This window comes from Kitasatospora sp. NPDC048722 (assembly GCF_040650235.1).
Lineage (GTDB): Bacteria > Actinomycetota > Actinomycetes > Streptomycetales > Streptomycetaceae > Kitasatospora.
Genome location: NZ_JBEZGX010000005.1, coordinates 57,672 through 169,403 on the forward strand (window position 1 = coordinate 57,672; position 111,732 = coordinate 169,403).

Below are 111,732 nucleotides of genomic sequence, written 5' to 3' on the forward strand. Positions count from 1 at the left end.
CGCGGGGCAGCGGCTGGACCTGATCGGGCTGCTCCCGGCGGCGGCCGGTGCGGCGCTGCTGTTGCCCGCGGTGCTCGGGCTGCTGCCCGGGGGGACGCTGCGGGCCGGGCGCGGCCTGCCGACGGTGATCCTGCTGCGCGGCGTGGCCGCCGGGGCGTTCTTCGCCGCGGAGGCGTTCATCCCGCTGATGATGGTGACCCAGCGCGGCCTGTCGCCGACGCTGGCCGGGCTCACGCTGACCAGCGGCGGGCTGTCCTGGGCGCTGGGCTCGTGGCTGCAGGGCCGTCCGGGCGCCGAGCGCTACCGCGAGGCGATGATCCGGGGCGGGTTCGTGCTGACCGCGGTGGCGATCGCGGGGGCGGCGCTGGTGCTGGTCCCGGCCGTGCCGGTCTGGGCGGCCGCGGTGGCCTGGGGCGTCGGCGGAATCGGGATGGGGCTGACGGTCGCGAGCGTCAGCGTGCTGATGATGAAGCTGTCCGCGCCGGAGGACGCCGGGGCCAACTCGGCCTCCCTGCAGATGAGCGACGCGCTCGGCAACGTGCTGCTGGTGGGCCTGGCCGGGGTGCTCTTCTCGGCGCTGGGCGGCGGCTCGGTGGCGGTCGCCCACGGGAACGCCGAAGGCGCCGGGTCGCCCGGCGCCTTCGCGGTGATCTTCCTGACGATGACCGGGGTGGCCCTGCTGGGGGCGCTGGTATCCGGCCGGGTCCGCAGGGCCTGACGGTCAGCCGACGGCGACCGGGGCGGTGGCGGTGGGGGGCGCCGCCGCCGGGGTGGCGAGGAAGCTCTCCCAGCCGCCCGCCGGGGCCTGGCCCGGGGCGAGGGTCTGCAGCTTGCGCAGGACCGCCGGGTCCTGGGCGTCCAGCCAGTCGACCAGTTGGCGGAAGGACACCAGCCGGACCTCGGGCTTGCTCGCGATGGACCTGAAGGCGTCCTCGACGGCGTTCATGTAGATGCCGCCGTTCCACTCCTCGAAGTGGTTGCCGATGATGTACGGCGCCCGGTTGCCGTTGTAAGTGCGGTCGAAGCCCATCAGGTAGGCGTCGCGCGCCTGGGCCTGGAAGCCCGGGTAGAGCGCGGGGTCGGCCTTGGTGTTGGGGCCGCACTGGTTGAACATGATGTTGTAGTCCATCGACAGCACCTGGAAGGTGTGCCCGGGGAACGGGATGGACTGCAGCGGGAGGTCCCACAGGGCGCCGCCCTGGATCTTCTGCGGCCAGACCTGGCTGCCGTTGCCGCTGCTGTCGTAACGCCAGCCGCGTTTGACGGCGGTGGGCAGCAGGTTGCGCTGTCCCTCCAGACACGGGGTCCGGCTGCCGATCAGCTCCTTGCCGTAGTCGAACGGCAGCGCCGGCAGGTCGGTGAAGCCGGTGTTCGTCCGCCAGTTCGTCACGAAGTCCATGGCCTGCTGGATCTCGCTGTCCCACTCCTCCGGGGACCACTTGCCGACGCCGGTGGAGCCGCAGAAGTGGCCGTTGAAGTGGGTGCCGATCTCGTGGCCCTCCAGCCAGGCGGCGTGGACGTTCTCCAGCGTGTCGTGGATGTGCTGGTCGCTGAGGTAACCGATCTCGGAGGCGCCGACCTTGTGCTGGGGCGGGCGGTAGAGGTCCTTCTTGGACTCCGGCAGCAGGTAGAGGCCGCTGAGGAAGAAGGTCATCGACGCGTTGTGCTCATGCGCCAGTCGGCGGAAGCGGGCGAACAGGCCGTTGTCGAGCTCGCCGGCGCCGTCCCAGGAGAAGACGACGAACTGCGGCGGGCGCTCGCCCGGCTTGAGCCGCTCGGGGACGGGCTGGCGGGGCTGGGCGCCGGTGTCGGAGGTGGAGCCGTCGCCGATCAGCACGACCTGCGGCTTGGCCGGTACCGGTGCCGGGGTGGCGGGCGGTTCCGTGCTCCCCGCGGGGGTCGGGGTTCCCGTCGCGTGCTCTCCGCCGCCGGCGGCGGTGGTCCCGCAGCCCGCCACCAGGGCGGCGGCGCCGGCCGCGCCGGCGGCCAGCAGGGTGCGACGGGATAGGGAGTCCATGGTCACTCCGTTCATGAGGCGTTCGGCAGGCGTGCAGGCGTGCGAAAGTCCGGTCGGACAAGTGGGGTGATAGAACCCGTGACCGGGTCAGCATGGCATGCGAACGCATTCGGTCTGGGAGTCGCCACGGACGGTCCGAAGTGATCGCCCGATTGATGCAACCGGACGGACTCGCTCCGTCGTCGATGGTGTGCGAGGTCGGACCCGCCGTGCCCGGGCGAGGTGGCGCCTCGTCGCGCTCCGTGACGGAGCCCCCACTCGGCGCACGGGTGACGGCCCTGACCCTGCCATTCGGGGGGGGATTGGTACGACCATCGTATGGACGTGCCTTAGGGTCCCGTCCGGTTCAATTGGTTCCCAGGAAACTCCCAGGAATCGGGAAGTCGTCGGCAGAGGGGAGCGCCCGTGGGCGCCCAACAGCGCAGGGGCCCGTGGCCGGGCACCCTCGCGGCCGGTGCCGCGATGGTCCTCGGCGCGTGGCTGCTGCACGACGGCGGCCCCGGCGAGCTCCCTCCCGCGCCGGGCGCCGGGCAGTCCCTGAGCGGGTTCGCCCCGGTCTCGGTCGTCCCGCCGCTCGGCCCGTCCGTGCCCACCCGGATCCGCATCCCCGCCGTCAAGCTCGACGCCCCGGTCACCGGTCTCGGCCTGGAGGCCGACGGCCGGCTCCAGGCGCCGCCGGCGGCGGACCGCAACCTCGCCGGCTGGTACCGGGGCGGGGCGACCCCGGGCCAGCGGGGGACCGCCATCATCGCGGGCCACGTGGACAACAGGAGCGGCCCGGCGGTCTTCTACCACCTGGGTGCGCTCCACCGCGGAGACCGGATCGAATTCGTCCGCGCGGACGGCGCCACCGCCGTCTACCAGCTGTACGCCATCGAAGTGCACGACCGAAAGGACTTCCCGGACGACCGGGTGTACGGACAGGCCGCCGACGCACAGCTGCGGGTCATCACCTGCGGCGGTGCGTACAGCGAGGAACACGGCTACGAAGGCAACGTCGTGGCCTACGGTTTCCTGGCCGACACCACCCGGCCGGGGAAAGCGGCATGACCCCGATCACCCTCGCCAACCGCTGGAACCCACTCGACTGGCCGCTGACGCACGGCCCGATCCCGTACGCCGTGCTGGCCGCGGGCTGGGGCGCGCTGCTCGTGCTCGCCGTCGCCCGCGACCGCTCGTGGTGGAGCTTCCGGCTGCCGGCCGCGCTGTTCACCGCGGCGGGGATCAGCCTGCTGCTGGGCGTGGTCGTGGACGACTGGTGGCACCCGTTCCCCGAGGGCACCCCGAAGTACGTCACGTGGTGGATCGCCGTCGCCCTGCTGGGCTTCTGCCTGGTCGGCTACCGCTTCCGCGGGATCTCCCGGCGGCGCCGCGGGCTCGCGCTCGGCCTCGGCTCGCTGGTGCTGCTGATGGCCGCGTCGCAGATCAACATCGGCTTCGGCCAGTACCCGAACGGCAAGATCATGCTCGCACCGTTCCTCACCGACACCGGGGCGAAGATCGCCCCGAAGGTCGCCGAGACCGCGAGCGCGCCGCCGGACAAGGTGCTCTCGGAGGTGTGGACGCGCCCGGCCGGCCTGCCTGCCAAGGGCACCGTCTCGCAGGTGTACATACCGGGGGCCAAGTCCGGCTTCGTCGGCCGCAGCGCCTACGTCTACCTGCCGCCCGCCTACCAGGCCAGCCCGCGGCCGCTGCTGCCGGTGCTCGTGCTGATCACCGGTCAGCCCGGAACGCCCGGGGACTGGGTGCTCAACGCCCAGGTGAACGAGTCGCTGGACGCGTTCGCGGCGGAGCACGGCGGCCTCGCACCGATCGTCGTGATGCCCGACCAGCTGGGCTCTACCTGGGGGAACACGCTCTGCATGGACTCGAAGATCGCGAAGGCGCAGACCTACCTCGCCGCCGACGTCCCCGACTGGATCGACAAGCACCTGCAGACCGCCAAGGGCCGGGGGTCCTGGGCCGTGGGCGGCGCCTCGATGGGCGGCACCTGCGCCCTCCAGCTCGGCATCAACGCGCCCGACGTCTACGGCACCGTCCTCGACATGTCCGGCCAGGAGGAGCCCACCCTGGGCACCCGGGACGAGACCGTCAAGAAGGCCTTCGGCGGTGACCAGGCCAAGTTCGAGTCGGTCGACCCGCTCTCGGTGATGGCCCACCGCAAGTTCCCCGACACCTCCGTCGCGATCGTGGTCGGCCGCGGCGACTACGACTTCCGGCCGGGGATGGAGAAGGTCTACCAGGCCGTCCAGGCAGCCGGTATGAAGGCCAAGTTCGACCTGCTGCCGGGCGGGCACGGCTGGGGGGCCTGGCGGATCGGCATCGCCGAGCAGCTGCCGTGGATCGCGCGCCAGACCGGACTGCTCAGGTGAGCCGCACCCAGGCGGCCGCGCCCGTCGTCGCCAGGCCGGAGGTGGTCGTGGACCAGGAGCCGGTCACCCGTACGCCCGTCACGCGCACCCCGGAGCCGCGGCCGCAGCGCGTGCGCCGGACGGCCCGGCTGGTCGGTGCGAGGCTGCGTTCGGCCCCGCTGACGATGGGGGCGCTCGTCGTCCTGTGGGGCGTCGGCGCGGCCACCGGGAGCCTGTCCGTCGGGCCGTCGGGCCGCGTGCTCCGGCAGGCCGGGACCGGCGTGCAGACGCTCTCCGAGGGTCGCTGGTGGACGCCGTTCACCTCGCTGTTCTGGTGTGCCGGGATCGGCGCGTACGTGTTCACCAGCCTGCTGCTGCTCCTCGTCGGCCCGGCCGCCGAGCGGCGCCTCGGCCGGTGGCGCACCCTCGGGGTGCTGGTCGTGGGGCAGGCCGCCGGCACCCTGCTCGGCACCGCGCTGGTCGCGGTCGGCTCCCGGGCCGGCGAGCAGTGGACCGACTCGGTGGTCGACCAGGTCGCGATCGGCCCCGGCCCCGGCCTGTTCGCCCTGGCGGCGGTGCTCGGCTACCGGCTCACCGTGCTGTGGCGCCGCCGGATGCACCTGCTGGTGCTGCTCGTGCCGCTGGTCATGACGCTGTACGTCGGGCACCTGCAGAGCGTCCAGCGGTGCGCCGCCGCGCTGCTCGGGCTCGGCGTGGGCGCGCTGCTCACCCGCGGCCGACTGCTGCTGCGCACCCACCGTTCCTCGCACACCGAGACCCGGGTGCTGGTGGCGCTGTGCCTGGTCGCCGCCGCCTTCGGCCCGCTGATCGCCTCGCTGTACGACAACGCGGCCGGGCCGTTCAACACCTTCTCCGAGCTGTACTTCTCACACCGGCTCAGCCCCGAGGAGGTCGCCGACTTCTGCGCGATGTCGGTGCACGACTGCGCCCGCGCGCACGCCGTCGAGCGGATCTTCGACACCCCGGGCCGGCTGATGGCGGCGCTGTTCCCGGCGCTGCTGCTGGTGCTCGCCGAGGGGCTGCGCCGCGGGCTGCGGTTCGCCTGGCGGATCACCGTCGTCACCGAACTGCTGTGGGTGGCGCTGCTGGTGTGGCTGTACAACGACGCCGGGCCGGACGCCGGGGACGTGATCCAGTACTTCGTCGAGGCGCTGCTGCTGCCGCTGCTGACCACGGCCCTGCTGCTCGCCACCCGCCAGCGGTTCCGGCTGCGGCTGGCGGGCCGGGCGGTCCGCCGGCTGGCGGCCGTCCTGGGCGGCGCCGCGCTGGCGGCCGCCGCGGCGTACACGGTCCTCGGGGTGCTGGTCGCCGGCCAGTTCGAGCCGGGGGCCACGTTCCGCGGGCTGGTGCACGGGCTGCCCGCGCAGTTCCTGCCGCCCGCCTACAACGACCTGCTGCCGGACTACCCGATCGCGGTCGGCCCGGTGGCGCGGTTCCTGGAGACGTACTGCGGGCTGGCGTTCTGGGCGGTCGCGCTGACCGCGCTGCTGCTGGCCTTCCGCCGGCCGGCGGTCCACACGGACGCCGCGGCCGCGGAGCGGGCCCGCGCGCTGCTGACCGCGCACGGCGGCGGGACGCTGTCCTTCATCACCACGTGGGACGGCAACCACTACTGGTTCGACGAGGAGGGCCGGGCGGCCGTCGCCTACCGGGTGCTCAACACGGTGGCGCTGACCACCGGCGACCCGTTCGGCGAGCCCGCGGCCCGCGCCAGGGCGGTGGCCGGCTTCGCACGCTACTGCGACACGCGCGGCTGGACCCCGTGCTTCTACAGCGTCTCCCGGGACACCAGGGCCGCCGCCGAGCAGCTCGGCTGGCGCTCGGTGCAGGTCGCCGAGGACACCGTGGTCGCGCTGCCCGAGCTGGCCTTCACCGGCCGCAAGTGGCAGGACATCCGGACGGCCCTCAACAAGGCGGGCAAGCAGGGCATCACCGCCGAGTGGTGGGCCTACCACGAGGCGCCGCTCGCACTGAAGGACCAGATCCGCTCGATCTCGGAGGAGTGGGTCTCCGAGAAGGGCCTGCCCGAGATGGGCTTCACACTCGGCGGTCTGGAGGAGCTGGACGACCCGGACGTCCGGGTGCTGGTGGCGGTGGACGAGCAGGGCGTCGTGCACGGGCTGACCAGCTGGATGCCGGTGTACGAGGACGGCGTGCCGGTCGGCTGGACGCTGGACTTCATGCGCAGGCGCTCGGACGGCTTCCGCGGCGTGAACGAGTTCCTGATCGCTTCGGCCGCGCTCGGCTTCAAGGAGGAGGGCGCGCGCTTCCTGTCGCTGTCCGGCGCGCCGCTGGCCCGTTCGGGGCAGGACGAGCCCACCGGGCTGCAGCGGATGCTGGACTGGATGGGCCGGGTGCTGGAGCCGGTGTACGGGTTCCGCTCGCTGCTCGCGTTCAAGTCCAAGTTCCAGCCGGAGTACCGGCCGATGTTCATGGCCTACCCCGACCCGGCCGGGCTGCCCAGCATCACCCGGGCGATCGGCAAGGCCTACCTGCCGCACCTGACGGCGGCGCAGGGGGTCCGGCTGATGCGCCGGCTGTCGGGCTGACCGGGAGCGGTGCGGGCGGTCGCCGGCCGCGGGGGCGCTCGCGGACGCCGGTGCGCCGGTCAACCGAGCAGCTCGGCGAGCGCGCGGTCGGCGTCCAGGTGCAGGTGCTCCTCGCCCTCCGGGACGAGCAGCCGGCTGCGCCACAGGAAGCGGCGCAGGTCGGCGGTGTCGAAACGGAGCAGCGCGGTGCCCTCCGGGGCCCGCAGCTCGACCATGGTGCGGCGTCCGGTGGCCGGGCGGACGTGGACGTCGCCGAGCCCGGCGGGCAGCTCCAGGCCCGCCGACAGCAGGTGGCGGGCGAACACCCAGACGATGTCGTCGGCGGCCTCCCCGCCGTCGCGGGGGCCGTCGGCGGGCTCGTCGAGGGAGAACTCCGCGGGGAAGCCCATCCGGACGGCGAGCGGGTCCTCCGGGCGGTAGGCGAGGGTGACCCGCAGGCGGACCGAGCGGTGGAGGGTGAGGAGCAGGCTGGCCTGGACGGTCTCTTCGACGGCGCTGGGGTGCACGGCAGGTCCTTTCGGGGGTCGGGCGGGCCTCGGTGGGGCGGCCTCACACCGGTGAGAGCGGGGGGACGGCTTCCGCTTACGCGGTTCAGGGGGACTTTCGATGTGACCCTCGTCACGTCGATTTCCGGCCGTCCGTCAGTCGCGGGGGCCCCGGACGGAGCCGGGTCGAAGCGCTGGAACGACGCCGGGGCCGGTAGGCTGGGCGGGTTGTCCGATCGCCGCCCGACTGCGGGGTGAGGCCGCAAATCCGCCTCTGACCTGCGATGATCCCCTTCGGAGCCCGTGAGTACCGCCGCCGCCTCCTCGATGCCGCTCTTCTCCGACGTGTCGGAGCCGGACGCTCCCGTCCGGGCCGCCGGCCATGCCGCACCCGTCTCCTCGCACCACCTCTCGCCGGCCTTCCCCGGCCGTGCCCCCTGGGGTACGGCGGGCAAGCTGCGTGCCTGGCAGCAGGGGGCGCTGGACAAGTACATCGAGACGCAGCCGCGCGATTTCCTCGCGGTCGCCACCCCGGGCGCAGGGAAGACCACCTTCGCGCTCACCCTCGCCTCGTACCTGCTGCACAACCACCTCGTGCAGCAGGTCACCGTCGTCGCGCCGACCGAGCACCTGAAGAAGCAGTGGGCCGAGGCGGCGGCGCGCATAGGCATCAGGCTGGACCCGGCGTACTCGTCCGGGCCGCTCTCCCGCGACTACCACGGCATCGTGGTCACCTACGCGGGCGTCGGGGTGAACCCGATGCTGCACCGCAACCGGACCGAGGCCCGCAAGACCCTCGTGATCATGGACGAGATCCACCATGCCGGTGACTCGAAGTCCTGGGGCGAGGCCTGTTTCGAGGCCTTCGAACCGGCCTCCCGGCGGCTCGCGCTGACCGGTACGCCGTTCCGCTCGGACACCAACCCGATCCCGTTCGTCCAGTACGAGGCGGGCGGCGACGGCATCCGCAAGTCCGTCGCCGACTACACCTACGGCTACGGGCACGCGCTCGCCGACCACGTCGTGCGCCCGGTGATCTTCCTCAGCTACAGCGGCAACATGCGCTGGCGCACCAAGTCCGGCGACGAGCTGGAGGCCCGGCTCGGCGAGCCGATGACCAAGGACCTGATCGCCCAGGCCTGGCGCACCGCGCTGGCCCCGCAGGGCGAGTGGATCCCGGCCGTCCTCCAGGCCGCCGACCGGCGGCTGACCGAGGTCCGCAAGGCCATCCCGGACGCCGGCGGGCTCGTCATCGCCACCGACCAGACGGTGGCCCGCGCCTACGCCAAGATCCTGCGCGAGATCAGCGGCGAGAAGGTCACCCTGGTGCTCTCGGACGAGGCCGAGGCGTCCAAGCGCATCTCCGACTTCTCGGCGGGCACCTCCCGCTGGATGGTCGCGGTCCGCATGGTGTCCGAGGGCGTCGACGTGCCCCGGCTGGCCGTCGGGGTGTACGCGACCTCGATCTCCACCCCGCTGTTCTTCGCCCAGGCCGTGGGCCGCTTCGTGCGCGCCCGCAAGCGCGGCGAGACGGCCTCGGTGTTCCTGCCGACCATCCCGATGCTGCTGGGCTTCGCCAACGAGATGGAGCTCCAGCGGGACCACGTGCTGGACCGCCCCAAGAAGGAGGGCGAGGGCCTGTTCGACGAGGAGGACCGGCTGCTCGCCGAGGCCGAGCGGGCCAACGACGGCCCGGACGGCGCCGGCGGCGACGAGTTCTCCTACGAGGCGATCGGCTCCGACGCGGTCTTCGACCGGGTGCTGTACAACGCCATGGAGTTCGGCATGCAGGCCCACCCGGGGAGCGAGGAGGAGGAGGACTACCTCGGCATCCCGGGCCTGCTGGAGCCGGACCAGGTGCAGATGCTGCTCCAGAAGCGTCAGCACCGCCAGATCCAGCGCAGCAAGACCAAGCCCGCCGAGGAGGCCGACCTGCTGGAGCTGCCGGCCGAGCAGCGGCCGGTCGTCACCCACCAGGAACTGCGCGAGCTTCGCAAGGAGTTGAACGCCCTGGTGGCGGCCTGGCACCACCGCACCAGCCAGCCGCACGGCACGATCCACAACGAGCTGCGCCGCGAGTGCGGCGGGCCGCTGACCGCGCAGGCGACGGCGAATCAGCTGAAGGCGCGGATCGCCCGAATCCGGGAATGGGCGAAGTAACGGTACGTCAGTGGATTCCTCCCGTTCGGCAAGGGGAGATTCCGTGGCGCGGTAACGCGTTATGACATTCCGGTATAGCTGGTGGAATTGTCGGGGCGGCCGGTGTGATCATCCGATAGTGTTCCGCGTGCCGCGCTGCCACCGGACCCGTCCGTGCTGCGCGCCGACCCGACCGGGCCGGCCGTCAGCGACGGTGGAACGGCGGGCACCTCACCACCCGGCAGGCGGCCGATCTCGCGGCCGGGCCAGTCACACCAAGGAGCACAGCGAACGTGTCGTACCCCCCTCAGCCCGGCCAGCAGCCGTACCCGGGCCAGCCGTACCCCGGCCAGCCGTACCCGGGCATGCCGGAGTACTCGGACAAGTCGAAGATCGTCGCGGGCATCCTGCAGCTCTTCCTCGGCGGGTTCGGCATCGGCCGCTTCTACACCGGTCACATCGGCATGGGCATCGCCCAGCTCCTGACCTGCGGTGGTTTCGGCTTCTGGGCCCTGATCGACGGCATCATGTTCCTGGTCAGCAACGACCGCACGGACGCCCAGGGCCGTCTGCTGCGCGGCTGACCTTGAGCACGCCACGCACGGCACGCCGCCCCGGCTCCGGCCGGGGCGGCTTCGTCGTGCCCGCGCGCCTGCGCACCGCGGGCCCGCCGCTGGCCGTGCTCCTCGGCGGCCTGGCCGGCTCGGCCTACCTGTGGTCGCGCGATCCCCACCTGCCCGGGCAGGCGCTGCCGTTCTGCCCCTGGCGCCGGATCACCGGCCTGCAGTGCCCCGGTTGCGGCGGCACCCGAATGGCCTACGACCTCCTGCACGGCGACCTCGCGGCCGCGTTCCACGACAACGCGGCGCTGCTGGTGTCCCTCCCGCTGGTCGCCCTGATGTACGTGACCTGGCTGCGCGAGGGACTGGCCGGCCGCAGCTGGCGGCCGCCGCTCGGGCGGCGCGGCACGGTGGCGGTGCTCGGCACCGCGGTGGCCTGGACGGTGTTCCGCAACCTCTGGTGAGTGCCCCGCGCCCGCGGCGGAATCGGCTCCAGCGGCCCTCCTCCCCGAGGCCCCCGGCACCCCGGAGTGTCCGGACTTCGGACTGTGCTCGAACTAGCGGTCGGGTGGGGCGATCGATATGCGGCCTTCTGCCCCGATTCGTTCCGGGTGCCGCAATCGATCACGACCGAATTTTGGACAACCACTTCCGTCGCGACATTTCCTTCACTACCTTTCCCACACGCTCTTCCGCCGGGCCACCCCCGAGAGACGGGCGCCGCAGGGCTCGCACGGGCGTCATGGTTTCGCACCGCGATTCGCACTGCGCGACCCGAGCGCGGCCACCCCCCCATCTGCGCGCGAAACCCCGCCCCGGGCCGGTCCCACCGGTCCGTGAGCCGCCGCGGAAAGGAATGCCCGTCGTGACAGCCGAGACCTCCCAGACCCTGGACCGTGGTGTCCGGGTGCTCAAGCTCCTCGCCGACTCCGAGCGCGGCCTCACCGTCACCGAACTGGCCGCCCGGCTGGCCGTCAACCGGACCGTCGTCTACCGGCTGCTGGCCACCCTCGAACAGCACGGACTCGTCCGCCGCGACATCGGCGGCCGGGCCCGGGTCGGTCTCGGCGTGCTGCGCCTGGCCCACCGGGTGCACCCGCTGCTGCGCGAGGCCGCCCTGCCGGCGCTGCGCAGCCTGGCCGAGGACCTCGGCGCCACCGCCCACCTCACCCTGGTGGACGGCAACGAGGCGCTCGCGGTCGCCGTCGTCGAACCGAGCTGGACGGACTTCCACGTCGCCTACCGCACCGGCCTGCGCCACCCGCTCACCGAGAGCGCCGCGGGCCGGGCCATCCTGGAGGCGCGCACCTTCCCCCACCAGCGACGGCCCGAACAGGGCTTCGTCATCACCCGTGCGGAGGAGCAGTCCGGGGCGTGCGGCGCGGCCGCCGCGCTGCTCGGGCTGAGCGGCGTCGAGGGCAGCGTCGGCGTGGTGATGCTGAACGGGCTGGTGCCCGAGCGGGTCGGGCCCCGGGTCGTCGAGGCCGCCACCGAGGTGGCCGACGCCCTGCGGTAGTGCCCGGGCTGGACGTCCGGTGTGTTTGGATTCCTCCTGTGTCCGACTCCAAGCTGTCCAAGGCCCTGACCGCCCCGCGGACCCGTGCGCTCACGCTCTGCGGGGTGCTGGTGGCCGCGCTGTTCGGGGTGGCCGGGTTCGTCCCGCTGCCGTACACGCTGACCTGGCCCGGTGTGACCGCGGACACCCTCGGCAGCTACCACGACAAGCCCGTGCTCACCATCACCGGGGCGCCGCTGCGCACCACCGGGGGCGAGCTGCGGATGGTCACCATCTCGGCCACCAACCCGGGGGACCGGACCACCTTCTGGCGCTCCCTGGAGGCCTGGTTCGACCCGACCGAGGCGGTGCGCCCGACCGAGTCGGTGTACCCGCAGAGCAACCCGGCCAAGGCCGAGCAGGAGACGGCGCAGCAGATGACCGAGTCGCAGGACAGCGCGACGACGGCCGCGCTCGCCTACCTGCACCTGTCGCCGGACCAGGTCAAGGTGAAGGTCGACCTCGGCGACGTGGGCGGCCCGAGCGCCGGCCAGATGCTGGCGCTCGGGATCATCGACAAGCTGGCCGGCGACGGCAAGGGCGGCGACCTCACCGGCGGGCTGAAGATCGCGGGCACCGGCACCATCGACGACCAGGGCAACGTCGGCGCGGTAGGCGGCGTGCCGCTGAAGACGCAGGCGGCCGCGCGGGACGGCGCGACGGTGTTCCTGCTGCCCAAGGAGGAGTGCACGGACGCCGGGGTCAACAAGCCCGCGCAGCTGCGGCTGGTGCCGGTCGGCACGCTCGCCGAGGCGGTCTCGGCGCTGGACGCGCTCAAGAGCGGCGGCAGCGTTCCGTCCTGCTGACCGCCGACCGGGTTCCGGCTATTCGGCGGCGGCCTGGTCCACCAGCGGCAGGATGCGGTACGGGACCGGGTTCTCCAGGGCGATCGCCGTCGAGGAGCGGACGATCCCGTCGAAGCCCACCACCCGGTCGATCACCCGCTGGAGGTCGGCGTTGGAGCGGGCCACGATCCGCACCATCATGTCCCCGGCCCCCGTGATCGTGTGCAGTTCCAGCACCTCGGGCACGCTCGCCAGGTGGGCCCGGACGTCCGCGCCCTGGCCCTGGGAGATCTCCAGGGTCGCGAAGGCCGTCACCGGGTAGCCCAACGCGGCCGGGTCCACCTCGGGGCCGAAGCCGCCGATCACGCCCTTGGCCTGGAGCCGGTCCAGCCGGGCCTGCACGGTGCCGCGGGCCACCTGGAGGCGGCGCGAGCACTCCAGCACGCCGATCCGGGGCTCCTCGGCGAGCAGCCGGATCAGCCGGCCGTCCAGCGCGTCGATCGCGTCGTTCGTGCCGCCGGCCGTGCCGCCGGCCGTGCCGCCGGCGGGTGCGGTGGCGGAAGGGCCCTGCGGGGTGGGGGAGTTGGGCGAGCCGGGCGAGCTCGGGGAGTGGTCGGGGGGCATCGCGGCTCCGTCCTCCGGTGGGCATTGTGTACAGCGGTGCGGCCGATTCTCCCGCCCCGGCGCACAGCTTGACCAGGATGAAACGGAACAGTTGCGCGCAGGTCGGCCCGGCGCCACCCTCCAGCCACGACCCCGTGCCACCGGGCCCCACACCCGCGGGCGGGGCATCCGTCGTGGTCCCGTACGCCCACCGGGAGGACGTCATGACCGACACCGCAACCGGACCCCTCCGGCGACCGAGACCCCCCGGGACACCGGTCGGGCTCGCGGCCCGGGGCGAGGAGCCCGACCTCGTCCCGATGGGCCGTGCCGACGCGGTGGTCTTCGCGGTCGGCGACGCCGAGCGGGCGGCCCGGCGCTACACGGAGGCGCTCGGCCTGCGCTGCACCGCCTACGCGGGGCCGGAGACCGGCGAGCCGGAGACCGTCTCGTACGTGCTGGACGCGCCCGGCACCCGGTTCGTGATCACCTCGCTGGTCCAGGTGATCGGCCCGCGCGGGCGGGAGCTGGCCGGGCACCTGGCCCGCCACGGGGACGGCGTGCTGGACCTCGCGGTGGCCGTGCCGGACGTGTACTACGCGTACGACTACGCGGTGGACCGGGGTGCGGCCTCGCTCGCCGAGCCGTACGTCACGCGGGACCGGCACGGCACGGTGGTGCTCGCCGCGATCGGGGTGCCCGGCGGGACCCGGCACACGCTGGTGGACCGCTCGCGCTACGCCGGGCCGTACCTGCCCGGGTACGTGCCGTTCCGGGGCTGGTGATGACCCCGGGCGCCCGGCCGGCGGGGCGTCAGCGGACCGCGGTCTCGACGATCGGCGGATGGCCGTTCCAGTAGACGAACACCGAGTTGGCCTGGTTGTCCTTGGTGAAGTCCACCCGCATCCACTGGTCGCCGTTCCACACCTGCATCTGCCAGCCCGGGTCCGGGGTGGCCGAGACGAGCGAGGCCCGGTCCGGGCGGATGTCCAGCGCGACCCGGCCACCGGGCACCGGGTAGCTCTTCACCGAGGACGTCGCCGTGGTGGCCGCGGGCACCGGGCGGCGCGAGGCCGGCGGGGCGGGGGCCGTGGAGGCCGGCGCGCGGGAGGCGGTGGCGGGCGGGGAGACGGGCTGGGCGGACACGTCGGGCCGTGGCGCGGACCGCTCCTCGCCCGGGCTCGCGGTCGGCGTGCGCGGGTCGCCGCCGGTGGCCGGGGAGGGCAGCGGCAGGGCCTTGGGCTGTTCGAACGCGGCGCCGGTCAGCACGGCGTGCACGCCGAACCAGGACAGCGCCACCGCCGCCCCGGTGGCCGCCGCCCAGGCGCCGAGTTGTACCAGTCCGTTCCGCATCGTGCGGACATCCTGCCGTACTCCGCACCCGGGCGGACCGGCACCCCCGTTAATAGGAAGGGGAGTTGCACAATGCCCGGGCCGTGCCCCCGCCGCCCCCGACCGACCCCCGAGGTACAGACCAGTGCCCGCCCATGGCGTACCGTGCAGGGCCATGGCAACAGTGCTCGTGGTCGAGGACGACCCCTTCGTACGTTCCGCGCTCATCCGGCACCTGACCGACACCGGTCACGCCGTCCGCAGCGTGGGCACGGCCCTGGAAGCGCTGCGGGAGGTCGCCCAGGTCGGCTGCGACCTGGTGATCCTGGACCTGGGGCTGCCCGACCTGGACGGCAGCGAGGCGCTGAAGATGATCAGAGGGCTGACCAACGTGCCGGTGATCATCTCCACCGCCCGGGACGACGAGGCCGAGATCGTCCGGCTGCTCAACGACGGCGCCGACGACTACTTGGTGAAACCTTTCTCCGGAGAGCACCTGAGCGCCCGGATGGCCGCCGTGCTGCGCCGCATCGGCGCCGGCGCCGCCCCCGTCGCCCAGGTGCTGCGGGTCGGCGGGCTGGCCATCGACCTCCAGCGCCGCGAGGCCGTCCTGGACGGGCGGCTGCTCGATCTGACCCGCCGCGAGTTCGACCTGCTGGCCTTCCTCGCGGCCCGCCCCGGCGTGGTGGTGCCGCGCAAGGAGATCCTCGCCGAGGTCTGGCAGCAGACCTACGGCGGCGACCAGACCATCGACGTCCACCTCTCCTGGCTGCGCCGCAAGCTCGGCGAGACCGCCTCCAGCCCCCGCTACCTGCACACCGTCCGCGGCGTCGGGGTGCGGCTGGAGGCCGCCGGGGACCAGGGGGAGCACCGGACATGAGGCGGCCGGACGCCGGGCGGTTCGGGCCCTCGCTGCGCTGGGCGCTGATCAAGGCAGCCGTCGCCGGGACCACCATGGTCGCGCTGGCCTTCCTCATCCCGCTCGGCCTGATGGTCCAGCAGACCGCCCGGGACCGCGCCTTCACCGCGGCCGAGCGGCAGGCCGCGGCGCTCGGCCCGGCCCTCGCCATCACCACCGACCAGGACGCCATCGACCGCGCCCTGGCCAGCACCGACGCCGGCGCCCAGAACCGGATGGCCGTCCACCTGCCCGCCAGGGTCCCGCCCGCCATCGCGCCCGGCGACGACGGCCCCGGCGGACCGACCATCGGCCAGGCCCGGGCCGCCGCGGCCGATGTCTCCACCGCGAGCGGGCAGGGCCGCTCCTTCACGGTCGGGGTGCCCGGCGGCTACGCGCTCCTCCAGCCGGTCGCGGTCGACACCGGCCGGACGGCCGTCGTCGAGGTGTTCGTGGCCGACGGCGACCTCACCCGCGGCGTCACCACCGCCTGGCTGGTGCTCTCCGCGGTGGCACTCGGCCTGGTCGCGATCTCGGTGCTGGTCGCCGACCGGATGGGCACCCGGATCGTCGCCTCGGCCCGCCGGCTCGCCTCCGCCGCCCGCTCGCTCGGCGCCGGCGACCTCGCCGTCCGGGTGCCGGTCGACGGCCGGGTGGCGGCCGGCAGCCCCGAAGAGCTGCGGGAGGCCGGCCACGCGTTCAACACGATGGCCGACCGGGTGGTCCAACTCCTCGCCGCCGAACGGGAACTGGCTGCCGACCTGTCGCACCGGCTGCGCACCCCGCTCACCGTCCTGCGGCTCAACGCCGCCTCGCTCGGCGAGGGCGACGCCGCCGACGCCACCCGGCACGCCGTCGCCCAGCTGGAGCGCGAGGTCGACCAGATCATCCGCTCCGCCCGCCGCGCGCCCGGGGACGCGCCCGCCGTCGCCGTCGGCTGCGACGTCACCGAGGTGCTCCGCGAGCGGGTCGGCTTCTGGTCCGCGCTCGCCGAGGACGAGGGCCGCCACTGGCGGCTCGCCGGGGCCGACCGGGCCCTGCCGGTGCCGGTGCAGCGCGGCGACCTGGCCGCGGTGGTGGACGCGCTGCTCGGCAACGTGTTCCGGCACACGGCGGTCGGCACCGCGTTCTCGGTGGACGTCCTCGCGACGGACGGCTCGGTCATCGTGCTGGTCGGCGACGCGGGCCCGGGCTTCAGCGACCCGGCCGCCGCGCTCAAGCGCGGCGAGGGCCACGGCGGCGAGGGCTCGACCGGTCTCGGGCTGGACATCGTCCGCAAGCTCGCCGAGTCCACCGGCGGCGACCTCGCCCTCGGCCGCTCCGCCGTGCTCGGCGGCGCCGAGCTCCGGCTGCGGCTGCGGACCCGCCCCCAGATCGCCTCCCCGCGCACCGGGCGGCGCCGCAGCCGCGGCGCGCTCTTCCAGAAGTAGTCCTTCGTACAAGGGAGTTCACGGGATGGGCTGGTACGTCGAGGCGTTCGAACGGGACTGCGACGCGCTGCTCGCCGAGTACCCGCTGCCCGGATTCACCGAGGCCGACGCCGTCCGGGTGGTCGGTGACCACCCGGACATGACGGCGTGCTTCCCGCTGGACGCCGGGCAGCTCGCCGCACTGGCCGGCCGGATCGGCACCGCACCGGATCCGGACGCCGCCGCGTACTTCCTGAGCGTGTTCGCCGACTGACGCTCCGGACGTCTTCCTTAACGGCCCCCTAAGGGAGTTCTACCCCTCGCTCAGCAGGCCCGTTCCGGCCCTCCGGCGCCGCTAGCGTCGGTCGCGCCGGTCACCCGACCGAGCCGGGACGGCCGTCCGGACACCTCTACGCACTCGTGTCCGGCCGGCGCTCTCCCGTAGGCACCCGCGGAGGTAGCGCGCCCATGACGATCCAGCCCGACCGCCGTTCCGGCCACCGCAGGCGCAGCCGCAGGGGCGCCGTCATCGGGGCCTCGGCGGTGGCCGCCGCCCTGGTCGCGGGCGGCGCCGTCGTCCTCGCGTCCTCGGCGAGCGCCGCCTCGCTCGGCGCGGTCTACAGCCGGACCAGCACCTGGGACTCCGGTTACACCGGTCAGTACCTGGTGACCAATCCGGACGCCACGGCGATCGACGACTGGACGCTCACCTTCGACCTCCCGGCCGGGGCGAGGATCGACTCGCTGTGGAACGCGACCTTCACCGCCGACGGCCAGCACGTCACCGTCCGGCCGGAGTCGTGGGACAGGCGGCTGGAGCCGGGCAAGAGCGTCGTGGTCGGCTTCGTCGCCCAGGGCGCCGGCGCGGCGCAGGGCGAGCCGGCCAACTGTCTGATCAACCACACGTCCTGCAAGGGCGGCGACGGCAGCGTGCCGACCCCCTCGGGCCGTCCGACCGCGACGGCCACGGCGACTCCCACCGCGACGGCCACCCCCACGGCGACGGTGCCCCCCACTCCCACCGCCAAGCCCAGCCCGACCGCGACCACGAAGCCGACCACCCCGGCTCCCACCCCGACCGCCACCCCCACGGCGACCGGTGTGCCCGTGCCGCCGCCCGTCACCGGGGCCGGCTTCGCCCCGTACGTCGACACCTCGCTCTATCCGCCCTACGACCTGGTCGCCACCGCCAAGGCCACCGGCGTGAAGAACTTCAACCTCGCGTTCGTCGTGTCCGGCGGCGGCTGCACCCCGAAGTGGGGCGGCGTGAGCGACCTCTCCACCGACGCCGTGGCCGCCCAGATCGGCGCGCTGCGGGCGGCGGGCGGTGACGTCCGGGCGTCCTTCGGCGGCGCCAACGGCACCGAGCTCGCCGCCGCGTGCTCCTCCGCCGCCGACCTGGCCGCCGCCTACCAGAAGGTCGTCGACGCGTACGGCCTCACCAGGCTCGACTTCGACGTCGAGGGCGGCGCGATCGCCGACGCCGCGGCCAACGGCCGGCGGGCCCAGGCCATCGCCCAGCTCCAGCGGACCGCCGCCGCCAAGGGACGGCCCCTGGACGTCTCCTTCACCCTGCCCGCGCTGCCCTCCGGCCTGACCCAGGACGGCGTCAACCTGGTCGCCGGGGCCAAGGCCGACGGCGTCGCCATCGGCGCCGTCAACATCATGGCGATGGACTTCGGCGACGGCGTCGCCCCGAACCCGCAGGGCCGGATGGGAACGTACGCGATCGCCGCGGCCACCGCGACCCAGGCCCAGGTGAAGAGCGTGCTCGGACTGGACGACGCGGCCGCCTGGCGCAAGGTCGCGGTCACCCCGATGATCGGCGTCAACGACGTCGCCACCGAGGTGTTCACCGTCGCCGACGCCAAGCAGCTCGCCGACTTCGCCGCCGGCAAGCACCTGGCCTGGCTGGCGATGTGGTCCGGCACCCGGGACAAGTCCTGCGACGGCGGCGCGAAGGCCTACGCGGACGCGAGCTGCAGCAGCATCGTCCAGCAGCCGCTGGACTTCACCCGGGCCTTCGGCGCCTACACCGGCTGACCTCCGGCCGGACCTCCCGTCCCTCCCCGCGCCTGCTCCCCGAGCCCCGGCCGGGCGTGCTCCGAACCGCGACGGAGCACGCCCGGCCGGGGCCCTTCGTCACCCTGTGTGATTGCCCGTGGCCGGGCCGGTCCGGCGGGCATCCGGTATCGTCGCTGGTTGGCCGAGCGGTGGACGGAGTGGACAGTGACAGCGGTGCAAGACGAGCGCAGCCCGGTGCGGGCCGCACCCGCCCCTTCGCCCGGCTCTCTGTCGGAACGGCTGAAGCACGCGTTCGGCGTACCCGTCCGCTCCGTGCGCGAGGCCCCCCGCCGGCCGCTGCTGGTCGTGTCGGCCGTGGCGTTGCTCTCCCTGGTCGTGTACGCCGTGGTCCGCCACTTCGTGCACACCTCGATGGTCGACATGATCGTCTACCGGGCCGAGGGCGCCGCCGTCGCCAACGGCACCGACCTGTACGCGCTGCGCGTCACCGAGTGGAAACTCCCCGCGACCTACCCCCCGTTCGCGGCCATGCTGTTCGTCCCCACGACCTGGTTCCCGGTGCCGTTCCTGCGAGTGGCGATCACTCTCGGCAACCTCGGGCTGCTCGCGCTGCTCACCCACCTGTCGTTCAAGCTGGTCGGCTGGCCGCGCAGGGAACTGCGGCCGCTCGGCGTGATCCTGGTGACCGGCTGCGGCGTCTGGCTCGAACCGGTGTTCACCACGCTCCGCTACGGCCAGATCAACCTCGCGCTCGCCTGCCTGATCCTCTGGGACCTCACCCGCCCGGACGCCCGCCGCAGCAAGGGCGTGGCGATCGGCATCGCCGCCGGCCTCAAGCTCACCCCCGGCCTGTTCGCCGTCTACCTGCTGCTCACCGGCCGGATCCGGGCCGCCTTCGTGGCCGGCCTCACCTTCCTCGGCACCTTCCTGATCGGCGCGGTCGCCCTGCCCGACGCCACCTGGGGCTTCTGGACCAAGTACCTCTACGACTCCTCCCGGGTCGGCAAGACCGAGATCGTCGACAACCAGTCGCTGCGCGGCGCCTTCGCCCGCCTCCTGCACACCGCCGACCCCGGCACCCTCGCCACCCTCGGGGCCGGCGCGGCCGCCGTCGCCGGGCTCTTCGTCGCCGCCTGGGCCGCCCGCAGCTCGCACTGGCTGCCGCGCGCCGAGGCCTGGGGCGTCTGCTGCGCCGCCGTCACCGCCGTGCTGATCTCCCCCATCAGCTGGACCCACCACTGGGTGTGGTGCGTGCCGGTGCTCGTCCTGCTCGCCGCCGAGGCCTCCGTCGAGCACGCCCGCCCGGCGGCCGTCCGCAGGGTCCGCTGGCGGGCCGCGTTCTGGGCCACGCTCCTGGCGTTCTTCTCCTTCGCGATGTGGGCCGCCAAGCCGCAGGGGCCGGCCGTCCTGCACATGGGGCCGCTGCGCCAGCTGCCCACCTCCGTCTACCCGTGGGTCGGGCTCTGCTTCCTGCTCGCCGCCGTCATCCGGATAAGGGCCCGGCGGCGGGCCGGCGGCGCACCGGTCGTCCGGCTGCCCGGACAGCGCGACGGCGGACCCGGTGCCGCGCGCAGGCGTCAGCAGGCCCCCGCGGCCCGCTGAGCCGCGCCGTGCCCGGCGTCGGGTCGGGTGGGGGCGGGTGCTGCCGCAGCCGGTCCCCGTCCGGCCGGGGTACCCCCGTCGGGGCGGATCCTCACGCGAGCAGCTCGGCGAGCGAGCCGTCCATGTCCAGCGCGGCCAGCTCGCTGCCCGGCGGGACGAGCCGGTGCGCCCGCTCCAGCCAGGCCGCGACGACCGGCAGCGGCGCCTCCAGCAGCGCGTCCCCGGCGGGCGAGCTCAGCGCCAGGCACAGCACGCTGCGCCGGCCCGATCGGGTCGGCCAGATCCGCACGTCGCCCTGGCCGCACGGGCGGAACGTGCCCTCGACCAGCAGCTCGCGGGCGAACACCCAGGTCACCGGCGAGCCGGTGTCCAGGTGGAAGGTGATGTGGACCGCGTACGGGTCGTGGCTGCCGTACGACAGGCGGGCCGGGACGGGGACGCTGTGTTCGGGGGAGAGCACCAGGTTGAGCTCCAGTTCGTGCTCGACCACGCCGACGGGGCGCTCCATGATCGTCTTCCTCTCTGCCTTCGGTTCGTGCCCGTTTTCGGGCCCTGTGACCTTTGAGAGAGCGGTCCGCACCGGCTCTTACTCGTGTTTCCGGAATTTCTTCGGGAAGTACGGCCCGGGGTTGTGAACGGAGGGGGCGGGGCGCGCGACCGCATTCGCGCGCCAGGGGGCGGCGCGACCGGATCCCATACCCCGGGCGGGCCCCCGGTGTCCGGGGATTCGCCAACTTCCCGTCACCGGTCCGCCGAGGTACTACCCTTTGTGACTGCCCGGCGACTGTCCGCCCTTCCGGTGATGCCCCCGCACGCACCGACCGCCTAGCCGCCCGCCGCGCCCCGGGCCGCCCGCGGGCCCGCCGGCCGGGCGTGCCGCGGTGGCGCCGCCGGGACCTGCCAGGAAGGAAGACCCTGCATGACGGACCAGTCCTTCGCCGGCGGCGCGGACACGGCGGTCGGGCCCGAGCCGGGCTACTACCCCGACCCCTCGATCCCGGGCTTCGTCCGGTACTGGGGCGGCTCCGCCTGGGTGCCGGGCACCAGCCGCCCCGCCCCGGCGGAGGGCGAGGTGCTGGAGCCGCCGCGCTTCGCGGCCCGGCGGCCGGGGGCCGGTGCCCCGGCAGGGGTGCGGCCGGTGCCGCCGCCCGCGCCCGCCCGGGAACCGGAGCCCGCTCCGCCGGACGGCGGGGGCGGCGCCGGGGAGCGCGCTTCCGGGGACACCGGGCCGGTGTACCTGGACCAGGCGGAGGGCGGGGCGTCGTTCGTCGTGGGGCCGCGGATGGAGCCGGTCGGCGGGCCGGTGTTCCGGGCGGCCGGGGAGGAGACGGGCGGCCCTGGCGCTTCCGGTGAGCCGTCGGTGGCGGCGGACGCGTCCGGGTGGCAGGTCGATCCGCGGGCGCAGCGGGGGCTGATGGAGACGGGCGGGGCGCCGCGCTGGGTGTCGTGGGGGGTGCTTCCGGAGGCGCCCGGGGACGACGAGGGGCGCGCGGACGAGGGGCGCACTCCGGCTGATGAGGCGGCGGCGGTTGACGCCGATCCGGTGGCGGTCGGCGCGGCCACCGGCCCTGCGGCGGTGCTCGCCGCGGGTGTTCCGGCTGCGCCGACTGCCATGACGTCCGCGGCCGCTCCGGCTGCTCCGGCTTCGTCGGCTGCTCCGGCTTCGTCGGCTCCTCCGGTTTCTCCGGCGGCAGTGCGCGCGCCGGATTGGACGACGGTCGCAGAGCCGGTTCCCGCCGTACCCGCACCTGCCCCCGCTTCGAAGGAGCCGGACAAGGCGGCGAAAGCGACCCCGGCTCCGGCCCCCGCCCGTCCCCAGCGGCAGGCCACCACGCGGCGCCGCCCCGCGCCCGCCCCGCCCGCCGGGCTCGGACGGCGCCTCGCCGCGCGCGCCGTCGACACCGCCGTCCTCGCGGTCGTCGCCGCGGCGGCCGGGATCCCGCTCGGCAACTCCGTGTCCGACCACATCCAGCAGAAGCTCGACCAGGCCCGGATGGCCAGCGCCCTCAGCCGCCACGAGGTCCAGGTGTGGCTGGTGGACGACGTCGTGGTCGGCAAGATCGCCGTTCTGCTCGGCATCCTGCTCTTCGTCAGCCTGCTCTACGAGGTGCTGCCGACCGCCCGGTCCGGCCAGACCTTCGGCAAGCGGCTCGCCGGGATCCGGGTGGCCGACGCGGCCGCCTCCCCGAGCGCCGCGGTCCGCACCAGGCTGAGCCTCGGCCGGTCACTGCTGCGGTGGATCGTCAGACAGCTGTCCCTCCTCGTCCCCGTCGCCCTGCTCTGGCCGCTGTTCGACCGCTCGGCCCGGCGCGGCTGGCACGACCGGGCGGCGCGCACCCGGGTCGTCCGCGACTGAGCGGCGGAGCCCGGTCGCTCCCTGTTCTCACCGCCCCTCACGGTGCAAAACGGACGAAATATCCCAAGAGCTGAGAATGTGTGATGTTCTACTCGGGGCATGAGCACCCACGACCCCTCAGGCCCCCAGCCGGAGGGGGGCGGCAAGCCCTCCTTCGACAAGCAGTCCCCGCAGCCGGGCGGCGGCACGCCGGAAGGCAGGCCGTCGGACCCGTACGGAAACCCGCCGCCCGCTGACGCCCCCGGGGACCGCCCCGGCGCCTACGGCGGCACGTACGGCGGCCCGCCCCAGGACGCACCCGGCCACGGCCAGGCCCCGTACGGGCAGCAGCCCTACGGCCAGACCCCGCCCGGCCACGACCCGAACGCCTACGGCACCCCCGGCGGCGGACCCGTGCCCGGGATGCCGCCCATCGGCAGCTGGCCCAACCGGATCCTCGCCCGGATCATCGACTACCTGCTCGTCCAGGCGGTCGCCCTGCTCGTCGTCCTGCCCTTCGCGAGCCTCGGCAACCGCTCCGGCGAGACCGGCGCGTTCTGGCTCGCCTGCGCGTTGTGGCTCGTCTACGACGGCCTCATGCTCAGCCGGGACGGCCAGACCCTCGGCAAGAAGGCGATGAAGGTGCGCGTCGCCATGCTCGTCGACGGCAACTCGCCCACCCAGTCCGCCGCCTGGACCCGCTCCGCCGTCTTCATCCTCCCCGCCGTGCTCTGCTGCGCCGTCCTGTGGTGGATCATCGACGGGATCTTCGGCGTCTTCGACAAGCCCTACCGCCAGTGCATCCACGACAAGGCCGCGAAGACCGTGGTGGTCTCCACGGCCTGACCGGTGGAGCGGCGACGCCCGAACGGGACGCCCGGCGGCGGATCAGCGCTGCCGGGCGTACTCGTGCCCGGCCGGCGCCGGCACCCGGGCCGTCCGCCCGGACCTCGACGACGGCAGGGGCAGCAGCGCCACCAGCGTGCCGAGCGCCAGGGCGAACCCCACCGGCACCGCGACCTCCAGGACGCCCGCGGCGCCCGAGACGGCCAGCAGTGCCACGGTGGTGGCGACGACGGTGAACGTACCGAGGAACAACTGGGCAGCGGACGGACGCGGCATGGCGGGGTCCTTCGCACGTCGGGGGAAACGGCGGTCGGGGGATCTGGCCGGCGCGGTGCAGGCTGCCAGGAGTCCTACCCGGAACAGGAGTTCGGTAAGTCCAGGCTAAGCCCGCGCCCCCGGGGCACGGGGGGCGCACGGGCTCACCCCGGGGTCGTCCGGGCCGCTCGGTACGGTGATCGGGACCGACCCTTCACTCTTCAGGGGGAACCGCCCGTGCCCATCCCCGCCGACTGGCCCACCACCGAGGCCGAGGCCCGCGCCGCACAGGAGCGCCTCCGGCCACTCGTCCAGGCCCACGACGACCCCGGCCACGCCGCGGTACGGCTCGTCGCCGGTGTCGACGTCGCCTACGACGACGACCGGGACCTCGTCGTCGCGGCCGCCGTCCTCCTCGACGCCGACACCCTCGACGTCGTCGAGCAGGCCACCGCCGGGGGGCGGATCCCCTTCCCGTACGTCCCCGGACTCCTCGCCTTCCGCGAGGTCCCCGCCGTCCTCGACGCCCTCGCCGGCCTCACCCGCACCCCCGACCTCGTCGTCTGTGACGGCTACGGCCTCGCCCACCCCCGCCGCCTCGGCCTCGCCAGCCACCTCGGCGTCCTCACCGGCCTGCGCACCCTCGGCGTCGCCAAGACCCCGTTCACCTTCGACCACGAGGCCCCCGACACCCCGCGCGGCTCCACCAGCCCCCTCACCGACCCCGCCACCGGCGAGGAGGTCGGCCGGGCCGTCCGCACCCGGCCCGGCGTCAAGCCCGTCTTCGTCTCCGTAGGCCACCGCATCGGCCTCGACACCGCCGTCGCCACGACCCTCCACCTCGCCCGCCGCTACCGCCTCCCCGAAACCACCCGCCACGCCGACCACCTCTGCCGCGGAGCGTTGACGGCGGCGCAGGCGGCGTCAACGAACTGACGTCGCAACGGGTTTGGCGCGGCGTACATGTGTTAGACATGGCCTAGTCAAACGGACGTACCGGGGAGGCGCCGCCGATGGCCGCGGGCACTGGCACGGGAACGGGCAGTGGGCCACGGGGCGCCGCAGGACGCGGCTACCGGGTCGAGGTCGAACAGCTCCGCGCCTTCGCCGCCCAAGTGCGGCTCCTCCTCGCCGAATTCCAGCACCGCGCCGACGGCACCACCACCCACGGCCAGAGCGCCGTCGGCCGTACCGCCCTCGGGACCTTCGCCGAGGCCGCCGAACTCCACGGCCGCTACGACACCATGCGCGACGCGCTGCGCGACATCCTCAACCAGCTCCAACAGGCCGTCGACGAAGCCCAGAAGAAGGCCGAACTCACCGCCACCAACTACGAGGAACACGAACGGCACACCGCCGGCGAACTCCGGCTCGCCTCCGACGGCTGGTCCGTGGCCGCACCGTCCGCCATCAGCCAGGCCGCCTACCAGCGGACCACCGCCCCGCCCGCCCACCACGGCGGCAAGTCCGAACGCTGACGAACGGAGGCGAACCGCCGTGGCCTACACCGACTTCGGCAAGTACAGCCACGCCCAGCTGCGCGCCATGGTCCAGGCCCTCAACCCCGGCGAGGTCATGGCCGCCGGCGACCCCTGGCGCCGCGCCGCCGACACCCTCAAGGCCATCCGCGCCACCCTCACCCGCGCCAGCACCGAAGCCGCCACCACCTGGGAAGGCGCCACCAGCGACGCCTTCCACACCCGCATGCTCCACCTCGCCGACAGCATCAACCACGCCGCCGCCTACGCCAACGACGCGGCCAACACCCTCCACAACGTCGCCGAGGCCATCGCCAAGGCCAAACGGGACATGCCCGAAGAACCCGGCAACTGGGCCCAGTTCAAAGACGCCGTCACCACCTTCACCGACGACGACCCCACCCCACTGGCCGACCGCAGGAAGGCCGAAGCCGCCACCGTCATGCAGACCCTGGCCATGCACTACCGCACGGCAACCCCGATGCTGAAGGCGCCCACCCCGCTGGGTGAGCCGCCGAAGCCGGGTGGACGCGACGACTTCACCGATGAGACGGCCGCTGATCAGGGTGGAATCGCGGCTGTGGCCGGCATGGTCGGTGGGACGAACGGCGGCCAATTCTGTGGAGCTGCCGTGCGTCCCGCACCCGGGCCGGCCTCACGGGGGCGTGGAAACGGCGGTGGAGGCGGCCAAGCGAGACCACGGACGGCGGGAGAAGGCGGGGCGGTGACCCCGGAGGCCATGGGCGGGGAGGTCCTCGACCGGCCGAGGTGGGTCGAGGGTGGCGCGGCTACTGAGATCGACGGTGTCAGGACGCCGACGGTCGGCGGCTCGAACGGGCCCCGGACGGTCCCGGGTGTTGATCCCGGTCCTCGGAAGGGTGGCGAGAGCGACGGGCTCGGGTCGATCGGTCGGGGTGTACCGGCGCCCGGTGCGCCAGGGTTCTTCGGGAAACTGCAGTCCCTTCCCGAGCGCGGCGGCAGCGCGGAGGCAGCCGAGGGCATCCACGGTGGCGCTCCGGTCGATGAAGGCCGCCGGCGTACGGCCGCCGGTCGCACCGCGGGCATCGTGGTGGGCACCGGGGAATGTCCCGGAGGTGGCCCACTCGGGCAAGCGGCGCCCCGGGGCCGGGGTGCTTTCACCGAAGGGGGATCCGTATGGGGATGCGCAATCGGTTCCGCCCGGAGCCGACCGGTGGCCCGGAACCTTCCCGTTCGCCGTTCGTCCCGTACGGCGGTGTCCACGGGTCGGGGAAGGAGAAGGAACGAGCTGGGCGGCGCCCGGAATACCTGGTCGAGGACGACGCGACCTGGGCGTCGGATCCGGTGGTCAACCCGAACGTGGTGAAATGACCGGGGACTTCAGGTGATCAGGTGAGTCGGTCGGTGCCCTTGGCGTTCTGCGAGTCCCGGGGCAGCCGTGGCGCTGAGTGGGGTGACCGGGCTTGAGGAACGCGCGGCTTGTGCGCGGAGCGGCTGAGACGACGGTGGCTGCGGTGCTCATTGGGCTCGGTGCAGGCCCCGTCTATGCGGATGCTGCCCGCGACGGCCAGTGGGTCCTCACCGACTACAAGGCCGAATCGGCGCTCTGGCCGGTCTCGGAGGGGAGCGGCGTCACGATCGCCGTCATCGACAGCGGCGTCATGAAGGGCCATCAGGATCTCTCCGGGCAGGTCCTCTCCGGAGCGGACTTCTCCGGCGAGAGCGGCGACGGCACGATTGACCGGGACGGCCACGGCACCGGGATGGCGAGCCTCATCGTCGGGCACGGCCACGGCGACGGGGCCGGGATCATGGGTCTTGCGCCGAAGGCGCGGATCCTGCCGGTCCGGGTGAGCTGGACGGCCGGAAGCACCGCGGGCCAGGCGGGGGTGGCGAAGGCAATCCGGTTCGCCGTTGATCGCGGGGCCGGGGTGGTCAATCTGTCGATCGGTGGATTCCCGGGAGTCGACGACGAGACACGGGCGGCGGTGAAGTACGCCGTCGACAAGGACGTTGTCCTCGTGGCATCGACCGGGAACAGCGGGGACCAGGCCGGCCGGGTCGAGTATCCGGCGGCGTTTCCCGGAGTGGTCGCCGTCGGCGCGGTGGACCGGCAAGGGCGACTGTGGGAGAAGTCGAGCTACGGGCCCGAGACCACCCTGACCGCTCCCGGGGCCGAGATCTACCGTGCGAGCGCGAAGTCCTCCGTCGGCTACGGCGTGGCCAGCGGGACATCGGATGCCGCCGCCTACGTCTCCGCCACCGCCGCGCTCATCCGGGCCGCCTACCCCGGTTTGTCGGCGGGGCAGGTGATCAACCGGATGATCACGACGGCGTCGGCGCCGGCCGATGCGTCCGCTGTGCCCAACGGCAGGTACGGGTACGGGATCCTTGCGCCGGCCAAGGCCTTGGAGGCGAATCCCGCCGTCGACGGCGGGCCGCGCGAGAATCCGTTGGTGCACCGGGCGGAGTCGCAGTATCCCGATGCCCGGTCCGCTGACGACACCCCCGCGCCCGTCGTCCCCCAGGCCGCTGCCTCGGGCGGGTGGTACCGGGCTGTGTGGGGGCTCATCGGGGGCGGGGCTCTGTTCGTTGGTGGGCTCGCCGGGTGGGTGTGGTGGCGCGTGCGGCGAGGGTAGGTGACGTGGCGGCAATTCGGTGGGTGTTGGCGGCAATGGTGCTGGTCAGGGCTGTGTGCGGGCTTCCATGCTGGGGGCATGAGTGATTCGGAGAACACCGCCGCCATCGTGCCGGACGTGAAGGACTGGACCTGGGTGCTGGAGCGCGCCTGTCCGGAGTGCGGGCTGGAAACGCCGGCCGTCGTCCGGGAGGACGTCGCGGGCATGATCCGGGCGAACGCGGCGAGTTGGGCGGCTCTGCTGGGGGCGGACGGCGCCGCCCTGCGCCGGCGGCCTGCGCCCGGGGTGTGGTCGGCGCTGGAGTACGCGTGCCACGTGCGGGACGTGTTCCGGTTGTTCCACGTGCGGCTGGGGCTGATGCTGACGCAGGACGGGCCGCTGTTCGCCAACTGGGACCAGGACGAGACGGCCGTCGCCAAGCGGTACGGGGAGCAGAGCCCCGCCGTGGTGGCGGAGGAGCTGGTCGCGGCCGCCGAGGTGCTGGCGGCGGCGTTCGACGGGGTGGCGGGGGAGGAGCAGTGGCGGCGGACCGGGAGCCGGAGTGACGGGGCGCGGTTCACGGTGGAGTCGTTCTCCCGCTACCTGGTCCACGACCCGGTGCACCACCTGTTCGACGTGACCGGCGTGCGGCACGCGTAGTGCCTCACCAGCCGGAGGCCTCGCGCAGCATGGTGCGGCGGAGCCGGCCGGCCACGCTGGCGGTGTCGGTGCCGATGACGTCGGCGATCTCGGGCGCGGCGAGGCCGACGACGTAGTGGAGGATCGCCAGGTCGTCGTCGGCGGGGTGGCGCTGCGGGGTGGCGGGCACGGGCCGGCGCGTGCGTTCGGCGACGGTGCCGCGCAGGATCTGCCAGGCGTGTGCGGTGGGGTTCGCGGTGCCGAGCAACTCGCGCCAGTGGACGGCGATTTCGGCGAAGGCATGTTGGACGGCGGTGGCCGCCTCGGCGCGGTCGGGGAGCCAGACCCGGGCGTAGCTGAGGTACCGCGGTCGGTGGAGTTCGCAGAAGGCGGCGAAGTCCACGGGCACGTCCGCGGGCAGGACGAGCGGAAGGTCGACGGCCAGGTCCGCGGGAAGGTCCGCGGACGCGCCCGAGGGCGTGCCCGCGGACGCACCCGAAGGCACGCCCGTGGACGCGTCGGCCGGTGCGCGGCCCGGTGGGCCGGACGGTTCGCCGGGCCTCGGGGGCGGCTCGGCGGAGCGCGTGTGACGGTTGGTCATCTCAGCTTCTCGGCAAGGGAGATGGATGTCTGACTGTCGATCATCTGTGCTCACTCTACGGTAGGCCCTCGGTGCGCTGGGTGACCAATCGGATGGAATGCCCGGATCCCGCCGCCGCTCGGCCGGTTCCCGTGCGGGCCGGTGCGGCGCGGTGCGGGCGTGGCCGGTGCGGCGTCGGCCGGGGGGATCGGCGGGAGGGTGGTGCGCAGTGCCGCTGGGGCGTGGGGGTGAGCGTGTCGAGGCTGGTCAGAGGTGTGCGGGGGCGTGCTGTCGGTGAGGTCGGCGTGGGTCGCGCGGCGGTTGATGTGCCACCGTAGGCCTTGCGGCGGCCGACGTCCACGCCTACGGCGCGAAGGCGTGCGCGCGCAACCGCCCGCACGACCGGGGCGCCCGATTCCCGGCGTCCGGGGGTGGGGCGGCCACGCCCCGGGGGCACGCTGCCCGGGGCGTGGAGTGGTTGACGGCCCGTCAGTGGTGCGGGCGGGCCTCGGCGGGGGAGATGCGGTCGTCCGCGGCGGTGCTGCGTTCGGTCTGGGCGGGGAAGGTTTCGATGGCCCGTCGGCGCGCGAGCTGTGCGGCTGCCGCCGCGGCGGCTCCGGCGGCGCTCGCGGCGGCGGCCGTCGTGCCCGCGTTCTCCTCGCAGGGGCGGGTGGAGCGCGCGCCGGTGACGCGTCGGCGGCGGCCGAGGGCGGTGCGTGCGGCGTGCTCCTCGGCCGCCTGTCTCGCCGCCAGGTAGGCCTGGACGGCAGCCATGCCGTAGACGGGCTGGATGAGCTGGTGGCCCTTGAAGAAGGGTCTGGCGGGGGCGAAGCCGGCGGCGACGACGAGGTCGCGGATCTCCGCTATCTCGGCTTCGCTGCGGGCGGTGAAGCGGACCTCCCACCCCTTCTTGTACGTATGGCCCTGTTCGCCGCTGCGGCGGGCCGGGTCCGGGCGGCGGACGTATCCGGGCAGGCGGCCGAGGCGGAGTTGGGCCGCGCGGAGGCCTGCGGTCTCGTCACGTGACATGACGTAAGCCTAGGCAATCCCGCGGGCGGGAGTGACGCCTGCAGGGTGTCTCGCCGTATGCCTTTGGTCACCCTCGGTCAGACGACCTGGTCGGTGATCGTTTTCGATCAGATAGGACAAGCATATTGGCATCCATTACTCCGAAAGAGTGAGGGTATGGGGACTTTAGTGCGGGCTGGTCCCGGTTTCGCGACGGTTGGGTAACAGTGCGTCAGGCAGCGGCTCGCAGGTCCGGGCGGTTGGGGATGGTGTCGGCATGACCTACCGCATTCCCTCGCCGCCGCCGTCCCTGGAGGAGCTGGCGAAGCGTCAGCAGAACGTCGTCACCGCTAGCCAGCTGCGCGCCCGGGGCGTGCCGGCCCGTCTCATCACCGAGCACTGCCGCCGGGGCGGTCCCTGGCAGCGCGTCCTGCCCCGGGTGTACCTGCTGCAGGTCGGGGAGCCCACGCCGGAGCAGCGGATGTGGGCCGCGCTGCTGTACGCGGCGCAGAACGGCCGCGAGGAGGGCCGCCGCGAGGGCGCGGTGATCACCGGCACGGCGGCGCTCGCGCTGTACGGCTTCGCCGCCGTGCCGCGGCTGCCGGCCGTCACCGGGGTGGACGTCCTGGTGCCGCGCCAGCGCCGCCTGAAGGACGTCGGCGAGGTGCGGATCCTGCGCACCGAAAGGGAGTTGGTGGCCCGCTCGGTGCACGGCCTGGCCTGTGCGCCGGTGGCCAGGGCGGTGGCCGACGCGCTGTGCGAGTGGACGGCGGACGGGATGGCCCCGGCGCCGGTCCGGGCGGTGCTGCGGGAGGCCGTGTCGCGGCCCGAGGGCCGGTGCACGGTGAGGGAGTTGGCGGCCGAACTGGCCGAGTCCGGGCTGACCGCCGAGCCGCGGGTGCGGGCGGCGCTGGACGAACTGCTGGCCGCCGAGCGGGAGTCGGTGCTGGACCGGCTCGGCGGGCTGGTGGACGAGTGGCTGCTGCCCGTCCCGCTGGCCGGCCCGGAGCTGCGGATGCGCGGCGGCACGTACATCGCCGTCCCGGACCTGTACTGGCCGGAGCGCGGCGTCGCGGTGGAGGTGGACTCGGACCTGCGCTGCGTCAGCGAGGGGGAGGCCGCGTGGGTGCGCGGGGGCCAGCACCGGATGGAGTACCTGGGGATCCGGGTGGTCTACGTCAGCGGGGCGCGCCTGGCCGCCGACCCGGAGGCCGTCGGGGGCGAGCTGCGCGAGGCCTTCCGGGAGGGCGGGACGGACGTCGTGGAACTGCTCCTCGCCTAGGACGGGTCAGCGCACCACCGGATTGCCCACCAGCTCGACCCCGGCCGCCCGGAGCTCCTCCAGCGCGGCGGCGGTGGTCCCCGCCGCGACCCCCGCGGTGAGCTCCAGCAGGACGCGGGTGGTGAACCCGGCCCTGGCCGCGTCCAGCGCGGTGGCCCGGACGCAGTGGTCGGTGGCGATGCCGACCACGTCGACCTCGTCGACCTGGCGCTCGCGCAGCCACTCGACCGGCCCGCGCCCGTTCTCGTCCAGCCCCTCGAAGCCGCTGTACGCGGCCGAGTGGGCGCCCTTGTCGAACACCGCCTCGACCGCGCCGGAGATGACGGCGGGCGCGAAGTTGGGGTGGAAGCCCACGCCCTCGGTGCCGGCGACGCAGTGCACGGGCCAGCTGGTGACGTAGTCCGGCTCGGCTGAGAAGTGGTCGCCCGGGTCGATGTGGTGGTCACGGGTGGCGAGGATGTGCTGGTAGCCGGCGGAGGACTCGGCGATCAGGTCGGTGATGGCGGCGGCCACCTCGGCGCCGCCGGCGACGGCCAGGCTGCCGCCCTCGCAGAAGTCGTTCTGCACGTCGACGACGATCAGTGCCCGGTGCATGGCTCGCATCCTCGAAATGTGGGGGGCGTCCGGTGGAAGCGGTGCCCCGGTGGTGGGGGTCCCCGGGAGCGCCCGGCCCGCGGGCGGGTGAGCGCGCGCGGATCGTTCGCGGGGCGTACGGTCCGCCGCCCGGCTCGACCGGTCGTCACGTCGTACGCGGGGAGTTCCCGGGGACTCCATGGGAACTCTACGGCTGACTCTAGGGAGTGGCGCGCGGAGGCGGAAGGCCCGAGGGGCCGTCCGCCGCCCGTGCCCGGCGCTCAGAGGTGCAGTTCGGTGGGCAGGACCGGGTCGCCCTTGGAGAGCTGAGTGGCCGACAGCGGCAGCGCGGCCCGGGCGCGGACGTGCCGGTCGCGCGCCGCGCTGAGCGGCTCGCGGCCTACCGTCTCGCCGGCCAGGACGAGCGGCACCTGCGTCAGGTGCGGCTCCAGCTCGGCCGGGACGGGCCCGGTGCCGACCACCTCGGCCTCGGCGACGCCGTCCGCGTCGGGCCGGCGGGCGGCCCACTTGCGGCCGCCGACGCTGGTCTTGCCACCGGCCGCGCGCTTGGCGACGGGGACCAGCGGGCCGTCCGGGGTCTCGGCGCGGGCGACCAGCTTGTAGACCATGGCGCAGGTCGGGTGGCCGCTGCCGGTGACCAGGCTGGTGCCGACGCCGTACCCGTCGACGGGGGCGGCGGCGAGCGCGGCGATCGCGTACTCGTCGAGGTCGGAGGTGACGATGATCCGGGTGTTCTCGGCGCCGAGCTCGTCGAGCTGGCGGCGGACGCGGTGGGCGAGCAGGGTGAGGTCGCCGGAGTCGATCCGGACGGCGCCGAGTTCGGGCCCGGCCACCTCGACGGCGGTGCGGACGGCCTCGCGCAGGTCGTAGGTGTCGACCAGCAGGGTGGTGCCCTTGCCCATGGAGGCGATCTGGGCCTGGAAGGCGTCCCGCTCGCTGTCGTGGACGAGGGTGAAGGCGTGCGCGGCGGTGCCGGTGGTGGGGATGCCGTGGGTGAAGCCGGCCTCCAGGTCGGAGGTGGCGGCGAAGCCGGCCACGTAGGCGGCCCGGGCGGCGGAGACGGCGGCCCGCTCGTGGGCCCGGCGGGCGCCCATCTCGATGACGGGGCGGCCGCCGGCGGCGGCGGTCATCCGGGAGGCTGCGGCGGCGATCGCCGAGTCGTGGTTGAGGATCGACAGGATGACGGTCTCCAGGATCACCGCCTCGGCGAAGGTGCCGGTGACGGTGAGCAGCGGCGAGCCGGGGAAGTAGACCTCGCCCTCGGGGTAGCCGTGGACGTCGCCGGTGAAGCGGTAGTCGGCGAGGTACCGCAGGGTGTCGTCGTCGACGACGCCCTGACCGGCGAGCCAGTCCAGCTGGGCGGGCGTGAAGCGGAAGTCCTCGATCGCGTCGAGCACCCGGCCGGTGCCGGCCATCACCCCGTAGCGCCGCCCGCTCGGCAGCCGCCGGGTGAACACCTCGAAGACGGAGCGGCGGTGCGCGGCCCCGCTGCGCAGGGCGGCCTGCAGCATGGTGAGCTCGTAGCGGTCGGTGAACAGCGCGGTCGAGCCGGCCGCGCGCACTGAAGTGGCGTCCATGAGGATGATGCTACTACCACTTAGCGTCAGATTGACGATTTCTCGTGGCGGGGCCGGGGCGAAATCGCCTGGGGGTCCCCCGGATGGCAGCATGGGCACTGGAAGCGCATGGACGTCGAGCGCGGGAAACGCGCAGCGAGGAGGACCCGGCGGTGAGTGTCGCGCCCGCGGAGATCGAGCGCCCGGAGGTCGAAGGACTGCCGGTGACGGAGCCCGACACCCCCTGGGTGACCATCGTGCACAACGACCCGGTCAACCTGATGAGCTACGTCCAGTACGTTTTCCAGGCCTACTTCGGGTACCCGAAGGACAAGGCGCGGAAGCTGATGATGGACGTCCACACCAAGGGCCGGGCGGTCGTCTCCAGCGGGTCCCGCGAGGAGATGGAGCGCGACGTCCAGGCGATGCACGGCTACGGCCTCTGGGCCACGCTGCAGCACGACTGACCTCAAGGGCTCCGGCGGTTCCCTGCTGTGCGGCCGGCGTGCGGCCGATGTGCGAACGACGAGTGACGACGAAGACGGGCTGACCGATACAGATGGCTGGGTTGTTCGAGAGCACCGGTGGCGGGAGCGCGGCGATCGCGCTGGACGAGGTCGAGGCCTCCATCCTGCGCTCGCTGGAAGTGCAGATGCTGGAGCTGATCGGCCCCGGCCCCGGCGGGGAGGGCGCCGACCCGCTGGCGGCGCTGTTCGCCGAGGGGCCGACCGAGGCTCCCACCGACCCGGCGCTGGCCCGGCTCTTCCCGGACGCCTACGGGGATCCGGCGAAGCCGGCGGACGCGGAGGCCGAGGCGGCCGCCGCGGAGTTCCGCCGCTACACGGAGCTCGACCTGCGGGCCCGCAAGCGTGACGACGCGCTGCTCGTCGTCCGGTCGCTGGACGGCCTCGGCGGCGGTGGCGTGCTCAAGCTGCCCGCCCCGGACTGCCTGCGCTGGCTGGGTGCGCTCAACGACCTGCGGCTGACGCTGGGCGCCCGGCTGGAGGTGACCGAGGAGGACGAGCAGGGCCTCTACGAGCTGCCGGACGGCGACGAGCGCAAGCCGCTGGTGATGGCCTACCTGTGGCTGGGCGCGCTCCAGGAGTCGCTGCTGGAGGCGATCGCGGACTGAGGTCCTTGTGTCGCCCCGGTCGTCCGCCTGCGGTCGATCGTGCCTGATCGCGTGGGTGCCCCGGTTGATTTGTCCAGGATGTGGACGATCGGCCGGGGCATTGCCGTGCAAATCGGGCAAAACATGCCAGGTCATGCTCAAATATCGCTCAGATGAACACCGCTCTCCGAACCCTGCGTGGTACGACTTCTCCACCCCACGAGACCCACCCAGGACGGTGCACCATGGCCGAGCAGCAGTACGACCAAGTGGTCGACGCCACACCGGACGAGGAGGGCTACGAGCGGGGACTCGGCAGCCGCCAGATCCAGATGATCGCGATCGGCGGCGCCATCGGCACCGGCCTGTTCCTCGGCGCCGGGACGGCGATCTCCAAGTCCGGCCCGAGCCTGATCCTCTCCTACGCCGTCGCCGGCGTGGTGATCTTCGCGATCATGCGGGCCCTCGGCGAACTGCTCACCTACCGCCCGGTCTCCGGCAGCTTCGCCGAGTACGCGCGCGAGTTCCTCGGCCCCTTCGCCGGCTACGTGACCGGTTGGACGTACTGGCTGTTCTGGGTGGTCACCGGCATGGCGGAGACCACCGCCGCCGCGGTGTACGTGAAGTTCTGGGCGCCCGCCTTCCCGCAATGGGTCAGCGCGCTGTCCTTCCTCGTCATCCTCTACGCGGCCAACCTGATCTCGGTGAAGCTGTTCGGCGAGATCGAGTTCTGGTTCTCGATGGTCAAGGTCACCGCCATCATCGGCATGATCCTCATCGGCATCGGCGTGCTCACCCTCGGCTTCAGCAAGGCCGGTGACACCGCGTCGATCACCCACCTGTGGCAGGACGGCGGCTTCTTCCCCAAGGGCATCGGGGCCACGGTGATGACCCTGCAGATCGTCATGTTCGCCTACCTGGGCGTCGAACTCGTCGGCGTCACCGCGGGCGAGAGCGAGAACCCCGAGAAGACCCTGCCGCGCGCCATCAACACCCTGCCCTGGCGCATCGCGCTGTTCTACATCGGCGCCCTGGTGGTCATCCTCTCCCTCGTGCCGTGGACCGAGTTCCAGCCCGGCGTCAGCCCGTTCGTCGCCGCCTTCGGCAAGATCGGCATCCCCGCCGCGGCCGGCATCATCAACTTCGTCGTGCTCACCGCCGCGCTGTCCTCCTGCAACTCCGGCATGTACTCCACCGGCCGCATGCTGCGCGACCTCGCGTTGCGCGGACAGGCCCCCGGGCAGCTCACCAAGCTCAACTCCCGCCGCACGCCGGCCTTCGCGATCACCCTGTCCTGCATCCTGATGGGCGCCGGCGTGGTGCTCAACTACCTCGTCCCGGCACGGGCGTTCGAGTACATCACCTCCGTCGCCACGGTCTGCGGCCTGTGGACGTGGGCGATGATCCTGATCGCCCAGATCCGCTACCGCAAGGCCTGGCGGGCCGGCCACCTGCCGGCGCCCACCTTCAAGGCGCCCGGCGGCGCGTGGGTCAGCTGGGCCGCCCTCGCCTTCCTCGTCCTGGTCGTCATCCTGATCGGCTTCGACGAGGACAACCGGATCTCGCTGTACGTCTTCCCGGTCTGGGCCGTCGTGCTCGTGGTCGGCTATCAGGTGCTCAAGAGCCGCCGCCCCGAGGCCGTCCACGCCGTCGCGCACGACCACCTGCACGCCGCTGCCGGCGCCGACGAGACCCGCTGACCGCTCCCCGGACGCCCCGGCGACCGGTCACCTGCTGGGGGCCGCCGGGGCGTGGCTATCCTGACCGCATGCTGACCATCACCCGAGAACTGCGCGACCGGATCGTCGCCCACGCCCGCGCCGACCACCCGGACGAGGCCTGCGGCGTGGTCGCCGGACCGGCCGGCAGCGGCCGTCCCGAGCGGTTCGTCCCGATGCTCAACGCCGCCCGTTCTCCCACCTTCTACGAGTTCGACTCGGGCGACCTGCTCAAGCTCTACCGCGAGATGGACGACCGCGACGAGGAGCCCGTGATCGTCTACCACTCGCACACCGCGACCGAGGCCTACCCGTCGCGCACCGACGTGAGCTACGCCTCCGAGCCGTTCGCCCACTACGTCCTGGTCTCCACCGCCGAGGGCAACGGTCCCGAGGACGCCTACCAGTTCCGCTCGTTCCGCATCGTGGACGGCGAGATCACGGAGGAAGACGTCCAGGTCGTCGAGGCCTACCCGGTCTGACCCGCACCCGCCCGGGCACGGCCCGCCGACCGTCACCGGACGGGCGGCGGGCCGCCGTCATCGGCGGTGGGTCTCATCAGGGGGAACGAAAACATCCGGATCCCGAGACGGACGTGTCGGAGCGGGGCCGGGAATCTATACGATGAGCCCATGCGTTCCGTCGATGTGAGCACCCAGGCCCCGGGCACCCGCCTCGTGGCGCGCCTGCACGTCGACCTGTGCCGGCTCGCCAGTGCGATCTGTCCCGGCACGCCCGCGCGCTCGCGCTGAGCCGCCCACGCCCCACCGGGCCCGCCGCCGCAGGCCGTGCCGCGCCCCGGAACCCTCCGCCCCGCCGCGCCCGCTGCGGCCCACCCACCTCACGACTCGCACAGGAGCGCACCCATGGCCATCGAGGTCCGCATCCCGACCATCCTCCGCACCTACACCGACGGCGCCAAGGCCGTCGAGGGCACCGGCAGCAACCTCGGTGAGCTCTTCACCGACCTCGACGCCCGCCACCCGGGCATCGCCGCCCGCCTGCTGGAGGGCGGCGAGCTGCGCCGCTTCGTCAACGTCTACCTGAACGACGAGGACGTCCGCTTCCTGGAAGGCATCTCCACCGCCGTCGCCGACGGCGACAGCGTCACCATCCTGCCCGCCGTGGCCGGCGGCGCCCGCTGATCCCCGGCCCTCCCGGCCCGTCGCGCAGGCGGCCGGGAGGGCGCCCTTCCCGACCCTCACCGCCGTGGCCGGAGGCCTCCCTTGCGTTACGACAGTCCGCTCGAAGCCGTCGGCAACACCCCGCTGGTCCGCCTGCCGCGGCTGTCCGCCGCCGTTCCCGGCAACGCGGAGGGCCTCGTGACCCTCTGGGCCAAGCTGGAGGACCGCAACCCCACCGGCTCCATCAAGGACCGCCCGGCGCTGCACATGATCGAGCGGGCCGAGGCCGACGGCCGGCTCACCCCCGGCTGCACCATCCTCGAACCCACCAGCGGCAACACCGGCATCTCGCTCGCCATGGCCGCCAAGCTCAAGGGCTACCGGATGGTCTGCGTCATGCCGGAGAACACCAGCGAGGAACGGCGCGAACTGCTCCGCATGTGGGGCGCCGAGATCATCTCCTCCCCGGCCGCGGGCGGCTCCAACACCGCCGTCCGGATGGCCAAGGAGATCGCCGCCGAGCACCCCGACTGGGTGATGCTCTACCAGTACGGCAACCCCGACAACGCGGGCGCCCACTACGCCGGCACCGGCCCCGAGATCCTCGCCGACCTGCCGACCGTCACCCACTTCGTGGCCGGCCTCGGCACCACCGGCACCCTCATGGGCGTCGGCCGCTACCTGCGCGAGAAGGTCCCCGGCGTGCGGATCGTCGCCGCCGAACCGCGCTACGACGACCTCGTGTACGGGCTGCGCAACCTCGACGAGGGCTTCGTCCCCGAGCTGTACGACGCCGAGGTGCTCACCACCCGCTTCTCGGTCGGCTCCGCCGACGCCGTCCGGCGCACCCGCGAACTCCTCCAGCAGGAGGGCATCTTCGCGGGCGTCTCCACCGGCGCCATCCTGCACGCCGCGATCGGCGTCGGCCGCAAGGCCGCGGCGGCGGGGGAGCGGGCCGACGTGGTCTTCGTCGTCGCGGACGGCGGCTGGAAGTACCTGTCCACCGGGATCTACACGGCCGAGTCCACCGAGGCGGCCGTCGAGGCGCTGCAGGGCCAGCTCTGGGCGTAGGGCGCCTCCAGCGCTCCTAGTTGCTCTGCAGGGCCCGCTGGGCGCGGGCCCAGACCTGAGTGTCCACCGTGCCGGCCCGGCGGCGGAAGGCCGACAGCGGCACCCGGCGCAGTTCGTCGGTCTCCAGCCAGCTGGTCCGGCCCTGGCTGTCGCCCACCGAACCGGGCGGCAGCGGCAGCACCCCCGGGCGCTCGGCGTGGTGCTTGGTGGTGATCTTCACGACGGTCGCCGTCCGGCCGTCCACCCGCAGCACCAGGCACGGGCGGTCCTTCGAGCCGGGGCCGTCCTCGAACGGCACCTCGGCCCACCAGATCTCCTGCGGTGCCGGCCCGGAGCGGCGCGAGCCGGCCGGGCGCGGCCGGGGCCCGGCCGGGCCGGCGGGACGCGGGGCCGGGCGCGTCGCGGGCCGGGACGCCGGCCGGGACCGCCGCACCAGCGCCGACGCGACGGCCGCGAGGACGGCGACGCCCGCGACGGCCAGGACCACCCAGATACCAGTAGTGCCGTTCATGCGGCGAACCGTACCGGGCCGTGGTGAACCCCACCACTGTGAACGCTGTGACAGTTGAGTATTTGTCCGCGCGTTGCTCCCGGTTCGTCACGGATCGACCACCGCGCCCGATCTGTACCGGGCCGTCGGGCGAGGATCGGAAAGGCTGCGCTCACGAACGTCCGCCCCCGCCCCATCCGGAGGTGCCATCGTGAGTAAACAGCTGTGGTCGTACGCCGAGGTCGCGCACCACATCAACGTCCAGCCCGAGACCGTCCGCAACTACCGCCGCCACGGGCTGCTGCCCGAGCCGGACGTCATCGACGGCAGCGGCCACCCCCGCTGGTACCCCGAGACCATCCGCGCCTGGGCCCGCAAGCGCCCCGGCCACCGCTGATCCGACCGCCGCTGCGGCCCGGTTCCGCAGCCGAACCGCCGCCCCGCCCCGAGCCCCGGCGTTCTGGTGATTCCAGCCACAGCCCGGCACGGGGACGGGGGCAAAGTGCCGCTCCGCCCTTACTCTCGACAACGCGAACGCAGTGCTACCGGCCGGTTCTCCGGTCTGTCCTGCCTTTTTCCAGCAGCAGCCAGGACGTGTCGGGGCGGAGGGGCTCGGATGAAACTGACCGTGGTGGGGTGTTCGGGGAGCTTCCCGTCCGCCGAGTCCGCGTGCTCCAGCTACCTCGTCGAGGCCGACGGCTTCAAGGTCGTGCTCGACCTCGGCAACGGTGCGCTGGGCGCCCTGCAGAAGTACACCAGCCTGTACGACGTCGACGCCGTCCTGCTGAGCCACCTGCACGCGGACCACTGCGTCGACCTGTGCGCCTACTGGGTCGCCCGCAACTACCGCGCCGAGGGCTGCCCCGACCCGATGCCCGTCTACGGTCCGGCCGGCACCGCCGAGCGGCTCGCCCGCGCCTACGACATGCCGGAGAACCCGGGGATGAAGGAGGTCTTCGACTTCCGCACCCTCACCCCGGGCGTCTTCGATCTCGGCCCGTTCCGGATCGGGGTCGCCCAGGTCGCCCACCCGGTGGACGCGTTCGCCTTCCGGCTCGAACACGGCGGCCGGTCCCTGGTCTACTCCGGCGACACCGGCGAGAGCGCCGACCTCGTCGAACTCGCCCGGGACGCCGACCTCTTCCTCTGCGAGGCCGCCTACGTCGACGGCCGCGACACCTACCTCGGCGTCCACCTCAACGGCCGCGAGGCCGGCGAGCACGCGACCACCGCCCGCGCCCGCCGCCTCGTCCTCACCCACATCCCCCCGTGGACCGACGCCGAGCACAACCGCCGCGACGCCGCCGCCGCCTACCCCGGCCCCGTCGACCTCGCCCGCCCGGGCGCCGTCTACGAGATCTGACCGGGCCGGCGGGCGTCCGTCGGCCGCGCCGGCCGGGCAGCCGGCCTCCACAGGGCCCGGACGGTGATCACACCGTGCTGATCGCGGGTGGCGCCGCGCTGCTGGTCGGCGCCGGCGCCGGCACCCTCGTCCCGGTCCGTCGCCGCAGGACGCACTGACCGGGCTCGATCCGGGTGCGGGAACGACCCCGCCCCGCCGCTCACGTTGGTGGCGGCGGGGCGGGGTCGTTGCTGCGGGACGGTTGCGGGCCTCAGGCCTTGGTGACGTCCTCGATCTCGTCGTCGTCCTCGCGACCGGGGGTCTTGAGGTCGAACTTGGTGATCGCGAAGCGGAACAGGAAGTAGTACAGCGCCGCGAAAGCGAGGCCGATCGGGATGATCAGCCACGGCTCGGTGGCCTTGTTCCAGGCGAGCACGTAGTCGATCAGGCCGCCGGAGAAGGTGAAGCCGTCGTGCACGCCGAGCGCCCAGGTGACGGCCATCGACACGGCGGTGAGGAGCGCGTGGATGACGTACAGGGCCGGGGCGATGAAGACGAAGGCGAACTCGATCGGCTCGGTGACGCCGGTGACGAAGGAGGTCAGGGCCAGCGACATCATCATGCCGGTGACGGCCTTGCGGCGGTGCGGCTTGGCGGCGTGGGCGATGGCCAGCGCGGCGGCGGGCAGCGCGAACATCATGATCGGGTAGAAGCCCGACATGAACTGTCCGGCGGTCGGGTCGCCGGCGAAGAAGCGGGTCAGGTCGCCGTGGACGACGGTGCCGTCCGGCTTGGTGAAGTCGCCGGTCTGGAACCAGGCGAAGGAGTTCACGAACTGGTGCATGCCGACCGGCAGCAGACCGCGGTTGACCAGGCCGAAGGCGCCCGCACCGAGCGCCCCGGCGCCGATCAGGGTGTCGTTCATGCTCTTGATGGCGTCGCCGATCGGGCCCCAGGTCAGGGCGAAGAGCACGCCGACGGCGGTGCCGACGAAGGCCATGAGGATCGGCACCAGGCGGCGGCCGTTGAAGAAGCCCAGCCAGTCGACCAGCTTGGTGCGGTGGTACTTCTGCCACAGCACGGCGGCCAGCAGGCCGATCACGATGCCGCCGAGGACGCCCGGGTTCTGGTAGGTCGGGGCGACCCACTTGCCGTCGGCGATGTGGCCCTCGGCGATCGGGAACGCCGTCAGCACGTTCTTGTACACCAGGAAGCCGACCAGGGCGGCGAGCGCGGTCGAGCCGTCCGCCTTCTTCGCGAAGCCGATCGCGATGCCCACCGCGAACAGCAGCGGCAGGTTGTCGAAGACGCCGCTGCCGGCGGTGTTGAACACCGCGGCGACCTTGTCCCAGCCGAGGCCGTCCTTGCCGAACACGTCGTCCTGGCCGAGGCGCAGCAGCAGGCCGGCCGCGGGGAGAACGGCGATGGGCAGCTGGAGGCTGCGGCCGATCTTCTGCAGACCCTGGAGGAGGTTCTGGCCGAACTTCTTGGCGGGGCTTGGCGTGGCCGGAGCCGTGGCGGGCGCCGGTGCCTGCGCAGACTGACTCATGGGGGTGGCTTCCTAACGGCATGGCGGGTCGGTCGGGGGGACGGTGCACAGGGGGGCCGAACCGCGAACTGGTCTACACCACGTGTGGTGTAGACCAGTTTTGTAGCACGGGTGGGGAAGTGGTGGAACCCCGGAAAGCGGTGCTGCCGGGAAGCGCTATGAAATCGAAACCTACTTTCGGAAGGTCGATCATGATTACCCGCCGGGAGCGGGATTTTGGCTAATTGCGCAACAAAAAGCTCCGGCCCGGTCGGGGCGGGCCCCGGCGGCCGGTCCGGTGACGGTCCGGTGCCGGATCCGTGCCGACCCGGAGCCGGAGAGTGAACGAACGGCCACGGGGGCTCCGCGCGGGTGTGCTGCGACGTCCGTCACGACGGTCCGGCGCGGCGCGGCCGGACGGTCCCGCCGACGCGCCCGCGAACGCGTATCGGAATTGTTTTGCCGTCCGGGTATTCGGTCCTTTCCCGATAAGCCGAAGGCCCCCGGACCGACGGGTCCGGAGGCCATTGCGGGTGACCGCGCGTGACGTGCGGTTCAGGCTTTCGTGACGTCCTCGACATCGGCCTCGTCCTCCCGCCCCGGCGTTTTCAGGTCGAACTTGACGATGATGAAGCGGAAGAGCGCGTAGTAGACCGCGGCGAAACAGAGACCGATGACGATGATCAGCCACGGCTTCCTGGCCAGCCCCCAGTTGATGACGTAGTCGATCAGGCCGGCCGAGAAGCTGAAGCCGTCGTGCACCCCGAGCCCCCAGGTGACGGCCATCGAGGCGCCGGTCAGCAGCGCGTGCACGCCGAACAGGGCAGGGGCGATGTAGGCGAAGGAGTACTCGACCGGCTCGGTGACGCCGGTGACGAAGGAGGTCAGGCCCACCGAGAGCATCAGGCCGTAGATTTCCTTGCGGCGGTGCGGCTTGGCCGAGTGCGCGATCGCGAGCGCGGCGGCGGGCAGCGCGAACATCATGATCGGGAAGAAGCCGGACTGGAATTGCCCGGCCGTCGGGTCGCCGGCCAGGAAGCGCGGAATGTCGCCGTGCACGATCGTGCCGTCCGGCTTGGTGAACTCGCCGAACTGGAACCAGACGAAGGTGTTCAGCAGCTGGTGCATGCCGATCAGCAGCAGCACGCGGTTGAAGACGCCGAAGATGCCGGCTCCGCCCGCGCCGAGGTCGACCATGTTCTGGCTGAAGTCGTTGAGCCCGCGGCCGATCGGCGGCCACACCCACAGTGCGACGACCGCGGTCAGCATGCCGACCAGCGCCGTGATCATCGGCACCAGGCGGCGGCCGTTGAAGAAGCCCAGCCAGTCGACCAGCTTGGTGCGGTGGTAGCGCACCCACAGCCACGCCGACATCAGGCCGATCAGGATGCCGCCCAGCACCCCGGGGTTCTGGTACGTCGCGGCCGCCGCCCGCGCCGAGCCGTAGTCCACGCACTGGTCGCTGACCAGCACGGTCGGCGGCTTGCAGTGCTCGGGGAAGGCGTGCAGGACCCGGTAGTAGACGAGGAAGCCCACCACGGCCGCGAGCGCCGTCGAACCGTCCGCCTTCTTCGCCATGCCGATCGCGACGCCGATGCAGAAGAGCATCGGCAGACCGAGCGAGGAGTCCAGCAGGGCGCCGCCGGCCGCGGCGAAGACCCTGGCGACCTTGTCCCAGCCGAGCCCGTCCGCACCGAAGACGTCGGGCTGCCCGAGGCGGTTCAGGATGCCCGCCGCCGGGAGCACCGCCACCGGGAGCTGGAGCGAACGGCCCATCTTCTGGAGGCCGCCGTAGAAGGTGTGCCACCGGGTGGTCCGCGGGGTCGTGGCGCCTGCCGAACTCATGCTTCGTCCTCCGGGAGCGGTTGCCGACCGTCGACCCCCTGCGGGAGGCTCGGGCGGGACCCAGGAACACCCGGGGTCCTTCCTGCGTTCATCGGAGTACACATATATTGGTGTAGACCACTGAAGGACGCCGGCCGCACGCCGGGATGGGAACCCCGCTGATCGTCATCCTCGGGCGAAGATCCGCGACGGTGCGCGCCGGACTGGGCCAAAAGTGGACTAACGTGGCGGACCGGACCGACCCGGGTGATGCTTGTCGCGCTGCCCAGCAGCACGACCACAGCTGAACCCGCGTCAGCCCCCGGCAGCGACCTCGCCGGCCCCCGGCCGGGTGGTACCAGCACAGCGCAGGACGGCGCCCGGCAGAGCAGCCGGCGGGCCGAGACAAAGGGAGAAATCAGATGGCCAGCAAGGCTGAGAAGATCGTCGCCGGTCTGGGCGGCATCGACAACATCGAAGAGGTCGAGGGCTGCATCACCCGCCTGCGCACCGAGGTCAAGGACGCCACCCTGGTCGACGAGGTCGCCCTGAAGGCCGCCGGCGCCCACGGCGTCGTCAAGATGGGCACCGCGATCCAGGTCGTCATCGGCACCGACGCCGACCCGATCGCCGCGGACATCGAGGACATGATGTGAGCTGAGCCACCCAGGCTCACCAGCGCCCGGCCCGCCCCCTCCCGGGATTCCCGGAAGGCCGGCGGGCCGAGGCGCATCCGGGACACCCCGCCCGAGGCGCATCCGGAACACCCCGCCCGAGCGGCTACGCTCGGTGCCTATGTCACGCATCGACGGCCGCACCCCCGACCAGCTCCGCCCCATCACCATCGAACGGGGCTGGAGCAAGCACGCCGAAGGCTCCGTCCTCATCTCCTACGGCGACACCAAGGTGCTGTGCACCGCCAGCGTCACCGAAGGCGTCCCGCGCTGGCGCAAGGGCAGCGGCGAGGGCTGGGTCACCGCCGAGTACTCCATGCTCCCGCGCGCCACCAACACCCGCGGCGACCGCGAGGCCGTCAAGGGCCGCATCGGCGGCCGCACCCACGAGATCAGCCGCCTGATCGGCCGCTCCCTGCGCGCCGTCGTCGACCACCGCGCCCTCGCCGAGAACACCATCGTCCTCGACTGCGACGTCCTCCAGGCCGACGGCGGCACCCGCACCGCCGCCATCACCGGCGCCTACGTCGCCCTCGTCGACGCCGTCGCCTGGGCCCGCGACCGCAAGCTCCTGCGTGCCAAGGGCCAGCCCATCACCGGCGGCGTCAGCGCCGTCAGCGTCGGCATCATCGACGGCGTCCCCATGCTCGACCTCCAGTACGAGGAGGACGTCCGCGCCGAGACCGACATGAACATCGTCTGCACCTCCGACGGCCGCTTCGTCGAGGTCCAGGGCACCGCCGAAGGCGCCCCCTTCGACCGCGCACTCCTCGACCGCCTCCTCGACCTCGGCACCCTCGGCTGCGCCGAGCTCGACGAGATCCAGCGCAAGGCCCTCGAAGGCTGAGCCCCGTTCGGGTACGTCAGCCTGTACACGCCGGGCCCGCAGCCCGTACGGTTCCCGCAGCACCCCGTTGCGGGAACCGTGCCCCGGCCGGGACGCGTCCTCCCGTACGGAACCCGCGCCCCCGCGCCCCCAGGAGGACCGGATGCCGTCCAGCATCGCCCGTCCCGCCGCCCTCGCCGTGGCAGGCCTGATCATCATCCTCCCGCTCAGCGCGGTCAGTTGCTCCGCCGCCCAGAAGGCCCTCGACTGCGGCTCCACCGCCGCCCGCGTCACCGCCGACATCGCCGACGTGACCAGCGCCTACGGCAGCACCAGCAACGACTCCGGTGCCGCCCAGGGCAAGGCCCTGCAGAAGCTGCGCACCGACCTCGACCAACTCGGCAGGAACTCCAAGAACACCGACGTCGTCAAGGCCGTCAACGACCTGCGCACCCAGGCCGACAAGGTCCAGCAGGCCGCCGACCGCAAGGAGGCGCCCGACCTCAAGCCGCTCGCCGATGCGGCCGGCAACCTCAGCTCCGTCTGCACCGGCTGACGGCCCGCCGACGACGGATAGGGTGGGCGATATGTCCACCCGATTGATCCTCGCCACCCGTAACCAGCACAAGGTCGCCGAACTCCGCGCCATCCTCGGCGAGGCCGGCCTGGACGTCGAACTCGTCGGCGCCGACGCCTACCCCGAGATCCCGGACGTCCCCGAGACCGGCGTCACCTTCGCCGAGAACGCCCTCCTCAAGGCCCACGCCCTCGCCCGCGCCACCGGCCTGCCCGCCGTCGCCGACGACTCCGGCCTGTGCGTCGACGTCCTCAACGGCGCCCCCGGCATCCTCTCCGCCCGCTGGGCCGGCAAGCACGGCGACGACCGCGCCAACCTCGAGCTGCTCCTCGCCCAGCTCTCCGACATCGCCGAACCCCACCGCGGCGCCCACTTCTTCTGCGCCGCCGCCCTCGCCCTCCCCGACGGCACCGAACGCGTCGTCGAGGGCCGCCTCCTCGGCACCCTGCGCACCGCCCCCTCCGGCGACGGCGGCTTCGGCTACGACCCGATCCTCCAGCCCCTCGGCGAGACCCGCACCTGCGCGGAGCTCACCGCGGACGAGAAGAACGCCATCAGCCACCGCGGCCACGCCTTCCGGGCCCTGGCCCCGGTGGTGAAGGAGCTGCTGGGCTGACGCAGAGTCACGGAACGGCGAAGGCCCGCCCCGAGATCACTTCGAGGCGGGCCTTCGAATCTAAGGCTGGTGCGGCCTGAGGGATTCGAACCCTCACGGGATTTCTCCCACGGGTACCTAAAACCCGCGCGGCTGCCGTTACGCCAAGGCCGCATAGCCTTCAGTCTAGGGCTTCGCGCCGGGGCGGAACACCGCGATTTCGCCGGGTGGTCTCCACCGCTTTCCTTCGCCGGCAATAGGTCGGAGTGATGGCGTGGCAGTTCGGGCAGAGCAGCCGGAGGTTCTCCGGCCTGTTGTCCGACCAGTCGCCATTGACGTGGTCGACCTCCAGGGTCATCGGGCGTCCGCGCCACTCGGGGCCGGTGCCGCAGTCTTCGCACAGCTCCGGTCGGCCGAGCTCGGCCAGCGCGCTGCGGATCCGCGAACCGGGAAGCCGCTTGGCTTCCGGAGGGCGTTGGACGAGGAGCTCGTCGGCGGGGATCCTGGTGGGCGCGTGCTTGCCGCGGCCGTGGGCTTGTCCGGTGAAGTGGGAGGTGTCGATTCCGAGCTCCTTGATTCGCCGTCCGATGTGGGCCTGGGTGCCCCCGGCCTGACGCCGGTGGAGGTGCCGCACGACCCCGGCCACGCTGTGCGATGCCGAGACGGCCTCCTGGAGAAGCTCCCGGGTGTAGACGGTTCCAGCTGGGCGGAAGTGCGAGGTGTCGACCCCGTACTCGGTGAGCTTGCGACGGAGGTACTTGCGGCGGTCGCGGTTCGGTTCTCGGCCGAGCGCGGCCAGCGCCTCGTCGAGCGTGGTCGAGGTAGCTGCGGCCTCGGCCAGCACTTTCCTCGAGTACTGCCGCTGCCTGTGGGCGCGGCAGCCCTGGTCGAAGTGCGTCGTGTCGATCTCGTGGTTCCTGAGTCGCTTGACCAGGTGGTTGCGCGTGCCGCGTGTCATCGGCGCGCCGAGCCTGTGCATCACCTCCTCGATGCTGCTCGACTCGGCGGCGAGTGAGGCGAGCAGTTCGCGGGTGTACTTGATCGGCATGGTTGTTCCCCCTTCGGGCTGGTGTGCGCCCGTCCCCCGGTATGCGAACGACCGAGTGGGGAGTTGGTTACGGCCTTTCGGGATGTTTGGGAGTTGTTTGCCAATTGGTACAGACCTATTGACCTGTCTGGTTCAGACCACATAGCTTCGGCGCCAATTGGAATCCCCCACGTGCGTGCTCCCCCACAGGCACGCGCCGACACTCTCTCCTGGAGGACCGAGTGTTGATCCGAAGCACGGCGGAGCGGCGTCCCACCGCAGGCGTCCGCCGTATGAGCGCCCGGGCCGGGTTCGCCGCGGTGGCCGCGGCCGGGCTGGCCGGGCTGTTGACGGCGACGCTGGGTGCGGCACCCTCGCAGGCGTCGGCGACCGTCGACAATTCGGCCTGTCGTCCCGACGGCATGTACCAGACGCCCGGGGTGGACGTCCCGTACTGCTCGGTGTACGACACCAGCGGTCGCGAGAAGATGGGCGCGGACCACCAGCGCCGCATCATCGGGTACTTCACGGGCTGGCGCACCGGCAAGAACGGCGACCAGCCGTACCTGGTGAGCGACGTCCCGTGGGACAAGGTGACCCACCTCAACTACGCGTTCGGGCACGTCGGCGGCGACAACAAGCTGTCCGTCGGCACGGACGGCCCGACCAACCCGGCCACCGGGACGGACTTCCCGGGCGTGCCGGCCGCGCAGCTGGACCCGACGCTGCCCTACAAGGGGCACTTCAACCTGCTGACGAAGTTCAAGAAGCAGTACCCGAACGTCAAGACCCTGATCTCGGTGGGCGGTTGGACCGAGACCGGCGGCTACTTCGACGACAGCGGTTCCCGGGTCAACACCGGCGGCTTCTACTCGCTGACCGTCAACCCGGACGGCAGTGTCAACCAGGCCGGCATCGACACGTTCGCCGCGTCGTCCGTGGACTTCATCCGCAAGTACGGCTTCAACGGCGTCGACATCGACTACGAGTACCCGACCTCGATGAAGGACGCCGGGAACCCGCTGGACTGGCAGCTCGCGAACGCCAAGCGCGGTTCGCTGGCCAAGGGTTACGCGGCGCTGATGAAGACGCTGCGCGAGAACCTGGACCGGGCCGGCGCCGCCGACGGCAGGCACTACCTGCTCTCGGTCGCGGCCCCGTCGTCCGGCTACCTGTTGCGCGGCATGGAGACGTTCCAGGTGGCGCAGTACCTGGACTACGTCAACATCATGTCGTACGACCTGCACGGCGCCTGGAACAAGTACGTCGGACCGAACGCCTCGCTCTACGACGACGGCAAGGACGCCGAGCTCGCGGTCGCCAACGTCTACGGCACCTCGCAGTACGGCGGCATCGGCTACCTCAACGCGGACTGGGCGTACCACTACTTCCGCGGCGCGATGCCGGGCGGCCGGATCAACGTCGGCCTGCCGTACTACACCCGCGGGTTCAAGAACGTCTCCGGCGGCACGAACGGCCTCTGGGGCACCGCCTCCGCGACGACCTGCCCGGCCGGTTCGGGGCTGACCTCGTGCGGTGACGGCGCGGTCGGCATCGACAACATCTGGAACGACAAGGACGACGCGGGCAAGGAGTCCCCGGCCGGGTCGAACCCGATGTGGCACGCGAAGAACCTGGAGAAGGGCATCCTGCCCGACTACCTCGCCAAGTACGGCGTGACGGACACCGCGCTGCAGGGCACCTACGCCCGCAACTACAGCGACAGCCTGGTCGCGCCCTGGCTGTGGAACGACACCAAGAAGGTGTTCCTCTCCACCGAGGACGAGCAGTCGGTGGGTGCGAAGGCGGACTACATCGTCAACCAGGGCGCCGGCGGCGCGATGATCTGGGAGCTCGCGGGCGACTACAAGTGGGACCCGGCGGCCAACGGCGGCAAGGGCGAGTACGTGCCCGGTTCGACGCTGACCTCGCTGATGTACGACAAGTTCAAGGCGGCGTCGCCGTACGGCGCGACCCGTTCGACGGTCGCGCTGCCGCAGCAGACCCTGCCGATCGACGTGTCGTTCACCGATTTCGCGCTGGGCGACTCCAACTACCCGATCAATCCGAAGATCCACATCGTCAACAACTCGACGGTGACCCTGCCGGGCGGCACGGAGTTCCAGTTCGACTACTCCAACTCGGCGCCGGGCAACGCCAAGGACCAGTCCGGCTTCGGCCTCCAGGTGATCCGGCAGGACAACCCGGGTCCGGGCAACGCCGGCGGTCTGAAGGGCACCTACAACCGGGTGTCGGTCAAGCTGCCCGGCTGGCAGTCGCTGGCTCCGGGCGCGTCGGTGGACATGGACTTCGTCTACTACCTGCCGGTGTCGACGCCGTCGAACTGGACGGTCAACGTGGGCGGGACGCTGTACGGGATCAAGGGCGACCTGACCCGGGGCGCGGTGGACGGGGGCGGCCAGACGCCGACTCCGACGCCGACTTCCACGCCCACGTCCACTCCGACCGCTACGGCGTCCCCGACGGCCACGCCGACCGCGACGCCCACCGCCACGCCGACGCCCACCGCCACGCCGACGGCGACCGCGACGCCCACCGCCACGCCGACGGCGACCGCGACGCCCACCGCCACGCCGACCGCGGGCGCCTGCACGGGCGCGCCGGGCTGGGACGCGGGCACCACCTACGCCTCGACCACCAAGGTGTCGTGGAAGGGCCACTACTACCAGAACAAGTGGTGGACCAAGGGCGACGACCCCACGGCCAGCGGCGCGTGGGGCGTCTGGAGCGACCTCGGCGCCTGCTGACGACAGCGGCCCGCCGGGGTGACGGACGGCGGTGGCGGTGCACCCGGTCGGGGGGTGTGCCGCCACCGCCTCCTCGTCCTCAGGCCTCGACCTCGAGGTCGCGCAGCAGCTTGGCGACGTGCCCGGTCGCCTTGACGTTGTAGAGGGCGTGCTCGACCTTGCCCTGCTCGTCCACGATCACGGTGGAGCGGATGACGCCGGTGACGGTCTTGCCGTACAGCTTCTTCTCGCCGAACGCGCCGTAGGCCGTCAGCACCTCCTTGTCCGGGTCGGACAGCAGGGTGACCTTGAGGTCCTCGGTCTCGCGGAACTTGCCGAGCTTCTCCGGCTTGTCCGGCGAGATGCCGATGACGTCGTAGCCGGCGCCCGCGAAGGCCTCCAGGTTGTCGGTGAAGTCGCAGGCCTGCTTGGTGCAGCCGGGGGTGAGCGCGGCCGGGTAGAAGTAGACGATCACCTTGCGGCCGAGGTGGTCGGCCAGCGAGACCTGCTTGCCGTCGGCGTCGGGCAGGGTGAAGGCGGGCGCGTTGTCGCCGGGCTGGAGACGCTCACTCACGGTCTGACTCTCCTGTTGCGTGGACGGGGTCGTACCACGGCAAACTTACCTCCGATGGTGGGTGGGGCCGCGCGGCGCTGCCCGGCAGCTGACAGACTGGGTCAGTCGCACAGGACAGCATCAGTGAAGTGAATGGGGTGGCCCGAGTGGGCGAGGCGAGCACGCAGGACAAGTCGGCGCGGACGACCGCCCAGATCGAGGCGGACATCGCCCGGACCCGCACCAAGCTGGCGGAGACCCTCGACGAGCTCGCCATGCGCGTCCACCCGACGACGATCAGCGCCCAGGTGAAGGCCAAGGCCGTCGCCGCGGTCGAGGAGAAGACGGCCCGGGCCTACGTGGCGGCCAACGGCGCGGCGGAGAAGCTGCGGGCGCAGTTCGTGGACGAGAAGGGGCAGCCGCGCAAGGAGCGGATCGTTCCGGTGGCGCTGGTCGGCGTGGGCGTGGTGCTGCTGCTGGCCTCGGCGCGGAAGCGCCGCAAGGGCTGACCGGAGTTCGTCGACGGGCCGGGCGCGGCTGAGCGCCCGGCCTTTCGCATGCCGGGTCAGCGTCACGCCGTCCGCCCTGGGGCGGTACCTTCGGGATCGTGAGTACGAACGACGAACCGACCACCAAGACGGCCCTCGACGCGCCCCGGCACGACCGCCTGGGCGAGAAGCTCCCGATCAGGATGCTGCACGACCGCGTCCTGGTGAAGCTCGACAGCGGTGAGGGCGAACGCCACTCCACCGGCGGGATCATCATCCCGGCCACCGCGGAGCTGTCGAAGCGGTGCGCCTGGGCGGAGGCCGTCGCGGTGGGTCAGAGCGTGCGCGCGGTGGAGCCGGGTGACCGCGTCCTGTACGACCCGGAGGACAAGCTGGAGGTGGAGGTCCGCGGCGCCACGTACGTGCTGCTGCGCGAGCGGGACCTGCACGCCGTCGCGGCGATGCGCTTCGGCGACACCGAGGGATCTACGGGCCTCTACCTGTGAGGCTTCCGAGACTCTGGAGGCGTCCGGGGAGGCGTCCGGCCGTGGTGCGCCTTCGCTACTTCTTCGAGGCGGGCGTCGACGTGCCGTTGTGGCCCGACGACGTCGACAGCCCGTACGGGCACCCGATCGAGCTCGACCGGCTGCCGATCGGCGCGGCGCTCGCGGCGGAGCTGGGCGGGTTGTCCGACTGGTTCCAGTCCTCGATCGACTGGGACTACCCGCCGGACCCTTCGCCGTGGCCGGAGGAGGAGAAGGCGCGTTTCAACGCCCGCGCCCGGGCGGCCCTGGACGCGCTGCGCCGGGAGCTCGGTGCGGGCTGGGAGGTCGAGGACCGGTTCCGGCCGGTGGACTGACGCGTCCCGGCCGCGGATTGTCGGTGCCGGGCGGTACGGTCCGGGCATGACGACGCGTGTGCCGGTGATCGGGGACGACGAGCGGCGGGCCCGGGTGGGGTGGCGGCACCTGCTGGCGCCGTCCGCCCGCGTGGCGTGGGTGGAGGAGGCGGCGGACGCGGTCGTCGGGCTGCACGCGACGGACGCCGCGACGGTGTACCTGTCGGCGTGCGCCCGGTTGCTGGAGCCGTCGGCGGCCGAGGTGGAGCGGGCGCTCTACGAGGACGTCTCGCTGGTGAAGCTGCTGTCGATGCGGCGGACGATGTTCGCCGTGACGGAGGAGTTCGCGCCGTACGTGAGCTCGTCGACGGCGCGGGCGATCGCCGCGAAGGAGCGGGCGACGCTGCTGAAGCACCTGCGGGACCACGCGGAGGGCTGGGACGAGGCCCGCCTGGCGGCGGCTGAGCGCGCGGTGCTGGCCGCGCTGGCCCGTCGCGGCGAGGCGACGACGCAGCAACTCGGCGAGGACGTGCCGGAGTTGCGCGAGCAGATGCTGAGGTCGGCGGGCAAGCCGTACGAGGCCAGGCAGAGCGTCGGCAGCCGGTTGCTGCGGCTGCTGGCGGCGGACGGGCACGTGCGGCGCGGCCGTCCGCGCGGGTCGTGGCTGAGCAGCAGCTACCCGTGGGCGCCGGTGCCGCAGTGGCCGGACGTGCCGGTGCGGGAGGCGAAGGCGGAGGTGGCGCGCCGCTGGTTGGCCTCGTACGGGCCGGCCACGGTCGAGGACGTGAAGTGGTGGACGGGCTGGACGCTGGGGGACACCCGCAGGGCGCTGGCGGACGTCGGTGCCGAGGAGGTGGAGCTGTCCGGCGGGGTGCCCGCACTGGTCCTGCCGGGGGACGCGGAGCCGGTGGGCGGGCCGGAGCCGTGGGCGGCGCTGTTGCCGGGGCTGGATCCGACGGTGATGGGCTGGCGCGGGCGGGACTGGTACCTGCGGCCGGAGGACGTCCCGGCGTTGTTCGACCGGGCGGGCAACGCGGGTCCGACGGTGTGGTGGTGCGGCCGGGTGGTCGGCGGCTGGGCGCAGCGTGCCGACGGCGAGCTGGTGTGGCGGTTGTTCGGGGACGTCGGGGCGGAGGCGGAGGCGGCGATCGCGGGGGAGGCGGCGCGGTTGGCCGGCTGGCTGGGGGAGGTGCGGGTGACGCCGCGGTTCCGGACGCCGTTGGAGCGGGAGTTGGTGGCGGGGTAGTCGGCCCCGCCTTAAGGGGCGCGCGCTGATCGGCACGCGCCCCTATCAGGCCCTACGGCGCCGCCGGCTGTGTGGCCGCGCCCGTGGGCGGCGCGGTGGCGGAGGCCGGGGGCGTGGGCTTGGGCTGGTGCGTCTGGCTGGGGCGGGGGGTGGCGCTCGGCTGGTCCTGGGTGGGGGTCGGGGCGGGCGCCTGCGGGCTGGGGGCGGCGGGGCCGGGTGTCGGCTCGCCGGCGGTGGCCGTGGGCCGGGCCGGGGCGGCGGTGGCGGTCGGTGTGGGCGCGGCGCCGGGGGGCGTGGCGCCGGGGGTGGGGGTGGTGCCGGCACTGGGCGTGGCGCTCGCGGGGGCGCTGCTGGTGGGCCAGTTGTACTGGCTGCCGCCGTTGCCGCGTCCGGTCTGGAGGTCGAAGTGCTTGACCTCGGTGCCGTCGAGGGCGTCGGTCATGTAGGCGGTCCAGATCTTGGTGGGGAAGGTGCCGCCGTTGATCCGGGTGAGGCCGGCGGTGCCGGCCAGCGGCTCCTTGGCGTGGGTCTTCGGGTTCTCCCGGAACAGGCCGACGGTGGTGGTGAGTTGGGGGGTGAACCCGGCGAACCAGGCGGAGAGGTTGGAGTCGGTGGTGCCGGTCTTGCCGGCGGCGGGCCGGCCGAGGTCGAGGGCGGCGGCGCCGGTGCCGCGGGTGACGACGTCGCGCAGGACGTCGGTGACGGTGTCGGCGGTCTGCCGGTCGAGGGCGTCGGTGGCGGCGTGGTCCGGCATCTTGGGTACGTCGATGGAGCCGGAGCCGGAGTTGAGGCGTTCGAGTTTGAGTACGGACCACGGGGTGTGCGCCTGGCCGTGGTTGGCGAGGGCGGCGTAGACGCCGGCGAGGTCGAGGGCGCTGGGGGTGGCGGTGCCGAGGGTCATCGAGGTGTTGGACGGGTCCATGCCGGGGACGTTGTCGGGGATGCCGAGCTTGACGGCGGTGTCGCGGACGCGGGCGAGTCCGGCGTCGACGCCCTCCTGCGCGTACACGGAGTTGACGGACTTCACCATGGCGTAGCGCAGCGTGATGTTGCCGTAGTCGATGTCGTCCTCGTTGGGCGGCGCGTACGGGGTGGGGCCGCCGGTGACGTGGCGTTCGCTGGTGCCGTCGTAGCGGGTGTCGGGGGTGATCGGGTGGCCGTCGGGGGCGTGCTGGGCGACGAGGCCGGCGGCGAGGTCGATGGGCTTGAAGGTGGAGCCGATCTGGTTGTCCTGGCGCAGCGCGTCGTTGTAGGGCTGTTTGGCGTAGTCGGGTCCGCCGTAGACGGCGACGACGCGGCCGGTGGCGGGTTCGACGGAGGCGCCGGCGACGCGGACGTCGGTGTCGGTGGTGGGCCGGGCCTTGGGGTCGAGTTCGTCGGTGAGTTCCTGCTGGACGGCCTTGGTGAAGGCGTCCTGCTTGGGCTTGTCGAAGGTGGTGGTGATGCGCCAGCCGCCGGCCTTGAGGGTGGCGGCGTCGATGATGCCGGCGGAGGTGAGGTAGTCGTCGGCGACGCCGACGAGGTAGCCGGCCTGTCCGGAGAGTCCGGTGGTGGGCTGGGGGTCGATGGGTTCGGGGAAGGTCTCGGCGGCGCGGTCGGCGGCGCTGAGGAAGCCGAGCTGGACCATGCCGTCGAGGGTGTAGTTCCAGCGGGCGATGGCCTTGTCGCGGTTGGCGGGCTTGGCGGTCTTGACGTCGTAGGAGCTGGGGGCCTGGAGGAGTGCGGCGAGGTAGGCGCCCTGGGCGAGGGTGAGTTCGGAGACGTCGGTGCCGTAGTAGGCGTGGGCGGCGCTCTGGATGCCGTAGGCGCCGCGGCCGAAGTAGCTGCTGTTGAGGTAGCCGGCCAGGATCTCGTTCTTGTCGCGCTGCTGGTCGACCTTGAGGGCGATGAACAGTTCGCGGCCCTTGCGGGCGATGGTCTGGTCCTGGGTCAGGTAGTAGTTCTTGACGTACTGCTGGGTGATGGTGGAGCCGCCTTGCGTGCCCTTGCCGGTCAGGGTGTTCCAGCCGGCGCGGAGCATGCCCTTCAGGTCGATGCCGCGGTTCTGGTAGAAGGTGCGGTCCTCGGCGGAGACGACGGCGTGCTGGGTTTCGAGGGGGATCTTGTCGATGGCGACGTCGGTGCGGTTGACGGCGCCGGTGCGGGCGATCTCGGTGGTGCCGTCGGAGTAGAGGTAGATGTTGTTCTGGGCGACGGCGTGGGCGTTGGGGTCGGGCACCGGGACGATGACGTAGAGCACGGCGAAGGCGGCGGCGGCGATCATCAGCAGGGTGACGACGGCGCCGAGGACGACTCGCCAGGTGGGCAGGAGTCGGCGCCAGAGCGGGAGGGCGCGGCGGGCCTGGCGTCGCAGGGCCCGTTTGGCCTGGCGGCGGGTGCTCACGGTCATGCCGAGATTATGTGCTATTTGACTGGCACTCAGGTGTCGTCGCCCTCTGGCGGGCGTGTGCTCGCGGCGAGTTCACCGGGTGCGGGGTGGCGGGAGCGGCGCGGGCGGGCGGGTGGACCCGGTGTGCGGGGGCCGGTGAAAACCGGGTGCGGGGCCCGGGGCCCGGCGGTACGGTGAAAGGTGCAAACCACATAGCGCACCCGGTTCTGGCAGCTCCGCCCGATCGGCCCGGTACCCCCGGGTCCGGCAGGTCGGAGCCACTGGGGCGTGCGCGGACGCCTGCGGGCCGTCCTGTGCCCGTAATTGTCGACAAGGAGACAATATGCCGAATGCGCCCGGGCTCTACGCCGCCGTCGCACGCGGATCCTTCCGCCGCTACTCCACCTACCGGGCCGCCACCCTGGCCGGCACCTTCACCAACACCGTCTTCGGCATCATCCTGGCCTCCTCCTTCCTCGCCCTCTGGCAGGCCCGGCCCAACCTCGGGGGCTACGACCAGAGCCAGGCCGTCACCTACATCTGGGTGAGCCAGTCCCTGCTGGTCACCGTCGCCGTGTGGGGCGGCGGCTTCCAGGACGACGTCCAGGACCGCTTCCGCAGCGGGGACATCGCCGTCGACCTCTACCGCCCGGTCGACTTCCAGGGCTGGTGGCTGGCCACCGACCTCGGCCGGGCCGCCTTCCAGCTGCTCGTCCGCGGCACCGTGCCCCTGCTGCTCGGCGCGCTGGTCTTCCGGATCCGGCTGCCCGAACACCCCCTGACCTGGGCGGTCTTCCTCCTCACGGTGCTGCTCGCGACCGTGGTCAGCTTCGGGCTGCGCTTCCTCGTCTCGATCACCGGCTTCTGGCTGCACGACTCGGAGGGGGTGCGCTCGGTGATGCTCGTCGTCTCGATGTTCTTCTCCGGGATGCTGCTGCCGATCGCGCTCTTCCCCGGTCCGCTCGGCACGCTCGCGCACGCCCTGCCGTGGGCGGCGCTGATCCAGGCGCCGACGGACGTCTTCCTGGAGCGCCGCACCGGCGCCGGCCTGCTCGGCCCGCTCGGCTTCCAGCTCGCCTGGGCCGTCGCGCTGCTCGCCGCCGGCCGCGCGGCCCAGCTGCTGGCGACCCGCCGGGTGGTGGTCCAGGGTGGCTGAGACCCTCGCCCCCGCCGGACCCCGGGTCGGCCGCACCGGCCTGACCGCCCGCACCGCGTGGGCCGTCCGCTCCTGGTGGATGTGCGCCTCGATGTGGATGCGCTCGACGATGGCCTACCGGGCGTCGTTCGCGCTGACCCTCGGCGCGAGCCTGGTCACGCACTCGCTCGACTTCGTCGTCCTGGTGCTGATGTTCCGGCACACCGATCAGCTCGGCGGCTGGACCCTGCCCGAGCTGGCCTTCCTCTACGCCACCGCGACCTTCTCGCTCGGCGTCGCGAACCTGCTGGTCGGCTCGGTCGACGGCCTCGGCCAGCGGATCGTCAACGGCACGCTGGACACCATGCTGATCCGGCCCGCCCCGGCCCTCGCCCAGCTGTGCGCCGAGCGCTTCTCGCTGCGCCGCCTCGGGCGCCCGGTCCAGGCCCTCGCCGTGCTGGTCTGGTCGCTGGCGGAGCTGCACGTGACGTGGACCTGGGACCGCGTCCTGCTGGTGCCCGTCCTGCTGGTGTGCGGCTGCGTCATCTTCGGCGCGATCTGGATCGGCACGGCGACCGTCCAGTTCTGGTGGGGCGAGGCCAAGGAGATCCAGAACTCCGTCACCTACGGCGGCGCCACGCTGCTCCACTACCCGCCGACGATCTTCGCGAAGGAACTGGTCGCCGGCGTCGTCTTCGGCGTCCCGCTGGCCTTCGTCAACTGGCTGCCCACGCTGCGCATCCTCGGCCGTCCCGACCCGCTGGGCCTGCCCACCGCGTTCCAGTTCGCCTCCCCGGTGGCCGCCGCGCTCTGCGTCGCCGCCGCCGGCCTCGCCTGGCGCGCCGGGCTGCGGGCGTACCGCGGCACCGGCAGCTGAACCCGACCGCTCCAGGAGGAACCGCCCATGGCACTGATCGAACTCGAAGACGTCCGCCGCACCTTCACCGTCCGGGCCCGCACCGGCCGGTTCAGCCGGGTGAAGCGCGAGGTGCGCGCGGTGGACGGGCTCACCTTCGCCGTCGAGGCCGGCGAGTGCGTCGGCTACATCGGCCCGAACGGCGCCGGCAAGTCGACCACCATCAAGATGCTCACCGGCATCCTCGTCCCCAGCGGCGGACGGCTGCGCGTCGCCGGGGTGGACCCGGCCCGCGAGCGCGTCGCGCTGGCCCGCCGGATCGGCGTGGTCTTCGGCCAGCGCACCACGCTCTGGTGGGACCTCCCGCTGCGCGACTCCTTCGAACTCGCCCGCCGGATCTACCGGATCCCCGATCCGAGGTACCGCGCGAACCTCGCCCGCTGCGTCGAACTCCTCGACCTGGCGGCACTGCTGGACACCCCCGTGCGCCAGCTCTCGCTCGGCCAGCGGATGCGCGGCGACCTCGCCGCCGCGCTCCTGCACGACCCGCAGGTGCTGTACCTGGACGAGCCGACCATCGGCCTGGACGTGGTCAGCAAGAGCAGGGTGCGCGAGTTCCTCCGCGAGGTGAACCGCGACCGCGGCACGACCGTCCTGCTCACCACCCACGACCTGACCGACATCGAGCAGCTCTGCGACCGGGTGATGGTCATCGACCACGGCCGGGTCGTCTACGACGGCGGGCTGGCCGGCCTGCACGAGGCGGGGGAGAGCGAGCGGACGCTGGTCGTCGACCTCGCCGAGGCCCGCCCGCCGATCGAGGTGCCCGGCACGCGGGTGGTCAGGGTCGAGGGCCCGCGGCAGTGGCTGGCCTTCCCCGCGAAGGAGAGCGCGGCGCCGCTCGTCGCGGCGGTGGCGGCGCGGTACCCGCTGGTGGACCTGTCGGTGCGCGAGCCGGCGATCGAGGACGTGATCGCGCGGATGTACGCGGAGGTCGCGATCGGCTGAGCCGGGGTGCTCGGGCGGTCCGGACCTCGGGGGGTGACAGTCGGAGCAACCGGTTGACCGCCGTCGCCCGTCCGGGGAGTCCCGTGACTCCCCGGCGGGTGCGCGGGTTGAGCCTGCGTCGACGTGCGCACCGCGCACCGCCTCGCGCACGGCGGACCGCACCGCACGGCCCACCCACAGCCCACCGCACCGAGAACCCGAGGGGCAGCACGACCCGATGACCGGACCCGACGTGACCGTGGTGGTCGCGGTCTACAACACCATGCCCTACCTCACCGCCTGCCTGGACTCGCTGGTCGCCCAGAGCCTCGCCCCGGGCCGGTTCGAGGTCGTGGTCGTCGACGACGGTTCCACGGACGGCGGCGAGGCCGTCCTGGACGACTACGCGGCCCGCCACCCCGGCCTGTTCCGGGTGGTGCACCAGCGCAACTCCGGCGGCCCGGCCGCCCCCACCAACCGGGCCCTGGCGCTGGCCCGCGGCCGCTACGTGCTGTTCCTCGGCGCGGACGACTGGCTCGGCGACGAGGCACTGGAGCGGCTGGTGACGGCGGCCGACGCGTGGGAGTCGGACGTCGTCGTGCCCAAGCACGTCGGGGTGAACGGCCGGCTGGTGCCGCAGGGGATCTTCCACGCCAGCGCCGAGTCCGTCGGCTTCGCCGACTCGGCGCTCGCGTGGGCCCTGTCCGACACCAAGCTGTTCCGCCTCGACCTCATCCGGCGACACGGGCTCTGCCGCGACGAGGGGCTGAAGGTCTTCTCCGACCAGCCGTTCACCCTGGAGGCCTGCCTGCGGGCCGGGCGCGTCTCCGTCCTCGCCGACTACGACTGCTACTTCCTCGTGCTGCGCGAGGACCGCGGCAACGTCACCGAGCGCGCCTCCGTCCTGGACCGGCTGCGCGGCATCGCCGCCCTCCAGCAGGTCGCCGCCGACCTCGCCGAACCGGGGGAGGAGCTCGACGCGATCCGCGCCCGCAGCTTCGCGTGGGACGTGCCGCGCCTGCTCCGGGACGGCTTCCTGCTCCTCGACGACGACGTGCAGCACCGCGTCTGCGCCGAGGTCGGCCGCCTGGTCGACTGCTTCGGCGCCCGCGAGGTCTTCCCCCGGCTGCCCGTCCCCGACCGGCTGCGCCTGGAACTGGCCGCCGCCGGACGGCCGGAGGCGCTGCGCGACCTGATCCGCTACGAGGCGGCGCACGGCGAGCCACCGGCCGTGGTCGAGGGCGGCCGCCACTACGCCGGCTACCCGGCCTTCCGGGACGGCGACCTCGGGCTGCCCGACGACCTGTTCCTCCTGCGGGAGACGGCCCCGGCGGCGGACCCCCCGCCACCGCCGCTCAACCTCGCCCAGCAGCTGTGGCGCGGCATCGTCCCGGAGCACCTGCGCCGCGGCCTGCGGCGCTACCCGGTGTGGCGCCGGCTGGCCAACTCGGTGAACGGGGGCCGGGGATGAGCGGGACCGGGCAGCGCCCGCTGGACGTCTGCGTGGTCGGCCTGGGCAAGCTCGGCCTGCCGCTGGCCGTCCAGTTCGCGCTCAAGGGCCACCGGGTGACGGGCGCCGACATCGCGCCCCGGGTGGTCCGGTCCGTCAACCGGGGAGTGCCGCCGTTCCCCCGCGAGGAGGGTTTGGACGAGGCCCTGAAACGGGTCGTCGCCGAGGGGTTGTTGACCGCGACGACCGACACCACCACCGCCGTCGCCGGGGCGGAGGCCGTCGTCCTGGTGGTCCCCCTCGTCACCGCGGCCGACGGCACGCCGGACTTCGCCCTGCTCGACGCCGCCACCGACGCCGTCGCCGCCGGGCTGCGCCGGGGCGCGCTCGTCAGCTACGAGACCACCCTGCCGGTCGGGGTCACCCGCGGCCGCTGGGCGCCCCGGCTGGCGGCCGGCTCCGGGCTGGCCGCCGCGGCGGACTTCGCGCTGGTCTTCAGCCCGGAGCGGGTGCGCACCGGCCGGGTCTTCGCCGACCTGCGGCGCTACCCCAAGCTGGTCGGCGGCGTCGACGCGGCGTCCACCCGGCGCGGTGCCGAGTTCTACCGCGCCGTGCTGGACTTCGACCCGCGCCCGGACCTGCCCCGGCCCAACGGCGTCTGGGAGCTGGCCTCGGCGGAGGCGGCCGAGTTCGCCAAGCTCGCCGAGACGACGTACCGGGACGTCAACATCGCGCTGGCCAACCAGTTCGCGCGGTACGCGGACCGGATCGGCGTCGACTTCGCGGCCGTCGCCGACGCGTGCAACTCGCAGCCGTACAGCCACCTGCACCGGCCCGGCATCGCGGTCGGCGGGCACTGCATCCCGGTCTACCCACGGCTGTACCTGTGGAACGACCCGACGGCGACGGTCGTCCGGGCCGCGCGCGCGGCCAACCTGGAGATGCCCGGGTACGCGGTCGGGCTGCTGGACGGCGCGCTCGCGGGCGGCGTGGCCGGGCAGGGCGTGCTGGTGCTCGGCGCGTCGTACCGGGGCGGCGTCAAGGAGACGGCGTACTCGGGGGTGTTCCCGCTGGTCGAGGCGCTGGCGGCGGCGGGCGCGCGGCCGTACGTCGCCGATCCGCTGTACGACGCGGACGAACTGACGGCGCTCGGGCTCCCCCCGCACGCCGGGGAGCCGGTGGCGGCGGCGGTGCTTCAGGCGGACCACCCGGAGTACCGGCAGCTGGGGCCGGAGGACCTGCCGGGCGTGCGGGTGCTGCTGGACGGGCGGCGGTGCACGGATCCGGCGCGGTGGGCGGCGCAGGGGGTGCGGCGGATCGTGCTGGGCGGGGCGTGAGGGTGCCGGGTGGGGTGCAGCGGAGCGTCGACGGGCGCGTGATCGCGGGGCGCGCCCCCGCCCGCGCTGCCCAGCGGGCAGACTGGCGGGGTGAGCGACGAAGCCTTCAGCGGGACCGGCCCCGGGGTCCGGTTCACCGCGGCCGATGAGGAGAAGAGACGCGGCGTCCGCCGGATGAAGACCATCGCGACCGGCCTGCTGGCCTTCGCGACCCTGGTCTTCGCCCTGTCCACGTGGGCCGAGGCGGCCGGCGCGGGCGCCTGGGCCGGGTACGTGGCCGCCGCCGCGGAGGCGGGCATGGTCGGCGCGCTGGCCGACTGGTTCGCGGTGACGGCGCTGTTCCGCCGCCCGTTCGGCCTGCCGATCCCGCACACCGCGATCATCCCGACGAAGAAGGACGCGTTCGGCCGCTCGCTCGGCGACTTCGTCGGGGAGAACTTCCTCTCCGGCCACGTGGTCCGCGGCCGGCTCGCCGCCCTCGGCATCGGCCGCCGGCTGGGGGAGTGGCTGGCCGCGCCGGGCAGCGCCGAGCGGGTCACCAAGGAGGCGTCGGCGGCGCTGCGCGGCGTGCTCGCGGTGCTGCGCGACGACGACGTGCAGGCGGTCGTCGGCGAGGCGGTGACCAGGCGGGCGGCGGCCACCTCGGTGGCCGAGCCGATGGGCCGGATGCTGGGGAAGGTGGTCGCGGACGGCGGGCACCACGGCGTGGTCGATCTGGTGGCCGTCCGCGCGCACGGCTGGCTGACGGCCAACCACGAGGAGGTCGTGCAGCGGGTCACCCAGAAGACGCCGGGCTGGACGCCGAAGTTCATCGACCACCAGGTCGGCGAGCGGGTCTACAAGGAGCTCATGCGGTTCGTCACCGACATCAGGGACGACCAGGACCACCCGGCCCGCGGCGCGATCGACAAGTTCCTGGCCGACTTCGCCACCGAGCTCCAGACCGACCCGGAGACCATCGCCCGGGTCGAGCGGGCCAAGGCCGAGATGCTCGCCCGCCCCGAGGTGCAGGACCTGATCGCCTCCACCTGGGCGGCCGTCCGCACGCTGGTGGTGAACGCGGCGGAGGACGAGGACAGCGAACTGCGCCGGCGCATCCGCGACGGCGTGCGGCGCTTCGGTTCACGCCTGGCCACGGACGCCAAGCTCCAGGCCAAGGTGGACGGCTGGCTCCAGGACGCGGCCCAGTACCTGGTCGACACGTACCGCACGGAGATCACCTCGCTGATCTCGGAGACGGTGGCGGGCTGGGACGCCGACGACGCGTCGCGCAAGATCGAGGCCAACGTGGGGCGCGACCTGCAGTTCATCCGAATCAACGGCACGGTGGTGGGGGCCCTGGCCGGCCTGCTGATCCACACGGTGGCCGTGGCCCTGGGCGGCTGACCGGTTCCTTTCCGGCGTCCCTCTCCCCCTCCGTCCCGGCCCCCGCGCCCCTCCTCTCCCGTGCCCGACCGGTTACAGCCCTGCGGCCCCTATCCTTGGCGGCACAGCGAACGCGCGTAGAGCAGCAGGAGAGAAGGGAACGACCGTGGTCCAGCCGGACGGAAGTCGGATCGGAAACCCCACCGGGGCCCGGGGCATCGAGGCGTTCATCGCCGGCATGCCCAAGGCGGAACTGCACGTCCACCACGTCGGCTCGGCCTCGCCGCGGGTCGTCGCCGAACTGGCCGCCCGCCACGCCGGCCAGTCGAAGGTGCCGGCCGATCCGGCGGCGCTCGCCGAGTACTTCACCTTCACCGACTTCGCGCACTTCATCGAGGTGTACCTGAGCGTCGTGGACCTGGTCCGCGACGCCGAGGACGTCCGTTCGCTCACCTACGGCGTGGCCGAGGACATGGCGCGCCAGAACATCCGGTACGCCGAGCTGACGATCACCCCGTACTCCTCGGTGAAGCGCGGCATCCCGGAGGTCGCCTTCATGGAGGCGATCGAGGACGCCCGTCTGCGCGCCGAGAAGGACCTCGGCGTCGTGCTGCGCTGGTGCTTCGACATCCCGGGCGAGGCGGGCCTGGAGGCCGCCGAGGTCACCGCGCGGCTCGCGACGGAGCTGGCGCCGGAGGGCCTGGTCAGCTTCGGTCTGGGCGGTCCGGAGATCGGTGTGCCGCGCCCGCAGTTCAAGCCGTACTTCGACCGGGCGCGCGCGGCCGGTCTGCGTTCCGTCCCGCACGCCGGTGAGACGACCGGTCCGGAGACGGTGTGGGACGCGCTGCGGGTGCTGGGCGCCGAGCGGATCGGCCACGGCACGCAGTCCGTGAAGGACCCGGCACTGCTGGACCACCTGGGCGAGCACCGGATCCCGCTGGAGGTCTGCCCGACCTCGAACACCGCCACGCGCGCGGTGGAGCGGATCGAGGACCACCCGATCAGGCAGATGGTGGACGCCGGGCTGCTGGTCACGATCAACAGCGACGACCCGCCGATGTTCGGCACGGACCTGAACACCGAGTACGCGGTGGCGGCGCGGCTGCTGGGCCTGGACGAGGCGGGCGTGGCCGGGCTGGCGCGCAACGCGGTGGAGGCGTCGTTCCTGGAGCAGGCCGGCAAGGCACGGCTGGCCGCCGAGATCGACTCGTACCTGGCGGGGTGGCAGCAGGGCTAGTTCCCCGCCGCGCCTTCCCTGGTGAACCGCCCCGTCGGCCTCGTCCGGCGGGGCGGTTCCGCGTTCTTCGGGCTCCGTGTTCCCGGGGTGACGCTCGGGGCGGTGCCTGCATGGCGCCAAAATGGCACCGCTTTTCGCTCGACATGGCGCCATCCGCGTGCCATGGTTGAGCCATGGACCTCACGCCGTACGTCGAAAACCTTCGGAACGAGCTCGCGGTGGCCGCGGGCACGGGCGGGGAAGAAGCCCGTGCGCTGGCCGAGCGGCTGACGCTGCCGCTGGAGTCGGCCGTGCGGCTCACGCTGCTCGACGCCCTGTCGGCCGCCACGAGTGAGATCACCCGTGAGCTCGCGCCGGGCTCGGTGGACGTGCGGCTGCGCGGCGTGAACCCCGAGTTCGTGGTGAGCGTGCCGCCGGGCAGTGACGCCTTCCCGCACGAGGTGGAGCCGATGGCATCGCCGATGGTGCCATCGCCGGCGCCGATGGCACCACTGGCGTCGTCCGTGGCGCCGGAGTCGGACGAGGGCGGCACCGCCCGGATCAACCTCCGGCTCCCGGCCCACCTCAAGACCAGGGCCGAGGACGCCGCCGGGCAGGAGGGCCTGTCGCTCAACGCCTGGCTGGTCCGGGTCGTGGCGGGCGCGCTGGAGGGCGGTGAGCCGGTCGCGAGGCCGGCCGTACAGCCCCAGCCGCAGTCCCGGCGCGGCCGGGGGCAGGGTTTCACCGGCTGGGTCCAGTAACGCCTCTCCGTACCACCCGCACGACCCGCACCACTTCACAGCACGACGTCACCCCCGCTCCGACCAGCGGGAACACCCTTCGAAGCCAAGAGGACGGGACAGCCATGCCCACGTACGAGACCAACGGCCCGATCACCGCCGTCATCGAGTTCGACATCGCCTCGGTGCGGATCCGCGCCGGCAAGCGCACCGACGTCGTCGCCGAGGTGACGCCGTCCAACGCCGCCGTCGAGCTGGACGTCAAGGCCGCGCAGCAGACGAAGGTCGACTTCGCCGGGGGCCGGCTCACCCTGAAGGGCCCCCGCAAGCGCAACGTGTTCGGCCGCGTCGGGTCGGTCGACGTCCTGATCGAGCTGCCGGCCGGCTCGGAGATCGACGGCGACGCCCCGCTGGCCACCTTCGTCACCGAGGGCCCGCTCGGGGACTGCCGGCTGAAGACCTCGCTCGGCCGGATCCACGTCGAGAGCGCGGCGAACGTCTCGCTCAAGACGGACAGCGGGGACGTCCGGCTGGGCTCGGCCGACGGCGACGCGGAGGTCTCCGGCCTCGGCCGGATCGAGATCGGCACGGTGCTCGGTGTGCTGACGGTGAAGAACAGCAACGGCGACACCGAGGTCCGCGAGGTCCACGGGGAGGTCAGGGCCAACGCGTCCTTCGGCCGGATCGAGGTCGGCACCGCGCACGCCGGGGTGGACGCCAAGACGGCGCACGGCCCGATCCGGATCGGCCGGGTCGAGCGCGGCCGGGTGTCGCTGCAGACGGCCCTCGGAGAGCTGGAGGTCGGCATCGCGGAGGGCACGGCGGCCTGGCTGGACGTGCACAGCAAGCACGGGCGGCTGCGCAACGAACTGGGTGCGACGGAGGGACCGGGCGAGGCCCGCGAGACCGTCGAGGTCCGGGCGCAGACCGAAATGGGCGACATCACCGTCCGGCGGGCGTGATGGCGGCGATCTCGGCGGTCGGACTGACCAAGGCGTACGGCGAGAAGGTCGTGCTGGACGGCATCGACCTGGAGATCGCGGCGGGCACGGTGTTCGCCCTGCTGGGGCCGAACGGCGCCGGCAAGACGACCACGGTGGAGATCCTCTCCACTCTCATCCCGGCGGACGGCGGGGTGGCCCGGGTGGCCGGGCACGACGTCGTCCGCGAGGGGGACGGAGTGCGGGCGGCGATCGGGGTCACCGGGCAGTTCTCGGCGGTGGACAACCTGCTGACGGCCGAGGAGAACCTGATGCTGATGGCGGACCTCAACCACCTCCGCCGTCGGGAGGGGCGGAGGCGGGCGGAGGAGCTGCTGCGGCGGTTCGACCTGACGGAGGCGGCGCGGAAGCCGGTGTCCACCTTCTCGGGCGGGATGAGAAGGAAACTCGATCTGGCGATGACGCTGGTCGGGGATCCCCGGGTGATCTTCCTGGACGAGCCGACGACGGGCCTGGATCCCCGCAGCCGGCGCACGATGTGGGAGATCATCCGGGGGCTGGTGACGGACCACGGCGTGACGGTCTTCCTCACCACGCAGTACCTGGAGGAGGCGGACCAACTCGCCGACCGGATAGCCGTGCTGGACGGTGGCCGGATCGTGGCGGAGGGCACGGCCGAGGAGCTCAAGCGGATCGTCCCGGGCGGGCGGATCCGGGTGCAGTTCGCGGACGCGGGCCGGCTCGACGCGGCGGCCGAGCTGTTCGACTACGCGACGGCGGACGCCGAGGGGCTGTGCCTGGACATACCGGGCGACAACTCGGTGGTCACGGTGAAGGCGGTGCTGGACGCGCTCGACAACGCGGGCGTGCGGGCGGAGTCGCTGGTCGTGGAGACGGCGGACCTGGACGACGTGTTCCTGACGCTGACGGGGGAGGGCGCGCGATGAGTGCGACGTACGTGATGAGCGACTCGCTCACGATGCTGCGGCGGAACCTGAAGCACGCGCTGCGGTACCCGGCGATGACGTTCTCGGTCGTGCTGATGCCGGTGATGATCCTGGCGCTGTTCAACTACGGGTTCGGCGGGGCGCTGGGCGCGGGGATCGGTGGTGGGAACTACATCGACTACGTGGCACCGGGGATCGTGCTGATGACGGCGACGGCGGGGTCGGTGGCCACGGCGGTGGGCGTCTGCGTGGACATGACCGAGGGGATCGTCAACCGCTTCCGGACGATGGCGATATCGCGGTCGGCGTTCCTGGCGGGGCACGTGGTCGGGAGCGTCATCCAGACGATGGTCGCGCTGGTGCTGGTGATAGGCGCGGCGCTGGCGATGGGGTTCCGGCCGCACGCGGGGTTCGTGGAGTGGCTGGCGGCGGCGGGGCTGCTGGGGTTCGTGACGCTGGCGCTGACGTGGATATCGGCGGGGATCGGGCTGGTGTCGAAGACGCCGGAGAGCGCGAGCAACACGCCGTTGCCGCTGACGTTCCTGCCGTTCATCGGGAGTGCGATCGTCCCGCCGGATTCCATGCCGACGGTGCTGAGGTGGTTCGCGGAGTACCAGCCGTTCACGCCGATCATCGAGACGCTGCGGGGGCTGCTGATGGGGACGGAGATCGGCGGCAGCGGGTGGAGCGCGCTGGCGTGGTGCACGGGCCTGACGGTGGTCGGGTTCATGTGGTCGAAGAAGGTGTTCTACCGGAGGTGACGGGGGTATCGCCGGTGCGGCCCGGGCGACGGAAACGTCGCCCGGGCCGGGGGCGTCGCTACCAGCGGTCGATGCCCATGGTGGTGGCGGCGCTGTGGATGGCGTTGTAGTGGGCGATGGACATGTCCGACTTCTTGTCCTTGGGCGGGAGGTTCTTGTCCTTGGCGCGGAACTCGTCCCGGGCGGAGGCGAGGAGCGAGGTGCCGTAGGAGACGGGGACGTCGGGCTTGCCGTGGACGGGGTGGGACTTGGCGGCTGTCTGGCTGCCGGCGTTGGCGAGGATGCTGCGGGCCTGGTTGTAGGCGGCGGCCTTGACGGTGGAGGGGTTGCGGGTCGCGGCGGAGACGGAGGGCGCGGCGGAGGCCACCGGGGCGGCAGCGACACCGAGGGCCGCGACGGTCACGAGGGATACGAGAACGTTTCGCATGGTCGTGTTCATGATGGCGTCGCTACCCCGTGGTTAGAGGTCGAACTCCCCGGACCGGATCGCAGCGACCAGATCCCGCCATTCGGCGGAGGTGAATTGGGCGATCCCATCAGGAACCAGACTGCTACGTATGAGGACACCGTCAGCGGTGATCGCCACCTCAGGGCAGTTATTGCCATCACCGCAGATGCTGGGCTTGCGCCAGGTGAGCTCGTCCACCAGATCCCTCACAGGTCGTTCATGATGCTGGAGATCGCATCCCGAGAAGCCGCCGGGTCGAGTGCTCGATCACGCATCGCCCCGATGATGTTCCGGTAGTTCTCCAGCTGGTTCATCTCGGTCAAGAACGCCGGTGAGCCTACGGAGTCCAGCTGAACCGTATCGAGGCGGGGTACTGGGCCACGTGCGTACATCACTGCTTGACCTGCGCCTTTGAAGCCGCCGGACTTGAACTCAAGCACTCGTAGCGTGATGTTCGGCGTCTCCGAGAGTGCGAGCAGGTGCTTCAGCTGTGCTCGCGCCACCGCCGGACCTCCGAACTCCATGCGCAGAGCCGCCTCATGCACGATCGCCTCGTATTCGATCCGCGTCACCAACTCGGCACGACGCATTCGGTTTTCGACCCGTGCCTCGATGTTCAGCGGTCGTAGTGGTGGATAGACCTCTTGGAAGATCGCCCGAGCGGTTTCCTCCGTCTGCATGAGTCCGGGCACATGGCAGATCTGGTACGTCGACAAGCCGTGCGCATAGTGCTCGACCTCGGAGATTTCGAGTATTCCGGCGGGAACCAGTCCTCTGTGCTCTTCCCACCATCCCTTGGTCCGGTCTGCGGCCATCTCCGCGACCGCGTCGACGTACGCAGCGTCGCCTTCTTCGTACTCGCTGGCGAGCGTCACCACTCGCTCGGCGCTGACCGGGTAGGTCCCCTGCTCGATCAGCGTGATCTTGCTGCGATCCACTCCGAGGACGGCAGCAGCCTCTCCTGCCGTGCGGCCGGCGGCATCCCGCATCTTTCGCAGCTCGATGCCGACGCGCTTGCGGCGTGCGGTTGGGATAGGTGGCATCCCTCAAGCATCCCACCGCAGCGGCGCGGCCTGTCGGAGAAAGCAAATCTTCCATTGATGAGTGGCAAATGTGCCATCACTGCCCTACAGTCTGTGACGCGGCGCTCACGTAACGAAGCGTCAATCCGCCTGTACCGCTGGGAGAATCCCCATGCGTCACCTCAACTCGCCCTCCCTCACGCTCTCCCGTGAAGCTCTCCGTGAAGCCATGACCAGGGCCGGATGGCCGCCCTCCGTCATCGCCGATGCCGAACTCGCGCTCGTCGAACTGATCGTCAACGCCTGGCGCCACGGCGGGACGACCTCCCCCGTCGTCCTGATCGTCTTCCTCCGCAACACCCTGCGGGTCGCCGTCGCCGACCGCAGCACAACGCTCCCCGAACCCCGAGACCCCTCCACCCTCTCCGAGACCGGCCGAGGCCTCCAGCTCGTCACCGGCCTCACCCACCGCTGGGGCGTCGACCCCCAGAAGCTCGGCAAGACGGTCTGGTTCGAGCTGGACGGTGCCGCGTGAACGCCCTGCACCCCATCCACCCCTCCGATCCCGCGATCCGGCACCTCACCACCCGCCAGATCATCGAGCTGATCGTCGAACTTCGTTCGGAGAGTAGCGAATTCGGCCTCCTGTGGCCGTCCGCCAAGCCCGGCGAGACCGCGATGAACGGCCGCGTGCTGGTCAACCTCGGCAACATCCCGGCCAGCACGCTCATCAACCTGCTCGCGCTGCTGCGCGACTACAACCGTCACCGGGGCCACCGGTGCTCGGACTGCTGATCCTTATCATCCTGGCGGCCGTCGTCGGAGCGGTGTGCGAAACCCGGACCCGTGAGGTCCGCAGGCGCCGTTGAGGCATCCTGGTCGCCGTGAACCTCTCCTTCGCCCCGCCACCCCCGTACGACCTCGGTCCGGACCCGGACCTCGGCCTCTGGCTCGCCGAGTGGGTCGAGCTGATGCCCGACCGCATCGTCCACCTCGGCCCGGACGACGGGCGCAGCCATGGCCGGTTGTGCTGGGACGTCCTGGAGCCGACCGGCCTGCTCCACCCGCACTGCGGACACTGCAAGCACGGACACGGGGGCCCGCAGGACGTGCGGGCGATGGAGGCCGCGCTGGCGATCGTGGTGCCGCCGGAGGAGGCGCCGCCGTGGATCGCGGGCACGCTCATCCGGGAGCTCGTGTACCGGGGCGGCGACGGCCCGATGCGACCGGTGGCCGACGCGATCGGCCTCGGGCTGGTGACACTGCTGGGCCCGGAGGCCCGGTGGCGGGCCAACGGCTCGACGGCGTACGGGGAGAGGCCGGGAGGGCGCGTGCCGTGGCGCCCCGTCACCGAGGCGACGTTCGACGCGGCGATCGTCGGGATCGGCAACGGCCATGCGGTGGTGATCGCCGCGACGGGGGAGGACTAGCGAGGGTCCGCGTCGGTGCGACGGAGATCGTAGAGGTAGGACTTGCCGGCCTTCCAGCTACGCCAGGGTCCAACGGGCGGGGACAACTCCTCGCCGCCGGTACGACCCGACAGCGGCCAGGAGTTGGCAGTACCGTGCGCGTCGATGGTGCACCACCCCCGCTCGGGGAGCCACCGGCACCAGAGGTCCAGATCCAGGCGCTTGAACGAGGGCCTGCCGTTGAAGAGGCCGTCACGGCGGAACCGGTAGATGAGGCCGTCCATGCGACGAACGAACTCGATCGACACGACACCCCACCCCCTTTGGGAACGCCCACGATAGCGCCACCCCACCCGACTTCCTGCGCGCTCCGCACACCTCGCACGCGGCTCCGGCCCCCGGAGAGCAGCCCGCTGCCAGGCCAATTCGCCGCACCCGTTCGGTTCGGCGAGGCGCAGGAAGTCGGCCAGGTGGACTTCTCGCTCAGCCGGCCACCCGCACCACGTACTTGCCCGTCGCCCTCCCCGCCTCCATGGCGTCGTGGGCGGCGGGGACGTCGGTGAGGTCGGCCAGCTCGGTGACGGGGAGGGGGAGGTGGGCCTCGGCGAGGAGGCCCATGGCGCGGCGGATCGCGCGGGCCAGCTTCGCGGGGGCGGTGGCGGCCAGGCCGCGGTGGCTGAAGCCGGTGACGGTGAGGTTGCCGGCCATGAGGCGGCCGAGCGGCGGCAGGGCGTCGACGGCGCCGCCGCCCGCGTTGCCGAAGAGGACGATCCGGCCGCCGGGGGCGGCGAGGTCGAGGTCGGTCGGCAGGGCCGAGGTGCCGAGCGGGTCGAGGATCAGGTCGACGCCCTGCCCGTCCGTGGCCTGCCGGACGGCCTCGACCAGGTTCTCGTCGCGCGCGAACGCCGCGTCGTACCCCGCCGCCACGGCCGCCGCGGCCTTCTCCGGCCGGCCCACCGTGCCGAGCAGCCGGCCCCCGCCCAGGAGCGGCACCAGTTGGGCGACGGCGCTGCCGATCCCGCCGCCCGCCGAGTGCACGAGCACGGTGTCGCCCGCGGTGAAGCGCCCCGCGTCGGTGAGCAGCAGGACGGACGTGGCCAGGCCCAGCGGGACGGCCGCGGCCTCGCGCAGTCCGACCCCGTCCGGGACGGGCACGGTGAGCGCGGCCTCGGCGACGGCGACCTCCGCCAGTCCGCCGCCGACCGGTGCGGCCACGACCCGGTCGCCGACCGCGAGCCCCGTGACGCCCTCGCCGAGCGCCCGGACCGTCCCGGCCACCTCCTTGCCCGGCAGGTACGGCCACTCGGAGGTGTACCCGCCGTCACCGCGCCGCGCCATGACGTCGACGAAGTTGAGCCCGGCGTAGGCGACGTCGACGGCCACCTGCCCGGGGCCGGGCTTCGCCGTCTCGACGTCATTGACCTGCGAGTTCTCCGCCCCGCCGGGTGCGGTCATCACCAGTGCGCGCATGTCGGTGCCCCCTAGAGCTACGATGTTCTACGAACGACGAAATTAGTACCACTCCTCTTCGACGTTTGTCGAACATCGAAGAACGTCGAAGAACAGCAGAAGCAGGAACACCGGACCTGGAGGCCCACCCGTGCCCCGCAGCACCAGCCGCCGCCGGACGGCGCTCACACACCCGGAGGTCGAGGACATCGACCTGCTCGACGTGCTGCACGCGCTCTCCGACCCCACTCGGATGACGATCGTGCGCACCCTCGCCGCCGAGCCCGAGCGTGCCTGCGGCACCTTCCCGGTGGACGTCGCGCCGTCCACGCTCAGCCACCACTTCAAGGTGCTGCGCGAGTCCGGCCTCATCCGCCAGCGCGAGGAGGCCAACCGCCGCCTCACCGCCCTGCGTTCGGCCGACCTGGAGGCGCGCTTCCCCGCCCTGCTGGCCACCGTCCTCGCGGCGTACGAGAGCGCCGCCGAGCCCGTGGAAGGGCCCGGCGGCGCGTAGTGCCGGCCGCGCTGTGCTCAGCGCCGGCGCCAGACCATCCACCCCTGCTGCCGGTCGACCCGCTCGACGAACCATTCGGCGGGATGCCCCGGCCAGGCCGTCTCCGGCTCCGCGCCCTCGCCGGCCGGGGGCATGACGACCGCCGTGGCCGCCGCGGGGATCGGCCGGTAGCGCGGGTCGAGGTACCAGACGCGGCCCTGGTACACCTCGAAGGCCTGCGTGCTGCGGATCCCCCAGTCACCGTCCCAGCTGAACACGACGCTGTCGTCCGGGTGGAGGCCGGCCCGCTCGGTGAAGCCGGTGGCGAGGCTCCGGCGCCAGTTCGAGTGCGGGTAGCTGATCTGGTCGGTGATGGTGACGGTGGCGAACCCGGCGAACAGCGCCAGCGCCACGCCGAGCCAGACCGCCCGGCGCGAGGTGATCGCCCGCAGCAGGACCACGAGGCCGAGCACGGCGAACGCGACTGCGGTGGTCCGCATGATGCGCAGCGAGCCCCAGTCGCCGCCGAGGAACAGGGCGTCCGGCATGCCCCAGGCGATGAAGGCCTGCGTCCTGAGCAGCGGTCCGGCCGACAGCACCACCGCGCCGCCGAGCGCCAGCGTGAGCCCGGCCGCCCCGGCCAGAACCCGGCCCAGGGCGCGGCCCCGCAGTCGGGCCAGTGCTGCGCTGCCGACCACGAAGGCCGCCGGGACGAGGCATGCCGTGTAGCGGGCGTACACCCAGTCGTCGATCCTCTTGTCGTCCGGCAGCGCGGCCGCCGCCGCCAGCGCGGTGCCGACGAGCAGCGCGACCAGCACCCCTCCGACGACCCGGTACGGCCGGGTGACGCGCTTGTCGAAGACGGCGAACAGGCAGATCGCGATGGCCACTCCGGCGACTCCCCAGGTGGAGATGATGACGTACCAGATCTGGCCGGCCGTCCGGGTCAGGGTCCGCGCGGTCGCCTGCGGGTCGGTCAGGCCCTTCCACAGGAAGCCGCCGACGTCGCTGGCCGGCACGGTGAACTGCGCGCGTAGCCAGGAGTCCAGCAGTTTGGCGCCGAGGACGCCCGCCCCCAGTGAGCCGAGGCCCGCCACCGTCGGGCGCCACGGCACCCAGCGCAGCAGCAGGACACCGGCGAACACCACGCCGGTGAGGGCGACGACAACGCCCCCGCGGTCGTGCGTGGCCATCGAGTAGGCGGCGGTCAGTCCGGCGCCGGCGGCGTGCCAGGCGCGGCGGCGGGTCGTGCCGTCCGCGAGCCAGCCGTGCAGGCAGAGCAGCCAGGCCAGGACGAGGACCGGCATGACGGTGTCCGTCAGCGCGAACTCCGAGTAGAAGACGAGCGGCGGCAGCAGCGCGGTCGCGGCGGCGAACGCGTAGGCCTGTGGCCGGCCGAGGCCGAGGCGCCGCAGGCCGACCCAGGCCAAGGGGAAGACGAGCGCGTTGAGCAGGGCGTTGATGCCCATCACGAGGTGGTAGGCGGTGGACGGGTCGTCGGCGATCCGCAGGGCGGGGGAGATGAGCAGCGGGTAGCCGCCCGGGATGACGACGCCGACGGGCATCTCGGTCGTGGGGTGTCCGGCCAGGACCCGGGCGAGGACGAGGTACGACTCCTCGTCGGGGTGGACGGACGGGTAGCTGAAGTCCCGCACGAGGTAGAGCCGGAACAGGACCTCGCCGAAGTACCCGGCGAGCAGCGCCCAGATCCCGAGCCAGCGTCTCGGGTCGGTCCGACGCTCCGTGTGGTGCGGAGCGCCCTCGGCGATCCGGTCCTCCTCGGTGGCCGGTACGGACGTCAGTTGCATGTGCCAACCCCTCCCCTGGTGGTGCGGCCGTGTGCGCGGGGCGGGGCCGCCCCTGATGTCGCATGACTATATATGTCGTCCAGCGTCATATGTAGTCGAGGTGATCGATGGGGCGTCGCCGGGGGTCCGAGGGGTCGAAAAGAATCTTCGGAAGCGCCTGCAACCGATCGCCGGGATGCGCGTCTATCTCAGTGGGAAGCAGGGAGTCACGATCGAACTCCCGGGGCGCACGCGGAAGGCGCAGCCCGCTCTCGACCGGCCATCGGTCATCAGTCGTCGGCCATTGGCCATCGGCCGCCAGTCATCAGCCATCAGTGTGCTGCTGTGCCATGCCCGCAGCACGGTTCCAGGGGGAATCATGTCCGGCATCGTTCGTATCCGTCGTGCCAGTCGCGCCGTCGTGGCCGCTGCTGTCCTGGGCGCAGCCGCGGTCTGCGGATCGGTCGTGGTCGCCGCCCCGGCCGCCTCCGCGGCGGAGCCGTCGCAGACCTCGCTCACCGTCCGGGCCCCGGCCTCGGTCGGCTTCGCCGGCGGACCTGTCGCGTTCACCGAGGACATCACCAACTCGGGCTCGGCGGAGGCACGTTACAACCTGGAGCTGAAGACCGTCACCGGGGTCGGAACGCCGCCGGACTCGATCGTCATCGACTACAAGGACCCGGCCGACGGCGCGTGGAGGTCGGTGCTGCTGACGATGACCAGGGGCGACGCAAGCGTGGTCTACGAGGGGACGGTGGCCGGACTCACCGTTCCGGCCGGTGGGACCCGCAAGGTCGACCTGCGGATCGGCGCGCCGATGGGCCTGCCCCACGACGGAGCCTCCAACGGCGGCTTCGACTCGATCACCCTGCGCTCCGACCTCACCACCCCGCCGCACCTCCACGACAGGGTGGAGGCCGAGGCGACCAGCACGATCAAGGTCACCTCGATCGGGAGCTCGCTCGCCCACGTGCCCGCCACCGCCGTCGCGGGCGGCGCGCCGATCGAGTTCGACGCCGTCCTCGACAACCCCACGCCCTCCGACTACACCAACCTCGGCGACGTCCTGTTCGTCGACAAGCACGCGACCGTGCAGGTGCGGACGGCGGACGGGAGCTGGCGGACGCTGGACAAGGTGCCCGGCACCGCGCCCGACGACCCGTACGGCGTCTACCTCCAGGGGCGCGACTCCAGCCTCCGGGCGGGCGGCCACCTCGTGGCCCGGGTGCGGGTGTCCTACGACGCGACGACCCCCACGGGCGCCACCGGGGTGAACCCGTGCGTGTTCGTCAACGAGGGGCAGCCGTTCCGGGGGACCACGATGTGCTCCACCGGGGCGACGGTGCAGGTCCAGCCCGCGGCCACGAAGACGCCCGAGCCGACCCCGACTTCCTCTGCCCCGATGCCGGTTCCGTCTTCCCCGGCCCCGTCGGCCCCGGTGTCCTCCGCCCCGACGTCCTCCGCCCCGGTGTCCTCGGCCCCGGCCGTTCCCGTCGTGCCGGCCTCCGACGGCACCCCGAGCGCCCCGGTGGCGGCCCCGTCCACCACCCCGGCGCCGCAGGCCTCCGCCCCCCAGGCCCCGGCGGCCGACGCTCAGCTCGCCTCCACCGGTGCCGACCACACCGCCGGCCTCGTCGGCGGCGGCCTCGTCCTGACGGGCCTCGGGGCCGGCGCCCTCTGGCTGCGCCGCGTGCTGCGCCGGGCCTGAGTGCACGGGGAAGCGCACGTGAAGGAGCCCGCCACCCTCCCCGGGTGACGGGCTCCAGCCGCTCCGCGCGGGGCGGCGCGGCGTCAGCGCAGGCGGGACGACGACAGGATGGACGCCAGGTGCGCCACCACCATGCCCCACGTGATGACCGTGATCCCCGCGAGCGCGGCCCGGGTCGGCGTGAGGCCGCCCACCGCCGCGTCCGCGACGGCCGCCGCGAGCAGGACCAGCGAGGCCTCGATGCCGTTCGTCACGCGGTGGATCTTCAGCACCGACGCGAGCCGGCGGGCCGTCGCGATGCCCTGTGAACGCGGCTGGGTCGATTCCTCGTCGGCCGGGGCCATGCCGCTGCGGGCGCGGGCGACGTCCACGAGGTCCGTCGAGGCCTTCAGCAGCACCACGCCGAGCGCCGCCGCCAGTCCGGCCGACACCCACAGCTCCGACCCGCCCCGGGCCGCCCGGACGCCCGCACCGATCATCAGCGCGGCGTCCGCCAGGTAGGCGCCGAGGCGGTCGACGTAGACCCCGGCCATGCTGAACTGGCGCTTCCAGCGCGCCACTTCGCCGTCCACGCAGTCGAAGAGCAGAAACAGCTGGAACAGCACCACCGCCAGCACGGCCCCCGTCAGGCCGGGGATCAGCAGGGCCGCCCCGCCGCCGACGCCGCAGACCACCATGACCCACGTGAGGGTGTTCGGCGACACCGAGGTCCGCACCAGCCACCGGGTCGTGCGCAACGAGAGGCGGCGCATGTACAGCCGGCCCGCCCAGTGCTCACCGTTGCGGCTCTGCAGCTTGGCCTGCGGCTGGCACACCTCGCGCAGCTCCGAAAGCGCCGGAGCAGCCACCATGACGAATCCCTCCACCGGTCCGGCGGGACCCGCCGGACGTTCTGTCCCGAAACGATCATCGAGCGATCCACCACAGGGTAGAACCTGCCGGGACCCCGCCCGCGCACGGACGGCTGGACCCCGGGCATCGGGATCATGGAGATCCGGTGGGGGAGGTCATCGTGGTCGGTGGGGCCGGAGACCGCGCGGAGGTCCGACGCTTCGTCGGACCCGCCGCCCGGACCGCCTGCCACGCCGCCGGGGGCGACCCGGAGGAGCGGCGGCCGGCGCACGCGTGGGACCTCGCGCGCCCGGGCGACCGGGCGCGGGGAACGGATCCGCGTCCGGGACCTCAGGCCACCGCGAGCGTCGGCACCGGCGCCCCGCCGCGGTGCAGCAGGGCCCGCTCGGTCGCCGTCCACACCCCCGACGTCACCAGGTACAGCGCCGCCGCCAGCGGCACCAGCGCCGCGAACAGGACCGTTCCGAACGACAGGTACGGCAGGAACCCGGCCCCCGGCTGGGCGGTCTGCGCCGCCGCTGCCGCGCGCCGGGCCCGGCGGAAGTTCACGTACCCGACGGCCGTCAGCCCCGCGTACAGCACGCCGAACACCGCCAGCTGCCCGGCGCCGTGGGCGTTCGCCACGTGCAGGCCGAGCGGGGTGCCGAACACGGTGTGGCTCTGCAGGTCGTCGGAGGTGGTGAACAGCCGGTACATCACCGAGAAGAACGGGATCTGCACGAGCGCCGGCAGGCAGCCGGCCAGCGGCGAGACCTGCTCCTTCTTGTGCAGGTCGGCCATCGCCTCGCGGAGCTTCTCCGGGCGGTCCTTGTGCTTGCGGTTCAGCTCGGCGATCTTCGGCGCGAGGCGCGCGCGGTCCTTCTCCCCGCGCGCCGCGGCCCGCGCGAGCGGGTGCAGGGCGAGGCGGACGGCGACGGTGAACAGGACGATCGCGAGCGCGGTCGGGACGACGTGGGCGAGCCCGGCGACGACGGTGTGGGCGACGGCGACGGCCGGATCGAGAACAGCGAGAACGGACATGGTGGAGCGAGCCCTCCGGGGTCTCGTGACATGGGTGATCGACGGAGGGCGGCCGCGGGGAACGGCGGGGATGCGGGAACCGGACTGGGGAACCAGCCGGAAGCCGGGCGGGAAGACCCAGCCGGAGAACCGGACTGGGGACCGCGCCGGACGGACCCGGGCGCTACGCGGCCGCCGGGGCCGCGCCAGGTGCCCTGGGGCGTCGCCGGCCCCGGGCGTCCGGATCGCGCTGGGACAGGAAGGCCGTACGGAACGCACGGCGCCGCAGCATGCCGTTGCGGACGGCGGCGGGAGCACGTGCCCCGAGCAGCCGGGCCCCGGCGAGCGTGCCCGCGACGGCACCGGCCAGCAGCACCACGGCCGCGACGGTCGCCACCGAGGCGAGCGATCCGCCCTCGGTGAGCACCTCGCCGGTCAGCACCCGGAGCAGGCCGAGCAGCATCGCGATCACGGTCACGGTGTGCTCCCTTCGCTCGGTGCCCGACGGACTCGCCGACGGACTCGCCCGACGGACTCGCAGGACGGTGAGGACGATCGTACGACGTTCCGGGTTCCGGCGTACACGAGATGCCCGGCGGATACGCGGAGCCGCGGTACGCGGATGCACGGCGGGGGAACGGATCGGGTTGCCGTCGGGGGTGTAGCCAGGTGTGCTACGCGGGGCTACCTTGGAAGGGTGAAGACGATTACCCAGCGGGAGTTCCGGAACAACTCCGCCGCGGTGATGGACGCCGTCGAGGCGGGCGAGACCTTCCACATCACCAGGAACGGGGTCGAGGTCGCCGAGCTGCGGCCGGTGTCGAGCCGGCGGCGGCTCACGGCGGAGGAGCTGGTCGCGCGGCACGTGAAGCTGCCGCGCGTGGACTACCAGCAGATGCGCAAGGAGGCCGAGGAGGACTTCGGCCCCGAGGAACTGGTGGGCGACGAGGACGACGACCCGTTCGAGCGCCGGCGTGGCTGAGCGGCGGCGGGCCTCCCGGCGCCGGCCCGCCGGGGTCCTCGACACCTGCGTCTACATCGACCTCGCGCTGCTCAGCCCGGCCGACCTGCCCGCCGTGCCGGAGCTCACCGCGATCACCTTCGCCGAACTCCAGCAGGGCGTGTCGATGGCCCGCGACCCGATCAGCCGGGCGGCCCGCCTGGAGGTGCTCGGCGCCGCGATGGCCGACTTCGACCCGCTGCCGTTCGACGCGGCCGCCGCCGCCCGCTACGGCACCCTCGTCACCCTCACCATCGCGGCCGGCCGCCAGCCCCGCCCGCGCCGGATCGACCTGATGATCGCCGCCGTCGCCTCCGCCCACGGTCTGCCGCTCTACACGCGCAACGTGGCCGACTTCCGCGGACTGGCCTCGGCGGTGGAGGTCATCGGCGTGTGACGGCGGCGGCCACCTGGTCCCGCCGCCGTCCGTGAGTCCTGCTGCGTCCAAGCCCCGCTGCGTGCGAGCCGAGCCGCGTCCGAGCCCTGCCGCGTGCGAGCCCTGTGTCGCCCGTCAGTCCAGGCGGACCGTCGTGCCCGTGGCGGCCGAGGTGCGGGCCGCTTCCAGGACGGTGAGCGTGGCGACCGCGTCGTGCGGATCGACCGGGGCCGGGGTGCCGGGGTCGGCCAGGGCGGCGGCGACGCCCGCGTAGAAGGCCGGGTAGTCGCCCGGGTCGGTGGGGAGGGGGACCGGCGACTCGTCGGTGCCGAGGGTGCCGTAGTGCGCGGGCTGGTCGGCGCCCCACGGGCGGGCGCCGTCGGGGCGGAGACCGGAGCGCAGGTCGGCCTCCTGCGGGTCCATGCCGGACTTGACGTACCCGGCGGCGTCTCCGAGCACCCGCAGCCGGGGCCCGAGCAGCGGGGTGAGGGCGCTCGTCCACAGGTGGGAGCGGGTGCCGGAGGCGTGGGTGAGGGCCAGGAACGCGTCGTCGTCCACGACCGCGCCGTCCCGCCGGACGTCGATCTCCGCGTACACCGTCTCGACCGGCCCGAACAGCGTCAGCGCCTGGTCGACCAGGTGGCTGCCCAGGTCGTACAGGGTGCCGCCGGCCTCGGCCGGGTCGGCGAGCTCGCGCCAGCCGGGCTTCGGCTTCGGCCGGAACCGCTCGAACCGGGACTCGAACCGGTGCACCCGGCCCAGCGCGCCACCCCGGACGAGGCGGGCGGCGGTCAGGAAGTCGCCGTCCCAGCGGCGGTTCTGGAAGACCGAGAGCAGGACGTTCCGCGACTCCGCCAGCCGGCACAGCTCCAGCGCCTCGGCGGCGGTGCCGGCCAGCGGCTTGTCGACGACGGTGGCCAGCCCGGCGTGCAGGGCGGCGCGGGCGAGCGGGGCGTGGGTGCGGTTGGGGGAGGCGATGACGACCAGGTCCAGCGCGTCCGGGTCGGCCAGCAGCTGCTCGGGCGTGTCGACCGCGCGGGCGCCGGGGTGCTCGCGCTGCAGCTGCGCGCGGCGCTCCGGGTTGGCGGTGACCACGGCGTCCAGCCGCAGGCCGGGGGTGGTCGCGATGAGCGGGGCGTGGAAGGCGGAACCGGCCAGGCCGTAGCCGATCAGGCCGACGCGGAACGGGCGGGGGGTCTCGTCGGAGCTCATGCGTCCACTCAATCACGGCCGCTCCGGGGGAACCGGGCGGTGGCGTTCGGCCGGGTGCCGGGTGCCGGGTGCCGGGTGCCGGGCGTGGGCCGTGTCTCGGCCGTCCGGCCCGGCCGCATCCCGGCCGTCCGGCCCGGCCGCGTTCCGGTGAACGGACCGTGCTGCCGCCGTTCGGACGCGCCGATTAGGCTGTGCCGCGTCAGGGCCTTCGCAAGACGTTGCAACACTTCGGGAGACACGCACGTGGCAGACCGCAAGCCCATCGAGTCCTGGCTGACCGACATGGACGGCGTCCTCATCCACGAGGGCACGCCGATCCCCGGCGCGGAGGAGTTCCTGCGCCGGCTCCGGGAGTCCGGCAAGCCGTTCCTGGTCCTCACCAACAACTCCATCTACACCCCGCGCGACCTCAGCGCCCGCCTGGCCGGCATGGGCCTGGAGGTCCCCGAGGAGTGCATCTGGACGTCGGCCCTGGCCACCGCCAAGTTCCTCAAGGGCCAGCGGCCCGGCGGCACCGCGTACGTGATCGGCGAGGCGGGCCTCACCACCGCGCTCTACCAGGCCGGTTACGTGCTGACCGACAACAACCCGGACTACGTCGTCCTCGGCGAGACCCGCACCTACAGCTTCGAGGCGCTGACCAAGGCGATCCGCCTGATCAACCAGGGCGCCCGGTTCATCTGCACCAACCCCGACGAGACCGGCCCGTCCACCGAGGGCGTGCTGCCGGCCACCGGCTCGGTCGCCGCGCTGATCACCAAGGCCACCGGCGTCGAGCCGTACTTCGTCGGCAAGCCCAACCCGCTGATGATGCGCGAGGCGCTGAACAGCGCCGGCGCCCACTCCGAGAGCGCCGTCATGATCGGCGACCGGATGGACACCGACATCGTCGCGGGCATGGAGGCAGGCATGGAGACGATCCTGGTGCTCACCGGCCTGACCGCCGCGGCCGACGTGGAGCGCTTCCCGTACCGGCCGACCCGTGTGGTCAAGTCGATCGCGGACCTGGTCGAGCTGGTCTAGCGTCCTGGTCCGGCGTTCCGCGGTGCCGAACCGGGCTCCGCCTCCGGCCGTCGGCCGGGGCGGGGCCCTTCGCGTGCGCGGAACTCGTACGTGTGGGGAGGAACGGACGGATGGACACCACGGGGGAGCCGGCGGTCGAGGAGAAGCGGGTCACCTGGGCCGAGCTCTACTTCGACCTGGTCTTCGTCTTCGCGGTCACGCAGGTCTCCGGCCTGCTGCACCACCACCACGACTGGCGGGGCGTCGCCGAGGCGCTCGTCGTGTTCGTGCCGGTGTACTGGTGCTGGGTCGGCACGACGGTGCAGGCCAACATCCGGGACGTGGACAACCTGCGGGACCGCGTCGGCATCCTGCTGGTCGGCCTGGCGGGCCTGTTCATGGCGCTCGCCGTGCCGGGCGCGTGGGGCGGGCGGGGCGTGCTGCTCGGCGCCGGGTACTGGCTCGCGCGGGTGGTGCTGGTCGTCCTGCTGATCCGTGTCCCGGGCGTCTGGCGGGGCCCGTACGGGGTCGGGGTGCTGGTCAGCGGGCCGCTGCTGGTGGTCGGCGGACTGCTGCCGGACGGGCCGCGGCTCGCGCTGTGGGCCGTGGCGGCGGCGTGTGACCTCGCCGCACCGGTGCTGTTCCGGCGGCGGCTCGCGGCGGTGGCGTACCACCCGTCGCACATGCCGGAACGGTTCGCGACCTTCCTGCTGGTCGCGCTCGGCGAGTCGATCGTCGGGATCGGCGCGACGGCCGCCCGGGCCCGGCTGGACGTGGCCGAACTCACCGCCGTCGCAGCCGCGTTCACCATCTCGGCAGGCCTGTGGTGGCAGTACTTCGTCTACGCGGCGGACGCCATGCGGTACGCCGTCGAGGTCACCGACTCGCGCCGGGACGTCGTCCGGCGGATCTTCCAGTACGGGCACCTGGCGCTCGTCGCCGGCGTGATCGGCGTCGCGGTCGGCTTCGGCGAGACGGTCGCGGACCCGTGGCGCGCGCTCGGCCCCGGTGCGGTCGCGCTGCTGTACGGCGGCTGCGGGCTGTACCTGCTGACCTTCGGGTACACCCGGTGGATGATGTTCCGCAAGGTGGCGACCACGCGCATCACGGCTGCGCTGCTGGTGCTGGGCCTGCTGCCCGCGATGATCAACCTGCCGGCGCTGGCGGTACTCGTGACGCTGGCGGTGCTGCTGGTGGCGCTCAACGTGGTGGAACACCTCAGGGTGGCGCGGGCCACCGCAGGGGAGCCAGGGGAGGCGCCGGAATCCTCACCGGCCGCCGTCCCCACCTCCTCCTCATCATCCGCCCCCGCTCCTGCGGAGTGATGTGCCGCCGCCCTCGCTGTCGTCTCCACCCCCTCCACACTCCCCGCCCCCGCTCCTGCGGAGCGATCTGTCGGTGGGCCTGTGTAGCGTTCGGGGTGCAAGAGGGCGTGCGGCCGAACAGCCGCTGTGTGGGAGGTAGATGTCGTGACGGACACGGTCGAGGCGAGCACGGTCGAGGCCGGCGCGGGCGGTGGGCTGGAGCTGCCCGCGTCCTGGCGCGAGGTGCTGGGCGCCGAGACGGAGAAGCCGTACTTCGCCGAGCTGGCGGCCTTCGTGGCGGCCCAGCGGGCGGAGCACCAGGTGTTCCCGCCGAGCGGCCAGGAGTTCGCCGCGCTGGAGGCCACGCCGTACGAGAAGGTCCGGGTGCTCGTGCTCGGCCAGGACCCGTACCACGACGACGGCCAGGCCCACGGCATGAGCTTCTCGGTGCTGCCGGGCACCAAGACGCCGCCGTCGCTGCGCAACATCTTCAAGGAGTTGGACGCCGACCTCGGCATCCCCGCTCCGGACAACGGCTACCTGATGCACTGGGCCGAGCAGGGCGTGCTGCTGCTCAACGCGGTGCTCACCGTCCGCGCGCACGAGGCCAACTCACACAAGGCGAAGGGCTGGGAGAAGTTCACCGACGCCGTGATCAAGGCGGTGAGCGAGCGCGAGGAGCCGGTGGTCTTCGTGCTGTGGGGCAACTACGCGAAGAAGAAGCTGCCGCTGATCGACACCACCAAGCACGTGGTGGTGCAGGGCGCGCACCCGTCCCCGCTGTCCGCCAAGCTGTTCTTCGGCAGCCGTCCGTTCTCGCAGATCAACGCCGCGCTGGACGGGTTCGGCGCCGACGCCATCGACTGGCGGATCCCGAACCTCAAGAAGGACTGACCCGCGGCGCATCGGTCGACCGGTCGGTCGGGCGGGGCGGACGACCGGCCGGGCGGACGGACGGGCCCGACACCCCGTCCGTTCGCGGCCATCCGCCGTTCACCGCGGATGGCCGCCGGGCTGCGGCCGGTGTGCTTAGCTGGTGCCCGACCGGGTCGCCGGACCCGGTCCGGGGAGGGGCGGCACGTGCGCCGGGTTGGGCGGATATCGGGTGTCCGGTGGGCCGTGGGGGCGGCTCTGACAGGACTGTTGGCGGCTACGGCGGCCTGTGGCGGATCGGGACCGGGGGGCGGTCCGACGCCCTCCGGGGCGCCACCCGACTCCGCCGCGCAGACGCCCGCGCCGACATCCCCACCGGCGGACGGCGGCCTCGCCCAACTCCCGAACCAGACCTTCTACGTCTCCGACCGGACCTCCGCAGCCCGCCAGTTGGCCGCCCTGCGCGGCCAGGGCCGGACGGCGGAGGCGGCCGACCTGCTGCGGATCGCGGCCCAGCCGTCCTCGCAGTGGCTCGGCGAGCAGAACGCCCGGAGCATCGTGGAGCAGGTGAGCCGCCGTGCGGCCGAGGTCGACCGGATGCCGGTCTTCGTCGCCTACAACATCCCGCACCGCGACTGCGGCCAGTACTCGGCCGGCGGCGCCGCCGACGCCGCGTCGTACCGGGCCTGGATCACCGGCGTCGCGGAGGCGCTGGGCGACCGCAAGGCGTGGGTGGTCGTGGAGCCGGACGCCGTCGCCCACACCCTGGACGCGTGCGGGGTGAAGGGCGATCTCGCCGCCGAGCGGTACGGACTGCTGGCCTTCGCCGTCCAGGAGCTGAAGAAGCGTCCGCAGGTGCGGGTGTACCTGGACGCGGGCAACCCCGGCTGGTCGCAGGACCCTTCGGCGATGGCGGACGCGCTGCGCAAGTCCGGGATCGCCGTCGCGGACGGCTTCGCGGTGAACGTCTCCAACTTCTACGGCACCGACGCCGACGCGGCGTACGGCGGACAGCTGTCGGCCGCGCTGGGCGGGAAGCACTTCGTCGTCGACACCAGCCGCAACGGCAACGGCCCGCTGGGCGGCGACTCCTGGTGCAACCCGCCCGGACGCGCGCTCGGCGAACCGCCGACCACCGACACCGGCCGGCCCGGGGTGGACGCCTACCTGTGGATCAAGAACCCTGGGGAGTCCGACGGCGAGTGCGGCCGGGGCGAGCCCCGGGCGGGCGAGTTCTGGCTGCCGTACGCGCTGGGACTGGCGAAGGCGGCCCGCTGACCCGTCCGCGGGCCGCCTCCCGGCGGTCCGGGAGGGCCGGCCGGCCGGTCCGTCAGCCGGTCGGTCCGTCAGCCGGTCGGTCCGTCAGCCGGTCGGTCCGTCAGCCGGTCGGTCCGTCAGCCGGTCACCTGGATCCAGCGCGCGACGGACGGGGTGCCGGCGGCGTCCGTCAGGAACAGCATGTACCAGCCGGGCGGCAGCAGGTTGGGGTTGCCCGGCAGGGTGAGCGAGACGCCCTCCGCCGCGCGCCCGGTGATGTCCAGGGCCACCGACCGCTGCTCGACGTCCGTCACGTGGGTGACCGAACTCGGCCGGATCAGCTTGGCCGTGGTGACGGCGTCCGGCCGTGCCGCGCCGACGGTGACGGTGCTCCCGAGCTTGGCCCCCTCGGGCGCGGTGGTCACCTGCGGGCGGTCGCCGTGGTACAGGTACGGCGGGGTGTAGATCTCGATCCGCTGCTCGAAGCCGCCGGGCGTGGTGTCGGCGTCGTCGGCGAAGAGCGGGTTGGAGCCGAGCACGGCGACCCGGCCGTCGGGGAGCAGCAGCGCCTCGGAGTGGTAGTCGCGGCCGACCGTCGGTTCGGCGGCCTTGGTGAAGGTGTTGGTGCCGGGGTGGTAGACCTGCGCCTTGAGCAGGTCGCTGCCGCTCTTGCCGCGGTAGCCGCTGGAGCCGCCGGTGGTGAAGACGGTGTCGTCCGGCAGGATCACGCTGTTGAGGTACCGGGTGCCGCCGGCGGGCAGGTCGGGGCCGGGGGTGAAGGCGGGTTTCGGGGCGGAGAGGTCGGCGATGTCCGTGCGGGCGCTGGACAGCGGCGACTCGCCGACGCCCCCGCCCCCGAGCACCATCACCTTCTGCGACTGCGCGGGCGGCAGCAGCACCGAGGACGAGGTCTCGGTGAGGCCGGGGTCGCGCAGGCCCGGGACGGGCTGGAAGCCGTTGTTCGTCAGGTCCCACAGGCCGGGCTCGCGGCCCTTGTCGGCGGGGCCGTAGCCGGCGTTGGAACCGGAGTAGAAGAGCTTGCCCGAGGTGGTCAGGAAGAGCGACGGGTAGGTGGGGAAGTAACGGTCGGGGGCCTTGGCCCAGGTCTTGGACCGGGGGTCGTAGATCTCGTTGTCGTTGCCGTTGAGGATCTGGCCGGTGTCGTCGAGGCCGGACACCGTGACCACCCGGCCGTCGCCGAGCCCGGTGAGGGTCGGGTACCACCGGGCGTGGGTCATGTCGGTGACCTGCTCGTACAGTTCGGTGTCCGGGTTGAACTCGAACGCCGCGCGGATGCCCTGGTACTCCTGCTTCTCCAAAGTCATCTTGTCGTTCATGCCGTACAGGTTGTGGGCGTCCACGCCGCTCAGGCCCTTGATCCGGTACTGCGCCCGCGTGTCGGTGACGTAGTCCTTGCCCTCCCCGACGGCCTCGACGAACACGTGCTGCTCGCTGGCCGTCACGACGGTCCCGGCGCCCGAGCCGGTCTTCACCGCCGCCGGGACGGTCACGTCGGCGGTGGAGGCGTACTCGCGGCCGTTCGGCGCGACGAAGACGGTGCCCTTGGGGAACGTCCGGGCGCGTTCGGGGCTCTCGTTGCGCACGCGCATGGTGCCGGCGGCCTTCTTCACCGCGCCGTCCAGCTTCTCGTACCGCTGGGTGCCGCCGGCGACCAGTACCCGGCCGTCGGGCAGCGAGGTGTGGCCCCCGCAGAACATGTCGTCCGGGGTCGGGACGAGCTTGTAGGTGTTCTTCGCCGGGTCCCAGAGGAGGCTCTTGAACGTGCCCGCGTCGAACGCCTTCTCGTCGTTTCCGGAGCCGGCCACGATCAGGACCTTGCCGGTGCGCAGGAGCGTGGCGTGGACGGCGTTGACCCGGAACTCGGCGGGCAGCGTGAGGGTCTGCCAGTGGCCGTACTCCGCCTTGTACTCGGGGCGGTTGATCACGTACTGGTGGTACTGGTCGGAGGCGAAGCCGAGGACGGCGGGCGCGTTCATCCCGGCCACGGTCAGGGCGACCGTGCTGCCGAGGGCGAAGCGCCTGGTCCGTCCGGCGTTGTGGATCTTCACGGTGATGGGTCCCCTCGTGGGCCGGTTCGATGGGTGGTCGGCCGCCGGGTGGCTGTTCGGCGGGTGGCTGTTCGGCGGGCGATCGTGGTGATCGCGGTGATCGCGGTGATCGCCCAACGGGTGGTCGCTCAGCGGGTGGAGGAGGGCTCGGCCTGCCGGGGCTGCGGCGGCCTCCGGAGTTCGAGCGTGGGCTGGTCGAGGCCTGAGTGGTCCTGCGACCCCCGGTCGAGTGCGGCGGGGTCGAGGAGGACCGGCCTCCGCAACTGGACGGTGGGCTGGTCCACCCGGACGGAGGTGGCCGAGGGGCCGCCCCCGGTCACGGTGAGCGTGACCGTGGGCCTGGCCCGCCGGCGCCGGACGGTGTCCGCGGCGGTCACCAGCAGGGGCAGCAGCGTCAGGACGAGGGCGATGAACGCCCAGGTGCGCATGGCCACGTGGTCGTGGCCGGTGAAGAAGGACGCCACGATCGCGGCCCCGAACACGACCGTCCAGAACAGGTGCAGCCGGAACGTGGAGAACCGGTCGGGGCTGGCCGAGCCGCCCTTCGGCGTGACGACGAAGCGGCTGCGCAGCCGCAGGGCGGCCTGCACCAGCGAGGCCGCGTAGACCGGCCCGGAGAGCGCCGACATCACCATGCCCGCGACCCCGGAGGAGCCGGCCGGCTCGTGCGGGCTCACGTTGTGCTTGCGGTTCCAGGTGTAGAGCAGGAGCTGGAGCGCGGCGGCGTCGCTGTAGAGCATCATCCAGATCTCCGAGGAGACGTGGACGCCGGACGCTCCGAAGACGAGGTAGAGCACGCTGGAGACCGCTCCGAGCAGCCAGGTCAGCGCCGCCATCGGGTAGAAGCACACCATCAGCGAGTAGTTGAGCAGCCGCCCGGGGGAGAGCTTCCACATCACCCGCCAGTACTGGGTGAGGAGGGTCTCGTACGTGCCGCGGCTCCAGCGCAGTTGCTGGGAGAAGAAGTCCGTCCAGGAGGACGGCCCTTCGCCGACCGCGAGGACGTCCGGGGTGTAGACGGACTTCCAGCGGGCACCGGTCCGGGGGTTCCGGCTCCGGTGGAACTCCAGACCGGTCGCCATATCCTCCGTGATGGAGTCGTACAACCCGCCGATCGACTGGAGCGCGCTGATTCGCACGGCGTTGTTCGTGCCGACGAACATCGGCGCGCCGTAACGGTTTCCGGCGCGCTGAATCAGCGCGTGGAAGAGGTACTGCTGGCTCTCGGAGAATTTGGTGACCGCCGAGCCCGAGCTGCGGTAGTTCCCGTACACCTGGGGGCCGACGACGAATGCCACGTCGGGGTCGCGGAAGTAGCCGAGCATGCGCTCGCAGAAGTCCGGCAGCGGGACGTGGTCGGTGTCGACCGACACCCAGAAGTCGTAGTCGTCGCCGTGCGCCTGGAGCCAGGCGTTGTAGTTGCCGTGCTTGGTGTTGGCGCGAAACCTGCCCTTGGGCCGGTTCCAGTGCGGCCGGCCGAAGCGGCTGAAGTGGCGGACGCCCAGCTCGGCGCAGAGCGCGCGCATCGCAGGATCGTTTCCCTCGTCCAACAGCCAGACGTCGTAGGGGCCTTCGTGTCGAACGGCGACCGCGGCGGTGAGCGTCGCCCGGACCATCTCCGCGGGCTCCTTGCCCGGCACGCAGGCGGTGAGGAAGGCGACCCTGGTGCCGCGCTCGGGCGTGACCGGGACGGGATCGCGGGCGACGAGGGTGGCGTGGGCGTTGGAGACGACGTTGACCAGCCGGAACACCTCGACGACGGCGATGATCCCGATCATCACCTTGTCCGCGGTGAGCAGCCACGCGTCCGTCTCGCCGGGGCGCTCGGGCCAGTGCTCGGGCAGTAACAGCCAGACCAGCAGCACCGCTTCCACGAGCGGGGCTGCCATCAGCAGCAGGGCTGCGCGGACCCGGTGCGGCTCGCGGCGCAGCAGGCTGCGGTACCGGACGCGGTAGGGCGCGGATCGGGTGCCGGGCTCGGCCTCCGGGTCTCGTCCGGCTTCCGATTCGACTTCCGCGTCGGTGCCGGCGGTGGTGCCGGGACCGGCACCGGTGTTGGTGCGGGTGTTGGTGCGGGTGTTGCTGCGGGCACCGTCGTCGGGGTGTATTCGGGTGTCGGTCCAGGGGTCGGTCCGGTAGACCCCGTCGCCGGGGTCGAGGGCCGGCCCGGCGAGTCGGCTGAAGTGGGCGTAGTCGTACGGGGCTTCGGGGGCCGGTATGTCGGCCAAGGCATCGTCGATCCGTGTACTGCCGCCGCCGTCGGCCGTCTCGGCGTCTTTCCGCCGCGAGAACGGCAAGGTCATGGTTGCTCCCCCCGGAGTCGTGCGTCGACTGGCTACGCCGCCGCTTCGGAGCCGCCCGGGGCAGAACACTGCCCGGTGAACTGCGGTGGGTCAGGCAGTTTCCGGGCTATTCGTCACATAAACCGTGAGCAATCAATTCTATTGTGTGACTACATGGCGTGTAACTGTGCGACCGGCTTCGAATGCGGGATCCCGGAGCACTTCCCAGTTTCCCCTCCGGGTGCGCGGGATCCTTGGCGTGCTCAACTCTCCCGGAGGGTCGCGGTGATCGCAACCGATCTGAAAGATGATCAGTGCGCAGGCGTGAAGTTGCTACGGTTCCAAGCCAAACCGGAGTGCCGAAGTGATATTGACGCGGATTCAACGCGTCCGGAGCATCACGACCCGTCCCCTCGAATGGGCGGGCGAAGAGCGGACTTCGCGTCGAGGTCCGCCCGTCGCCATCTTCGGTTCTCAGCAGGTGACTTGACGTCACGTCAGCAATGGGGCGCCGGTCGCTGCTCGCACCTCTTCAAGGGTCCTGCCGGGCGCCGTCTCCACGAGGAGCAGGCCCGCCGGCGTCACGTCCACGACCGCCAGGTCGGTGACGATCCTGTCCACGACCCGTCGTCCGGTGGCGGGGAGCGTGAGCTCCTCGACGATCTTCGGTGAGCCGTCCCTGGCCGTGTGTTCCATGACGACGATCAGCCGCCGGGCGCCGTGCACGAGGTCCATCGCGCCGCCCATGCCCTTGACCGTCTTCCCGGGGATCATCCAGTTGGCGAGGTCGCCGGCCGCCGACACCTGCATCGCGCCGAGCACCGAGACGTCGATCCGGCCGGCCCGGACCATTCCGAAGGAGAAGGCCGAATCGAAGTACGAGGCGCCCGCCGCGACGGTCACGGTCTCCTTGCCCGCGTTGATCAGGTCGGCGTGCTCGGTGCCGTCGGCCGGGTACGGGCCCACGCCCAGGACGCCGTTCTCCGAGTGCAGCACCACCTCCACGCCCGGCGGGAGATGGTTGGGGATCAGGGTGGGCAGGCCGATGCCCAGGTTCACGTACTGCCCGTCGCGCAACTCCCTCGCTGCGCGCGCGGCGAGGGCGTTCCGGGGGTCGAGGGCGTTCCGGGGGTCGAGGGTGGTCTGGGGATCGAGGGCATCACGGGGGTGGGGTGCGGTGCGGGGGTCGAGCGGTGTCGCGGCGGTCATCGGCTCAGGCCTGCTCTCGTGTGGCGGTGGGGGTGCCGGGCGTCGCCGGCGTCGCGCGGACGGTGCGGCGCTCGATCCGCCGGTCGGTGGGGTCCGCGGCCACGACCCGGTCGACGTACACGCCGGGGAGGTGCACGGCGTCCGGATCCAGCGCTCCCGGTTCGACGATCCGGTCGGCCTCGACCACGGTGATCCGGCCCGCCGCCGCGCAGAGCGGGTTGAAGTTGCGGGCGGCCGCGTGGAAGACGCAGTTGCCGTGCCGGTCGGCCGCCTCGGCACGGACGAGTGCGAAGTCTGCCGTGATCGCCTCCTCCAGGAGGTGGCGCCGGCCGCCGAACTCCCTGACCTCCTTGGCGGGCGAGGCGAGCGCGACCGTTCCGTCCGCCGCGTACCGCCAGGGCAGCCCGCCCTCCTCGACCTGGGTGCCGACGCCCGCCGGGGTGTAGAACGCGGGGATGCCCGCCCCGCCGGCCCGCAACCGCTCGGCCAGCGTGCCCTGCGGCGTCAGCTCCACCTCCAGCTCGCCCGCGAGGTACTGCCGGGCGAACTCCTTGTTCTCGCCGACGTAGGAGGACGTCATCCGGGCGATCCGGCCCGCCCGCAACAGCAGGCCCAGCCCCCAGTCGTCCACCCCGCAGTTGTTGGAGACCACGCGCAGCCCGGTGGCCCCGGTGCCCACCAGGGCGCCGATCAGCGTGCTGGGGATGCCGCAGAGGCCGAAGCCCCCGACGGCCAGCACGGCGCCGTCGGGGATGTCCCGGACCGCGTCGGCGGGGGAGTCCATGACCTTGTCCAAAGGAGCACCTCGTGAGGGGAGTTGTGGGCGGCCGCGTTGTGGGCAGGGAACGCCGGGCCCTTCCACGGTGTCCCGTCCCGCGCCGTCGCAGCCATGGCGGCAGCCGCCATGGTCGGCTGCCGATCCGTGTCGGCAGGGCACACCGCGGCGAGCGCGTGGCATCCGCGCCGTCTCCGCGGCCCGACGGTATGGCGGCGACAGCCACATCACGACCGGCTGATGCGTCGTCCGGTCACATGTCGCCGGTCCCACCGCACACCTACGGTTCCGGCATCCACCCGCCGCACCCCAGGAGTCGGTCACCATGCGCAGCTCGACAGCCCCCACCAGGACCGCGGCCCGTCGGGCCCCGACCGGCGGACCGGCGCGGCGGCTCGCCGCGCTCGCGGCGTGCGCCCTGCTCGCCGCGGGCTGTGCCAAGGTCGGCACCGCGGGGACGGGCACGGCGGACGGCGGCGGCGCGAAGAGCCCGGTCAAGGTCGGCCTGGTGTACTCCAGGACCGGCCCGCTGGCCGCCTACGGCAAGCAGTACGTGGAGGGCTTCAAGGCGGGTCTGGACTACGCGACCAAGGGCACCGGTGCGGTCGACGGACACCGGATCGAGGTCGAGGAGCAGGACGACGCGGGGGACCCGGCCAAGGCGGTGTCCGCGGCCAAGGACCTGATCGGCAAGGGGCACAAGATCCTCGCGGGCTCCACCGCCTCGGGCGTCGCCCTCCAGGTCGGCCCGATCGCCGCCCAGAACAAGGTGCTCTTCATCAGCGGCCCGGCCGCCGCCGACAAGATCACCGGCCTGAACAGGTACACCTTCCGTTCCGGCCGCCAGTCCTACCAGGACATCCGCACCGCTGCCTCGTTCATCGGCGACGCCAAGGGCAGGAAGGTCACGGTGCTCGCCCAGGACAACGCCTTCGGCCAGGCCAACGTGGCCGCCGTCAAGGACGTGCTGGGCGCCCAGGGCGCGACGGTCGAGCAGGTGCTCGCCCCGCCGAGCGCCACCGACCTCACCCCCTTCGCCACTCAGGCCAGGAACGCCAGACCCGACCTGCTCTTCGTCGCCTGGGCCGGCGACACCGCGTCGGCCCTGTGGACGGCGCTCAGCCAGCAGGACGTGTTCTCCGGCACCAAGGTCGTCACCGGCCTCGACCTGGCCGCCTCCTACCCGCTGTTCGGTCCGGCCGGCGAACGGATCTCCTTCCTGAACCACTACTTCGCCGGCGCCGCCGGCACCCCGGTCGAGAAGGCCATGGACCAGGCCGTCACCGCCGCCGGCGGCAGGACCGACATCTTCACCCCCGACGGCTTCACCGCCGCGCAGATGATCGTCCACGCCGTCGAGGCCACCCACGGCTCCGCCGAGGACACTTCGGCCCTGGTGAAGGCCCTGGAGGGCTGGAGCTTCGACGGGGTCAAGGGCCGGACCACCGTCCGCGCCGAGGACCACGCCCTGCTCCAGCCGATGTTCCAGGCCCGGCTGACCGGCACCGGCGCCGATGCCAAGCCCTCCGTGGCGAAGACCCTCACCGCGGACGAGGTCGCGCCCCCGGCCACCCCGATGGCGGGCTGATCCCGATGTCCACTCCGGCTCTGCCCACTGCCTCCCCGCCCGTGACCACCTCCGTTCTGAGCCTGGACGGACTCGGCTGGTCCGTCCGCGGCGTCCCGATCGTCGAGGACGTCTCCTTCTCCGTCGCCGAGGGCGAGTTCATCGCCTTCATCGGTCCCAATGGCGCCGGCAAGACCTCCCTGTTCAACCTGATCTCCGGCATCTACCCGGCGACCCACGGCCACCTTCGCCTCGACGGCACCGACATCACCGCCGAGCCCGTCCACGCCCGCGCCCGCCGCGGAATCGGACGGACCTTCCAGACCTCCTCCCTCTGGCCGGGCACGACCGTCGCCGACCACGTCCGTCTCGCCGCCCAGGCGTCCGCCGGACCGGCAGCCTCGTACCGGCTCTGGCGCCGTGCCGACCGCTTCGCCGGCCAGGTGGCCGAGACCCTCCGTCGCACCGAACTCACCCACCGGGCCGACACCGTGGCGAGCGCGCTCTCCCACGGCGAGAAGCGCAAGCTCGAACTGGCGGTCCTGCTGGTCTCCGACCCCCGACTCATCCTGCTGGACGAGCCGATGGCCGGCGTCAGCGCCGAGGAGGTGCCCGCCCTCACCGCGCTGATCCGCTCGGTGCACCGGGACCTCGGTCGGACCGTCCTGATGGTCGAGCACCACATGGACGTCCTGCTCGGCCTCGCCGACCGCCTCGCGGTGATGCACCACGGCACTCTGCTCGCCCTGGGCACCCCGGAGGCAGTGATGGCGAATCCCATCGTCCAACAGGCGTACCTGGGAGAGGCGTTGTGACCGACTCTCCTCCTCTCCTCTCCGTTCGCGATCTGCGCGTGGTCGTCAACGGGCTGCACATCCTGCACGGCGTCGATCTCGACGTCGCCCCGGCCGGGGTCACCGCGCTCCTCGGCCGCAACGGCGCGGGCAAGACCACCACCGTCAGGGCGGTCATGGGCCTGATGCCCCGAACGGGCAGCATCCTGTTCGCCGAGACGGAGATCTCCTCTCTTCCGACTCATCTGGTGGTTCGCCGTGGCATCGGCTACGCCCCCGAGGACCGGGGGGTCTTCGCCGGCCTCACGGTCGCCGAGAACCTCCGCCTCGCCGAGCGCGGCGGTCCCGGCGGCGAACCGGACTACGCCCTCGTCCACGAGCTCTTCCCCGAACTGAGGAAGCGGGCCGCTCAGTCGGCAGGCACCCTCTCCGGTGGCCAGCAGCAGATGGTGGCGATCGCACGGACGCTGCTCAACCGCAACCGGCTGATCATCGCCGACGAGCCGACCAAGGGCCTGGCCCCGAAGGTCGTCGCCGAGGTGGCCGACGTGCTGGCCCGCGCGGCCGAGGCCGTGCCCGTCCTCCTGGTCGAGCAGAACCTCGCCCTCGTGCGCCGGCTCGCCGGCACCTGTGTCGTCCTGGCCGACGGCCGCACCGCCCACCAGGGCGACACCGCCGCACTGTTGGCCGACGAGGAGGCCGCCCGTCGCCTGCTCGGCGTCGGCACCCGCCGGCCGGTCGCGGAGACCACGGCCTCGGCGGTCCTGCCCGCGCCTGCTGCACCCGTGCCTGCCGCGCTCGTGCCTGCCGCGCCCTCGGCGGCCCCACCCTCGGAAGCTCCGAGCGTCTCCGCCGTCACCGCGGAGGTGAAGCCCTGATGGACACCATCGTTCTCCTCTCCTGCACTGGACTCGGTCTCGGCGCGCTGTACTTCCTGATCGCCTCCGGTCTGTCGTTGATCTTCGGTTTGATGGACGTGCTCAACTTCGCGCACGGCGCCCTGCTCTCGATCGGCGCCTATGCCACCTGGTGGGCCGGCGCCGAGGCCGGTCTCTCCTTCTGGCTCGCCGTGCCCTTCGGCACCCTCGTCGGGACGGCCGTCGCCGTCCTGTTGGAGCTCTCCCTGATCCGGCCGCTCTACAGCCGGCCGCGCGACCAGATCCTCGCCACCGTCGGGGTCGGGCTCGCCGTCCCCGCCCTGTTGATGGGGGTGTGGGGCGCGGACGCCCGCCCCTTCCCCCAGCCCGCCGCCCTCGCCGGCACCTGGCGCGTGCTCGGTGCGACCGTCCCGGTCAACCGCTTCGTGCTCGTGGCCGCCGCCGCGGTGCTGTTGCTCGCTCTTCGGTTGTTCCTCACCCGCACCCGCTACGGGCTGATCGTCCGGGCCGGCGTCGAGGACCGGGCGATGGTCACGGCGCTCGGCATCGACGTACGCCGGGCCTTCACCCTCGTCTTCGCCATCGGCGGGGCCGCCGCCGCGCTCGGCGGGGCCCTCGGCGGCCTCTACTTCGGTTCGGTCACCCCGGGCCAGGGGACCGGCCTGCTCGTCTTCGGGTTCGTCGTCGTCGTGATGGGTGGCCTGGGCTCCGTCACCGGCGCCGCCGTCGCCTCGGCCGGCGTCGGCCTCGTCCAGCAGTTCGCCAACTACTACACCGGGGCGGGGCTCGGCGACCTCTCCGTCGTCGTCCTGCTCGCCGTCCTGCTTCTCGTCCGACCCCGTGGACTCACCGGGAGGCTCGCGTGAGCGCCGAAACCCCGATCACGAGACCCGGTGGCATGACGGCCGACCGAACCGCCACCACCCTGGCAGGGGGGACTGACACCAGCCCTGCCGGGACCACCAGATCAGCGGAGGGGACTGACACCAGCTCCGCCGACACCGATACTGTGGCAGGGGGGACTGACACCGGCCCTGCCGTCACCACATCCGATCACAGGAACGAGCCGCGCGGTATCCCTCGAACAGGTGATTCAGTCACTAATCGCTCGACACCGGTGCACAGAGCGCTACGCTGGTGGCCGATCGCTCTGCTGATCTCGCTCCTTGTCGCCCCATACAGTGCGCTTCCCGTCCCGGGACTGCTCGACGGCCCGCTCGGCAGCCCGGGGAGTCTCCAACTCATCGCCCTGTGCCTGGTCTACGGGGCCCTCGCCACCGGGTACGACCTCCTGCTCGGCCGGACCGGACTGCTCTCCTTCGGCCACGCCCTCTACTTCGCCTCCGGCCTGTACGCCACCGACCTCGGGATGCTGGAGCTGGACCTGCCGTTCGCCGCCGCCGCGGTGTTCGGTGTGGCCTGCACCGCCGCGCTGGCCCTCCTCCTCGGCTCGGTCAGCCTCCGCGTCTCCGGCATCGGGTTCTCCATGGTCACCCTCGCCTTCGCCCAGGCCGGCTCGATCCTCGTCCAGCGCAACCCCGGTGGCATCACGGGCGGCGAGGAGGGACGGTCCGCGCCGGCCGATCACCTGCCCGCCGGCCTGCTCGGGATCGAGAACACCGCCAACCTCTACTGGATCGCCGTCGCCTACCTGGTGCTGACCCTCGCCGTCGTCCACCGTGCCGTCAACTCGCCGATCGGCAGGGTCTGGGAGGGCATCAAGGAGAACGAGCGCCGGGTCGAGGTGCTCGGACTGCGGCCCTACGGCTACAAGTTGGTCGCCTTCGTGCTGGCCGGCGGGCTCGCTGGAGCGGGCGGGGTGGTCTACCTGCTGCTGACCGGCGGCGCCACCCCGCAGGCCGCCACCTCGGATGCCACCCTCTCACTGCTGGTCATGGTGGTCCTCGGCGGATCCGGCAGCCGCTGGGGGCCGCTGCTCGGCGGAGTGCTCTACACCTGGGCCGCTCACCGGCTCGGCGACCTCGCCAACTCGGCGACGGTCGCGGACCTCCCCGCGGTCCTGCGCGCCCCGCTCTCCCAACCGCTGTTCCTGCTCGGCGCGTTGTTCGTCGCAGTGGTCTACCTGCTGCCCGGCGGCCTGGCCAGGCTGCCCGCCCGTATCCGGGTCGCCCGGTCCGCCTCCGCGGCGCGCCCGCCGGGTGACGTCCGTCCTGCCCGTCCCACCGGAGGTGGTCCCACGTGAGCCAGTCGTCCCTGCATCCCGAGGAGTCGGCCGTCCCGGTGCCCGGCGGTGAGCTGTCCGTCCTGCGCTGGCCCGCCACTGACCCACGAGCGCCCACCGTCGTGGCGGTGCACGGCATCACCGCCAACGGCCTCGCCTGGTACGAGGTCGCCCGCCAACTGGCCGGGAGGGTCACTCTGCTGGCCCCCGACCTGCGGGGCCGCGGCGGCAGCCGCGCGCTCGCCGGGCCGTACGGCCTGGCCCGCCACGCAGACGACGTGGCCGAACTGATCAACGCGCTCGGACTCGGGCCGACCACCGTCGTCGGGCATTCCATGGGGGCGTGGGTGACCGCCCTGGCGGCGGTGCGCTACCCCCGACTCGTCGGCCGGGTCCTGCTCGTGGACGGAGCGCTGACCTTCCCGCTGCCCGACGGCGTCCGCGAGGAGGACGCCCTGGCCGCCGTGCTCGGCCCGGCGCTGGCCCGCCTGTCGATGACCTTCCCGGACCGGGACGCCTATCGGGCGTTCTGGCGGCGGCATCCGGCCGTCGGCTCCGCCTGGTCGGACGGGATCGACGCCTACACCCAGCGGGACCTGGTCGGCCGCGAGCCCGAGCTGCGCTCATCCTGTGTGCTGGAGGCCGTGCGCACCGACGGCGCCCAGGTGCTGCTGGACGCCGAAGCGGCCGCAGCCGTGCACCGGTTGCCCTGCCCTGCCGAACTGCTGTGGGCGGAACGCGGCCTGTTCGACGAAGCGCAGGGCCTCTACGACGCCGAGCGGATCGCGCGGTCCGGGCTCGACCGGGTACGGGTGCCGGCCTCGCCCGTGCCGGACACCAACCACTACTCGATCCTCTGGTCGGCGGACGGTGCCGGGGCCATCGCTAGCCGCCTGTCCGGCGGGCACGTCTAGTGTCCGCCGTACCCGCCCGCCGCCCGCCGCCCGCCCACCGCCCGGTCGCCCACCGCCCGCCCGTCGCCCACCGCCCGCCGGTGCGGCCGTCAGCCGGCCGCACCCAGGAAGGTCTCCCATCCGCCGGTGGGCGCCTGGCCGACGTTCAGGGTGCGCAGCTTGCGCAGGGTGGACTGGTCCTGGACCTCCAGCCACTCGACGAGTTGCTTGAAGGAGACCAACCGCACCTCGGGCTTGCCGGCGATGGCCTTGAGCGCCTCCTCGACGGCGTCCATGTAGATGCCGCCGTTCCACTGCTCGAAGTGGTTGCCGATGAAGAACGGCGCCCGGTTGCTGTTGTAGGCACGGTCGAAGCCGGCCAGGTAGGAGTCCCGGGCCTGGTTGCGCCAGTCGCCGTACTTGGACGGGTCGCCCTTGGTGCTGCCGTTGGACTGGTTGGCCAGGATGTTGTAGTCCATCGAGAGGACCTGGAAGGCGTGCCCCGGGAAGGGTATGGACTGCAACGGGAAGTCCCACACCTTGCCGTCCTGCACCTTCTGCGGCCATATCTGAAGGCCGCCCGACGAGCTCGCGTCGTACTTCCAGCCCATCTTCGCCGCCGTCGGCAGCAGCGCCTTCTGCCCCTCCAGACACGGGGTCCGGCCGCCTATGAGCTCCTTCCTGTAGTCGAAGGGCAGGGGGTCGACGTCGGTGAAGCCGGTGTTGGTCCGCCACTGGGTGACGAACCCGATCGCCTGGTCGATCTCGCTCTGCCAGTCGTCGGGGGTCCACATGTTGACCCCGTTCTTGTCCGGGCGGCTGGAGCAGAAGTGCCCGTTGAAGTGGGTGCCGATCTCGTGCCCGGCCAGCCAGGCCTGGCTGACGAGCTTGAGCGTGCTCTTGACCGCGCCGTCCGACAGGTACGGGATGTCGGAGGCGCCGACCGAGTGCTTCGGCGGGTGGTACAGGCTGGACTTGTCCTTCGGCAGGGCGTATATGCCGGAGAGGAAGAAGGTCATCGTGGCCTTGTACTGCTCGGCCAGCTTGAGGAAACGGGGGAACTGGCCGTCGTCGGTGCCGCCCGCGCCGTCCCAGGAGAAGACGACGAACTGCGGCGGACGCTCGCCGGGCTTGAGCTTCTCGGGCTTGGGCTGGTTCGGCTGGGGGCCGGTGTCCGCGTTGGAGCCGTCACCGATCGGCGTGCCCTTGGGCACCACGGCCTGGGTCGGATCGGCGCTGCCGGTCGGGACGGGGGCGGCGCCGCCCGCGGGGGCGGAGGAGGATGCCGGTCCCGAGCCGGAGCCGTTGCTGGAACAGGCCGCGACCGCTCCGAGGGCCGCGGTCGCTGCGGTGGCACTGAGCACGGTCCTGCGCGAGATGCTGGTCATGGTCTCCCCTGGTGCCGACGGCCGGTGGTGCGGGCGGCGCTGGGCCTTACCGGTCAAATCGGGCAATTGATGAGTATTCCGCCGTTAGCATGATATGCGGACCGGACGGCGATCAAGGGGGCCGCCCGGGCCCGACGTGGGTCACCACGCCTACGGCACCCGGCTGGGCTGCAGGGGTCCCGGTTCTGTTGCGGTCCTGTGACGCTTCGCGGCCAACTACTCGCTCGGGCAGTACCGTACCGCCGTGGGGGCGGGCTCCGTCAGAGTGCCGAGAGTCGCCGGTTGCGGCGCACTATTCGTGCTATCGCGGTGCTCACCACGGTCGCCGCCGTGCAGGAGACGGCCAGGCTGAGCCAGGCGGTGTCGAACCAGTGGCTGTTCAGCCAGCCCAGCGTCACGATGTAGGCGGCCCACACCAGCGCCGCCAGCGCCGACCAGTGCAGGAAGCGGTGCGGATGGTCGGGGGAGTGCCCGATGGCCAGATCGAGGACGGTCCGCCCCGCCGGCACGAACCGGGCGACCACCACCATCGTGGCGGCGGCCCCGCGCGGCCGTTCGACGAGGGCCTGCTGCACCCGGGACACGCTCGCCGCGAGCTTGGGGCGCCGCGCCAGCCGCCGCTGGAGCAGCGGGGCGCCGCGCCGGGCGAGGTGCAGCAGAAGGAGATCGCCGAGGAATGACGACACCGCCACGCCCAGGCCGAGCAGCACCGGGGCGCCGTCGATCTGCGCCGTCTTGAGCACGGCCAGGATCACCAGCGTGCCGCTGGGGATGAAGGGGAGGAGGGCGTCGCCGAGTACGGCGCAGAGCGCCAGGGCGCAGATCCACGAGGATCCGATCGCCGCCACGAAGTTCAAGGCCCGTACTCCCTCCACGCCGCCCGGGGGAGCAGGTGGCTGCTGGGGTCAACGCTAGCGCCTCGACTTTTCATGCCATGAAGCACCCCGGTATGCGCGGGATCACAGCCGGGGAACGAAGCCGTCGCGGTCGGCGGCGCCTGCCGCCGGAGTGATCCGTGCCACATTCCATGCTGCCGCACTTCCCGCCGGGTGCGGAGCCCCTGCCCGATCCGCGCCCTGCCGGGCGGATGCGGGCCGCACCTGGAATGGAACGAGCCCCCGGAGCGGGGTTTCCACTCCGGGGGCTCGCATGGATCGTCCGGAACTGGTCCAGCCCGGCGATCTTGTCAACGGGAGCGGGGGGCTTCCCATCGATGCCCTCGCTCCTGATCACCAGCCTGCCGGACGCCGGCGGTCCATCGCGAGGCCTGCGGCTGGCGACTTCCGGCTCTGGCGTGAAGTCGCCACGCGTGTCCGGCCGCTGGCGCTGCGTCAGCCGAACGTCCGGTCGGCGACGGATCCGGTCGCGGATCGAGCGGCGGCTCCGGAGGTGTGCCGCGAGACACCCCGGAAGTAGGGAACAGCGGGCGCCGGACGGTGGTTGCCCCCGGTCGGCAGGAGTAGAAGAGACCGGAAAGGCGAGCGGCATGACCACCGAGGACCAGCAGACACACGGTACCGAGCCGCCCGCCCCCGCGATCCGGGGCACCGCCCGCGGCACCGCACCCGCCCCGCTCTCGATCCTCGACCTCGCGACCGTCGGCGCCGGCCACACCCCTGCCGAGGCACTCGCCGCCACCACCGCACTCGCCCAGAACGCCGAGCGCTGGGGCTACCACCGCTTCTGGGTCGCCGAGCACCACGGCATGCCCGGCGTCGCCAGCTCCACCCCGGCCGTCCTGCTCGCCCACCTGGGCGCTCACACCACCACGCTCCGGCTCGGCTCCGGTGGCGTCATGCTCCCCAACCACGCCCCGCTCGCCATCGCCGAACAGTTCGGCCTGCTGGAGGCCCTGCACCCCGGCCGGATCGATCTCGGTCTCGGCCGCGCCCCCGGCACCGACCAGGCCACCGCCCGGGCACTGCGCCGCGGCCTCGCCGAGGGCGCCGACGACTTCCCCCAGCAGCTCGCGGAACTGACCCACTTCCTCGACGGCGACTTCCCGGCCGGCCATCCGTACGCCCGGCTCACGGCCGTCCCCAACGGCGACGCCCGCCCACCGATCTGGCTCCTAGGGTCCTCGGGCTTCAGCGCCCGGCTCGCCGGGCGTCTCGGCCTGCCCTTCGCCTTCGCGCACCACTTCAGCAGTGCCAACACCCTCCCGGCACTCGACCTCTACCGGGACTCCTTCCGTCCTTCCGCCGTCCTCACCGAGCCCTACGCCCTCATCGGCGTGAGCGCGGTGGCCGCCGACGACGAGCACTCCGCCCGCCGCCTCGCCCGCTCCGCGGCCCTGGGCATGCTCCGGTTGCGCCGCGGCACCCCCGGCCCGATCCCCACGCCGGAGGAGGCCGAGTCCCACCCGTACAGCCCGGTCGAGGCGGACTTCATCGACAACTGGCTGGCCAACGTGGTCATGGGCGCCCCGGGCGAGGTCGCCGACGGCCTCGAAGCCCTGCGCAAGCGGACCGGCGTCGACGAGCTGATGATCACCTCCCACATCCACGGCCACGAGGCCCGCCTGCGCTCCTACGGCCGGATCGCCGAGGCCTACGGCCTGACGGCCACCGCCTGACGGCCACCGCCTGACGACCACCGCCTGCCCCCGGCCATCGTCGTGGCCGGGGTTGCGGGGATTCCGGTACTCGGCGCTGCGGACGCGCCGGCCGCCGGACGGGGCTCGCGCTCTGGCCCGTTACCGGGGGGCGGGGCGGGACTGGCGCAGTATGGCGGCGACGCGTTCGGCGTCGCCGGGGCGGGCGAAGTACCAGCCCTGGGCGGTGTCGCAGCCGGTGAGGCGGAGGCGTTCGGCCTGCGCGGCGTTCTCGATGCCCTCGGCGGTGACGGTCAGGCCCAGGGTGTGGGCCAGCTGGACCATCGCTCCGACGATCTGCTCGTCGGCGTCGCTGCGTCGGCTGTCGGGGGCCGGGTGGTCGGGGCGGCCGGCCGGGGCCGGGTCGCGGAAGCCCTCGATGAAGGTGCCGTCGAGCTTGAGCACGTGCACCGGCAGGCGGGAGAGGTAGGCGAGGTTCGAGTAGCCGGTGCCGAAGTCGTCGATGGCGATCCGGACGCCCATGTCGGCGAGCGCCTGCAGGGCCTGGAGCGGGCGGCCGCCGGGGCCGAGCAGGGCGCTCTCGGTGATCTCCAGCTGGAGCAGCCGGGCGGGCAGGCCGGTGCGTTCGAGGGCGCGGGCGACGTCGGCGACGACGTCGGAGTCCCAGATCTGCCGGGCGGCCAGGTTGACGCTGACGAAGGTCTCGGTGTCGGGGAACTCGGTGAGCCACTGCCGGGCCTGACGGCAGGACTCCTCCAGCACCCACTTGCCGAGCGGCACGATCGCGCCGGACTCCTCGGCGAGCGGGATGAAGCGGTCGGGCGAGAGCGTCCCGTAGCGGGGGTGACGCCAGCGGACCAGGGCTTCGGCGCCGTGCACCGCGCCGTCGGCGAGGCCGACCAGCGGCTGGTACTCGATGGTGAACTCGCCGCGTTCGAGGGCCGGGCGCAGTGCGGTGGCGAGGAGCTGGCGGGTGAGCTGGTGGGCGCCGCGGTCGGGGTCGTAGAGGGTCCAGCGGGCGCGGCCGTCCGCCTTGGACCAGTAGAGGGTGGCGTCGGCGTCCTTGACCAGGTCGGTGGGGGTGGTCTCGTGCACGGAGCGTTCGACGACGCCGACGCTGGCGGTGATCGCCAGGCGGTGGCCGGCGATGTCGAAGGGGAGCTCCAGGGCTTCGAGGATGCGGGCGGCCAGGTCGGTGAGCTGCTCGCTGCCCGCGCTGTCGGTGACGAGGACGGCGAACTCGTCGCCGCCCATCCGGGCGACCAGGTGGGTGCTGTGCCCGGAGAAGCCGCGGCGCAGCCGGGTGGCGACGGCGATCAGGAGCTGGTCGCCGATGTGGTGGCCGAGGGTCTCGTTGATCGCGGCGAAGCCGTCGAGGTCGAGGTAGCAGACGCCGACGCGGCGCCCGTCCGCGGGGCGGGGGTCGCCGGCGAGGCAGGCGGCGTCGAGGCGCTCGAAGAAGTAGGTCCGGTTGGGGAGCCGGGTCAGCGGGTCGTGGAGGGCCTGGTACTCGAGGCGGTCGCCGAGCCGACGCTGTTCGGTGATGTCCTCGACGAGGGCGAGGGTGTAGAGGGGGTGTCCGGCGCTGTCCCGGATGAGGGAGACGGTCACCTTGCTCCAGACCGTGCGGCCTTCGCGGTGCTTGAGCTGCTTCTCGACCCGGAACCGCTCGCGTCCGCCGTGGGCGAGGGCGGGGAAGAGTCGGTGCGGCATGCCCTCGGGGTCGAGGATCTCGTGCAGGTGGGTGCGGACGAGTTCGCCGACACCACGGCCGAGCAGCGCCGCGAAGGCGGGGTTGACCTCGATGATCCGGTCGTCGGGGTCGATCAGGGCCATGCCGATGACGGCGTCGCAGAAGGCGGCCCGGAAGCGGGACTCGCTGGCCCGCAGCGCGGTGAGCATCCGGTCGGTCCCGTCGTCCGCCCGGTGGGCGCCGTTGGTCAGCGGCGCCGAGCAGGTGGGGCAGAGGAGCACCTCGGGTGCCGTGTTCGGGGCCACCTCGGGGGGGCTGTCCCGGGTTCCGTCCCGGCTCGTGGGCCCGTCCTCCAGGACCACCCCCGGGTGGTGTGCGTCGGCCCCCTCGTTCTGGCCCGGCACGGCATGCTCCCGTCCGCTGCTGACGCCTGATGCTGGTCCGGCCGGTCACCCGGGACTGCGGCGGCCGGCTCCGCACTCTGTCGCGGTCCTCGGGGTCGGTCCGGCGCGGGGACGCCCGGCGGGGAACTGCCGCGTGGGGGAGACCGCGTGGACACCCGCGTGAAGAACAGGGCGCTGCGGCCGATCATAGGACGCGTCGGCAACGCGCGGTGACCGCCGCCAGGGTGATTCGCCCGCTTTGGGGTCAACCGTGGTGGTACATGCAGACGCCCCCGGTACACATCACATGATGTGCGCCAGGGGCGTGTGCGCCGAACCCGCGCTCCCTGGCGCCGGTTGCGCGCCGGGAGCGTCAAGCGGGGTGGGGCCTCGGTCGGCAGGGTGTCCGCCGGAACGTCAGGCCAGCGTGGCCGTCAGGGTGATCGTGGTGCCGGTGAGGGCCTGGCTGACCGGGCAGTTCGCCTTGGCGTCCTCGGCGGCCTTCACGAAGCCGGCCTCGTCCAGGCCCGGGACGTCGCCGACCACGGTCAGGTGGATTCCGGTGATGCCGGCGCCGGGCTGGAAGGTGACGTCGGCCTGGGTGTCCAGCTTGGTGGGCGGGGTGCCCGCGCCGGCCAGGGCGTGCGAGAGGGCCATCGAGAAGCACGCGGAGTGCGCGGCGCCGATCAGCTCCTCCGGGCTGGTCTTGCCGTTGGGCTCCTCGGCGCGGGCCGCCCAGGAGACGGGGTACTCACCGATGCCGGACGAGGCGAAGGTCACCTGCCCCTTGCCCTGGAGCAGGTTGCCCTCCCAGGCGGTGCGGGCGGTGCGGGTCGTAGCCACGATCGGTACCTCCATTGCTGACATTGCCGAGGAACTGCTGATGCGTCACTTCCGGTCATGCACGCACCAGCCTACGGCGAGTCCGGGTCCGTCCCCGGGCACTTCGGGCACCCGGCGGTGCGGCGGTGCGTGCGCTGTCCGGATCGTGGACGGTCGGGCGCAATGGAGGGGACCGGGGCCGGGGGCCCTGTTAGATTGGCGCGGGCCCGAGCCCGGCCGCCGTACGGCCGGGTCCACCACCAGCCTTTCCGGGAGCCGCCGCGATGACGGACCACCCCACGACCTCCGACGCCGGTCTGCCCGAGGGGGTGGACGACGCCGTGCGCGCCGAGCTGACCAGCCTGCGCGAGAGCATCGACAACATCGACGCCGCGGTGGTCCACATGCTGGCCGAGCGCTTCAAGGCGACCCAGCGGGTCGGCCGGCTCAAGGCCGAGCACAAGCTGCCGCCGGCCGATCCGGCGCGGGAGCGGGACCAGATCAAGCGGCTGCGCGAGCTGGCCGCCGGGGCCAAGCTGGACCCGGTCTTCGCTGAGAAGTTCCTGAACTTCATCATCGCCGAGGTCATCCGCCACCACGAGGCGATCGCTCGCGCCTGAGGCTCCGCGCACGAGAACCGCGGGTGCGAGAAGGCCCAGCGCTGACCGAGGCCGACCGGTTCTGACTGTTTTCGACCGGTATCGGCGGGCTCCGTGGCGGTGAAGCCGCGTCCCGTGGCCCCGGTGTCAGGGGTGCCGGGGGTGTCGGAGGCGGCTAAAGCCCGGATTTCGTGAGGCTCCACGGTTGGCGTAGCGTGCAGGTTTCCGCAGCCGGAGAGGTGGAGCAGCGACGATGGCGGTGAATCTGCCCGAAACGCCGAGCGAGGCCGAGGGCCGTGCCGAGAGTTCCGCCGCCCCCGGCGGTCGCGCCGAGGCCCGCCGCCGGGCCCGTGGCGGACGCGCCCGCAGGGCCCGGCGGAGGGGGCGCAAGCCGCGGCCGTGGTGGATCGAGATCCCGGCGATGATCGCGGTCGGCCTGGCGCTCGCGCTGCTGATCAAGACCTGTCTGCTCCAGGTGTTCACCATCCCGTCCGGCTCGATGGAGAACACGCTGCGGATCGGCGACCGGGTCGGGGTGAACAAGCTGGCGCCGCTGACCGGCTGGGAGCCGGAGCCGGGGCAGCCGGTGGTCTTCAAGGACCCGGGTGACTGGCTCCCGCCGCAGCCGGTCGACGCCAACCCGCTCACCGACGCGCTCACCTCGGCGCTGAGCTTCGTCGGGCTGGTGCCGCCGAAGGACGACAACTACCTGGTCAAGCGGGTGATCGCGACCGGTGGCCAGACCGTGCAGTGCGCCGGCACCACGCTCACCGTGAACGGGAAGAAGGTCGACGAGCCGTACCTCCACCCGGGCGACGACTCCTGCGCCGGCCTGGACTTCGGACCGGTGACGGTGCCGGCCGGGCACATCTGGGTGGAGGGCGACCACCGCAGCGACTCGGCGGACTCCCGCTACCACCGCAGCGGCCCGGGTGGCGGCGCGGTGCCGGTGGGCAACGTGGTGGGGCCGGTGTCGGCCGTCGTGTGGCCGCTCAACCACTTCGACTGGTTCGGCTGGGTCGGCCGCTGACCCCGCTCTCGGCGGTGGCCGGCTCCCGGGCGTCCACCGTGACGGCCTCGGCCGCCACCGCCCGCGCGACGGGTTCAGCCGCGACGGCGTCCACCGCGACGGCGTCCACCGCGACGGCGTCCACCGCGACGGCGTCCGGCACCCCCGCGGCATCCGCCGGCTTGCTCGCCTGGGCCGCGAAAGCCCCGGCGAGCACCAGCAGGCCGCCCGCGAGCTGCGGCAGCCCGAGGCGCTCGCCGAGCAGGATCCAGGCCAGCACGGTGGCGACGACGGCCTCCAGGTTGGCCACCACTCCGGCGACCGGCGGCGAGAGGTGCCCGATGGCGACCACGCCGGTCAGGTAGGCGAGGACGGTCGCCACCAGCACCATCCAGGAGGCCGGGAGGAACGCGGGCAGCGAGTGCCCGTTCATCACGACGTCCCCGCCGAGCGGGCTCCAGTCGGCCTCCCAGGGCCGGGTCGCCACGGTGAGCACGACCGCGCCGATCAGCAGGCCGAACGCGCTGACGGCCAGGGGGTCGACGGGTCGCTCGCCCCGCCGGCCGGCGTCGGCCAGCACGAAGTAGCCGACCTGGCAGCAGGCGGCGCCGAGCGCGAACAGGACGCCGAGCGCGTCGAAGCCCAGGCCGTTCCAGACCTCCACGACACAGGCGACGCCGGTCACGGCGACCGCGGCGCCGATCGCCGCACCCCGGCTGACGGGCTTGCGCTGGACGAACTTGACGTAGCCGATGAGCAGCGGCGGGCCGAGGTACTCGATGAGCAGGGCCACGCCGACCGGGATGCGGGAGATCGCCGCGAAGTAGCCGGCCTGGACGCCGGCGACGGCGAGCAGGCCGAAGCCGATCAGCAGGCCGGGGCGCCGGAGCACGGCGTCGCGGTGGCGGTAGGCGATCGGCAGGAGGGCCACGGCGGCGCCGGTGACCCGCAGCCAGACCACGTGGAGCGGGGAGAGCCCGGCCTCGATCAGCGGCTTCGCGGCCGTGCCGGAGCCGCCGAACGCGCAGGCGGAGATCAGCGCGAGGCCGAGGCCGAGGGTTCGTCCGGAGGGGCGGGCGGACGGGGCCGTTGTTTGGTGCACCGACGCATTGTGACAGTCATACCGCCGGTTGTGTAAGGCACCATTTCGCCGTTTGGTCCTGCAGGCACCTGTACGCAGCGGAGTATTCACACCGCTCGCCCGCGGGGAGTAAGGGGGCGAGGAGGAGCAAAGGCACACGGCAACGCCCCGGGGCCGGATGGGACCCCGGGGCGTGGGAGCCACCGGATGGGACGAGCCGGGATCAGTTCCCCGGCCCGGCCCCTGTGCCGCCGTTGGCCGTCCCGACCGTGGGCTGGGTGGTGGGCTGCGTCGTGGGGCCGGCCGTCGGCTGCGTGGTCGGGGTCGGACGGGTGGTGGGCCTGGTCGTCGGCTTCGACGTGGGGTCCGGGGTCGGCTGCGTCGTGGGCGGCGCGGTCGGCACGGTGTTCCCGCCGGAGTTCGAGCCGTCGGAGCCGTTCGAGCCGCCGTTCGGGGACCCGGTCGACCCGCCGTTCTGCGAGCCGTTCGAGCCGCTGCTCGGCTGGCTGCTCGCGCCGCCGTTCGGGTTGCCGGTGGCGCTGCCCGTCGACGGGGTGCCGGACGGCGTGGCGGGGGAGCTCGGCGCGTCGGTCGCACCGGAGTCGCCGCCGTCCGACGGGTCCGGGAAGTCGCTCACGGGCTGGCCCTTGAGTGCGGCCTTCATGTAGCTGGTCCAGATCTGCGCCGGGTACTGGCCACCCGCCGCGCCGTCGATTCCGCCGACGCCGCTCAGGCTGACCTGCGCCCCGGTGCCAGGGTCCTGGCCGAAGAGCGCGACCGAGGTGACGAGCTCGGGGGTGTAGCCGACGAACCACACCGACTTCTGGTCGTCCGTGGTGCCGGTCTTGCCGGCCGCCGGCCGGCCCAGCGCCTTCGCCCGGAAGCCGGTGCCGCCCGGGTCGCTCACGACGCCCTGGAGCATCGAGGTGACCCGGTTCGCGGTGTCCGCGCTGATCGCCTGGGTGGTCTTGTGCGCGGGCAGCTGGACGGCCTCGCCCTCGCGGTCCACCGACTGCACGAGCCACGGCGTGATCTGCTTGCCGCCGTTGTCGAGCGTGGCGTACACGCCGGCCATGTCGAGCACGCTCGGGGTGGCCGCGCCCAGCGGGATGGACGGCACCGGGTCGAGCCCCGGGGTGCTGCCGGGCAGGCCCAGCGCGACCGCGGTGTCCTTGACCTTCTGCAGCCCGGTGTCCTGGGCGAGCTGGGCGAACACCGAGTTCACCGACTTGTCGATGGCCTGCTGGAGCGAGATCTGGCCGTAGCTGACGTCGCCCTCGTTCGGCGGAGCGTACGGGGTGCCCTTGCCGCCGCGGACCTTGCGGCCGCTGGTGCCGTCGTAGACGGTGCGCGGGGTGACGGTCCGGCCGTCCTGGGTCTTGGCGTTGTTCTCGAACGCGGCCGCGAGGGCGATCGCCTTGAAGGTCGAGCCGGCCTGGTAGTCGCGGCGGGTCGCGTTGTCGACGTAGTGCTTGACGTAGTCGACGCCGCCGTAGAGGGCGACGACCGCGCCGGTCTTCGGGTCGACCGAGGCGGCGCCGGCCTGGGCGGCCGCGTCCTTCTTGCGCTTGTCCGGGTTCAGGGTGTCGTGCAGCTGCGCCTGGACGGCGTCCTGCAGGGCCTGCTGGCGGCTCGGGTCGATGCTCAGCTTGATCGTGTAGCCGCCCTTGGCCAGCTCGTTGTCGCTGATGACCCCGCTGGACGTGAGGTACTGGGTGGCCGCGTCGACCAGGTAGCCGGACTGGCCGGACAGGCCGGGGTTGGGCTGCGGGTCGCGGACGTCGGGGAAGTTGGTCCTGGCGCGCTCGTCGGCGGAGAGCCAGCCCTCCTTGACCATGCCGTCCATGACGTAGTTCCAGCGGTTGACGGCGTTCTGCTTGCCCGCCGGGGTCGCGGTGGCCACGTCGTACGCGCTCGGCGCGTTGAGCAGGGTGGCCAGGTAGGCGCCCTGGGCGGGGTTGAGCGCGGAGGCGTCGACGCCGAAGTACGCCTGGGCGGCGGCCTGGATGCCGTAGGCACCGCGGCCGTAGTAGGAGGTGTTCAGGTAGCCGGAGAGGATGTCGTCCTTGCTCTCCGTGGCGTCCACCTTGATGGCGATGAAGAGTTCCTTCACCTTGCGGGTGACGGACTGCTTCTGGTTCAGGTACGTGTTCTTCACGTACTGCTGGGTGATCGTGGAGCCGCCCTGGGTGCCCTCGCCCCTGGCGGTGTTGAGGGCGGCGCGGGCCAGGCCCTGCATGTTGACCGCGCCCTCGTGGTAGAAGTTGCGGTCCTCGGCGGCCAGCGCGGCGTGCTGGGCGGCGGGGGAGACCTTGTCCAGGCCGACGTTCTGCCGGTTGGTCTGGCCGGTGCGGGTGATCACCGAGCCGTCCGCGTAGAGCCAGGTGTTGCTCTGGGCGGTGGCCGCGGCGTGCGCGTCGGGGACCTTCACGAGCGCGATGCCGAGGGCGAACAGACCGACGCCGAGGAGGATCGAGGCGGCGAGGCCGAGCAGCGTCATCCGCCAGGTCGGTATCAGCCGGCGCCAGCCGGTGCGCTTGGGACGGCGCTTCTTGCCGCCCTGGGGATCTCTGGACAAGGCGCGGCCTTTCCTGCGGGCGGACCGGGCCGGCCTGCACAGACGGGGACAACGTGGTTCGGGGACCTTTGTCCCGATTCCGGTTTACCGCCCAGGACGAACGGGATGGGTCGATCGGCTCCTCCGGAGCGGCAATCGAGACCGACATCACATCCAAAACGCACGCAAAACGGACGCCATGGGCAAAAAAGTTAGGGAGCCCCTCGCTGATGCGAGGGACTCCCCACTGTCTGTGCGCCGCCAGGGACTCGAACCCCGGACCCGCTGATTAAGAGTCAGCTGCTCTAACCAACTGAGCTAGCGGCGCCTGCTGACCTGGAAAACAATACACGGTTCCGAGGGGTGCCTCGAACCGTGTCCGGCCGTACCGGGTCGGCATTGCCCGTTTCCTCCCGGTTGGGGTGGGGTTTGGCCGCGGTTAGGGTGGAAACGTGCCCAGCCCCACCGGACGTCCGCGCGCCCGCGGAGCCGTCGGCGTCCTGCTGCTGACCAGCGCCGTGGCGTACACCGCCTGGGTGCTGGAGGTCGTCCTGAGCACCGGACTCGACCCGGTCCAGGCGTACATCAGCGAACTCGCCGCCGCGGACCAGCCGCTGGGTGGGCTCTTCCGGGCCACCGACCTGGTCGCCGGCCTGGCCGTCCTCGCGGCGGCCGGCACCGCGCTCATCGGCACCGAACCGGTCGACGCCGCCCGCCGAACCGGCACCCCGCAGCCCCGCCACCACTGGGCGACGGCGGGCTGGTCGGCCCTGGCCCTGTTCGGCGCGGCGACCGCCGCCGACTCCCGGCTGCCGCTCAGCTGCACCCCGACGCGCGACGAGGAGTGCGCCGCCCGCGAGACGGCCGGGCTCGTGCCCGCCACCCACACCGCGCACGCCGTCACCAGCAGCCTGGCCGTGATCGGCGCGCTCGCCGGGCTCGTCGCGCTCACCGTCGCCGCGCGCCGCTACGGATGGTGGCCGCCGGTGCGCCGGTACGGGCCCTGGCTGCTCGGCGCCGAACTGCTCGCGACCACCTGGAGCCTCGCCGCGATCGGCGCCTTCCAGGCCGGCCACGGCACCTGGGCGCTCGGGGCCGGCCAGCGGCTCCAGGTGCTGCTGGTCGCGCTCTGGCTGGGCGTCCTCGCCCGGAGCCTGTTCCGGGAGGAGGCCGACGACCGGCGGGCGCGCGACCGGGCCGCGCCCACCCGGGACCGGGCGGGCCGGGAGCCGGTATGACGGCGGCCGGCCCCGAGCCCGTCCGAGCGACGTTCCTGCGCATCGACGGCGTCCCGCTGCACGTCCGCACCGAGGGCGACGGCCCGGTCTGCGTGCTCACCGGCGGCCTCGGCAGCAGCTGGTTCGACTGGGACCTCGTCGTCCCGTTCCTCGCCCCCCACCGCACCGTCGTCCGCTTCGACCGTCCCGGCTACGGCCTGAGCGCCCCCGAACCCGCCACCGGCCGGCCCGCCCCGACGGCGGCCGGCGAGGCAGGGCGCATCCGGGCCGTGCTGGACGCCCTCGGGTTGCGCGAGCCGTGCACGCTCGCCGGGCACTCGCTGGCCGGCTTCCACGTCGAGGCCTTCGCCCGGCTGCACCCCGAGCGGGCGGCCGGGCTGGTCCTCGTCGACGGCAGCGTCGAACCGGCGCCCCGGCCGCTGCCCGCCCCCGGGTTGCGCGACCTCGCCGCGCGGGGCGCCGCCGGCGCCGCCACCGCCCTCGCCGTGCCCTATCTGCTCGGCCCGGCCGCCCGCCGGCTGACCGCCCGGCTCACCACCGTCCGCCGCGAGGACCTGGCCCCGCCGGGCCTCGTCCGGCACTGCTACCGCACCGGGCGGGCGCTGCGCGCGCTGCTCCGGGAGAACGCCCGCTACCTCGACGTCGCCGCCGAGCTCGACGGGCTGCGCCGCACCCGGGCCCTGCCCGAGGGCCTGCCGGTCACCGTGCTCGCCGCCGACGACGGCCTGCGCTCCCGGCGGACGGAGGCCTGGCTCGCCGAGCAGCGCGAGCTCGCCGCCCTGCTCGGCGCGGACTTCCGCACCACGGCCCCGGCCGGGCACCTGGTGATGTTCGACCGTCCGGACGCGGTGGCTTCGGCGATCCTCGACACCCGCTGACCTGCGGGCGGAGGGCCGGCGGCAGGGACCGGAAACGCCGGAAGGCCCCTCGCTCTCGCAAGGGGCCTTCCGGCTGTCTGTGCGCCGCCAGGGACTCGAACCCCGGACCCGCTGATTAAGAGTCAGCTGCTCTAACCAACTGAGCTAGCGGCGCCTGCTGACGCGGAAGACATTACACGGGACCGGGGCGATCCGCCGAATCGTATTCGGCCGATCACGCAGGGTGGGATCCCCGTGAGGGCCCTCATGCGGCCTCCGGGAAGTGGCAGGCCGCCTGGTGCCCGTCCCCCGCGAGCGCGGGCCTCTC

General features: G+C 72.8%; 110 protein-coding genes, 3 tRNA genes and 1 pseudogene (2 of these 114 running past the window's edge). 74 read left to right on the forward strand and 40 right to left on the reverse strand.

What is annotated here, in order from left to right:
• A protein-coding gene (locus tag AB0C76_RS06135; protein WP_359960390.1) for an MFS transporter crosses the window boundary here: on the forward strand, positions 1-718 show its 3' portion. It extends 719 nt beyond the left edge of the window; the window shows 718 of its 1,437 coding nt (coding positions 720-1,437); its start codon lies beyond the left edge, outside the window; its stop codon occupies positions 716-718.
• 3 nt (positions 719-721) lie between these two features.
• Here AB0C76_RS06135 and AB0C76_RS06140 read toward each other — a convergent pair whose 3' ends face one another.
• Positions 722-2,017: a hypothetical protein gene (locus AB0C76_RS06140; protein WP_359960393.1), complete on the reverse strand. Its 1,296-nt coding sequence runs from the start codon at positions 2,015-2,017 to the stop codon at positions 722-724.
• A 462-nt stretch (positions 2,018-2,479) separates the two neighbouring features.
• On the opposite strand from AB0C76_RS06140, the gene AB0C76_RS06145 reads away from it, so the two are divergent.
• The 3 genes from AB0C76_RS06145 to AB0C76_RS06155 are packed head-to-tail and all read left to right on the forward strand — an operon-like array spanning position 2,480 to position 6,938.
• The gene (locus AB0C76_RS06145) at positions 2,480-3,067 is read left to right on the forward strand and encodes a class F sortase (protein ID WP_359960724.1); all 588 of its coding nucleotides are present in this window, start codon (positions 2,480-2,482) and stop codon (positions 3,065-3,067) included.
• The gene (locus tag AB0C76_RS06150; RefSeq protein ID WP_359960396.1) at positions 3,064-4,389 is read left to right on the forward strand and encodes an alpha/beta hydrolase-fold protein; all 1,326 of its coding nucleotides are present in this window, start codon (positions 3,064-3,066) and stop codon (positions 4,387-4,389) included. Before AB0C76_RS06145 ends, AB0C76_RS06150 begins: the two co-directional genes overlap by 4 nt.
• Positions 4,386-6,938: a rhomboid family intramembrane serine protease gene (locus tag AB0C76_RS06155; RefSeq protein ID WP_359960399.1), complete on the forward strand. Its 2,553-nt coding sequence runs from the start codon at positions 4,386-4,388 to the stop codon at positions 6,936-6,938. The genes AB0C76_RS06150 and AB0C76_RS06155 overlap by 4 nt, the downstream gene beginning before the upstream one ends.
• A 59-nt stretch (positions 6,939-6,997) precedes the next feature.
• Here AB0C76_RS06155 and AB0C76_RS06160 read toward each other — a convergent pair whose 3' ends face one another.
• Entirely contained in the window at positions 6,998-7,444 is a 447-nt protein-coding gene (locus tag AB0C76_RS06160) for an SsgA family sporulation/cell division regulator (RefSeq protein WP_359960401.1), read from the reverse strand.
• 306 nt (positions 7,445-7,750) lie between these two features.
• Here AB0C76_RS06160 and AB0C76_RS06165 point away from each other — a divergent pair, with 306 nt between their 5' ends.
• The 5 genes from AB0C76_RS06165 (at position 7,751) to AB0C76_RS06185 (ending at position 12,483) form a co-directional block, all read left to right on the forward strand.
• Positions 7,751-9,583 carry a DEAD/DEAH box helicase gene (locus AB0C76_RS06165; protein ID WP_359960727.1) on the forward strand — a complete coding sequence of 611 codons (1,833 nt, stop codon included), beginning with the start codon at positions 7,751-7,753 and terminating at the stop codon, positions 9,581-9,583.
• 344 nt (positions 9,584-9,927) lie between these two features.
• Positions 9,928-10,146 (forward strand): TM2 domain-containing protein, encoded by a 219-nt coding sequence (locus AB0C76_RS06170; RefSeq protein WP_329929222.1) that lies wholly within the window; start codon positions 9,928-9,930, stop codon positions 10,144-10,146.
• Between the two features lie 2 nt (positions 10,147-10,148).
• The gene (locus AB0C76_RS06175) at positions 10,149-10,586 is read left to right on the forward strand and encodes a DUF2752 domain-containing protein (protein ID WP_359960404.1); all 438 of its coding nucleotides are present in this window, start codon (positions 10,149-10,151) and stop codon (positions 10,584-10,586) included.
• A gap of 401 nt (positions 10,587-10,987) precedes the next feature.
• Entirely contained in the window at positions 10,988-11,638 is a 651-nt protein-coding gene (locus AB0C76_RS06180) for a helix-turn-helix domain-containing protein (RefSeq protein WP_359960406.1), read from the forward strand.
• A 38-nt stretch (positions 11,639-11,676) separates the two neighbouring features.
• A complete protein-coding gene (locus AB0C76_RS06185; protein ID WP_359960408.1) occupies positions 11,677-12,483 on the forward strand; it encodes a S16 family serine protease in 807 nt (268 codons plus the stop codon).
• 18 nt (positions 12,484-12,501) lie between these two features.
• On the opposite strand, the gene AB0C76_RS06190 is transcribed toward AB0C76_RS06185, so the two are convergent.
• Positions 12,502-13,086, reverse strand: a complete 585-nt coding sequence (locus AB0C76_RS06190) for an Lrp/AsnC family transcriptional regulator (protein WP_359960411.1) — start codon at positions 13,084-13,086, stop codon at positions 12,502-12,504.
• Between the two features lie 299 nt (positions 13,087-13,385).
• Here AB0C76_RS06190 and AB0C76_RS06195 point away from each other — a divergent pair.
• Positions 13,386-13,832 (forward strand): annotated as a pseudogene (locus tag AB0C76_RS06195) (VOC family protein); the annotation flags it as partial.
• A gap of 46 nt (positions 13,833-13,878) precedes the next feature.
• On the opposite strand, the gene AB0C76_RS06200 reads toward AB0C76_RS06195, so the two are convergent.
• Complete coding sequence (locus AB0C76_RS06200) at positions 13,879-14,418, reverse strand: hypothetical protein (RefSeq protein WP_359960414.1); 540 nt, start codon at positions 14,416-14,418, stop codon at positions 13,879-13,881.
• A gap of 154 nt (positions 14,419-14,572) precedes the next feature.
• Here AB0C76_RS06200 and AB0C76_RS06205 point away from each other — a divergent pair, with 154 nt between their 5' ends.
• From AB0C76_RS06205 to AB0C76_RS06225, 5 genes are all read left to right on the forward strand, one after another.
• Positions 14,573-15,277 carry a response regulator transcription factor gene (locus AB0C76_RS06205; protein ID WP_359960417.1) on the forward strand — a complete coding sequence of 235 codons (705 nt, stop codon included), beginning with the start codon at positions 14,573-14,575 and terminating at the stop codon, positions 15,275-15,277.
• Positions 15,278-15,309: 32 nt separating this feature from the next.
• Positions 15,310-16,725, forward strand: a complete 1,416-nt coding sequence (locus tag AB0C76_RS06210) for a HAMP domain-containing sensor histidine kinase (protein WP_359960730.1) — start codon at positions 15,310-15,312, stop codon at positions 16,723-16,725.
• 25 nt (positions 16,726-16,750) lie between these two features.
• Positions 16,751-16,978 (forward strand): hypothetical protein, encoded by a 228-nt coding sequence (locus tag AB0C76_RS06215; RefSeq protein WP_359960420.1) that lies wholly within the window; start codon positions 16,751-16,753, stop codon positions 16,976-16,978.
• A gap of 194 nt (positions 16,979-17,172) precedes the next feature.
• The gene (locus tag AB0C76_RS06220; protein WP_359960423.1) at positions 17,173-18,747 is read left to right on the forward strand and encodes a cellulose binding domain-containing protein; all 1,575 of its coding nucleotides are present in this window, start codon (positions 17,173-17,175) and stop codon (positions 18,745-18,747) included.
• Positions 18,748-18,933: 186 nt separating this feature from the next.
• The gene (locus tag AB0C76_RS06225) at positions 18,934-20,331 is read left to right on the forward strand and encodes a glycosyltransferase 87 family protein (RefSeq protein ID WP_359960425.1); all 1,398 of its coding nucleotides are present in this window, start codon (positions 18,934-18,936) and stop codon (positions 20,329-20,331) included.
• A 91-nt stretch (positions 20,332-20,422) separates the two neighbouring features.
• On the opposite strand, the gene AB0C76_RS06230 is transcribed toward AB0C76_RS06225, so the two are convergent.
• Positions 20,423-20,839 carry an SsgA family sporulation/cell division regulator gene (locus AB0C76_RS06230; protein WP_359960428.1) on the reverse strand — a complete coding sequence of 139 codons (417 nt, stop codon included), beginning with the start codon at positions 20,837-20,839 and terminating at the stop codon, positions 20,423-20,425.
• 411 nt (positions 20,840-21,250) lie between these two features.
• On the opposite strand from AB0C76_RS06230, the gene AB0C76_RS06235 reads away from it, so the two are divergent.
• Positions 21,251-22,687: an RDD family protein gene (locus tag AB0C76_RS06235; RefSeq protein ID WP_359960431.1), complete on the forward strand. Its 1,437-nt coding sequence runs from the start codon at positions 21,251-21,253 to the stop codon at positions 22,685-22,687.
• A gap of 99 nt (positions 22,688-22,786) precedes the next feature.
• Positions 22,787-23,512 (forward strand): RDD family protein, encoded by a 726-nt coding sequence (locus AB0C76_RS06240; RefSeq protein ID WP_359960434.1) that lies wholly within the window; start codon positions 22,787-22,789, stop codon positions 23,510-23,512.
• A gap of 42 nt (positions 23,513-23,554) precedes the next feature.
• Here the strand turns inward: AB0C76_RS06240 and AB0C76_RS06245 are convergent, their stop codons facing one another.
• A complete protein-coding gene (locus AB0C76_RS06245; protein WP_359960437.1) occupies positions 23,555-23,788 on the reverse strand; it encodes a hypothetical protein in 234 nt (77 codons plus the stop codon).
• Between the two features lie 216 nt (positions 23,789-24,004).
• Between AB0C76_RS06245 and AB0C76_RS06250 the strand changes: the two genes are divergently transcribed.
• The 5 genes from AB0C76_RS06250 (at position 24,005) to AB0C76_RS06270 (ending at position 28,502) form a co-directional block, all read left to right on the forward strand.
• Positions 24,005-24,703 carry an endonuclease V gene (locus AB0C76_RS06250; RefSeq protein ID WP_359960440.1) on the forward strand — a complete coding sequence of 233 codons (699 nt, stop codon included), beginning with the start codon at positions 24,005-24,007 and terminating at the stop codon, positions 24,701-24,703.
• Between the two features lie 77 nt (positions 24,704-24,780).
• On the forward strand, positions 24,781-25,245 hold the full coding sequence (locus AB0C76_RS06255) for a hypothetical protein (RefSeq protein WP_359960443.1): 465 nt from the start codon (positions 24,781-24,783) through the stop codon (positions 25,243-25,245).
• Positions 25,246-25,264: 19 nt separating this feature from the next.
• Positions 25,265-26,590, forward strand: a complete 1,326-nt coding sequence (locus AB0C76_RS06260) for a hypothetical protein (protein WP_359960446.1) — start codon at positions 25,265-25,267, stop codon at positions 26,588-26,590.
• Between the two features lie 139 nt (positions 26,591-26,729).
• Positions 26,730-27,863, forward strand: coding sequence for a S8 family serine peptidase (locus AB0C76_RS06265; RefSeq protein ID WP_359960449.1), 1,134 nt, complete (start codon positions 26,730-26,732; stop codon positions 27,861-27,863).
• Positions 27,864-27,941: 78 nt separating this feature from the next.
• Positions 27,942-28,502 carry a DinB family protein gene (locus AB0C76_RS06270; protein ID WP_359960452.1) on the forward strand — a complete coding sequence of 187 codons (561 nt, stop codon included), beginning with the start codon at positions 27,942-27,944 and terminating at the stop codon, positions 28,500-28,502.
• Between the two features lie 4 nt (positions 28,503-28,506).
• On the opposite strand, the gene AB0C76_RS06275 is transcribed toward AB0C76_RS06270, so the two are convergent.
• Together AB0C76_RS06275 and AB0C76_RS06280 are read right to left on the reverse strand one after the other, a co-directional pair.
• A complete protein-coding gene (locus AB0C76_RS06275) occupies positions 28,507-29,082 on the reverse strand; it encodes a hypothetical protein (RefSeq protein ID WP_359960454.1) in 576 nt (191 codons plus the stop codon).
• 468 nt (positions 29,083-29,550) lie between these two features.
• Positions 29,551-30,090 (reverse strand): hypothetical protein, encoded by a 540-nt coding sequence (locus AB0C76_RS06280; protein WP_359960456.1) that lies wholly within the window; start codon positions 30,088-30,090, stop codon positions 29,551-29,553.
• 256 nt (positions 30,091-30,346) lie between these two features.
• Here AB0C76_RS06280 and AB0C76_RS06285 point away from each other — a divergent pair, with 256 nt between their 5' ends.
• Positions 30,347-31,351, forward strand: a complete 1,005-nt coding sequence (locus tag AB0C76_RS06285) for a type IV toxin-antitoxin system AbiEi family antitoxin domain-containing protein (protein ID WP_359960457.1) — start codon at positions 30,347-30,349, stop codon at positions 31,349-31,351.
• 6 nt (positions 31,352-31,357) lie between these two features.
• On the opposite strand, the gene AB0C76_RS06290 is transcribed toward AB0C76_RS06285, so the two are convergent.
• Together AB0C76_RS06290 and AB0C76_RS06295 are read right to left on the reverse strand one after the other, a co-directional pair.
• Entirely contained in the window at positions 31,358-31,945 is a 588-nt protein-coding gene (locus AB0C76_RS06290) for an isochorismatase family protein (protein WP_359960460.1), read from the reverse strand.
• 260 nt (positions 31,946-32,205) lie between these two features.
• A complete protein-coding gene (locus tag AB0C76_RS06295; RefSeq protein ID WP_359960463.1) occupies positions 32,206-33,522 on the reverse strand; it encodes a nicotinate phosphoribosyltransferase in 1,317 nt (438 codons plus the stop codon).
• 152 nt (positions 33,523-33,674) lie between these two features.
• Between AB0C76_RS06295 and clpS the strand changes: the two genes are divergently transcribed.
• The 7 genes from clpS (at position 33,675) to AB0C76_RS06330 (ending at position 38,525) form a co-directional block, all read left to right on the forward strand.
• Positions 33,675-33,968, forward strand: a complete 294-nt coding sequence (gene clpS / locus AB0C76_RS06300) for an ATP-dependent Clp protease adapter ClpS (protein WP_359960465.1) — start codon at positions 33,675-33,677, stop codon at positions 33,966-33,968.
• A gap of 92 nt (positions 33,969-34,060) precedes the next feature.
• Complete coding sequence (locus tag AB0C76_RS06305; protein WP_359960468.1) at positions 34,061-34,633, forward strand: DUF2017 domain-containing protein; 573 nt, start codon at positions 34,061-34,063, stop codon at positions 34,631-34,633.
• Between the two features lie 224 nt (positions 34,634-34,857).
• Positions 34,858-36,312, forward strand: a complete 1,455-nt coding sequence (locus AB0C76_RS06310; protein WP_359960470.1) for an amino acid permease — start codon at positions 34,858-34,860, stop codon at positions 36,310-36,312.
• Between the two features lie 68 nt (positions 36,313-36,380).
• Positions 36,381-36,812, forward strand: a complete 432-nt coding sequence (locus AB0C76_RS06315; RefSeq protein WP_359960473.1) for a M67 family metallopeptidase — start codon at positions 36,381-36,383, stop codon at positions 36,810-36,812.
• Between the two features lie 150 nt (positions 36,813-36,962).
• On the forward strand, positions 36,963-37,082 hold the full coding sequence (locus AB0C76_RS06320) for a putative leader peptide (protein ID WP_327677307.1): 120 nt from the start codon (positions 36,963-36,965) through the stop codon (positions 37,080-37,082).
• Between the two features lie 114 nt (positions 37,083-37,196).
• Positions 37,197-37,475 carry a MoaD/ThiS family protein gene (locus AB0C76_RS06325; protein WP_218200404.1) on the forward strand — a complete coding sequence of 93 codons (279 nt, stop codon included), beginning with the start codon at positions 37,197-37,199 and terminating at the stop codon, positions 37,473-37,475.
• An 81-nt stretch (positions 37,476-37,556) separates the two neighbouring features.
• On the forward strand, positions 37,557-38,525 hold the full coding sequence (locus tag AB0C76_RS06330; RefSeq protein WP_359960476.1) for a cysteine synthase: 969 nt from the start codon (positions 37,557-37,559) through the stop codon (positions 38,523-38,525).
• A gap of 16 nt (positions 38,526-38,541) precedes the next feature.
• Here the strand turns inward: AB0C76_RS06330 and AB0C76_RS06335 are convergent, their stop codons facing one another.
• Entirely contained in the window at positions 38,542-39,036 is a 495-nt protein-coding gene (locus AB0C76_RS06335) for a type II toxin-antitoxin system PemK/MazF family toxin (RefSeq protein ID WP_359960478.1), read from the reverse strand.
• Between the two features lie 187 nt (positions 39,037-39,223).
• Between AB0C76_RS06335 and AB0C76_RS06340 the strand changes: the two genes are divergently transcribed.
• A complete protein-coding gene (locus AB0C76_RS06340; RefSeq protein WP_359960732.1) occupies positions 39,224-39,412 on the forward strand; it encodes a MerR family transcriptional regulator in 189 nt (62 codons plus the stop codon).
• A 219-nt stretch (positions 39,413-39,631) separates the two neighbouring features.
• Complete coding sequence (locus AB0C76_RS06345; protein WP_359960481.1) at positions 39,632-40,378, forward strand: MBL fold metallo-hydrolase; 747 nt, start codon at positions 39,632-39,634, stop codon at positions 40,376-40,378.
• 250 nt (positions 40,379-40,628) lie between these two features.
• Here AB0C76_RS06345 and AB0C76_RS06350 read toward each other — a convergent pair whose 3' ends face one another.
• Together AB0C76_RS06350 and AB0C76_RS06355 are read right to left on the reverse strand one after the other, a co-directional pair.
• Positions 40,629-41,906: a PTS transporter subunit EIIC gene (locus tag AB0C76_RS06350; RefSeq protein WP_359960484.1), complete on the reverse strand. Its 1,278-nt coding sequence runs from the start codon at positions 41,904-41,906 to the stop codon at positions 40,629-40,631.
• 534 nt (positions 41,907-42,440) lie between these two features.
• Entirely contained in the window at positions 42,441-43,730 is a 1,290-nt protein-coding gene (locus AB0C76_RS06355; protein ID WP_359960487.1) for a PTS transporter subunit EIIC, read from the reverse strand.
• 401 nt (positions 43,731-44,131) lie between these two features.
• Between AB0C76_RS06355 and AB0C76_RS06360 the strand changes: the two genes are divergently transcribed.
• The 4 genes from AB0C76_RS06360 (at position 44,132) to rdgB (ending at position 46,402) form a co-directional block, all read left to right on the forward strand.
• Positions 44,132-44,365: a PTS glucose/sucrose transporter subunit IIB gene (locus AB0C76_RS06360; RefSeq protein ID WP_359960490.1), complete on the forward strand. Its 234-nt coding sequence runs from the start codon at positions 44,132-44,134 to the stop codon at positions 44,363-44,365.
• A 139-nt stretch (positions 44,366-44,504) separates the two neighbouring features.
• The gene (gene rph, locus AB0C76_RS06365) at positions 44,505-45,230 is read left to right on the forward strand and encodes a ribonuclease PH (RefSeq protein ID WP_359960492.1); all 726 of its coding nucleotides are present in this window, start codon (positions 44,505-44,507) and stop codon (positions 45,228-45,230) included.
• 142 nt (positions 45,231-45,372) lie between these two features.
• The gene (locus AB0C76_RS06370; protein WP_359960495.1) at positions 45,373-45,765 is read left to right on the forward strand and encodes a hypothetical protein; all 393 of its coding nucleotides are present in this window, start codon (positions 45,373-45,375) and stop codon (positions 45,763-45,765) included.
• 31 nt (positions 45,766-45,796) lie between these two features.
• Positions 45,797-46,402: an RdgB/HAM1 family non-canonical purine NTP pyrophosphatase gene (gene rdgB, locus AB0C76_RS06375; RefSeq protein WP_359960498.1), complete on the forward strand. Its 606-nt coding sequence runs from the start codon at positions 45,797-45,799 to the stop codon at positions 46,400-46,402.
• Positions 46,403-46,469: 67 nt separating this feature from the next.
• On the opposite strand, the gene AB0C76_RS06380 is transcribed toward rdgB, so the two are convergent.
• A tRNA-Leu gene (locus AB0C76_RS06380) sits at positions 46,470-46,555 on the reverse strand.
• 7 nt (positions 46,556-46,562) lie between these two features.
• Positions 46,563-47,429, reverse strand: a complete 867-nt coding sequence (locus AB0C76_RS06385; protein ID WP_359960501.1) for an HNH endonuclease signature motif containing protein — start codon at positions 47,427-47,429, stop codon at positions 46,563-46,565.
• Between the two features lie 272 nt (positions 47,430-47,701).
• Between AB0C76_RS06385 and AB0C76_RS06390 the strand changes: the two genes are divergently transcribed.
• On the forward strand, positions 47,702-50,176 hold the full coding sequence (locus tag AB0C76_RS06390) for a glycosyl hydrolase family 18 protein (protein WP_359960503.1): 2,475 nt from the start codon (positions 47,702-47,704) through the stop codon (positions 50,174-50,176).
• A gap of 79 nt (positions 50,177-50,255) precedes the next feature.
• Here the strand turns inward: AB0C76_RS06390 and bcp are convergent, their stop codons facing one another.
• Positions 50,256-50,729 carry a thioredoxin-dependent thiol peroxidase gene (gene bcp / locus AB0C76_RS06395; RefSeq protein WP_359960506.1) on the reverse strand — a complete coding sequence of 158 codons (474 nt, stop codon included), beginning with the start codon at positions 50,727-50,729 and terminating at the stop codon, positions 50,256-50,258.
• A gap of 146 nt (positions 50,730-50,875) precedes the next feature.
• On the opposite strand from bcp, the gene AB0C76_RS06400 reads away from it, so the two are divergent.
• From AB0C76_RS06400 to AB0C76_RS06415, 4 genes are all read left to right on the forward strand, one after another.
• Positions 50,876-51,217: a DUF3618 domain-containing protein gene (locus tag AB0C76_RS06400; protein ID WP_359960509.1), complete on the forward strand. Its 342-nt coding sequence runs from the start codon at positions 50,876-50,878 to the stop codon at positions 51,215-51,217.
• Positions 51,218-51,399: 182 nt separating this feature from the next.
• Positions 51,400-51,702: a co-chaperone GroES gene (locus AB0C76_RS06405; RefSeq protein WP_329929219.1), complete on the forward strand. Its 303-nt coding sequence runs from the start codon at positions 51,400-51,402 to the stop codon at positions 51,700-51,702.
• Between the two features lie 41 nt (positions 51,703-51,743).
• Positions 51,744-52,055, forward strand: coding sequence for a hypothetical protein (locus AB0C76_RS06410; RefSeq protein ID WP_359960512.1), 312 nt, complete (start codon positions 51,744-51,746; stop codon positions 52,053-52,055).
• A 46-nt stretch (positions 52,056-52,101) separates the two neighbouring features.
• The gene (locus AB0C76_RS06415; RefSeq protein WP_359960515.1) at positions 52,102-53,280 is read left to right on the forward strand and encodes a winged helix DNA-binding domain-containing protein; all 1,179 of its coding nucleotides are present in this window, start codon (positions 52,102-52,104) and stop codon (positions 53,278-53,280) included.
• Between the two features lie 52 nt (positions 53,281-53,332).
• Here AB0C76_RS06415 and AB0C76_RS06420 read toward each other — a convergent pair whose 3' ends face one another.
• Positions 53,333-55,669, reverse strand: coding sequence for a transglycosylase domain-containing protein (locus AB0C76_RS06420; RefSeq protein WP_359960518.1), 2,337 nt, complete (start codon positions 55,667-55,669; stop codon positions 53,333-53,335).
• Positions 55,670-55,991: 322 nt separating this feature from the next.
• Between AB0C76_RS06420 and AB0C76_RS06425 the strand changes: the two genes are divergently transcribed.
• From AB0C76_RS06425 to AB0C76_RS06475, 11 genes are all read left to right on the forward strand, one after another.
• A complete protein-coding gene (locus tag AB0C76_RS06425) occupies positions 55,992-56,804 on the forward strand; it encodes an ABC-2 family transporter protein (protein ID WP_359960521.1) in 813 nt (270 codons plus the stop codon).
• Positions 56,797-57,660, forward strand: a complete 864-nt coding sequence (locus AB0C76_RS06430; protein WP_359960524.1) for an ABC-2 family transporter protein — start codon at positions 56,797-56,799, stop codon at positions 57,658-57,660. Before AB0C76_RS06425 ends, AB0C76_RS06430 begins: the two co-directional genes overlap by 8 nt.
• 27 nt (positions 57,661-57,687) lie before the next feature.
• On the forward strand, positions 57,688-58,647 hold the full coding sequence (locus tag AB0C76_RS06435; protein ID WP_359960526.1) for an ATP-binding cassette domain-containing protein: 960 nt from the start codon (positions 57,688-57,690) through the stop codon (positions 58,645-58,647).
• Positions 58,648-58,864: 217 nt separating this feature from the next.
• Positions 58,865-60,097, forward strand: coding sequence for a glycosyltransferase (locus AB0C76_RS06440; protein WP_359960529.1), 1,233 nt, complete (start codon positions 58,865-58,867; stop codon positions 60,095-60,097).
• Between the two features lie 20 nt (positions 60,098-60,117).
• Positions 60,118-61,413 (forward strand): nucleotide sugar dehydrogenase, encoded by a 1,296-nt coding sequence (locus AB0C76_RS06445; protein WP_359960735.1) that lies wholly within the window; start codon positions 60,118-60,120, stop codon positions 61,411-61,413.
• 90 nt (positions 61,414-61,503) lie between these two features.
• Positions 61,504-62,799, forward strand: coding sequence for a DUF445 domain-containing protein (locus AB0C76_RS06450; protein ID WP_359960532.1), 1,296 nt, complete (start codon positions 61,504-61,506; stop codon positions 62,797-62,799).
• A 145-nt stretch (positions 62,800-62,944) separates the two neighbouring features.
• Positions 62,945-64,015, forward strand: coding sequence for an adenosine deaminase (locus AB0C76_RS06455; RefSeq protein WP_359960535.1), 1,071 nt, complete (start codon positions 62,945-62,947; stop codon positions 64,013-64,015).
• A 173-nt stretch (positions 64,016-64,188) separates the two neighbouring features.
• The gene (locus AB0C76_RS06460) at positions 64,189-64,755 is read left to right on the forward strand and encodes a hypothetical protein (RefSeq protein ID WP_359960538.1); all 567 of its coding nucleotides are present in this window, start codon (positions 64,189-64,191) and stop codon (positions 64,753-64,755) included.
• A gap of 104 nt (positions 64,756-64,859) precedes the next feature.
• The gene (locus tag AB0C76_RS06465) at positions 64,860-65,696 is read left to right on the forward strand and encodes a DUF4097 family beta strand repeat-containing protein (protein WP_359960541.1); all 837 of its coding nucleotides are present in this window, start codon (positions 64,860-64,862) and stop codon (positions 65,694-65,696) included.
• Complete coding sequence (locus AB0C76_RS06470) at positions 65,696-66,622, forward strand: ATP-binding cassette domain-containing protein (RefSeq protein WP_359960544.1); 927 nt, start codon at positions 65,696-65,698, stop codon at positions 66,620-66,622. The genes AB0C76_RS06465 and AB0C76_RS06470 overlap by 1 nt, the downstream gene beginning before the upstream one ends.
• Positions 66,619-67,383, forward strand: a complete 765-nt coding sequence (locus AB0C76_RS06475) for an ABC transporter permease (protein WP_359960547.1) — start codon at positions 66,619-66,621, stop codon at positions 67,381-67,383. Before AB0C76_RS06470 ends, AB0C76_RS06475 begins: the two co-directional genes overlap by 4 nt.
• Positions 67,384-67,441: 58 nt before the next feature.
• On the opposite strand, the gene AB0C76_RS06480 is transcribed toward AB0C76_RS06475, so the two are convergent.
• The 3 genes from AB0C76_RS06480 to AB0C76_RS06490 are packed head-to-tail and all read right to left on the reverse strand — an operon-like array spanning position 67,442 to position 68,874.
• Entirely contained in the window at positions 67,442-67,822 is a 381-nt protein-coding gene (locus AB0C76_RS06480) for a hypothetical protein (RefSeq protein WP_359960550.1), read from the reverse strand.
• A gap of 21 nt (positions 67,823-67,843) precedes the next feature.
• A complete protein-coding gene (locus tag AB0C76_RS06485) occupies positions 67,844-68,029 on the reverse strand; it encodes a DUF397 domain-containing protein (RefSeq protein ID WP_359960553.1) in 186 nt (61 codons plus the stop codon).
• An 8-nt stretch (positions 68,030-68,037) separates the two neighbouring features.
• Entirely contained in the window at positions 68,038-68,874 is an 837-nt protein-coding gene (locus tag AB0C76_RS06490; protein WP_359960556.1) for a helix-turn-helix transcriptional regulator, read from the reverse strand.
• 151 nt (positions 68,875-69,025) lie between these two features.
• On the opposite strand from AB0C76_RS06490, the gene AB0C76_RS06495 reads away from it, so the two are divergent.
• The 3 genes from AB0C76_RS06495 to AB0C76_RS06505 all read left to right on the forward strand — a co-directional run bounded on the left by AB0C76_RS06495 (position 69,026) and on the right by AB0C76_RS06505 (position 70,283).
• On the forward strand, positions 69,026-69,388 hold the full coding sequence (locus tag AB0C76_RS06495; RefSeq protein WP_359960559.1) for an ATP-binding protein: 363 nt from the start codon (positions 69,026-69,028) through the stop codon (positions 69,386-69,388).
• The gene (locus AB0C76_RS06500; protein ID WP_359960561.1) at positions 69,385-69,648 is read left to right on the forward strand and encodes a hypothetical protein; all 264 of its coding nucleotides are present in this window, start codon (positions 69,385-69,387) and stop codon (positions 69,646-69,648) included. Before AB0C76_RS06495 ends, AB0C76_RS06500 begins: the two co-directional genes overlap by 4 nt.
• Positions 69,649-69,737: 89 nt before the next feature.
• A complete protein-coding gene (locus tag AB0C76_RS06505) occupies positions 69,738-70,283 on the forward strand; it encodes a hypothetical protein (RefSeq protein WP_359960564.1) in 546 nt (181 codons plus the stop codon).
• Here AB0C76_RS06505 and AB0C76_RS06510 read toward each other — a convergent pair.
• Together AB0C76_RS06510 and AB0C76_RS06515 are read right to left on the reverse strand one after the other, a co-directional pair.
• Positions 70,280-70,570 carry a hypothetical protein gene (locus tag AB0C76_RS06510; RefSeq protein ID WP_359960567.1) on the reverse strand — a complete coding sequence of 97 codons (291 nt, stop codon included), beginning with the start codon at positions 70,568-70,570 and terminating at the stop codon, positions 70,280-70,282. The genes AB0C76_RS06505 and AB0C76_RS06510 overlap by 4 nt on opposite strands.
• A 175-nt stretch (positions 70,571-70,745) precedes the next feature.
• Positions 70,746-71,732 carry a zinc-binding dehydrogenase gene (locus AB0C76_RS06515; protein ID WP_359960570.1) on the reverse strand — a complete coding sequence of 329 codons (987 nt, stop codon included), beginning with the start codon at positions 71,730-71,732 and terminating at the stop codon, positions 70,746-70,748.
• A 130-nt stretch (positions 71,733-71,862) separates the two neighbouring features.
• On the opposite strand from AB0C76_RS06515, the gene AB0C76_RS06520 reads away from it, so the two are divergent.
• A complete protein-coding gene (locus tag AB0C76_RS06520) occupies positions 71,863-72,225 on the forward strand; it encodes a helix-turn-helix domain-containing protein (protein ID WP_359960573.1) in 363 nt (120 codons plus the stop codon).
• A gap of 17 nt (positions 72,226-72,242) precedes the next feature.
• Here the strand turns inward: AB0C76_RS06520 and AB0C76_RS06525 are convergent, their stop codons facing one another.
• On the reverse strand, positions 72,243-74,012 hold the full coding sequence (locus AB0C76_RS06525) for a hypothetical protein (protein ID WP_359960576.1): 1,770 nt from the start codon (positions 74,010-74,012) through the stop codon (positions 72,243-72,245).
• Between the two features lie 358 nt (positions 74,013-74,370).
• On the opposite strand from AB0C76_RS06525, the gene AB0C76_RS06530 reads away from it, so the two are divergent.
• Entirely contained in the window at positions 74,371-75,699 is a 1,329-nt protein-coding gene (locus AB0C76_RS06530; protein ID WP_359960578.1) for a hypothetical protein, read from the forward strand.
• 83 nt (positions 75,700-75,782) lie between these two features.
• Here AB0C76_RS06530 and AB0C76_RS06535 read toward each other — a convergent pair whose 3' ends face one another.
• From AB0C76_RS06535 to AB0C76_RS06545, 3 genes are all read right to left on the reverse strand, one after another.
• Positions 75,783-76,550: a CDP-alcohol phosphatidyltransferase family protein gene (locus AB0C76_RS06535; protein WP_359960581.1), complete on the reverse strand. Its 768-nt coding sequence runs from the start codon at positions 76,548-76,550 to the stop codon at positions 75,783-75,785.
• A 331-nt stretch (positions 76,551-76,881) separates the two neighbouring features.
• Positions 76,882-77,571: a YidC/Oxa1 family membrane protein insertase gene (locus AB0C76_RS06540; protein WP_359960584.1), complete on the reverse strand. Its 690-nt coding sequence runs from the start codon at positions 77,569-77,571 to the stop codon at positions 76,882-76,884.
• Between the two features lie 163 nt (positions 77,572-77,734).
• A complete protein-coding gene (locus tag AB0C76_RS06545; RefSeq protein WP_359960586.1) occupies positions 77,735-78,028 on the reverse strand; it encodes a DUF6412 domain-containing protein in 294 nt (97 codons plus the stop codon).
• Between the two features lie 219 nt (positions 78,029-78,247).
• On the opposite strand from AB0C76_RS06545, the gene AB0C76_RS06550 reads away from it, so the two are divergent.
• Both AB0C76_RS06550 and AB0C76_RS06555 read left to right on the forward strand, forming a co-directional pair.
• The gene (locus AB0C76_RS06550; protein WP_359960589.1) at positions 78,248-78,532 is read left to right on the forward strand and encodes a type II toxin-antitoxin system Phd/YefM family antitoxin; all 285 of its coding nucleotides are present in this window, start codon (positions 78,248-78,250) and stop codon (positions 78,530-78,532) included.
• Positions 78,525-78,947, forward strand: coding sequence for a type II toxin-antitoxin system VapC family toxin (locus AB0C76_RS06555; protein ID WP_359960592.1), 423 nt, complete (start codon positions 78,525-78,527; stop codon positions 78,945-78,947). The genes AB0C76_RS06550 and AB0C76_RS06555 overlap by 8 nt, the downstream gene beginning before the upstream one ends.
• Positions 78,948-79,061: 114 nt before the next feature.
• Here the strand turns inward: AB0C76_RS06555 and AB0C76_RS06560 are convergent, their stop codons facing one another.
• On the reverse strand, positions 79,062-80,138 hold the full coding sequence (locus tag AB0C76_RS06560; protein WP_359960595.1) for a Gfo/Idh/MocA family oxidoreductase: 1,077 nt from the start codon (positions 80,136-80,138) through the stop codon (positions 79,062-79,064).
• Between the two features lie 243 nt (positions 80,139-80,381).
• On the opposite strand from AB0C76_RS06560, the gene AB0C76_RS06565 reads away from it, so the two are divergent.
• From AB0C76_RS06565 to AB0C76_RS06580, 4 genes are all read left to right on the forward strand, one after another.
• The gene (locus AB0C76_RS06565) at positions 80,382-81,161 is read left to right on the forward strand and encodes an HAD-IIA family hydrolase (RefSeq protein ID WP_359960597.1); all 780 of its coding nucleotides are present in this window, start codon (positions 80,382-80,384) and stop codon (positions 81,159-81,161) included.
• Positions 81,162-81,271: 110 nt separating this feature from the next.
• Positions 81,272-82,465 carry a low temperature requirement protein A gene (locus tag AB0C76_RS06570; protein WP_359960599.1) on the forward strand — a complete coding sequence of 398 codons (1,194 nt, stop codon included), beginning with the start codon at positions 81,272-81,274 and terminating at the stop codon, positions 82,463-82,465.
• A gap of 144 nt (positions 82,466-82,609) precedes the next feature.
• The gene (locus tag AB0C76_RS06575; protein ID WP_359960601.1) at positions 82,610-83,338 is read left to right on the forward strand and encodes a uracil-DNA glycosylase; all 729 of its coding nucleotides are present in this window, start codon (positions 82,610-82,612) and stop codon (positions 83,336-83,338) included.
• 249 nt (positions 83,339-83,587) lie between these two features.
• Positions 83,588-84,595: a glycoside hydrolase family 6 protein gene (locus AB0C76_RS06580; protein WP_359960604.1), complete on the forward strand. Its 1,008-nt coding sequence runs from the start codon at positions 83,588-83,590 to the stop codon at positions 84,593-84,595.
• Between the two features lie 116 nt (positions 84,596-84,711).
• Here the strand turns inward: AB0C76_RS06580 and AB0C76_RS06585 are convergent, their stop codons facing one another.
• The 4 genes from AB0C76_RS06585 to AB0C76_RS06600 form a co-directional block, all read right to left on the reverse strand.
• Positions 84,712-86,571 carry a galactose oxidase-like domain-containing protein gene (locus tag AB0C76_RS06585; RefSeq protein WP_359960738.1) on the reverse strand — a complete coding sequence of 620 codons (1,860 nt, stop codon included), beginning with the start codon at positions 86,569-86,571 and terminating at the stop codon, positions 84,712-84,714.
• A gap of 200 nt (positions 86,572-86,771) precedes the next feature.
• On the reverse strand, positions 86,772-88,871 hold the full coding sequence (locus AB0C76_RS06590) for a glycosyltransferase family 2 protein (protein WP_359960607.1): 2,100 nt from the start codon (positions 88,869-88,871) through the stop codon (positions 86,772-86,774).
• Between the two features lie 546 nt (positions 88,872-89,417).
• A complete protein-coding gene (locus tag AB0C76_RS06595; protein ID WP_359960610.1) occupies positions 89,418-90,134 on the reverse strand; it encodes a 3-oxoacid CoA-transferase subunit B in 717 nt (238 codons plus the stop codon).
• 4 nt (positions 90,135-90,138) lie between these two features.
• Positions 90,139-90,930 carry a CoA transferase subunit A gene (locus tag AB0C76_RS06600; protein WP_359960613.1) on the reverse strand — a complete coding sequence of 264 codons (792 nt, stop codon included), beginning with the start codon at positions 90,928-90,930 and terminating at the stop codon, positions 90,139-90,141.
• Between the two features lie 304 nt (positions 90,931-91,234).
• On the opposite strand from AB0C76_RS06600, the gene AB0C76_RS06605 reads away from it, so the two are divergent.
• From AB0C76_RS06605 to AB0C76_RS06630, 6 genes are all read left to right on the forward strand, one after another.
• Positions 91,235-92,497 (forward strand): substrate-binding domain-containing protein, encoded by a 1,263-nt coding sequence (locus AB0C76_RS06605; RefSeq protein ID WP_359960616.1) that lies wholly within the window; start codon positions 91,235-91,237, stop codon positions 92,495-92,497.
• Positions 92,498-92,538: 41 nt separating this feature from the next.
• Positions 92,539-93,291, forward strand: coding sequence for an ABC transporter ATP-binding protein (locus tag AB0C76_RS06610; RefSeq protein WP_359960619.1), 753 nt, complete (start codon positions 92,539-92,541; stop codon positions 93,289-93,291).
• Positions 93,288-94,148 carry an ABC transporter ATP-binding protein gene (locus AB0C76_RS06615; protein WP_359960621.1) on the forward strand — a complete coding sequence of 287 codons (861 nt, stop codon included), beginning with the start codon at positions 93,288-93,290 and terminating at the stop codon, positions 94,146-94,148. The genes AB0C76_RS06610 and AB0C76_RS06615 overlap by 4 nt, the downstream gene beginning before the upstream one ends.
• A complete protein-coding gene (locus AB0C76_RS06620) occupies positions 94,148-95,014 on the forward strand; it encodes a branched-chain amino acid ABC transporter permease (RefSeq protein ID WP_359960624.1) in 867 nt (288 codons plus the stop codon). The genes AB0C76_RS06615 and AB0C76_RS06620 overlap by 1 nt, the downstream gene beginning before the upstream one ends.
• 251 nt (positions 95,015-95,265) lie before the next feature.
• Complete coding sequence (locus AB0C76_RS06625; protein WP_359960627.1) at positions 95,266-96,351, forward strand: branched-chain amino acid ABC transporter permease; 1,086 nt, start codon at positions 95,266-95,268, stop codon at positions 96,349-96,351.
• Complete coding sequence (locus tag AB0C76_RS06630; protein ID WP_359960630.1) at positions 96,348-97,244, forward strand: alpha/beta hydrolase; 897 nt, start codon at positions 96,348-96,350, stop codon at positions 97,242-97,244. Before AB0C76_RS06625 ends, AB0C76_RS06630 begins: the two co-directional genes overlap by 4 nt.
• Before the next feature lie 89 nt (positions 97,245-97,333).
• On the opposite strand, the gene AB0C76_RS06635 is transcribed toward AB0C76_RS06630, so the two are convergent.
• Positions 97,334-98,611 (reverse strand): hypothetical protein, encoded by a 1,278-nt coding sequence (locus AB0C76_RS06635; protein WP_359960633.1) that lies wholly within the window; start codon positions 98,609-98,611, stop codon positions 97,334-97,336.
• A gap of 260 nt (positions 98,612-98,871) precedes the next feature.
• On the reverse strand, positions 98,872-99,459 hold the full coding sequence (locus AB0C76_RS06640; protein ID WP_359960740.1) for a VTT domain-containing protein: 588 nt from the start codon (positions 99,457-99,459) through the stop codon (positions 98,872-98,874).
• Positions 99,460-100,097: 638 nt separating this feature from the next.
• On the opposite strand from AB0C76_RS06640, the gene AB0C76_RS06645 reads away from it, so the two are divergent.
• Positions 100,098-101,186 carry an LLM class flavin-dependent oxidoreductase gene (locus AB0C76_RS06645; protein WP_359960636.1) on the forward strand — a complete coding sequence of 363 codons (1,089 nt, stop codon included), beginning with the start codon at positions 100,098-100,100 and terminating at the stop codon, positions 101,184-101,186.
• Between the two features lie 120 nt (positions 101,187-101,306).
• Here AB0C76_RS06645 and AB0C76_RS06650 read toward each other — a convergent pair whose 3' ends face one another.
• Together AB0C76_RS06650 and AB0C76_RS06655 are read right to left on the reverse strand one after the other, a co-directional pair.
• Positions 101,307-103,262 carry an EAL domain-containing protein gene (locus tag AB0C76_RS06650; protein WP_359960638.1) on the reverse strand — a complete coding sequence of 652 codons (1,956 nt, stop codon included), beginning with the start codon at positions 103,260-103,262 and terminating at the stop codon, positions 101,307-101,309.
• Positions 103,263-103,658: 396 nt separating this feature from the next.
• Entirely contained in the window at positions 103,659-104,084 is a 426-nt protein-coding gene (locus AB0C76_RS06655) for an OsmC family protein (protein ID WP_359960641.1), read from the reverse strand.
• A gap of 263 nt (positions 104,085-104,347) precedes the next feature.
• On the opposite strand from AB0C76_RS06655, the gene AB0C76_RS06660 reads away from it, so the two are divergent.
• Complete coding sequence (locus tag AB0C76_RS06660; RefSeq protein ID WP_359960643.1) at positions 104,348-104,683, forward strand: chorismate mutase; 336 nt, start codon at positions 104,348-104,350, stop codon at positions 104,681-104,683.
• Positions 104,684-104,915: 232 nt separating this feature from the next.
• Positions 104,916-105,692 carry a signal peptidase I gene (gene lepB, locus AB0C76_RS06665; RefSeq protein WP_359960646.1) on the forward strand — a complete coding sequence of 259 codons (777 nt, stop codon included), beginning with the start codon at positions 104,916-104,918 and terminating at the stop codon, positions 105,690-105,692.
• On the opposite strand, the gene AB0C76_RS06670 is transcribed toward lepB, so the two are convergent.
• The 3 genes from AB0C76_RS06670 to AB0C76_RS06680 all read right to left on the reverse strand — a co-directional run bounded on the left by AB0C76_RS06670 (position 105,655) and on the right by AB0C76_RS06680 (position 109,637).
• Positions 105,655-106,773 (reverse strand): DMT family transporter, encoded by a 1,119-nt coding sequence (locus tag AB0C76_RS06670; RefSeq protein ID WP_359960649.1) that lies wholly within the window; start codon positions 106,771-106,773, stop codon positions 105,655-105,657. The two genes, lepB and AB0C76_RS06670, sit on opposite strands and share 38 nt — an antisense overlap.
• Positions 106,774-106,975: 202 nt before the next feature.
• Positions 106,976-109,330, reverse strand: coding sequence for a transglycosylase domain-containing protein (locus tag AB0C76_RS06675; RefSeq protein ID WP_359960651.1), 2,355 nt, complete (start codon positions 109,328-109,330; stop codon positions 106,976-106,978).
• Between the two features lie 233 nt (positions 109,331-109,563).
• A tRNA-Lys gene (locus tag AB0C76_RS06680) sits at positions 109,564-109,637 on the reverse strand.
• Between the two features lie 172 nt (positions 109,638-109,809).
• On the opposite strand from AB0C76_RS06680, the gene AB0C76_RS06685 reads away from it, so the two are divergent.
• Positions 109,810-110,547, forward strand: a complete 738-nt coding sequence (locus tag AB0C76_RS06685; protein WP_359960743.1) for a DUF998 domain-containing protein — start codon at positions 109,810-109,812, stop codon at positions 110,545-110,547.
• Positions 110,544-111,425: an alpha/beta hydrolase gene (locus tag AB0C76_RS06690; protein ID WP_359960654.1), complete on the forward strand. Its 882-nt coding sequence runs from the start codon at positions 110,544-110,546 to the stop codon at positions 111,423-111,425. The genes AB0C76_RS06685 and AB0C76_RS06690 overlap by 4 nt, the downstream gene beginning before the upstream one ends.
• 80 nt (positions 111,426-111,505) lie before the next feature.
• Here the strand turns inward: AB0C76_RS06690 and AB0C76_RS06695 are convergent.
• Positions 111,506-111,579, reverse strand: a tRNA-Lys gene (locus AB0C76_RS06695).
• 90 nt (positions 111,580-111,669) lie between these two features.
• Positions 111,670-111,732, reverse strand: partial view of an ABC transporter ATP-binding protein gene (locus tag AB0C76_RS06700; protein WP_359960657.1) — the final stretch only. 2,001 nt of this gene lie beyond the right edge of the window; 63 of the gene's 2,064 nt are visible here — the last part of the coding sequence; its start codon lies beyond the right edge, outside the window; the stop codon is at positions 111,670-111,672.

Bases quoted from the DNA above. Each gene is read 5' to 3' on its own strand.
- AB0C76_RS06425 (WP_359960521.1), top strand. From the start codon at position 55,992: ATGCCGAATGCGCCCGGGCTCTACGCCGCCGTCGCACGCGGATCCTTC.
- AB0C76_RS06385 (WP_359960501.1), bottom strand. From the start codon at position 47,429: ATGCCGATCAAGTACACCCGCGAACTGCTCGCCTCACTCGCCGCCGAG.
- AB0C76_RS06190 (WP_359960411.1), bottom strand. From the start codon at position 13,086: ATGCCCCCCGACCACTCCCCGAGCTCGCCCGGCTCGCCCAACTCCCCC.
- AB0C76_RS06515 (WP_359960570.1), bottom strand. From the start codon at position 71,732: ATGCGCGCACTGGTGATGACCGCACCCGGCGGGGCGGAGAACTCGCAG.
- AB0C76_RS06170 (WP_329929222.1), top strand. From the start codon at position 9,928: ATGCCGGAGTACTCGGACAAGTCGAAGATCGTCGCGGGCATCCTGCAG.
- AB0C76_RS06390 (WP_359960503.1), top strand. From the start codon at position 47,702: ATGAGCGCCCGGGCCGGGTTCGCCGCGGTGGCCGCGGCCGGGCTGGCC.
- AB0C76_RS06360 (WP_359960490.1), top strand. From the start codon at position 44,132: ATGGCCAGCAAGGCTGAGAAGATCGTCGCCGGTCTGGGCGGCATCGAC.
- AB0C76_RS06165 (WP_359960727.1), top strand. From the start codon at position 7,751: ATGCCGCTCTTCTCCGACGTGTCGGAGCCGGACGCTCCCGTCCGGGCC.
- AB0C76_RS06145 (WP_359960724.1), top strand. From the start codon at position 2,480: ATGGTCCTCGGCGCGTGGCTGCTGCACGACGGCGGCCCCGGCGAGCTC.
- AB0C76_RS06585 (WP_359960738.1), bottom strand. From the start codon at position 86,571: ATGAACGCGCCCGCCGTCCTCGGCTTCGCCTCCGACCAGTACCACCAG.
- AB0C76_RS06690 (WP_359960654.1), top strand. From the start codon at position 110,544: ATGACGGCGGCCGGCCCCGAGCCCGTCCGAGCGACGTTCCTGCGCATC.
- AB0C76_RS06475 (WP_359960547.1), top strand. From the start codon at position 66,619: ATGAGTGCGACGTACGTGATGAGCGACTCGCTCACGATGCTGCGGCGG.
- AB0C76_RS06620 (WP_359960624.1), top strand. From the start codon at position 94,148: ATGGACACCATCGTTCTCCTCTCCTGCACTGGACTCGGTCTCGGCGCG.
- AB0C76_RS06230 (WP_359960428.1), bottom strand. From the start codon at position 20,839: ATGGAGCGCCCCGTCGGCGTGGTCGAGCACGAACTGGAGCTCAACCTG.
- AB0C76_RS06460 (WP_359960538.1), top strand. From the start codon at position 64,189: ATGGACCTCACGCCGTACGTCGAAAACCTTCGGAACGAGCTCGCGGTG.
- AB0C76_RS06325 (WP_218200404.1), top strand. From the start codon at position 37,197: ATGGCCATCGAGGTCCGCATCCCGACCATCCTCCGCACCTACACCGAC.
- AB0C76_RS06285 (WP_359960457.1), top strand. From the start codon at position 30,347: ATGACCTACCGCATTCCCTCGCCGCCGCCGTCCCTGGAGGAGCTGGCG.
- AB0C76_RS06275 (WP_359960454.1), bottom strand. From the start codon at position 29,082: ATGACCAACCGTCACACGCGCTCCGCCGAGCCGCCCCCGAGGCCCGGC.
- AB0C76_RS06570 (WP_359960599.1), top strand. From the start codon at position 81,272: ATGGACACCACGGGGGAGCCGGCGGTCGAGGAGAAGCGGGTCACCTGG.
- AB0C76_RS06215 (WP_359960420.1), top strand. From the start codon at position 16,751: ATGGGCTGGTACGTCGAGGCGTTCGAACGGGACTGCGACGCGCTGCTC.
- AB0C76_RS06235 (WP_359960431.1), top strand. From the start codon at position 21,251: ATGACGGACCAGTCCTTCGCCGGCGGCGCGGACACGGCGGTCGGGCCC.
- AB0C76_RS06245 (WP_359960437.1), bottom strand. From the start codon at position 23,788: ATGCCGCGTCCGTCCGCTGCCCAGTTGTTCCTCGGTACGTTCACCGTC.
- AB0C76_RS06335 (WP_359960478.1), bottom strand. From the start codon at position 39,036: ATGAACGGCACTACTGGTATCTGGGTGGTCCTGGCCGTCGCGGGCGTC.
- AB0C76_RS06305 (WP_359960468.1), top strand. From the start codon at position 34,061: ATGGCTGGGTTGTTCGAGAGCACCGGTGGCGGGAGCGCGGCGATCGCG.
- AB0C76_RS06490 (WP_359960556.1), bottom strand. From the start codon at position 68,874: ATGCCACCTATCCCAACCGCACGCCGCAAGCGCGTCGGCATCGAGCTG.
- AB0C76_RS06560 (WP_359960595.1), bottom strand. From the start codon at position 80,138: ATGAGCTCCGACGAGACCCCCCGCCCGTTCCGCGTCGGCCTGATCGGC.
- AB0C76_RS06205 (WP_359960417.1), top strand. From the start codon at position 14,573: ATGGCAACAGTGCTCGTGGTCGAGGACGACCCCTTCGTACGTTCCGCG.
- rph (WP_359960492.1), top strand. From the start codon at position 44,505: ATGTCACGCATCGACGGCCGCACCCCCGACCAGCTCCGCCCCATCACC.
- AB0C76_RS06220 (WP_359960423.1), top strand. From the start codon at position 17,173: ATGACGATCCAGCCCGACCGCCGTTCCGGCCACCGCAGGCGCAGCCGC.
- AB0C76_RS06150 (WP_359960396.1), top strand. From the start codon at position 3,064: ATGACCCCGATCACCCTCGCCAACCGCTGGAACCCACTCGACTGGCCG.
- AB0C76_RS06480 (WP_359960550.1), bottom strand. From the start codon at position 67,822: ATGAACACGACCATGCGAAACGTTCTCGTATCCCTCGTGACCGTCGCG.
- AB0C76_RS06465 (WP_359960541.1), top strand. From the start codon at position 64,860: ATGCCCACGTACGAGACCAACGGCCCGATCACCGCCGTCATCGAGTTC.
- AB0C76_RS06595 (WP_359960610.1), bottom strand. From the start codon at position 90,134: ATGACCGCCGCGACACCGCTCGACCCCCGCACCGCACCCCACCCCCGT.
- AB0C76_RS06240 (WP_359960434.1), top strand. From the start codon at position 22,787: ATGAGCACCCACGACCCCTCAGGCCCCCAGCCGGAGGGGGGCGGCAAG.
- AB0C76_RS06310 (WP_359960470.1), top strand. From the start codon at position 34,858: ATGGCCGAGCAGCAGTACGACCAAGTGGTCGACGCCACACCGGACGAG.
- AB0C76_RS06440 (WP_359960529.1), top strand. From the start codon at position 58,865: ATGACCGGACCCGACGTGACCGTGGTGGTCGCGGTCTACAACACCATG.
- AB0C76_RS06320 (WP_327677307.1), top strand. From the start codon at position 36,963: ATGCGTTCCGTCGATGTGAGCACCCAGGCCCCGGGCACCCGCCTCGTG.
- lepB (WP_359960646.1), top strand. From the start codon at position 104,916: ATGGCGGTGAATCTGCCCGAAACGCCGAGCGAGGCCGAGGGCCGTGCC.
- AB0C76_RS06405 (WP_329929219.1), top strand. From the start codon at position 51,400: ATGCTGCACGACCGCGTCCTGGTGAAGCTCGACAGCGGTGAGGGCGAA.
- AB0C76_RS06495 (WP_359960559.1), top strand. From the start codon at position 69,026: ATGCGTCACCTCAACTCGCCCTCCCTCACGCTCTCCCGTGAAGCTCTC.
- AB0C76_RS06280 (WP_359960456.1), bottom strand. From the start codon at position 30,090: ATGTCACGTGACGAGACCGCAGGCCTCCGCGCGGCCCAACTCCGCCTC.
- AB0C76_RS06540 (WP_359960584.1), bottom strand. From the start codon at position 77,571: ATGTCCGTTCTCGCTGTTCTCGATCCGGCCGTCGCCGTCGCCCACACC.
- AB0C76_RS06350 (WP_359960484.1), bottom strand. From the start codon at position 41,906: ATGAGTCAGTCTGCGCAGGCACCGGCGCCCGCCACGGCTCCGGCCACG.
- AB0C76_RS06270 (WP_359960452.1), top strand. From the start codon at position 27,942: ATGAGTGATTCGGAGAACACCGCCGCCATCGTGCCGGACGTGAAGGAC.
- AB0C76_RS06645 (WP_359960636.1), top strand. From the start codon at position 100,098: ATGACCACCGAGGACCAGCAGACACACGGTACCGAGCCGCCCGCCCCC.
- AB0C76_RS06415 (WP_359960515.1), top strand. From the start codon at position 52,102: ATGACGACGCGTGTGCCGGTGATCGGGGACGACGAGCGGCGGGCCCGG.
- AB0C76_RS06255 (WP_359960443.1), top strand. From the start codon at position 24,781: ATGGCCGCGGGCACTGGCACGGGAACGGGCAGTGGGCCACGGGGCGCC.
- AB0C76_RS06660 (WP_359960643.1), top strand. From the start codon at position 104,348: ATGACGGACCACCCCACGACCTCCGACGCCGGTCTGCCCGAGGGGGTG.
- AB0C76_RS06435 (WP_359960526.1), top strand. From the start codon at position 57,688: ATGGCACTGATCGAACTCGAAGACGTCCGCCGCACCTTCACCGTCCGG.
- AB0C76_RS06535 (WP_359960581.1), bottom strand. From the start codon at position 76,550: ATGGTGGCTGCTCCGGCGCTTTCGGAGCTGCGCGAGGTGTGCCAGCCG.
- AB0C76_RS06470 (WP_359960544.1), top strand. From the start codon at position 65,696: ATGGCGGCGATCTCGGCGGTCGGACTGACCAAGGCGTACGGCGAGAAG.
- rdgB (WP_359960498.1), top strand. From the start codon at position 45,797: ATGTCCACCCGATTGATCCTCGCCACCCGTAACCAGCACAAGGTCGCC.
- AB0C76_RS06370 (WP_359960495.1), top strand. From the start codon at position 45,373: ATGCCGTCCAGCATCGCCCGTCCCGCCGCCCTCGCCGTGGCAGGCCTG.
- AB0C76_RS06355 (WP_359960487.1), bottom strand. From the start codon at position 43,730: ATGAGTTCGGCAGGCGCCACGACCCCGCGGACCACCCGGTGGCACACC.
- AB0C76_RS06315 (WP_359960473.1), top strand. From the start codon at position 36,381: ATGCTGACCATCACCCGAGAACTGCGCGACCGGATCGTCGCCCACGCC.
- AB0C76_RS06200 (WP_359960414.1), bottom strand. From the start codon at position 14,418: ATGCGGAACGGACTGGTACAACTCGGCGCCTGGGCGGCGGCCACCGGG.
- AB0C76_RS06635 (WP_359960633.1), bottom strand. From the start codon at position 98,611: ATGACCAGCATCTCGCGCAGGACCGTGCTCAGTGCCACCGCAGCGACC.
- AB0C76_RS06345 (WP_359960481.1), top strand. From the start codon at position 39,632: ATGAAACTGACCGTGGTGGGGTGTTCGGGGAGCTTCCCGTCCGCCGAG.
- AB0C76_RS06290 (WP_359960460.1), bottom strand. From the start codon at position 31,945: ATGCACCGGGCACTGATCGTCGTCGACGTGCAGAACGACTTCTGCGAG.
- AB0C76_RS06140 (WP_359960393.1), bottom strand. From the start codon at position 2,017: ATGGACTCCCTATCCCGTCGCACCCTGCTGGCCGCCGGCGCGGCCGGC.
- AB0C76_RS06525 (WP_359960576.1), bottom strand. From the start codon at position 74,012: ATGCAACTGACGTCCGTACCGGCCACCGAGGAGGACCGGATCGCCGAG.
- AB0C76_RS06420 (WP_359960518.1), bottom strand. From the start codon at position 55,669: ATGACCGTGAGCACCCGCCGCCAGGCCAAACGGGCCCTGCGACGCCAG.
- AB0C76_RS06605 (WP_359960616.1), top strand. From the start codon at position 91,235: ATGCGCAGCTCGACAGCCCCCACCAGGACCGCGGCCCGTCGGGCCCCG.
- AB0C76_RS06295 (WP_359960463.1), bottom strand. From the start codon at position 33,522: ATGGACGCCACTTCAGTGCGCGCGGCCGGCTCGACCGCGCTGTTCACC.
- AB0C76_RS06530 (WP_359960578.1), top strand. From the start codon at position 74,371: ATGTCCGGCATCGTTCGTATCCGTCGTGCCAGTCGCGCCGTCGTGGCC.